81 protein-coding genes and 3 pseudogenes (1 of these 84 running past the window's edge) are annotated in these 84643 nt (G+C 61.1%); 58 read left to right on the forward strand and 26 right to left on the reverse strand.

Annotated features, from left to right (window positions below; genetic code table 11):
• The 3 genes from pssA to PZ897_RS06245 form a co-directional block, all read left to right on the forward strand.
• A protein-coding gene (gene pssA, locus PZ897_RS06235) for a CDP-diacylglycerol--serine O-phosphatidyltransferase (RefSeq protein WP_275750871.1) crosses the window boundary here: on the forward strand, nucleotides 1-804 show its 3' portion. 84 nt of this gene lie to the left of the window's left edge; 804 of the gene's 888 nt are visible here — the last part of the coding sequence; its start codon lies off the left edge, out of view; it ends in the stop codon at nucleotides 802-804.
• 444 nt (nucleotides 805-1248) lie between these two features.
• Complete coding sequence (locus PZ897_RS06240) at nucleotides 1249-2694, forward strand: hypothetical protein (protein WP_275750873.1); 1446 nt, start codon at nucleotides 1249-1251, stop codon at nucleotides 2692-2694.
• 37 nt (nucleotides 2695-2731) lie between these two features.
• The gene (locus PZ897_RS06245; RefSeq protein WP_275750875.1) at nucleotides 2732-3379 is read left to right on the forward strand and encodes an NUDIX domain-containing protein; all 648 of its coding nucleotides are present in this window, start codon (nucleotides 2732-2734) and stop codon (nucleotides 3377-3379) included.
• A gap of 171 nt (nucleotides 3380-3550) precedes the next feature.
• On the opposite strand, the gene PZ897_RS06250 is transcribed toward PZ897_RS06245, so the two are convergent.
• The 7 genes from PZ897_RS06250 to PZ897_RS06280 form a co-directional block, all read right to left on the reverse strand.
• The gene (locus tag PZ897_RS06250; protein WP_275750876.1) at nucleotides 3551-4288 is read right to left on the reverse strand and encodes an SDR family NAD(P)-dependent oxidoreductase; all 738 of its coding nucleotides are present in this window, start codon (nucleotides 4286-4288) and stop codon (nucleotides 3551-3553) included.
• A 7-nt stretch (nucleotides 4289-4295) separates the two neighbouring features.
• Nucleotides 4296-5762, reverse strand: coding sequence for an amidophosphoribosyltransferase (purF, locus tag PZ897_RS06255; protein WP_275750878.1), 1467 nt, complete (start codon nucleotides 5760-5762; stop codon nucleotides 4296-4298).
• Between the two features lie 51 nt (nucleotides 5763-5813).
• On the reverse strand, nucleotides 5814-6374 hold the full coding sequence (locus PZ897_RS06260) for a CvpA family protein (RefSeq protein ID WP_275750880.1): 561 nt from the start codon (nucleotides 6372-6374) through the stop codon (nucleotides 5814-5816).
• 58 nt (nucleotides 6375-6432) lie between these two features.
• The gene (gene radA / locus PZ897_RS06265) at nucleotides 6433-7842 is read right to left on the reverse strand and encodes a DNA repair protein RadA (protein ID WP_275750881.1); all 1410 of its coding nucleotides are present in this window, start codon (nucleotides 7840-7842) and stop codon (nucleotides 6433-6435) included.
• Between the two features lie 100 nt (nucleotides 7843-7942).
• Nucleotides 7943-9064: an alanine racemase gene (alr, locus tag PZ897_RS06270; RefSeq protein WP_275750883.1), complete on the reverse strand. Its 1122-nt coding sequence runs from the start codon at nucleotides 9062-9064 to the stop codon at nucleotides 7943-7945.
• A gap of 9 nt (nucleotides 9065-9073) precedes the next feature.
• Nucleotides 9074-10606, reverse strand: coding sequence for a replicative DNA helicase (locus PZ897_RS06275; RefSeq protein WP_275750885.1), 1533 nt, complete (start codon nucleotides 10604-10606; stop codon nucleotides 9074-9076).
• A gap of 308 nt (nucleotides 10607-10914) precedes the next feature.
• Nucleotides 10915-11427, reverse strand: a complete 513-nt coding sequence (locus PZ897_RS06280; protein WP_275750886.1) for a hemerythrin domain-containing protein — start codon at nucleotides 11425-11427, stop codon at nucleotides 10915-10917.
• Nucleotides 11428-11651: 224 nt separating this feature from the next.
• On the opposite strand from PZ897_RS06280, the gene ccoN reads away from it, so the two are divergent.
• Genes ccoN through ccoP form a run of 4 tightly spaced genes read left to right on the forward strand, consistent with a single transcriptional unit; the run spans nucleotide 11652 to nucleotide 15046 of the window.
• Nucleotides 11652-13271 carry a cytochrome-c oxidase, cbb3-type subunit I gene (gene ccoN / locus PZ897_RS06285; protein WP_275750888.1) on the forward strand — a complete coding sequence of 540 codons (1620 nt, stop codon included), beginning with the start codon at nucleotides 11652-11654 and terminating at the stop codon, nucleotides 13269-13271.
• Nucleotides 13272-13283: 12 nt separating this feature from the next.
• Nucleotides 13284-14015 carry a cytochrome-c oxidase, cbb3-type subunit II gene (gene ccoO, locus PZ897_RS06290; RefSeq protein ID WP_275750890.1) on the forward strand — a complete coding sequence of 244 codons (732 nt, stop codon included), beginning with the start codon at nucleotides 13284-13286 and terminating at the stop codon, nucleotides 14013-14015.
• Nucleotides 14016-14026: 11 nt separating this feature from the next.
• Complete coding sequence (locus tag PZ897_RS06295) at nucleotides 14027-14179, forward strand: cbb3-type cytochrome c oxidase subunit 3 (RefSeq protein ID WP_275750892.1); 153 nt, start codon at nucleotides 14027-14029, stop codon at nucleotides 14177-14179.
• A 3-nt stretch (nucleotides 14180-14182) separates the two neighbouring features.
• A complete protein-coding gene (gene ccoP, locus PZ897_RS06300; RefSeq protein ID WP_275750894.1) occupies nucleotides 14183-15046 on the forward strand; it encodes a cytochrome-c oxidase, cbb3-type subunit III in 864 nt (287 codons plus the stop codon).
• A gap of 219 nt (nucleotides 15047-15265) precedes the next feature.
• Here the strand turns inward: ccoP and PZ897_RS06305 are convergent, their stop codons facing one another.
• The 4 genes from PZ897_RS06305 to PZ897_RS06320 form a co-directional block, all read right to left on the reverse strand.
• Nucleotides 15266-15868: a hypothetical protein gene (locus PZ897_RS06305; RefSeq protein WP_275750896.1), complete on the reverse strand. Its 603-nt coding sequence runs from the start codon at nucleotides 15866-15868 to the stop codon at nucleotides 15266-15268.
• A 15-nt stretch (nucleotides 15869-15883) separates the two neighbouring features.
• Entirely contained in the window at nucleotides 15884-16375 is a 492-nt protein-coding gene (locus tag PZ897_RS06310; RefSeq protein ID WP_275750898.1) for a hypothetical protein, read from the reverse strand.
• 19 nt (nucleotides 16376-16394) lie between these two features.
• A complete protein-coding gene (locus PZ897_RS06315) occupies nucleotides 16395-17234 on the reverse strand; it encodes a hypothetical protein (protein WP_275750900.1) in 840 nt (279 codons plus the stop codon).
• Between the two features lie 403 nt (nucleotides 17235-17637).
• Nucleotides 17638-18453 (reverse strand): DUF4198 domain-containing protein, encoded by an 816-nt coding sequence (locus PZ897_RS06320; protein ID WP_275750901.1) that lies wholly within the window; start codon nucleotides 18451-18453, stop codon nucleotides 17638-17640.
• 23 nt (nucleotides 18454-18476) lie between these two features.
• Between PZ897_RS06320 and PZ897_RS06325 the strand changes: the two genes are divergently transcribed.
• The 6 genes from PZ897_RS06325 (at nucleotide 18477) to gndA (ending at nucleotide 26155) form a co-directional block, all read left to right on the forward strand.
• Nucleotides 18477-19637, forward strand: coding sequence for a HupE/UreJ family protein (locus PZ897_RS06325; protein ID WP_275750902.1), 1161 nt, complete (start codon nucleotides 18477-18479; stop codon nucleotides 19635-19637).
• Nucleotides 19638-19955: 318 nt separating this feature from the next.
• Nucleotides 19956-21539, forward strand: a complete 1584-nt coding sequence (gene ccoG / locus PZ897_RS06330; protein ID WP_275750904.1) for a cytochrome c oxidase accessory protein CcoG — start codon at nucleotides 19956-19958, stop codon at nucleotides 21537-21539.
• Nucleotides 21539-22048, forward strand: coding sequence for a FixH family protein (locus PZ897_RS06335; RefSeq protein WP_275750906.1), 510 nt, complete (start codon nucleotides 21539-21541; stop codon nucleotides 22046-22048). The genes ccoG and PZ897_RS06335 overlap by 1 nt, the downstream gene beginning before the upstream one ends.
• Nucleotides 22045-24360, forward strand: a complete 2316-nt coding sequence (locus PZ897_RS06340; RefSeq protein WP_275750908.1) for a copper-translocating P-type ATPase — start codon at nucleotides 22045-22047, stop codon at nucleotides 24358-24360. Before PZ897_RS06335 ends, PZ897_RS06340 begins: the two co-directional genes overlap by 4 nt.
• Nucleotides 24357-24515 (forward strand): cbb3-type cytochrome oxidase assembly protein CcoS, encoded by a 159-nt coding sequence (gene ccoS / locus PZ897_RS06345; protein WP_275750909.1) that lies wholly within the window; start codon nucleotides 24357-24359, stop codon nucleotides 24513-24515. Before PZ897_RS06340 ends, ccoS begins: the two co-directional genes overlap by 4 nt.
• A 221-nt stretch (nucleotides 24516-24736) precedes the next feature.
• Nucleotides 24737-26155 (forward strand): NADP-dependent phosphogluconate dehydrogenase, encoded by a 1419-nt coding sequence (gndA, locus tag PZ897_RS06350; RefSeq protein WP_275750911.1) that lies wholly within the window; start codon nucleotides 24737-24739, stop codon nucleotides 26153-26155.
• Nucleotides 26156-26161: 6 nt separating this feature from the next.
• On the opposite strand, the gene PZ897_RS06355 is transcribed toward gndA, so the two are convergent.
• Nucleotides 26162-26635 carry a MarR family transcriptional regulator gene (locus PZ897_RS06355; RefSeq protein ID WP_275750912.1) on the reverse strand — a complete coding sequence of 158 codons (474 nt, stop codon included), beginning with the start codon at nucleotides 26633-26635 and terminating at the stop codon, nucleotides 26162-26164.
• A gap of 146 nt (nucleotides 26636-26781) precedes the next feature.
• On the opposite strand from PZ897_RS06355, the gene PZ897_RS06360 reads away from it, so the two are divergent.
• Nucleotides 26782-27468: a D-lyxose/D-mannose family sugar isomerase gene (locus PZ897_RS06360; RefSeq protein ID WP_275750914.1), complete on the forward strand. Its 687-nt coding sequence runs from the start codon at nucleotides 26782-26784 to the stop codon at nucleotides 27466-27468.
• Nucleotides 27469-27603: 135 nt separating this feature from the next.
• Nucleotides 27604-27930, forward strand: a complete 327-nt coding sequence (locus PZ897_RS06365; protein WP_275750915.1) for a hypothetical protein — start codon at nucleotides 27604-27606, stop codon at nucleotides 27928-27930.
• 134 nt (nucleotides 27931-28064) lie between these two features.
• Here the strand turns inward: PZ897_RS06365 and PZ897_RS06370 are convergent, their stop codons facing one another.
• Nucleotides 28065-29093: an AraC family transcriptional regulator gene (locus PZ897_RS06370; RefSeq protein ID WP_275750917.1), complete on the reverse strand. Its 1029-nt coding sequence runs from the start codon at nucleotides 29091-29093 to the stop codon at nucleotides 28065-28067.
• Between the two features lie 116 nt (nucleotides 29094-29209).
• Here PZ897_RS06370 and PZ897_RS06375 point away from each other — a divergent pair, with 116 nt between their 5' ends.
• From PZ897_RS06375 to PZ897_RS06390, 4 genes are all read left to right on the forward strand, one after another.
• On the forward strand, nucleotides 29210-29683 hold the full coding sequence (locus PZ897_RS06375; RefSeq protein ID WP_275750919.1) for a hypothetical protein: 474 nt from the start codon (nucleotides 29210-29212) through the stop codon (nucleotides 29681-29683).
• Between the two features lie 150 nt (nucleotides 29684-29833).
• The gene (locus tag PZ897_RS06380; protein ID WP_275750921.1) at nucleotides 29834-31045 is read left to right on the forward strand and encodes an acyl-CoA dehydrogenase; all 1212 of its coding nucleotides are present in this window, start codon (nucleotides 29834-29836) and stop codon (nucleotides 31043-31045) included.
• A gap of 235 nt (nucleotides 31046-31280) precedes the next feature.
• The gene (locus tag PZ897_RS06385) at nucleotides 31281-31469 is read left to right on the forward strand and encodes a hypothetical protein (protein WP_275750922.1); all 189 of its coding nucleotides are present in this window, start codon (nucleotides 31281-31283) and stop codon (nucleotides 31467-31469) included.
• 221 nt (nucleotides 31470-31690) lie between these two features.
• Nucleotides 31691-32116 carry an OsmC family protein gene (locus tag PZ897_RS06390; RefSeq protein WP_275750924.1) on the forward strand — a complete coding sequence of 142 codons (426 nt, stop codon included), beginning with the start codon at nucleotides 31691-31693 and terminating at the stop codon, nucleotides 32114-32116.
• 159 nt (nucleotides 32117-32275) lie between these two features.
• Here the strand turns inward: PZ897_RS06390 and PZ897_RS06395 are convergent, their stop codons facing one another.
• From PZ897_RS06395 to dcm, 3 genes are read right to left on the reverse strand one after another with little or no spacing between them, the layout of a single operon-like run.
• On the reverse strand, nucleotides 32276-33637 hold the full coding sequence (locus PZ897_RS06395) for a type II restriction endonuclease (RefSeq protein WP_275750926.1): 1362 nt from the start codon (nucleotides 33635-33637) through the stop codon (nucleotides 32276-32278).
• Entirely contained in the window at nucleotides 33634-34113 is a 480-nt protein-coding gene (locus PZ897_RS06400) for a very short patch repair endonuclease (protein ID WP_343217445.1), read from the reverse strand. Before PZ897_RS06400 ends, PZ897_RS06395 begins: the two co-directional genes overlap by 4 nt.
• On the reverse strand, nucleotides 34082-35338 hold the full coding sequence (dcm, locus tag PZ897_RS06405) for a DNA (cytosine-5-)-methyltransferase (protein WP_275750930.1): 1257 nt from the start codon (nucleotides 35336-35338) through the stop codon (nucleotides 34082-34084). The genes PZ897_RS06400 and dcm overlap by 32 nt, the downstream gene beginning before the upstream one ends.
• A gap of 278 nt (nucleotides 35339-35616) precedes the next feature.
• On the opposite strand from dcm, the gene PZ897_RS06410 reads away from it, so the two are divergent.
• The 5 genes and pseudogenes from PZ897_RS06410 (at nucleotide 35617) to PZ897_RS06430 (ending at nucleotide 43006) form a co-directional block, all read left to right on the forward strand.
• Complete coding sequence (locus PZ897_RS06410) at nucleotides 35617-36867, forward strand: sarcosine oxidase subunit beta family protein (protein WP_275750932.1); 1251 nt, start codon at nucleotides 35617-35619, stop codon at nucleotides 36865-36867.
• A 9-nt stretch (nucleotides 36868-36876) separates the two neighbouring features.
• Nucleotides 36877-37128 (forward strand): annotated as a pseudogene (locus tag PZ897_RS06415) (sarcosine oxidase subunit delta); the annotation flags it as partial.
• A gap of 86 nt (nucleotides 37129-37214) precedes the next feature.
• On the forward strand, nucleotides 37215-40715 hold the full coding sequence (locus tag PZ897_RS06420; RefSeq protein WP_275750934.1) for a sarcosine oxidase subunit alpha family protein: 3501 nt from the start codon (nucleotides 37215-37217) through the stop codon (nucleotides 40713-40715).
• Nucleotides 40716-41026: 311 nt separating this feature from the next.
• Nucleotides 41027-42106 (forward strand): alpha/beta fold hydrolase, encoded by a 1080-nt coding sequence (locus PZ897_RS06425; RefSeq protein WP_275750936.1) that lies wholly within the window; start codon nucleotides 41027-41029, stop codon nucleotides 42104-42106.
• 288 nt (nucleotides 42107-42394) lie between these two features.
• Entirely contained in the window at nucleotides 42395-43006 is a 612-nt protein-coding gene (locus PZ897_RS06430) for a GNAT family N-acetyltransferase (protein WP_275750938.1), read from the forward strand.
• A gap of 150 nt (nucleotides 43007-43156) precedes the next feature.
• Here PZ897_RS06430 and PZ897_RS06435 read toward each other — a convergent pair whose 3' ends face one another.
• Entirely contained in the window at nucleotides 43157-43675 is a 519-nt protein-coding gene (locus PZ897_RS06435; RefSeq protein ID WP_275750939.1) for a phasin family protein, read from the reverse strand.
• Between the two features lie 314 nt (nucleotides 43676-43989).
• Here PZ897_RS06435 and phaP point away from each other — a divergent pair, with 314 nt between their 5' ends.
• A complete protein-coding gene (phaP, locus tag PZ897_RS06440; RefSeq protein ID WP_275750941.1) occupies nucleotides 43990-44424 on the forward strand; it encodes a TIGR01841 family phasin in 435 nt (144 codons plus the stop codon).
• Between the two features lie 283 nt (nucleotides 44425-44707).
• The gene (locus tag PZ897_RS06445) at nucleotides 44708-45643 is read left to right on the forward strand and encodes an ornithine cyclodeaminase (RefSeq protein ID WP_275750942.1); all 936 of its coding nucleotides are present in this window, start codon (nucleotides 44708-44710) and stop codon (nucleotides 45641-45643) included.
• A 20-nt stretch (nucleotides 45644-45663) separates the two neighbouring features.
• On the opposite strand, the gene PZ897_RS06450 is transcribed toward PZ897_RS06445, so the two are convergent.
• Complete coding sequence (locus PZ897_RS06450) at nucleotides 45664-46716, reverse strand: GGDEF domain-containing protein (protein ID WP_275750944.1); 1053 nt, start codon at nucleotides 46714-46716, stop codon at nucleotides 45664-45666.
• Nucleotides 46717-46979: 263 nt separating this feature from the next.
• Here PZ897_RS06450 and PZ897_RS06455 point away from each other — a divergent pair, with 263 nt between their 5' ends.
• The 3 genes from PZ897_RS06455 to PZ897_RS06465 all read left to right on the forward strand — a co-directional run bounded on the left by PZ897_RS06455 (nucleotide 46980) and on the right by PZ897_RS06465 (nucleotide 50574).
• Nucleotides 46980-48788 carry an SLC13 family permease gene (locus tag PZ897_RS06455; protein WP_275750946.1) on the forward strand — a complete coding sequence of 603 codons (1809 nt, stop codon included), beginning with the start codon at nucleotides 46980-46982 and terminating at the stop codon, nucleotides 48786-48788.
• 139 nt (nucleotides 48789-48927) lie between these two features.
• Nucleotides 48928-49548 (forward strand): DUF6656 family protein, encoded by a 621-nt coding sequence (locus tag PZ897_RS06460; RefSeq protein WP_275750948.1) that lies wholly within the window; start codon nucleotides 48928-48930, stop codon nucleotides 49546-49548.
• Between the two features lie 300 nt (nucleotides 49549-49848).
• A complete protein-coding gene (locus tag PZ897_RS06465; RefSeq protein ID WP_275750949.1) occupies nucleotides 49849-50574 on the forward strand; it encodes a DUF1194 domain-containing protein in 726 nt (241 codons plus the stop codon).
• 71 nt (nucleotides 50575-50645) lie between these two features.
• Here PZ897_RS06465 and PZ897_RS06470 read toward each other — a convergent pair whose 3' ends face one another.
• Nucleotides 50646-51254 (reverse strand): DUF938 domain-containing protein, encoded by a 609-nt coding sequence (locus PZ897_RS06470; RefSeq protein WP_275750951.1) that lies wholly within the window; start codon nucleotides 51252-51254, stop codon nucleotides 50646-50648.
• Nucleotides 51255-51377: 123 nt separating this feature from the next.
• Entirely contained in the window at nucleotides 51378-52985 is a 1608-nt protein-coding gene (locus PZ897_RS06475) for a hypothetical protein (protein WP_275750953.1), read from the reverse strand.
• Between the two features lie 184 nt (nucleotides 52986-53169).
• On the opposite strand from PZ897_RS06475, the gene PZ897_RS06480 reads away from it, so the two are divergent.
• Nucleotides 53170-53391, forward strand: a complete 222-nt coding sequence (locus PZ897_RS06480) for a hypothetical protein (RefSeq protein WP_275750955.1) — start codon at nucleotides 53170-53172, stop codon at nucleotides 53389-53391.
• Between the two features lie 301 nt (nucleotides 53392-53692).
• Here the strand turns inward: PZ897_RS06480 and PZ897_RS06485 are convergent, their stop codons facing one another.
• Nucleotides 53693-54472, reverse strand: coding sequence for a 2OG-Fe(II) oxygenase (locus PZ897_RS06485; RefSeq protein WP_275750957.1), 780 nt, complete (start codon nucleotides 54470-54472; stop codon nucleotides 53693-53695).
• A gap of 119 nt (nucleotides 54473-54591) precedes the next feature.
• On the opposite strand from PZ897_RS06485, the gene PZ897_RS06490 reads away from it, so the two are divergent.
• From PZ897_RS06490 to PZ897_RS06510, 5 genes and pseudogenes are all read left to right on the forward strand, one after another.
• Nucleotides 54592-55497 (forward strand): LysR family transcriptional regulator, encoded by a 906-nt coding sequence (locus tag PZ897_RS06490; protein ID WP_275750959.1) that lies wholly within the window; start codon nucleotides 54592-54594, stop codon nucleotides 55495-55497.
• A 122-nt stretch (nucleotides 55498-55619) separates the two neighbouring features.
• Nucleotides 55620-56876, forward strand: coding sequence for a D-amino acid dehydrogenase (locus PZ897_RS06495; RefSeq protein WP_275750961.1), 1257 nt, complete (start codon nucleotides 55620-55622; stop codon nucleotides 56874-56876).
• 214 nt (nucleotides 56877-57090) lie between these two features.
• Nucleotides 57091-57357, forward strand: coding sequence for a type II toxin-antitoxin system Phd/YefM family antitoxin (locus PZ897_RS06500; RefSeq protein ID WP_275750963.1), 267 nt, complete (start codon nucleotides 57091-57093; stop codon nucleotides 57355-57357).
• A complete protein-coding gene (locus PZ897_RS06505) occupies nucleotides 57354-57800 on the forward strand; it encodes a type II toxin-antitoxin system VapC family toxin (RefSeq protein WP_275750964.1) in 447 nt (148 codons plus the stop codon). The genes PZ897_RS06500 and PZ897_RS06505 overlap by 4 nt, the downstream gene beginning before the upstream one ends.
• A gap of 5 nt (nucleotides 57801-57805) precedes the next feature.
• A pseudogene (locus tag PZ897_RS06510) lies at nucleotides 57806-57976 on the forward strand (FAD-dependent oxidoreductase); the annotation flags it as partial.
• 166 nt (nucleotides 57977-58142) lie between these two features.
• Here the strand turns inward: PZ897_RS06510 and yghX are convergent.
• Nucleotides 58143-59031: pseudogene (gene yghX / locus PZ897_RS06515) on the reverse strand (YghX family hydrolase).
• A 243-nt stretch (nucleotides 59032-59274) separates the two neighbouring features.
• Between yghX and PZ897_RS06520 the strand changes: the two are divergent.
• Both PZ897_RS06520 and PZ897_RS06525 read left to right on the forward strand, forming a co-directional pair.
• Nucleotides 59275-59769 (forward strand): twin-arginine translocation pathway signal, encoded by a 495-nt coding sequence (locus PZ897_RS06520; RefSeq protein ID WP_275750966.1) that lies wholly within the window; start codon nucleotides 59275-59277, stop codon nucleotides 59767-59769.
• A gap of 5 nt (nucleotides 59770-59774) precedes the next feature.
• Nucleotides 59775-60392 carry a ferric reductase-like transmembrane domain-containing protein gene (locus tag PZ897_RS06525; protein ID WP_275750967.1) on the forward strand — a complete coding sequence of 206 codons (618 nt, stop codon included), beginning with the start codon at nucleotides 59775-59777 and terminating at the stop codon, nucleotides 60390-60392.
• 44 nt (nucleotides 60393-60436) lie between these two features.
• On the opposite strand, the gene PZ897_RS06530 is transcribed toward PZ897_RS06525, so the two are convergent.
• Nucleotides 60437-61318, reverse strand: coding sequence for a DMT family transporter (locus PZ897_RS06530; protein ID WP_275750968.1), 882 nt, complete (start codon nucleotides 61316-61318; stop codon nucleotides 60437-60439).
• 444 nt (nucleotides 61319-61762) lie between these two features.
• Nucleotides 61763-63826, reverse strand: coding sequence for an FAD-dependent oxidoreductase (locus tag PZ897_RS06535; RefSeq protein ID WP_275750969.1), 2064 nt, complete (start codon nucleotides 63824-63826; stop codon nucleotides 61763-61765).
• 112 nt (nucleotides 63827-63938) lie between these two features.
• Between PZ897_RS06535 and paaG the strand changes: the two genes are divergently transcribed.
• Genes paaG through PZ897_RS06550 form a run of 3 tightly spaced genes read left to right on the forward strand, consistent with a single transcriptional unit; the run spans nucleotide 63939 to nucleotide 65552 of the window.
• Entirely contained in the window at nucleotides 63939-64730 is a 792-nt protein-coding gene (gene paaG / locus PZ897_RS06540; RefSeq protein WP_275750971.1) for a 2-(1,2-epoxy-1,2-dihydrophenyl)acetyl-CoA isomerase PaaG, read from the forward strand.
• A 26-nt stretch (nucleotides 64731-64756) separates the two neighbouring features.
• A complete protein-coding gene (locus tag PZ897_RS06545; protein WP_275750973.1) occupies nucleotides 64757-64933 on the forward strand; it encodes a hypothetical protein in 177 nt (58 codons plus the stop codon).
• A gap of 4 nt (nucleotides 64934-64937) precedes the next feature.
• Nucleotides 64938-65552 carry a TetR/AcrR family transcriptional regulator gene (locus tag PZ897_RS06550; protein WP_275750975.1) on the forward strand — a complete coding sequence of 205 codons (615 nt, stop codon included), beginning with the start codon at nucleotides 64938-64940 and terminating at the stop codon, nucleotides 65550-65552.
• Nucleotides 65553-65590: 38 nt separating this feature from the next.
• Here the strand turns inward: PZ897_RS06550 and PZ897_RS06555 are convergent, their stop codons facing one another.
• Nucleotides 65591-66250, reverse strand: coding sequence for a VTT domain-containing protein (locus PZ897_RS06555; protein WP_275750977.1), 660 nt, complete (start codon nucleotides 66248-66250; stop codon nucleotides 65591-65593).
• Between the two features lie 4 nt (nucleotides 66251-66254).
• On the reverse strand, nucleotides 66255-66986 hold the full coding sequence (locus tag PZ897_RS06560) for an SDR family NAD(P)-dependent oxidoreductase (RefSeq protein WP_275750979.1): 732 nt from the start codon (nucleotides 66984-66986) through the stop codon (nucleotides 66255-66257).
• An 89-nt stretch (nucleotides 66987-67075) separates the two neighbouring features.
• On the opposite strand from PZ897_RS06560, the gene PZ897_RS06565 reads away from it, so the two are divergent.
• The 18 genes from PZ897_RS06565 (at nucleotide 67076) to PZ897_RS06650 (ending at nucleotide 84436) form a co-directional block, all read left to right on the forward strand.
• Nucleotides 67076-67603: a Crp/Fnr family transcriptional regulator gene (locus tag PZ897_RS06565; protein WP_275750981.1), complete on the forward strand. Its 528-nt coding sequence runs from the start codon at nucleotides 67076-67078 to the stop codon at nucleotides 67601-67603.
• A 364-nt stretch (nucleotides 67604-67967) separates the two neighbouring features.
• Nucleotides 67968-68414: an SRPBCC family protein gene (locus tag PZ897_RS06570; RefSeq protein WP_275750982.1), complete on the forward strand. Its 447-nt coding sequence runs from the start codon at nucleotides 67968-67970 to the stop codon at nucleotides 68412-68414.
• Nucleotides 68404-68829 carry a metalloregulator ArsR/SmtB family transcription factor gene (locus PZ897_RS06575; RefSeq protein ID WP_275750984.1) on the forward strand — a complete coding sequence of 142 codons (426 nt, stop codon included), beginning with the start codon at nucleotides 68404-68406 and terminating at the stop codon, nucleotides 68827-68829. Before PZ897_RS06570 ends, PZ897_RS06575 begins: the two co-directional genes overlap by 11 nt.
• Before the next feature lie 2 nt (nucleotides 68830-68831).
• A complete protein-coding gene (locus tag PZ897_RS06580; protein WP_275750987.1) occupies nucleotides 68832-69203 on the forward strand; it encodes a VOC family protein in 372 nt (123 codons plus the stop codon).
• A gap of 250 nt (nucleotides 69204-69453) precedes the next feature.
• Nucleotides 69454-70410, forward strand: a complete 957-nt coding sequence (locus PZ897_RS06585) for a TAXI family TRAP transporter solute-binding subunit (protein ID WP_275750989.1) — start codon at nucleotides 69454-69456, stop codon at nucleotides 70408-70410.
• 96 nt (nucleotides 70411-70506) lie between these two features.
• On the forward strand, nucleotides 70507-72612 hold the full coding sequence (locus tag PZ897_RS06590; RefSeq protein ID WP_275750991.1) for a TRAP transporter permease: 2106 nt from the start codon (nucleotides 70507-70509) through the stop codon (nucleotides 72610-72612).
• On the forward strand, nucleotides 72613-72981 hold the full coding sequence (locus tag PZ897_RS06595; RefSeq protein WP_275750993.1) for a DUF1850 domain-containing protein: 369 nt from the start codon (nucleotides 72613-72615) through the stop codon (nucleotides 72979-72981).
• Between the two features lie 232 nt (nucleotides 72982-73213).
• On the forward strand, nucleotides 73214-74491 hold the full coding sequence (locus PZ897_RS06600; protein ID WP_275750995.1) for a DUF3422 family protein: 1278 nt from the start codon (nucleotides 73214-73216) through the stop codon (nucleotides 74489-74491).
• 74 nt (nucleotides 74492-74565) lie between these two features.
• Complete coding sequence (locus PZ897_RS06605) at nucleotides 74566-75513, forward strand: aminotransferase class IV (RefSeq protein ID WP_275750997.1); 948 nt, start codon at nucleotides 74566-74568, stop codon at nucleotides 75511-75513.
• Between the two features lie 290 nt (nucleotides 75514-75803).
• Nucleotides 75804-77165: an NAD(P)-binding domain-containing protein gene (locus tag PZ897_RS06610; protein WP_275750999.1), complete on the forward strand. Its 1362-nt coding sequence runs from the start codon at nucleotides 75804-75806 to the stop codon at nucleotides 77163-77165.
• Nucleotides 77162-78064 carry a bile acid:sodium symporter family protein gene (locus tag PZ897_RS06615; RefSeq protein ID WP_275751001.1) on the forward strand — a complete coding sequence of 301 codons (903 nt, stop codon included), beginning with the start codon at nucleotides 77162-77164 and terminating at the stop codon, nucleotides 78062-78064. Before PZ897_RS06610 ends, PZ897_RS06615 begins: the two co-directional genes overlap by 4 nt.
• Entirely contained in the window at nucleotides 78061-78999 is a 939-nt protein-coding gene (locus tag PZ897_RS06620) for an SDR family oxidoreductase (protein ID WP_275751003.1), read from the forward strand. The genes PZ897_RS06615 and PZ897_RS06620 overlap by 4 nt, the downstream gene beginning before the upstream one ends.
• Entirely contained in the window at nucleotides 78996-79763 is a 768-nt protein-coding gene (locus PZ897_RS06625; protein ID WP_275751005.1) for an SDR family NAD(P)-dependent oxidoreductase, read from the forward strand. Before PZ897_RS06620 ends, PZ897_RS06625 begins: the two co-directional genes overlap by 4 nt.
• A gap of 153 nt (nucleotides 79764-79916) precedes the next feature.
• Nucleotides 79917-80594, forward strand: coding sequence for a CerR family C-terminal domain-containing protein (locus PZ897_RS06630; protein WP_275751007.1), 678 nt, complete (start codon nucleotides 79917-79919; stop codon nucleotides 80592-80594).
• The gene (locus PZ897_RS06635) at nucleotides 80591-81544 is read left to right on the forward strand and encodes an HlyD family efflux transporter periplasmic adaptor subunit (RefSeq protein ID WP_275751009.1); all 954 of its coding nucleotides are present in this window, start codon (nucleotides 80591-80593) and stop codon (nucleotides 81542-81544) included. The genes PZ897_RS06630 and PZ897_RS06635 overlap by 4 nt, the downstream gene beginning before the upstream one ends.
• The gene (locus PZ897_RS06640) at nucleotides 81541-82461 is read left to right on the forward strand and encodes an ABC transporter ATP-binding protein (RefSeq protein WP_275751011.1); all 921 of its coding nucleotides are present in this window, start codon (nucleotides 81541-81543) and stop codon (nucleotides 82459-82461) included. The genes PZ897_RS06635 and PZ897_RS06640 overlap by 4 nt, the downstream gene beginning before the upstream one ends.
• On the forward strand, nucleotides 82458-83594 hold the full coding sequence (locus tag PZ897_RS06645) for an ABC transporter permease (RefSeq protein ID WP_275751014.1): 1137 nt from the start codon (nucleotides 82458-82460) through the stop codon (nucleotides 83592-83594). Before PZ897_RS06640 ends, PZ897_RS06645 begins: the two co-directional genes overlap by 4 nt.
• Nucleotides 83595-84139: 545 nt before the next feature.
• Nucleotides 84140-84436, forward strand: a complete 297-nt coding sequence (locus PZ897_RS06650) for a hypothetical protein (protein WP_275751016.1) — start codon at nucleotides 84140-84142, stop codon at nucleotides 84434-84436.
• Nucleotides 84437-84643: the final 207 nt, after the last annotated feature.

Consider the following 84643-nt stretch of genomic DNA (forward strand, 5'->3'; position numbering starts at 1 on the left):
ATCCCGTTCCGGATGCTGATTCCGAACCTGATCACGGTTTTGGCGATCTGCGCCGGCCTGACCGGCATTCGCCTGGCCTTCGAAAGCCGCTTCGAAATGGCCGTGGCCATGGTGCTGCTTGCGGCTTTTCTCGATGGCATCGACGGGCGGGTGGCGCGGCTCCTGAAGGCCCAGTCGAAATTTGGCGCGCAGATGGATTCGCTCGCCGACATTGTCAATTTCGGCGTCGCACCGGCGCTTGTGCTCTACGTCTTCATTCTGGATCAGGCCCGGTCGTTCGGCTGGATCGCAGCCATGGTCTACACCATTGCCGCCGGACTGCGGCTGGCGCGTTTCAACGTCATCTCCGAGAGTACGACCAAGCCGAGCTGGGAAAGCTACTATTTCGTCGGTGTTCCGGCGCCTGCGGGGGCGCTGCTGGTGCTGTTGCCGATCTATTTCGGCTTTCTCGGCATGCCAGTTGACCGCTGGACCGGGCTGATTGCCTCGGCCTACACCCTGTTCATCGGGTTTTTGCTGGTCAGCCGGGTTCCGGTGTTTTCGGGCAAGGGCATCGGCGGGGGGGTCCGCCGCGACCTGGTGATGCCGTTCATCCTTGTTGCGGTCGTCTATGTCTCGCTGCTGATGAGCTATACCTGGGAGACGCTGACGTTTACGGCCATCGTTTATCTGGCGTCGCTGCCCTTCGGCGCCAAGGCCTGGTCGCGCAAATACGGACCGAAATCACGTCTTTCCGCTCCCCCCGACAGCGCGCAAACGGCGGAGTCCGCAGCAGCAGCCGCGTCAGACGACGCGAAGAACTGAGCCGACAGGGTCGTTGCAACTGACGCCAATCGCAGCGCGGCTCAGGCCTTGCTGCTGACGCGATGGACGCTGCCCCATTGTCAATGATTGTCCGGACATCGAAGCCAGCGATGTCGAGGTAGACCTATGTGAGCGGGAAGTCACGTTATTTGACAAGGCAGGTGGTGTTCGCTCCGGCCATCTTGCTTGGCTGACAGCGCGATAAAGCTGGCAGAATACGGTTGATTATAGACCTCTCGGCCTTGGTCAAATCAGGCAGTAATCGATTCCCATCCCTGCGAATATTGGCCATTGGGCCGCCGACCTCTCGTGTCCGCCGCACGCATGTGAATGCCGTCCGACGTAACCACTCAAGAACTATAATAATCTCTGATTTCTACGAGATAACAGTCTGAAAAATATACAATATTATAATGTATAATACGTCTTTCCTGAAGTATCAAAATGAATGATGTTGACAAATTTATTAAAATTATCGGATACTTGTCCTTTCTTGGGGAGGATGTTGTTATGGTTGCGAAGCTGAATGCTGGCGTGTCTGTAAAGGGTGCTATTGCCTATCAAGACAATCAGGATCCCGATCAGTTTCATTATTTTCCGTCAGCGCCACGGCTGACCCTTGAGGATCAACTCGAAGCATTCAAGGTAAGTTATTGGGGCATTGGTGGCGAGTATTACTCCAAAAACCCAACCACAGGAGCAATCACAAGCGAAGTAGGAGCGTCAGTTTCCGGTCAGGTGATTTTTGATGCTGCCAACAAACAAAAACAAGATCTTGTGTCCGAGATCAGCAAAGTCTACGGCGTTCCGAACCCAAAGTTAATTCCATTCATGATGGTGAATACTGAGGTGGTGCCCGTCTTCGCCCAGCAGACTTTAGGTATCGGTGAAGATGCGGACGCAATCTTTCCCAAGATAATCCAAGTAGGTTCGAGTGCTGCGTATAACGTGTCCAACGGCGCAGGTCGATTTGCACAACTGTTTGCCAATGTCGTCGCCCAAGGTGGAAGCACTGGCGTCGCCAATCCGGATTTTTCCTTGCTTATATATGGTGATGTCGAGTTTATCGGTGATCCATGGCGTGTTGAGATTGAAGCGGATCTCGATCAGGTCTGGAGTTTTGTGCGCGAGAAATTTTCTGCCAGCGCCCAGATCGGCTGGTTTAATCTTGGTGGCGCCGAATATGAAAACGTCATGCAGGACCTGCAGACCAACAATATAGTCAAGATCAAATATATAGAAGGAACTGTCGACAACAAAGACCCGGGAAATCAGTTGTTCGAGCAAGGAAAACTCCTATTCGAGGCTATCAATGCTGAAATTACAGCAGGTGAGGGGCTGTTTAAATTGCAGCCTTTGCCCGAACCGCCGAACCCTCCTGCCGGCGGTGGTTCCATTTTGCCGTGGAGCGTGTCGATCAATGGCTCATATCAGAGTTCGTTCTTCAAACAGAAGGTCCATCTCAAGCGTGAGCTTGAATATGTGGGACGCGTGCAGCGCCGCATGCCCAGCTCTCTTGTGTTGGCTGTTACCTGCGGGCCGGAAACAGAAAAGTATTTTTTCGACCTGAGAAGCCCAAGCTTTCCTTGTATTACCCAGGCCAAGATGGACGCGATGAACGACCGTTTGAAAGCGGAGCAGCAAGCACAGAACCAAGTTGTGACTGCCGCATCTGCTGATTTGGACCAAGGAAACATCGAGAATGAAGATTTCAATATGGTGATGAACTATCTCCAGAACAATTCTCTCACCGAAGATGTTTCTCAGCAAAATAGTGGCCAGATAAAGCTCGGCTATGCTGGAGATAGAATGTCTGCGTATAGATCGGTCTTTTCAACGGGTATTCCAGATTATATCGAAGTTCTGAGGCGGGCGCGGTATTCCAGATAGTCTCGCGATTTTTATAACTATAAATGAGTTTGGTTAGATGGTTCAAATATATTCCGTTATATGCCAAAACCCGAATGCCATAATGGGAGACTTCAATATCCTCATTGGAGCTAAGCCGGAAAAAGGATATTTTTTTAGCAGCTCAGGCGGATCAGTGGTTAAGTCAGGTCAGAAGTTGAACGGTGGTGGAGAAATTGCGCTTCCTGGTGGTAAAATCGAGTCGGGAGAAAGTCCACTCGATGCCGCAAACCGAGAGTTTCTTGAGGAAGCTGGTTATGATATCAGTGGTGTGACACCACAGGTCCTTAAATTCAATGATGGATCGACTGATTTTTATGCGGCGTATTACTTTGTTGATACAAATTACTTCTCCCAAATTTTGTATTCAGTTTCAGCAAATCTTGGAGTTTCCATGGCTGCGTCTTACGCGGTAAAGGCTGGGATCATCAAGAATTACGCTGACATATCTACCTTGTATCCGGGGGCATGTGCCGACAATGAACTGTATAATTTCTGGCTTTTGAATACGATTAGAAATCAAACGATCATAGCTGAAATGTCTAAAAGCAAGAGTACAAGCTGGTATAGTATTATAATTAGCGAGTTGTACAAGTACAGCTCTGAAGAGGAGCTAAAATTGCTATGCGATGATGACGCAGATGGTGCTGATCTTTCTAAAAGCTAAAGGCCTTATCGACGCATCAGATCGTTTATGGTGGGCTCGCTCCTATTCGGCCTTGTTGTCCGGCCCGGCGGCTCTTGATCCATTCTTCGCGATCTTCTGAACTCTCACATAACCAGACTGATCCAGCCTCAGCAGTGGCAGCAGATTGATGGTGACCTGCAGGCGCAAGGCCTACTCCGGCAGGCGGTAGTCGAAAAAGCGGGATTCTGCGACGCGGAACAGCTTGCCGGTCTGGGTGCAGGCGGGCGCGCAAAGCGGCACCAGCTTGGCGGCGACTTCGGAAGGGTGGGGCAGGGTATCGGGGTTTTCCCCCGGCATTGCCTGGGCCCGCATCGCGGTGCGGGTTGCGCCCGGATCGATCGAATTGACGGTGAGCTGGGTTTTTTCGGTCTCGGCCGCCCACACCCGGGCCAGGGTCTCCACGGCGGCTTTCGAGGCCGCGTATGGACCCCAGAAGGCGCGGGCTGAATGGGCGACGCCCGACGACAGGATCAGCGCCCGGCCGGCGTCGGATTTGACCATCAACGGCTCGACCGAGCGGATCAGCCGCCAGGTGGCCGTGACATTGACCGCCATCACCTTGTCGAAGACCTTGGCCTCGACGTGGCCGACGGGAGAGATGGTGCCCAGAACACCGGCATTGGCGACGAGAATGTCGAGCTTGCCCCAGCGGTCATTGATGGCGCTGCCAAGTCGGTCGATGGCGGGCATGTCGGTCAGATCCATCGGCACCAGGGTGGCGCTGCCGCCTTCGGCCTGGATGGCGTCATCGAGTTCTTCCAGTCCGCCGGTGGTGCGGGCAACGGCGATCACGTGGGCCCCCTGCCTGGCCAGTGCCAGCGCGGTCCAATAGCCAATGCCGCGCGAGGCGCCGGTGACGAGCGCGATACGTCCTTCAAGAGTGGTCATGCCTGGATTATCCGTTGTTGGCCAGCAGCGACATGCTGCGCAAATTGACGTAATCTTCCTGATCGGTCAGCGTCGTCGGGTAGTCACCGGTGAAGCAGGCGTCACAGAATTGCGGGCATTCCGCATTGCGTCCGGGTTCGCGAATTGCGCGATAGAGCCCGTCGATGGAGACGAAGCCGAGACTGTCGACGCGAATGAAATCGGCCATGTCACTGACAGACATGCGCGAGGCCAGAAGCTTGGATTTTTCCGGCGTGTCGACGCCGTAAAAGCACGATGACATGGTCGGCGGAGAGGCGATGCGCATATGCACTTCGCGCGCGCCGGCTTCGCGCACCAGCTTGACAATCTTCTGGCTGGTCGTGCCGCGGACGATGGAATCGTCGACCAGCACGACGCGCTTGCCCTCGATCATGTTGCGGTTGGGATTCAGCTTGAGCTTGACGCCCATGTGCCGGATCGCCGAGGACGGGGCGATGAACGTGCGGCCCACATAATGGTTGCGGATGATGCCGAGCTCGAAGGGCAGGTTGGCCTGCTGGGCAAAGCCGATGGCCGCCGGTGTGCCTGAATCGGGAACCGGGATGATCACGTCGGCGTCGACCGGGCATTCCCTGGCCAGTTCCTCGCCGATCTTCTTGCGCGCTTCATAGACATTGCGGCCCTCGATGTTCGAATCGGGCCGCGCGAAATAGACATATTCGAAGATGCAAAGCCGCGGCGACTTCTTGTCGAAAGGGAAATGACTCTCAATGCCGGTGGAGGTGATCACGACCACCTCGCCGGGTGCCACGTCGCGGACAAAGCGGGCGCCGATGATATCGAGGGCACAGGTTTCCGATGCCAGGATATAGGCGCCGTCAAGATCGCCGATGCAGAGCGGACGGATGCCGAGTGGATCGCGGGCGCCGATCATCTTTTTCTCCGACAGCCCGACCAGCGAATAGGCGCCCTCGAGCTTGGAGATCGCTTCGATGAATTTGGGAACAATCCGGGTCTTCTCGCTGGTGGCGATCAGGTGCAGGATGACCTCGGTGTCCGATGTAGAGGAGAAAATCGAGCCGCGCTTCTGCAACTCGCTCTGCAAGGTGAGCGCGTTGGTGATGTTGCCATTGTGGGAAATGGCAAATCCGCCCCCGGCAAATTCGGCAAAGAACGGCTGGATGTTGCGCAAACCCTCGCCGCCGGTGGTGGAATAACGGTTGTGGCCAATGGCGCGGTCACCGGGCAACCGGTCCATGACCGACCGTTTGGTGAATGTGTCGCCGATCAGCCCGACATGACGCTCGACGGAAAATTGCTGACCGTCGAAGGCGACGATGCCGGCGGCTTCCTGACCGCGATGCTGGAGAGCGTGCAGTCCGAGGGTGACGACGGTGGCGGCTTCGGGCTTTCCGAAGATGCCAAACACGCCACATTCATCATGGAAACAGTCGGCTTCGTTGTCGACCGGTTGCAAGCCAGAGTCTGTCATTGGCATCGAACCTCTATATAGACCGGCCGGATGGATCCCGACCGGTATCACTCATCCGCTGGTCGCCGGAGCCGCATCCGGAACAGGTTCATCGGAACTGTTCCCGCGCAGGCGCTCCAGAATGGTTGCGTCGGCGTCATCAGGCAGCATATTGACCAGTTTCGTGCCCATCGAATCGAGCATCGGTTTTGATTTCGCCGTCATCACCCATTCAGGCTGCTTTGGCGGGGCCACAAGCCAGTTGAAAAACAACATGGCCACGACAACCAGCAACACGCCCCGGGCTGCGCCAAACACAAAGCCGAGGGTGCGATCCAGCGCGCCGATGCGGCTGTCGATGATAAAATCGGCGATCCGCATGGTGATATAGGAGACCAGGATCAGCGCGACCAGAAACACGATTGCGGCGGAGCCGATCATCGCGATCTTGTCGGAGTCGGTATATTCCAGTGCCAGCGGAGTGAGCACGGGATAGAGGAAATAGGCGGCGGCGGCGGCCGCGATCCAGGAGGCCACGGCCAGCACTTCGCGCGAAAATCCACGAACCATGGCCAGCACCGCAGAAAACAGCGTGATGCCAAGCAGGATGCCGTCAAGAAGGGTAATGGGCATGAAATCGCGTTCCGTTGCTCTGCCCCCGCGCCGCAATCGGCATCCGGGTGGGCTGAATTCAGTTTTCGTCCTCGTCATCCCCGGCCAGAAGGGTACCTTTTGACCCGGCAATGCGCGCAACCAGATCTGCCAATGTTTCCATCAAGGCCAATCCTGCGCCCGACTTCGCGGGCAGATCGGCCGACCCCGATGGCAACACTGCATTGGCGAAGCCGAGTTTTTCGGCTTCCTTAAGCCGTAATCCGGTTTGCGCCACCGGTCTGATGGCCCCGGACAGGCTGACTTCGCCGAAATAGACCCAATCGGCAGGAAGGGCAAGCCCGGCGAGAGAGGAAACCAGCGCCGCGGCCACAGCCATATCGGCTGCCGGTTCGCGGATACGGTATCCGCCGGCGATATTGAGGTAGACATCATGGCTGCCAAGCCGCACGCCGCAATGGGCTTCCAGCACCGCAAGGATCATTGCCAGCCGGGACGAATCCCAGCCAATAACGGCCCGGCGCGGGGTTCCCAGGCTGGACGGCGCCACCAGCGCCTGCACTTCGACCAGCACCGGTCTGGTGCCCTCGATGCCGGCGAATACCGCAGCGCCGGGAGAGTTGGCGTTGCGCTCTCCCAGGAACAGTTCCGACGGATTGGCAACTTCGCGCAGACCCTTGTCCGACATTTCGAAGACACCGATCTCGTCGGTGGCGCCAAAGCGATTCTTGACGGTCCTGAGGATGCGGTAGTGGTGGCCGCGATCACCTTCGAAATAGAGCACCGCATCCACCATGTGTTCGACCACCCGCGGACCGGCGATCTGCCCGTCCTTGGTGACATGACCGACCAGAACCATGGCTGCACCGGTCTGCTTGGCGTAGCGGACCATGGCGTGCACGCCGGTGCGCACCTGGGTCACCGTGCCGGGCGCCGAGCCGGCAAGGTCGCTCCACAGGGTCTGGATCGAATCGATGATGACGAAATCGGGCCGTTTTCCGTCCGCCAATGTGGCAAGGATGTCCTCGACATTGGTTTCGGCGGCAAGCAGCACGCCTGAATCGGCGGCCCCCAGCCGTTGTGCCCGGAGCCGCACCTGGGCGACGGCCTCTTCTCCCGAAACATAGATCACGCGGTTGCCCTGTCGCGCCAGGGCAGCGGCTGCCTGCATCAACAGGGTCGACTTGCCGATACCGGGATCGCCGCCAACCAGCACGGCGGAGCCGCGGACAAAGCCGCCGCCGGTGGCCCGGTCGAGCTCGCTGATCCGGGTTGCGATGCGCGGCGCTTCCTCGATCTCGCCCGAAAGCGTTGCCAGCGCCACGGCGCGGCCCTTGCGCGCGGCAGCTCCCGGGCCGCCGCCGACGCCGGCTGCCGGGTCGTCCTCGACGATGGTGTTCCATTCACCGCAGCCGTCGCACTTGCCGGCCCAGCGGGAATGCACGGTGCCGCAGGACTGGCAGATGAATTGAACGCGGGCTTTGGCCAAGATCTGAATACCTCCAGTGATTGGTGACGGTTTGTCAGGAAGATGACCGTTTGTCCACCCTTTGTTCTTTTTCCGGTGATTGAGTCCGGCCAGGCGCCAGTCAGCCCGAATAGGTTCGTGCGTAGCGTCTTCCCAGCGATGTCAGCATTTCATAGCTGATGGTTCCTGCCGCAGTTGCCGCCTCTTCGAGGCTGATGGCGGGCCCCAGAAGCTCGATCCAGTCACCGGGATTGACGGCTGCCTCGGGCAGGTCGGTCACGTCAAACATGGTCAGGTCCATGGTGATCTTGCCGATCACCGGAACCCGGACGCCGTTGATTGCGCCACAGCCGCCTTGGCGAACGGCTGAGCGGAGCGGTACGCCAGCCCCCGAGGCCGAGCGATGAAAGCCATCGGCGTAGCCGACGCCGCAGACGGCGATCCGGCTGTCGCGGCTGCACTTGTGTGCAGCGCCATAGCTGACGGCCTCGCCGGCCCTGGCGTGGCGGATGAGCAGCACATGGGTCTCGGCCGACACCACCGGGTGCATGCGGTTGGGAACACCTGACACCGGGTCGGCGCCATAGAGCGCAACCCCGGGGCGGGTGAGCTGGTGGTGCGCCTCCGGACCCAGATGGATGCCGGCGGAATTGGCCAGGCTGGCTTCAATGTTTGGAAAACAATCCCGAAGACCGGCAAAGATGTCGATCTGGCGGGCGTTGAGGGGATGGCCGGGTTCATCGGCGCAGGCAAAGTGGCTCATGACGAGACACGGCGGATGCGCGCTGCTCTGGGCATGGGCAACAGCCTGCTCCGGCGTCATTCCCAAGCGGTTCATGCCGGTGTCGATGTGCAGGGCGTAGGGGCGGGTGCCGGCATTCTCGCGCCAGAACGCAGCCTGCTCGACCGAATTGACAACAGGAATGAGGTCATGCGCCAGTGTCTGCGCAAACGAGCTGGCGAAGACGCCGTTGAGCACGTAAATCCGGCTGTTGGGCAGCAGCGGTCTGAGGTTTGCGGCCTCGACAACATCGGCGACAAAGAAATCGCTGCAGCCTTCGCGCGCCAGCCGTGGCGCCGCCTGAGCAGCCCCTGTGCCATAGGCGTCCGCCTTGACCGCCGCACCGCAGCGCGCGCTGCCGGAGAAATCCCGCATCAAGCGCCAGTTGGCGCAGAGCGCGTTGAGATCGACCGTCAGGCGCGTGGTGCCGGCGGAATCGGACATGGGCGAGGACAGGGGCATTCCGAGAACCTATTCGTCGTGCACAAACTGGCTGTAGGAATTGTCGGCCAGATCGGCAAACCGGGTGAATTCGGCCTGGAAGCCCAGTTGCACGGTGCCAGTCGGACCGTGACGCTGCTTGGCGATGATCACATCGGCGGTGCCCTTGACCTTCAGCATCTTTTCTTCCCAGGCAAGGTATTCGGGGGTCTTGATGTCGGCGACCACCTCGTCGGGTGTGCGGCGCGGTTCGCCGTTCTTGACGTAATATTCCTCGCGGAAGACGAACAGCACCACGTCGGCATCCTGCTCGATCGAGCCCGATTCCCGCAGGTCGGAAAGCTGCGGCCGTTTGTCCTCGCGGCTTTCGACCTGACGCGAGAGCTGCGACAGCGCGATGATGGGGACGTTGAGTTCCTTGCCGAGCGCCTTGAGGCCGGTGGTGATCTGGGTGATTTCCTGAACCCGGTTGTCGCTCGACTTGCCCGAACCGGTCATCAACTGGATGTAGTCGATGACCAGAACATCGAGGCCGCGCTGGCGCTTGAGACGACGGGCGCGGGCGGAGAGCTGGGCGATCGAGATACCGCCGGTCTGGTCGATGAAGAGCGGGATCTTCTGCATCATCTGCGAACAGCCGACCAGCTTTTCGAAATCGGCTTCGGAAATCTCGCCGCGGCGGATCTTTGACGATGAAATCTCGGTCTGCTCGGAGATGATGCGGGTGGCAAGCTGCTCTGCCGACATTTCCAGCGAGTAGAAGCCGACGACGCCGCCATTCTTGGCTTTCATCGAGCCGTCCGCCTGGACTTCGCCCTCATAGGCCTGGGCGATGTTGAAGGCGATGTTGGTGGCAAGCGAGGTCTTGCCCATGCCCGGGCGTCCGGCAAGCACGATCAGGTCGGAATGCTGCAATCCGCCCATCCGGGCATCCAGCGACGAAATCCCGGTTGAAATGCCCGACAGTCCGCCATCGCGCTGAAACGCCGCACCGGCCATGTCGATGGCGAGCGACACGGCGTCGTTGAAGGACTGGAATCCGCCATCGTAGCGGCCGGTTTCGGCCAGCTCGAACAGGCGGCGCTCGGCGTCCTCGATCTGGGTGCCGGGCGGCATGTCGAGTGGCGCATCGAAAGCGATGTTGACCATGTCTTCGCCAATCGAGATCAGCGCCCGGCGCTGGGCCAGGTCATAAATCGCGCGGCCATAATCCTCGGCATTGATGATGGTCACGGCTTCGGATGCCAGCCGGGCGAGATATTGCGCCACGGTCATATCGCCGACCTTGGCGTCGGCGGGCAGGAAGGTCTTGATCGTTACCGGGTTGGCAGTCTTGCCCATGCGGATAATGTCGCCGCCGACCTCGTAGATCTTGCGGTGCAGCGGTTCCTGATAGTGCTCCGGCTTGAGGAAGTCGGAGACACGGTAGAACGCATCATTGTTGACGAGGATGGCGCCGAGCAGGGCCTGCTCGGCCTCGATGTTGGACGGAGCCTCGCGAAACAACGGGCTTTTCTCGGCTCGGGCCGGGATCGGCTCAATTTTTCGCGCGGCATCGTTCATAGTGGTGTCTGTCCTCGTAGGTGTCGGGCACTGGTCTGACATAAACGGGTTGGAGGGTCGAGTCTGTGCGCAATGAACGCGAATCGACCTGGATCCATATTTGTTCCCATTGTCCCCGTTGTCCACAGGCCAGGCGAGGCTATGGACGAACGAAGTCAGCCATATCGAAAAAAGTGCTTGGCTGGTCCGGCCGGGACGCGAATCAGGCCCGCCTGTCAGCCAGGGACACGCGGCCTGCCGCGATCGAGTTTGGCGCAGGCGCTGAAAGCTCCGCGCAAAGAACGCTCGGAGGCCGGACTGGTTTTGAACTACGAAGACTGATCGTCGCGGCTGTGATCATCGCCGGTCAGGCCAGCCGCCGACAGCACCTCGTTTGACAGCAGGTGTTCGCTCTCAAACGCAATGTGACGCCGGGTGGCCTCGAAAAACCCGCGCAACATGTATCCGGTCGCCTCGATGTTGATCTCGACCCGTCCGGTTCCCAAAGCATGCAGGGCTTCGCTCAATTCTTCGGCGAAACATTCATCTTCGCAATGTTCGGACCGCAACCGGCCGAGTGTCGCAGCGATGGTCCGGTCATGCTTGAGCCGATCGGCAATCAGCGGGAACACCACATCTTCCTCGAAACGGTGGGTTTCACGGATCATCGGGCCCAGGGCGCGGGATGCATAGATACATTTTTGCCGGTTCACCCTGTCGGGGAGGGAATCAGCGATCTCCTCAAGCCTGTCGCACAATTGCAATTGTGCGTCATGCGCCTTGCGCAATGCGGAGATCGGACTATCGCCCTGCGACAACTTTACTGTGGCATCCTTTGTCATAGAGCGGTAATCCCAGCCAAACAGCAAGTTTCTTGTTTGTTTTAATTCCCGTTTTGGCCGGAGATTAGATTTGGGTTCGGGGCTGGTCCTTGACCTGGATCAAGGCGGCGGGCAGTTGCCTCTGCGAATTGTGCGACAGCCTGGCGGATGCCTGCAGCTTGTCTGAAGGGACAGGCGCGGCGGGAAGTTTGGCATTGAGATGAGACCCCTGGGGGATACCAACCATGAAATACGCTTTCGAAACAATCGCCGTGGGTATAGGCGCCTTTCTGGCGTTGCTCGGCGTGGCTTTCGCCAAGGACGATCAGTTCCAGGCCCATATGTGGGTCTTGTTCATTGTCCTGCTCGCAGGAACCGTGCTGTTGCTGCGACGGTTAAATTTTTCGCCGGTCACCGCTCAGACGGCTGACGACAAGTCCGGCTATTTTGATGAGGTGGTGCGCTACGGTATCATCGCCACCACCATCTGGGGGATCGTCGGATTTCTGGTCGGCGTCATTGTCGCCTTCCAGTTGGCCTATCCGGATCTCAACATTGAGCCCTGGTTCAATTTCGGCCGCACCCGTCCGCTGCACACGTCGGCGGTGGTCTTCGCTTTCGGCGGCAACGCGCTGATCGCCACCTCGCTCTATGTGGTTCAGCGCACCTCGCGCGCGCGGCTGTTTGGCGGCGATCTGGCCTGGTTCGTGTTCTGGGGCTATCAGCTTTTCATCGTCATGGCGGCAACCGGCTATCTGCTGGGCATCACCCAAAGCCGCGAATATGCCGAGCCTGAATGGTATGTCGACATCTGGCTGACCCTGGTCTGGGTGGCCTATCTGGTGGTCTTCATGGGAACGATCGTCAGGCGCAAGGAGCCGCATATCTATGTGGCGAACTGGTTCTACCTGGCCTTCATCATCACCATTGCCATGCTGCACATCGTCAACAATCTGGCGGTGCCGGTGTCGTTCCTCGGGTCCAAGAGCTACTCGCTGTTCTCCGGTGTTCAGGATGCGCTGACCCAATGGTGGTATGGGCACAACGCGGTCGGGTTCTTCCTCACCGCCGGCTTTCTGGGCATGATGTACTACTTCATTCCCAAGCAGGCCAACCGCCCGGTTTATTCCTACCGGTTGTCGATCATCCATTTCTGGTCGTTGATCTTCCTCTATATCTGGGCCGGTCCGCACCATCTGCACTACACGGCGCTGCCCGACTGGGCACAGACGCTGGGCATGGTGTTCTCGATCATGCTGTGGATGCCGTCCTGGGGCGGGATGATCAACGGCCTGATGACGCTGTCTGGGGCCTGGGACAAGATCCGCACCGATCCGATCATCCGGATGATGGTGATCGCTGTCGCCTTCTACGGCATGTCGACCTTCGAGGGGCCGATGATGTCGATCAAGGCGGTCAATTCACTGAGCCACTACACCGACTGGACCATTGGCCATGTGCATTCCGGTGCGCTCGGCTGGGTCGGCATGATCACCTTCGGCGCGGTCTATTATCTGGTGCCGAAGCTGTGGAACCGTCCGCGGCTCTACTCGATGCGTCTGGTCAACTGGCACTTCTGGCTCGCCACACTGGGCATCGTTGTCTACGCCGCGGTGCTGTGGGTGGCCGGAATCCAGCAGGGCCTGATGTGGCGTGAATATGATGATCAGGGCTTCCTGGTGTTCTCCTTCGCCGAATCGGTGGCAGCGATGTTCCCCTACTACCTGCTGCGCGCCATTGGCGGGCTGATGTATCTGGCCGGCGGCATCATCATGGGATGGAACGTTCTGATGACCATTCTCGGTCACGAACGCGACGAAGTCCCGATCCCGGGCAGCGAACCTGTCCTGCAGCCGGCAGAGTAAGGAGATCACACCATGTCACTGTTGAACAAACACGGCATCATCGAGCGCAATGCGACGCTGCTTTTTGTCGGCTCACTTGTGGTTGTCAGCATCGGCGGAATCGTCGAGATCACGCCGCTGTTCTATCTCGAAAACACCATCGAGAAAGTCGAGGGGATGCGTCCCTACTCGCCGCTGGAACTGGCCGGCCGCGACATCTATATCCGCGAAGGCTGCTACACATGTCACAGCCAGATGATCCGTCCGTTCCGCGACGAGGTCGAACGCTATGGCCATTACAGCCTTGCAGCGGAATCGATGTACGACCATCCGTTCCAATGGGGGTCGAAGCGGACCGGGCCGGATCTCGCCCGTGTCGGCAACCGCTACTCGAACGAATGGCATGTCGACCATCTCATCGAGCCGCGCTCGGTGGTGCCTGAATCGATCATGCCGAGCTATGCCTTCCTGGCGACCACGCCGCTCAAGGTGGCCAACGTGACGGCGCATCTGCAAGCCAACCGCGCCGTCGGCGTGCCTTACACCGACGACATGATCGCCAATGCCCAGGCTGACCTGTTGGCCCAAGCCGATCCCGAGGCGGACACCTCGGGCCTCGAGGAGCGCTACCCGAAGGTCAGAATTGGCGATTTCGATGGCGATCCCGCAGTGGTCACCGAAATGGACGCGCTGGTGTCCTATCTGCAGATGCTCGGCACGCTGGTCGATTTTTCGACCTATGACGAAGCGTCCGGCTACCGTTAAGGGGTGAGGCGATGGAACTCTACACAGCAATGCGCCAATTCGCCGACAGCTGGGGGCTGGTTTACCTGGTTGTCGTGTTCGTTGGCATGGTGCTCTTCCTGCTCCGGCCCGGGGCCAAGAAAGCCGCCGACGACGCAGCGCAAATTCCGTTGAAGGAGGACTGAGACTTGTCCGAAGAACACATCGATGAAGTGTCCGGGGTCAAGACCACCGGCCATGAATGGGACGGGATCCGCGAGCTGGACAATCCGATGCCGCGCTGGTGGTTGTGGACATTCTACCTCTGCATTATCTGGGCCATCGGCTATGCCATTGCCTATCCGGCTATTCCGCTGATCAACAGCGCCACGCCCGGTCTGCTGGGCTATTCGAGCCGTGCCGATGTGGCTGCGGACTTGGCGCAGGCCAAGGTGGCGCAGGGGGCTCTGCTCGAAAAGATCGCTGCCACTCCGGTCGAAGACATCGCGTCGGATCAGGAATTGCTGCAGTTTGCCATCGCCGGCGGGGAATCAGCCTTCAAGGTCAATTGCGCCCAGTGCCACGGATCCGGCGCCGCCGGCTCGGCCGGTTACCCCAATCTCAATGATGATGACTGGCTGTGGGGCGGCACCATCGACCAGATCTATCTCTCGATTGCCCATGGCATCCGCGATGAGACCGACGACAACACGCGCGTCTCCGAGATGCCGGCGTTTGCCGACATCCTCGAACCCCGGCAGATCAACGAGGTCGCTGCCTATGTCATCAGCCTCAGCGACACGCCATCCGACGCGGCCCTGGTCGAACCCGGCGCCGAAGTCTATGCGGAAAATTGCGCTGCCTGCCATGGCGATGATGGCGAAGGCGTGATCGATTTCGGTGCGCCGCGGCTGTCGGACGGGATCTGGCTCATGGGGTCGAGCGAAGCGCAGATCGTTGCGCAGGTGCGCGCGCCCAAGCACGGCGTCATGCCGGCCTGGCTGGGTCGCCTCGGCGAGCCGGTGATCAAGCAACTGGCGGTCTATGTGCACACGCTGGGCGGTGGGCAGTGAGACCGGACTGACCGCGAGATCGAGGGACAACCGACCGCAAGACAAAAACCCGCCGGATGGCCGTCCGGCGGGTTTTTCAATGGAGAACAGGGCGAACAATCGACGGCAGACCGTCGGGTGCGGGCATGACTGATCCTGCAACTGCCGGCTGCTTGCAGGCGGATCATTCAGGGCTTGCCCTGGTCATACAGGTCCCAATGCAGGTCGCGTTGCGTTTGTTCAAGGGAGCGGAATACCGCCTCTTTTAACTACTTGCTTTAGCTCGAAGCGGGCATTCAACGGCATGATGTCATTTGGATTGTGGCTGATGTCAGAGCTCTGCTGACCTGACATCTCACCCTTGGCCGTCGCGATGATCGCCAAGGTGTCGTCCGCGAGCCTGGTCACGCTCTCAACCTGGAAACTGCCATTGGTCAAGGCGTAGTAGACATCCGAGTCGCTGTCAGCCGGATGGTAGGCGAGGGTTGCCGCGGGATCGGCCTTGAGCTCAAGCGTGACAGGATCGAGGGAAAACTCGACCCGCATTTCGGGCTGTCCGAATTTCGGCGACACCGTGTCACGCGTGGTCACCGTGACAAACACATCGTCGGGAGAGATGTTCACGCCGCCCATCACCATCGGCTTCAGGATCAACCAGCTTGCCGTATGCACCTGACGGGTCGCATCACCGGGGACGGTATTCCAGGTGGTGTAGTGGGTCACCTCCTGCGCCCCGAGCGTCATCGTGATTACACCGGTTTCCTGATAGGCAGGCACCCCCTGCGCCATTGCGGCACTGGCGATACTACTGGCCACAATCAGGCCGAATGTGAGGTTCTTCATGGTGTTACCTTCAGGTTATGTGTTGCAGTCGATACGCAGGCTGGCGCTGGCGTCCACCGGTTCGCTCTGCCCGTCGACAAGGTTGAGGCCTGTCACCGAAACAATACCGTCCGCCACGTCGACCTCGAAAGCAGCCGAGACATACTGGCCCGCCTGAAGTTTCCGGCCTGCCGACTGATAGGGCTCGTCCACCCCGAGTTCGATCGTCATCTCGTTCGCGGTGGATGAAAAATCAAAATAGAAGCTCTCACCATCCGGCGTCAGGCCCGGCCCCTGAACTTCGATATCCGGGACGCCATCCTCCATATGGATAATGCAGGTGACCGGCGTGAACGCGTAAGTCGCGGTGGAAGTCTTGAGAACACCAGGGCTGGTGCTAACGGCATCAGGTGTGCCGACTTTGGCCGCCTCTGCGAGGGAAACATGGGGCGTTACCATCAGGATGCAGGCGGCGAGGGCGCCGGCGAGGAGCGGCGCCAATGCCTTCGGGAAATGATTGCATGTCATGTCTTAATTCTCCGGCATGTTAAGGGTAGGACCAGCCGTCATGTTCGACTTTGAAGATCCGGGAGGGAGCGCCAGGCTTGGTTGGGTCGGCGCGCACGTAAAATACGGCGCGCTGCGGCTGGCCAAAGTTGGTGAAGTCGACATTGATCGTCACCATGCCGCGGAACATCGGCCGATCAGGGTCGGGTGTCGGCGATTGGACCAAACCGTCAAAATCCTGTGCCCCGAACAGGGGATGCGCCTGAACCTTCCCGGACTTGAGCCAGGCGACAATCTCGTCGGTGAAATACATGGACGAATTCACCGGGTCCAAAGGCCCGGGTCCGCCTGCGGCATCGGTCTCGATCTGGTGATAATAGAGCATTTCCACGAGAACGCGTGCATCCTCCACAACGTCGTCGAATCCGTCCTCATCTTTTTGCGGCGCATTGTCCTGCGCCGCGTTGTCGCCCTGCGACGGCGCTTGGGCTCGGACCTCGCCTGATTGATCGGGTGTGATGAAACGTTGTGCCACCCAGCCGGCCCTGTCCATTGCTGCGGTCCGCATCAGGCACCAGCGCTGCGGCAGGGCCGCGATCTGGGCCTGGGTCAATGCAGTGTAATGGCCGGCATTGTAGAAGGGCACGCAGGTGATCTGCTGCAGATTGCGCTCGTTATGGGCAAATTGCTCGATCACCGGGTAATTGGTTCCCGGTCCCATCCGCACGTTGAGAGTGTCATCGGATGCAATTCCGGTGACCCGCCAGGCATCAGGACCGTGGCCGTCAATCTCGGCAAGTGCCGAGGTGGCAAAGACCAGTGTCATTACAGCCGCGAGCGAATACCTTACCTTGGGCGGCCAGCATTCATTTTTTGCCATCGTCCTTTTCCTCCACAGTTTGATAACGTCGTGACTACGGCATCTCGTGCTAAGACAGCGCAGATCGCGGTTTTTTGGTGCGGCTTCATTTTAGAGGTTCTGTCGCTCTGCAATACGGCGACGAAGCTGATATTTCTTGGTAAAGGTTCTAATCTTTGAAGCAGGTATGCAAAATTTGACCAAGTAGTCAATCTTGAGGTCGGTTGTCCCGGGTCGCCTCACATCATCCGCTTGAGGGGCGGCCGCCACATCTTGAAAAGGCGGTAGACGACAGCTCTGAAACGCTATTCAGATTGGTTTTGGCGGGTTGCTGATCAGGCATCCATTGGTCGAAAAACCATCCGTTCTAAGACCCCCGTTTTGCTGAGAATCTCAGCGCCCGCTCCTGTCGCTCAGCCTTTGCCTATTCCACCGCAAATGTCAGCGAAGCCCAGTAGCTTTGCCAGTCGGCATTGCGACCCGCCGGCGCTTCGGTCATGTGCACGCTTGCGGCCAGATAGGTGCCTTCGGCCGCGAGGGTGAAGCGGGCGAGGCCGGAGGCGTCGGTGCGCGCGAGGGTGCGCGTCGCGTCGTCGCCTGTTTTGCCACGGTGGAACAGCGCCACTTGCGTGTCGGCCAGGGGCTGGCCGTCCCACAGCAGGGTGAAACCCATCTGCGCTCCCGGCGCCAGCGCTTGCGGCCTCTCATCTGCGACCAGTTCCAGCCGCATGCCGGTGGCGCGATCGAGATCGCCGGTTTCGCCGCCGACGGACACAAGCGTCTTGGCGCAGCGGGTGTAGAGTTCCCGGATATCGTCGCGCGGCAGGCCACGGACGTCGTGGTGGGCGGCAATCCGGTTCAAGCCTTCATAGTCGAGATATGCGGCAAATTTCTCCCAGTCCCGGAACCGGATCCGCTCGGCAACCGAGACATAGGTGACGATGTTGAGCCCTTCCGTGCGGGGCACCAGCTGCAGCGCCGGAAGGTCTCCGGTGGTGCCGGTGACCTCGCTTTCGCCGAGCCTGTCATGGTGCTTGAAGGCGGAAAACCGGGCCGGAATGAAGGGGAAGGCGTCGCCCTTGAAATCCTGCCCGACACGGATGTCGGCCTTGATCGGAAAGTCTGCCGCAACCGAAAAGGCCTGGGGTTCAAGCCAGAATTCATGGGCCTGGACTGGACTTGCCGCCATCACCAGTCCAGTTAATGCCAATGCCGTCGCCAGGCTTTGTGCTTGTCCCATGATTTTTCTCCAAAGCGGTTCTCATGATGAATCTGTCCTCCCGTGCGATAAATCAAGTGCTTGCCGGCCTGCTTCTGGTGCTGGTGTTGCTGGCGTCAACCCTGGCAAGCGTCCGCGCGCACGAGATCCGGCCGGCGATCGCCGATCTGGTTTTTTCCGGAGACGGCAGCGTCCGGCTCGAGATGTCGCTGATCCTGGAGGCGGCGCTGGCGGAAATCGGCACCGAGCACGGCGACACCGATGACAGCCCCAATGCCCAGCTCTATGACCAGCTGCGGTTGCTGGACGAGACCGCATTGGCGGCGGAATTCGAACGGTTCCAGCCGCGATTTCTTGACGGAGTCAGGCTTCTATCCGGGCACAGCCCGATTCCGCTGGAGATCGTCTCGATCGATCTCGACCCGGTCGGCGACACCGACTTCGCGCGCCTGAGCCGGCTGACACTGAAAGGTCCATTGCCGGCCGACGCCACAGCCGTGGTGTTTTCCTTCGATCCGGCCTTCGGCCCCAGCGTCATCCGGGTGCCCGATGCCGGTGGCGATTACAGCTACTCGGCCTATCTCGGCAATGGCGGTCCGAGCGAAGCGATCCCGGTCGAGGGTGGCTTGACCATGAGTGCGGGGCAGGTGTTTGCCGATTACATCGGCATCGGCTTTACCCACATCGTGCCCAAGGGACTGGATCACATCCTGTTTGTGGTCGGGCTGTTTCTGCTGTCGCCGCGGTTCAAGCCGCTTTTGGTGCAGATCACCGCGTTTACGGTGGCGCATTCGGTGACGCTGGCAATGGCGATGCTCGGGGTGATTTCGCTGCCCGCCAGCATTGTCGAACCGCTGATCGCCGCCTCGATTGTCTTCATTGCGGTGGAGAACCTGATGACCAGCCGGCTCAGCCCGTGGCGGCCGTTCGTGGTGTTTGGGTTTGGATTGCTGCATGGGCTGGGGTTTGCCGGGGTGCTGACCGAAATCGGCCTGTCGCCGGCCCATTTTCTAAGCGGGCTGATCGCCTTCAATGTCGGCGTCGAGGCAGGGCAGCTGGCGGTGGTCGCCGCCTGTTACGCGCTGTTCGGGGCCTGGTTCTCGGACAAGAGCTGGTATCGGGCGCGGATCACCATGCCGCTGTCGCTGCTCATTGCAGCGGTGGCCGTGTGGTGGTTTGCCGAGCGCGTCGGCTGGATTGGCTGAAACAGCGCCCATGGTTTGATGACGAAGGGGCGCGCCTGTGCCGGAGCCTTGGCCGCGACCGTGAGCCTGGTGTTCGGGCGGCCCGGTTTGACCAGCCGCCTCTGCGGCCGCTTCGCCCGATTTGAGGGGCCGGTTTCGCGATTGCGATGTTTAGCCGCGACTGCCGGGACGAAGAAAATATGCTAGTGCTTTCCAGGCCGTCCGGAACTCGCGCGGTGCGAGTGCGGACGGCGAGATTGGCCGCGGGGCCTTGATCTTGATCAAGGCATTTGTGGCAAGGCGCAGGCATCGTGCAGCGCACATCAATGGTACCCCATCATGAACACGCGACTGTCCCCACACGTTTCTGCTGAACCGGAAGACATCGAACGGCTTGACGCCGAAGCTGTCAACGCCGCCTGGCGGCGAAAGCCGCTCTATGAGGCGCGCAAGAAGATTTTTCCGAAGCGGGCGGAAGGGACCTACCGGCGGTTCAAGTGGCTGATCATGTTGTTCACGCTCGGGATCTATTACATCACGCCCTGGCTCAGATGGGATCGGGGTGAGTTCGCACCGGATCAGGCGGTGCTGCTCGATCTCGCCAATCGCCGCTTCTATTTCTTCTTCATCGAAATCTGGCCGCAGGAATTCTTCTTCGTCGCCGGGCTTCTGGTGATGGCCGGATTCGGCTTGTTTCTGGTCACCTCCGCCGTGGGCCGGGCCTGGTGCGGTTATACCTGCCCACAGACGGTGTGGGTCGATCTGTTTCTGGTGATCGAACGCTGGATCGAGGGCGAGCGCAATCAGCGCATGAAGCTCGATGCGGCGCCCTGGAGTGCGTCAAAACTGGCCAAGCGGACGCTCAAGCACGCGATCTGGATCATGATCGGCGTGGCCACCGGGGGCGCCTGGATATTCTACTTTGCCGACGCTCCGTCTCTGCTGATCGATTTCATCGAAGGCAAGGCAGCGCCGGTGGCCTATATCACCGTGGCGATCCTGACGGCCACGACCTACGTCTTTGGTGGGCTGATGCGTGAACAGGTGTGCATCTACATGTGCCCGTGGCCGCGGATCCAGGCGGCGATGCTTGATGAGAGCTCGCTGGTGGTGACCTACAATGACTGGCGCGGCGAGCCGCGTGGCCGCCATACCAAGAAGGCGGCAGCGCAGGGACTGATCCAGGGCGATTGCGTCGATTGCAATGCCTGCGTTGCGGTCTGTCCGATGGGAATCGATATTCGCGATGGCCAGCAGCTTGAGTGCATCACCTGCGCGTTGTGCATCGACGCCTGCGACAGTGTGATGGACAAGCTCGACCGGCCGCGCGGGCTGATCTCGTATGCGACGCTGTCCGACTATGCCGGGAACATGGCGCTCGCCCAGGATCCGGAGACCGGCAAGCTGGATCCGCGGCGCACACGCACCGAAGACGGCGGTTTCATTGATGCAGTCAAGCACTTCAACTGGCGCATCGTGTTTCGTCCGCGCACCCTGTTGTATATGGGAGTGTGGTCACTGGTCGGCATTGCCCTGCTGGTGGGGCTGTTGTCGCGCGACCGGCTCGAGGTCAATGTGCTGCATGACCGCAATCCGCAATATGTGATGGAATCCAATGGCGATATCCGCAACGGTTTCTCGATCAAGATTCTCAACATGATCCCCGAGCCGCGTGTTATCTTCCTGTCGATGGAAGGATTGCCGGGGGCAACGATGCGCATTGTCGGATTTGACCAGCCAGCCGGCGTTTCCTTTGCCGTTCCCGTAGACCCTGACCGGTTGCGCGAGCTCAAGGTGCATGTGCTTCAACCCAAGGACCATGTCGCCTCGAAGTCCCAGACGTTCCGGTTTGTCGCCGAAGACAAGTCAAGCGCGGAACGGGATGTTTATGCCGCCAAGTTTCATGCGCCGGAGATGGACTGATGCAGATGATCCGAAACTTCTTTCAACCGACGGAATTCACCGGCAAGCACATGCTTTTTGCGATGGTGGCCTTTTTCGGGGTGATCATCACCGTCAATCTGGTGATGGCGCGGTTCGCGGTCACCACCTGGAGCGGGCTGGTGGTGCCCAATACCTATGTCGCCAGCCAGCAGTTCAACGGCAAGGCCGCCGAAGCACGCGCCATTGCGGCGCTTGGCTATGAGATCGAACTGGCCCCGGAGACCGACGGGCTGACCATTGTGCTCACGGATTCTCAGGGCAATGCGGCCCGGGCCGACCAGATGGTGGCTGTAGTGCGCCGGCCCGTGGGCACTCACCAGGACCGCGAGATGGTTCTGGTGCAGACAAGTCCCGGGGTCTATCACGCTGATGGCGAACTCGCCGAGGGCCAGTGGATCGCCACCGTGACCGCGACGCGCAACGGCGAAACCCTGTACAAGCGGGCACAAAGATTTCAGGTCAGGGCCGACGGGAGCCTGCGGCCATGAGCTGTTGTGCGGCGGGAACGGAAAGCGCTGCAAACCTCGAGGCGCTGAAAACGGCGGCGCCGTCGCCCGAGGAAATGCGGCTGTCGAGCCGGCTCTTGAGCGATGGGGTGCGGCAGTTGGACCTGATCGTTCCAGGCATTCACTGTGGCGCCTGCATCGCGCTTCTGGAGCGGGAACTGCCCAAGGTGGACGGCGTCAGCCATGCCCGCGTCAACCTGTCGACGCGACGGGTCTCGGTGGTGTTCGGCGACACGGACGACGCCGACTCCGTGCTTGCCGAACTGGGTCGCACATTCAACGCGCTCGGCTATCCGGCACATTTGCCCGGCGGTGCCGACGAGGCTGTCGACCCGACGTTCCGCGAACTGGTCAAGGCGCTTGCCGTGGCCGGATTTGCCTCGATGAACGTCATGCTGCTGTCGGTCGCGGTCTGGTCCGGCGCGGAAGCCGCGACGCGGGATTTGTTTCACTGGATTTCGGCGCTGATCGCTGCGCCGACACTGTTTTATTCGGGCCGGGTTTTCTTCCGCTCGGCCTGGAGCGCCCTCAGCCATGGCCGCACCAATATGGATGTGCCGATTTCCCTGGGTGTGAGCCTGGCCTATGCGATTTCCCTGCATGAGACGATCACCCATGGCGAGCACGCCTATTTCGATGCCTCGGTGACCTTGCTGTTCTTTCTTCTGGCCGGGCGCACGCTCGACCATATGATGCGCGAAAAAGCCCGCTCGGCGGTGCGCAATCTGGTGCGGTTGTCACCGCGCGGCGCCATGGTGGTGCGGCACGACGGCACGCGGGATTATCTGGCGCTTGATGAAATCGAGCCGGGTATGCATCTGGAGATCGCGCCCGGAGACCGGGTGCCGGTCGATGGACGGGTGGTTTCCGGCCGGTCGGATATGGATTTTGCTGTCGTCAACGGCGAGAGCGCGCCGCAATTGGTCGAAGCCGGAATGCTGGCTCCGGCAGGCACGCTCAACCTTACCGGTCCATTGCTGCTGGAGGCAATGCGCAGCGCCAAGCATTCCTTCCTGGCCGAGATGGTGTCGATGATGGAAGCAGCCGAGAGCGGCCGCGCCGGGTATCGCCGTCTGGCTGACCGGGCGTCTGCCATCTATACCCCCGTGGTCCATGTGCTGGCGATCGGCACCTTCATCGGCTGGATGCTGGCGACCGGTGACTGGCGCATGGCGATGTTGACGGCGGTGGCTGTGCTGATCATCACCTGCCCCTGTGCCTTGGGTCTTGCTGTGCCGGTGGTGCAGGTGATTGCGGCCGGCCGTCTGTTCGAAAACGGCATCATGGTCAAGGAGGGGTCTGCCATGGAGCGGATGGCCACCACCGATCATGTGGTGTTCGACAAGACCGGCACGCTGACCCAGGGCAAGCCGCGGCTGGTCAATGCCGATACGGTGGCGCCCAAGTATCTCAGGGTCGCGGCACGGATTGCACGGGCATCGCGGCACCCGTTGAGCCAGGCGCTGGCGGCGCTTGATGAGGGCGCGGAGGCGGGCGATTTCGATATCGTCGAGACACCCGGCGACGGGGTGGAGGCGATCACGCCGCAAGGTGATGTCTACCGGCTCGGCCGCAGCGAATTTGCACTTGATGGCCACAATGGCGGCTTTGACCGCGCGGCGGGCGGCAGCCAGGTGTTCCTGTCGGTGAATGGCCGCTTCCTCGAAGTGTTCCTGTTTTCCGATCAGATGCGGCGCGGGGCGGCCCAGGCCGTGGCGCGGCTGGCGGCGCTGGGTGTCGATGCCGAGATCCTGTCGGGCGACCGTGAGGCACCGGTCAGAACGCTGGCGGACGAGCTTGGTGTCGCAAGTTTTTGTGCCGGGGTCCGGCCGCGCGGCAAGGTCGAGCGGATCGAGGCGCTGTCGGTGGCGGGCGGCAAGCCGCTGATGGTCGGGGATGGTCTCAATGATGCCCCGGCGCTGTCGGCGGCACATGTATCAATGGCGCCTGCCAACGCCGCCGATGTCGGGCGCATGGCTGCCGATTTCGTGTTCCTGCATGATTCGCTTGAGGCTGTGCCGCTGACCATCGAAATCTCACGCAAGGCAGGCAGCCTGATCAGGCAGAATTTTGCGCTGGCGGTCCTTTACAACTGCATCGCCGTTCCGGCTGCGGTTCTGGGTTACGCGACGCCGCTGGTCGCGGCGCTGGCAATGTCGTCCTCATCGGTTGTCGTCGTGCTGAATTCGCTGAGATTGCGGCGCAAGACCAGGGTCGAAGGCTTTGCAAAATCAACAACGGATCGCACCCCTGCGACGGCCGAATCCGAGATCCGTTATGGCGCGTCGGCATGACCAATCTGGTTGTGCTGATTCCGATCGCGCTTTTTCTCGGGGCTGTGGGCCTGGCGGCATTTCTGTGGTCAATGAAAAGCGGCCAGTATGATGATCTCGACGGCGCCGCCTGGCGGGTGCTCGATGACGGCGACGACAAGCCCGACGCGGACTGATCCGGCGCCGCAAAGATAGTGCGCCGCACTTGCGTCGTCGGTGGCGCGTGGCCACTGTTTTGAAACCCGCTGCAGGGCGCGTTCACATGGATCTGTTCGAACGCGAGATGCCGTGGTTCAAACAGATACAACGTCCTTTGCGCGCCCTGCCGGAATGGACCGGTGCGATGTCATCGGGTAGGTTCCATTCACAGTATCTTGGTTTTACGGGGAGACATTGAATGGCCGAGGCGGAAATTGGTGTCATCGGGCTCGGCGTCATGGGCGCCAATCTTGCCCTCAACATTGCCGACAACGGGTATCACGTCGCTGTTTACAACAGGACGGCATCGCGAACGCAAGAATTCGCTGCTGGAGCGGGTGCCTTGGCTGACCGGGTGACGGCCTGCGCCACGCTTGAGGAATTCGTCGGCGCTATTCGTCCACCGCGTCCGGTGATCATCATGGTCAAGGCGGGAGAGCCGGTCGATCAGCAGATTGCCGCTCTCAGGCCGTTGCTGCAGGCCAATGACATCATCATCGATGCCGGCAATGCGAATTTTCGCGACACCATGCGCCGCTTCACCGATCTGGAAGGCTCGGGCCTGACCTTTATCGGCATGGGTGTGTCCGGTGGTGAAGAGGGCGCCCGCCACGGCCCGTCGATCATGGTTGGCGGCGCCGAAGCGGCCTGGAAGCGGGTCGAACCGGTGCTGACCGCAATTTCAGCCAAGTTTGAAGGCGAAGCCTGCGCCGCCTGGCTCGGCGAAAACGGTGCCGGGCATTTCGTCAAGACCATTCACAACGGCATTGAATATGCCGACATGCAGATGATCGCCGAAGTCTACGGCGTCATGCGGGATCATCTGAATATGGATGCGGCAAGCATTGCCGCGGTGTTCTCGGCCTGGTCGAGCGGGCCGCTTGATTCCTATCTGATCGACATCACGGCGGACGTGCTCAGGGTTGACGATGCCGCCACCGGGCGGCCGATTGTCGACATCATCGTCGATGCGGCGGGGCAGAAGGGCACCGGCCGCTGGTCGGTGATCGAAAGCCAGATGATGGGCGTGCCTGCGACCGCGATCGAGGCCGCGGTGGCGGCCCGCAGCCTGTCGGCGATGCGCGGACAGAGGGCGGCCGCGCAGGCGCTGTTTGGGCTTCCCGAGCCGAACGGCAATGGGCAGCGTGATCGACAGGTAGTCCTTGACGACCTCGAGAAAGCCCTGCTGGCCGGCAAGGTTGCCGCCTATGCCCAGGGCTTTGCGGTGATGGCAGCGGCATCGCAGGAATTTGACTGGCATTTGCCGATGGCGACAATCGCCCGGATCTGGCGTGCCGGCTGTATTATCCGGTCACGCTTCCTTGACGAGATTGCGACCGCGTTCAGCCAGAATCCTGACGTTGCCAATCTGGCTCTCACACCTGTGTTCGCACAGATGCTCAAGGACACCGATGCCAGCTTGCGCCGGGTTGTTGCCGAGGCAGCCATGAACGGCCTTCCGGTGCCGGCCCTTGCCAGTGCGCTCGGATATTTCGACACCTACCGGCGCCAGCGCGGCACCGCCAATCTCATTCAGGCGCAGCGGGATTTCTTTGGCGCCCACGGATTTGCGCGGCTGGATGCGGAGGGCGAGCATCACGGACCTTGGGGCGGTTAGATTCCGCTAAAGCTCTGCCTCGATTGCGGCGATGCCGGTCTCGAGTTGAGCGGCGTTGCCACAGCCGAGCTGGCTGACGAGCTTTTCCTCGTAGCTGCGCGCCAGCAATACAAGGTCGCTGTAGTGGCGGCGGCCGTCGCAGGTCAATTCGATATGTTCGATGCGCCGGTCCGTCTCATCTGTCTGACGGGTGATCCATTTGCGCGCTTCGAGACTGCGAATGGCGCGGCTGACCTTGGTCTTGTGCATGGACGAGTGCGCACCGATCTCGGTGGCGGTGATCCGGTTGAATTGCCCGATGGTGGCCAGGGTGCGCCATTCCGGGCGGGTCATGCCATGGCGCTCGCGGTAGAGCGCCGCAAACTGGCGGCTGACGATTTCCGCGGCGCGGGCCAGGCGGTAGGGCAGGAACCCTTCCAGTGCCAGGGTGTCGCGCGCCGGCATTGCCGTGATCTGATCCTGCTGGAGGGGCATGGTCATTGGTCCTACCTGCGATCGTTGCAATTGTAACTTTTGATCTCCGCGCATAACCGGAAAGTTCCACGGATGCAATTGCCAGACCGGGAACCAGCTTCTAAAGCTGAACTCAATCGATTAGAAACCCGGTTCAACCTGCGGAGAGCGTTATGGAACGTAGTCAGATCAACGATATCCTGGAGGAAAGCGACCGCTTTATCCGTTCCTTCGGCTATGTGCTGCCACCCTTTGCCTATTGGAGCCCGAACGAGATGCGCACGCGCACCGCAACGGACGCCAGGGACATCCGGGCCAACCGGCTGGGCTGGGACATCACCGATTACGGACAGGGCAAGTTCGACGAGCTGGGCCTGTTCCTGTTTACCGTGCGCAACGGCTCGGCGGCGGATCTGGCAAAGGGCAGGGGGATGCTCTACGCGGAAAAGATCATGATCTCGCGCAAGGATCAGCTGTCGCCGATGCACCGGCACAGCATCAAGGCCGAGGATATCATCAACCGCGGTGGCGGCAAGCTGGTGCTTGAACTGTTCGCGTCAACGGAAGACGGATCAATCGATGCTTCGGCGGATGTGGCCGTCCTCACCGATGGCGTGGAACGCAAGCTTGCCGCCGGAAGCTTGCTGAAACTCGAGCCCGGCGAGAGCGTCACCCTGATGCCAGGCGTCTGGCATGCGTTCTGGGGCGAGGGTGCGGACGTGCTGATCGGGGAGGTCTCCACGGTCAATGATGACCTGACTGACAATGTTTTCCGCGAACCGATCGGCCGGTTTTCGACCATCATCGAGGATGACAAGCCGCGTCACCTGCTGGTTTCGGACTATGACATCTGGCTGTGACGACAGGGAAATAAACCGGATCAGGGGAGAAAAGACGTCAGCCGGCGGCCCGCATGGCGCCAGCTGACGTCCTGGAAAAGCTGCGCCGCAGATCCTGCCCCGCCCCCGAGGCCGCCGGGCTGCAGCTTTTCGTCGGTGTCAGTAATCGTTGCTTTTGAGAAGACCGAGACGCGCCGACTTTGCCAGGCCGGCCATGCGATTTGGAACGCGCAATTTCAACATGGCAACGGCAAGCACCGAGCCAACTTCGCCAGCCGTGAGTTCAAGCTCGGTGCCGATCTGGGCATCGGTATGGCCATCGGCGCAACGACGCAGGCAGGCAAGCTCGGTTCTCGTGAGTGGGAGAAAGCCTCGATCGTTTCCGAGATCCATTGCATAGCCCTTCCGTGCTGGTTCAGCCCGCCGCTAGCGAACGAACAACGCGGCGTAGCCAAATGCCAGCCGCGTACCCAACCATATTAGTTGTGAATGTCGTGCGCTTATGCCCTGTCTTGACTGGGCTTGCATTCACGGTACGCGCCAAAACGCAGGAATTCTGCTCGGAAACGGGCGCTTTTTAGTCAAAAGCCATGCATTGCCCGGCGGATGGCAGCGGTTCATCGGCTTTGGCGGCTTTTTTGCCTGTACTGGCTGGGTGTCATGCCAAACCAGCGGTTTGCCGAACGGGTGAAGGCGGCGGGCGCCGAAAAGCCGAGTTTGTAGCCGATGCTGGACAGGGTAAGGGGTGTCTCCAGCAGCAGTCTGTGCGCCATTTCCTTGCGGCATTCATCGATGATTTCCTGCAGGCTGGTGCCTTCCTCGTTGAGGCGACGTTGCAGGGTGCGCGAACTCATCCCCAGCCGTTCCGCCTCGCTTGTCAGCGTCGGGGTGTTGGTTTCCAGGTTTTCAGCCACATGCAGCCGGATGGCGGCAACCGGGTCCTGAAAATCATTGCGCCGCATCGGCATCGCGTCCAATTGTTGGGACATCATCGCAAACAGCCGCGGATCGGCATTTGGATTGGCGCGGTCAAGGAAGTGCGTCGGCATGATGCAAGCGTTGACGGGGGCATTGAAGCTGACCAGCGGCGTCAGCAACTGCTTGTGAATGTTCGTGTTTTTTGGCTTCTTTCGTTCCAGCTCAACTCGTATCTTCTTGACATCGTCGCCGAGAATGGCGCGAAAATGTTTGAACGTCTGGGCAACCGTCATGTCGAGAAATTGCGTGCGATGCAAAATCAGCGGCGAATAGGTCCATTCAAAATGGGCGGTGCGGGCGCCGATCTCCAGCGTACACAGGCTGGTTTCGCTGATTTTCTGCAGGTTGCGGCCGAGAAACACGACACAATCGCGCATGGTTGGCGCGCTCATCAAACCATAGCCGAACGGCCCCGACGCGCCTCGTTCATACACGGATGCGGATTTGAGTCCGAACACATCATTGCCGGAGATAAGCGCGAGCGCCTCCATGAAGCGACACACCCGATCAAGACTTATGCGCTCGTTGATGACATCGAAGCGATCGGGATTTAGGCCGCAGGCGCGCGCAATCGGGTCGGCGTCCATCCCCAGACCGAGGGCAAACCGACTGATGCCCGAGGCAATTCCGGCTGCAACTTCAAATTGATCTGCCAGAGTGGTGCTCATGCGAGTGGCGCCCAGGGTCAAGGGTTCGGCATGACAAGTAAACTCTGAAGTCGCGACGGTGTCGAGTTCAAAGCTATGCTGGTCTCACTTCCAGCGTAGATATTGGATTATTGTCAATGAATTCACCTGTGCGGCCGTTCGATTTTCTCATGCCCGCCGATGCGCATCCGCGTTTACGTGATTTTTATGCCCTCTGGCTGGCGCAGGCAAGCGCCGGCTTGCCGGTTTTCTCAGTCTTCGATCTCCACAGGCTGAGTGCCGATTACCCGCTGCTGGCGCGCATCGGCCTGGATGAGGCAGGCGAGACCCTGATGTGGCGCGACGTCGCCAGCACCCGGCGCTGGCCGTTCAAGCAGCCGGTCAAGGATCGGCCACTCTTGGAATCGGTTCCACCGCCGAGCGTCAAGCGGGTGGTGGCGACCCTGAACCAGACGCTGACCAGCGGCGTTCCGGATTATTACGAGACAACCTCCTGGATGCATGGCGGGTCCGAGATCTCGCTTGCCCGGCTGGCTGTGCCGGTGCTGGGCGATGCCGGGCGGGAATTGATCTTGTCGTGGGAAGTGATCGAGCCGGCCCACATCGGATAGCGCGTTGACGGGTGGGGGCAGCGTTTCCGGAAAAACATTTTAAGCCTATAGTATCTCGGAAATTCCGTGTTAAAGAAGGCCAAGTGGTTGTAACGTTGCCTTCAAACAGGGCGGAATGCTGCCTTTCTGGATCAAATAGGAGTTTTTGCAATGTCCGTGTCTCCCGCTGTTTCGAAATCCGCAAAATCATCGTTTCAATGGGATGATCCGTTCCTGATCGCAGATCAGTTGACCGAGGAAGAGCGGATGATTGCGGATGCGGCAGCGGCCTTCGCTGCTGACAAGCTCGCGCCGCGGGTGACGGACGCCTATCTCAATGAAGTCACCGACCGCGAGATTTTTTCGGAAATGGGCGCGGCCGGTCTGCTCGGCGTCACCGTGCCGGAACAATATGGCGGTGCTGAAGCCGGCTATGTCTCCTACGGTCTGGTGGCGCGTGAAGTCGAGCGGGTTGATTCAGGCTACCGCTCGATGATGAGCGTGCAATCGTCACTGGTGATGTATCCGATCCAGGCATACGGCAGCGAAGAGCAGCGGCAGAAGTATCTGCCCAGGCTCGCCAGTGGCGAATGGGTCGGCTGCTTCGGCCTGACCGAGCCGGATGCCGGCTCTGATCCAGGCGGTATGAAGACCCGGGCCAGAAAGTCCGACGGCGGTTACGTGCTCAACGGATCGAAAATGTGGATCTCGAACTCGCCGATCGCCGATGTGTTCGTGGTCTGGGCCAAGTCGGAAGCCCACGACAACCAGATCCGCGGATTTGTGCTGGACAAGGGCTTGAAGGGCCTGTCGGCACCGAAGATCGGCGGCAAGCTGAGCTTGCGCGCCTCGATCACCGGCGAAATCGTCATGGAAAATGTCGAAGTCGGCGAAGATGCGCTGCTGCCGAATGTCTCCGGCCTGAAGGGTCCGTTCGGGTGCCTCAACCGGGCACGCTACGGCATCTCCTGGGGGGTGATGGGGGCGGCCGAAGATTGCTGGCACCGGGCACGGCAATATGGTCTCGACCGGCACCAGTTTAACAAGCCGCTGGCCGGCACCCAGCTGTTCCAGAAGAAGCTCGCCGACATGCAGACCGAAATCGCGCTCGGCCTGCAGGGCTCGTTGCGGGTCGGCCGGCTGATGGACGATGGCCGTTTCGCGCCGGAAATGATCTCGATCGTCAAGCGCAACAATTGCGGCAAGGCGCTCGATATCGCCCGGATGTCGCGCGACATGCATGGCGGCAACGGCATCCAGGCCGAATACCACGTCATGCGCCACGCGCAGAATCTGGAAACCGTCAACACCTATGAGGGCACGCATGATGTGCATGCGCTGATCCTCGGCCGTGCGCAGACCGGCATTCAGGCGTTTTTCTGAGCCGCAGCGGCCATCGGACTGACTGAAGCGCGCCCGCGCGGGCAGCTCTTCGGGGGCCAGTCTGTCATCGCAATCGGTCCGGCGTCCCTTCAGGTGGCGCCGGACATCTGGTTTTCTCGGGCCTTGACTGAGCGAGCAACAGCGGGCCTTGCGCATCCGCTTGCATGACGGATCTCAGGCGGGAACCAAACCGCCACCGAGGCGTTGACTCCGTGTCCCCAAGCTGGAGTTCGTGATGTCTGATGCCTTGTTTTCCCCATGTCCCATGGGTGAGCTGAAGCGGTCCAACCGCGTAAAGGTGGCGCGGCTGACATCGCTGAACCATCCCAATCCAGAAATCCTGTTGAGCGGCGCCGCCGGCGGCGCGCCGGATTGTCCTGTCATTGGCCGGGCGGACGCCAGCGCAACTGCGCCGGGGACCTGACTGTCATGTCGAGGTCAATCCGATGCCAAACCATTCAAGACAGGGGACATGAGCAGGCTCATCGCGCCGAGCAGGCAGCAAGCCGGGCCAGGCGCCTGGCTTGGACCGCCGGGAATGGACCCCGTGGCCAGGCGGCGGTAGCATGCGCGAATTTAGCAGCACCAGGCGGTCAAATGATCGGCCAGGTTTCTTTCAACCATTGTTTCTGAAAGGAAATTGACATGAAACGCACAGGTTCAGCCCATTGGGCAGGCGATCTCAAGACCGGCAAAGGCACCATCTCGACCGAAAGCGGCGCGCTGTCGGACCGGCCGTTCGGCTTCAACACCCGCTTTGGCGACGACAAGGGCACCAACCCGGAAGAGCTGGTCGGGGCGGCCCATGCCGGCTGTTTCGCCATGGCCTTTTCCAACGAGCTTGGCCAGAACGGCATCGTGCCCGACTCGATTGCGGCGCGCGCCGAGGTCACGCTGGAGCAGACCGATGCCGGCTTCCGCATCACCCGCTCGGATATTTTCCTGACGCTTGAGGCCAAGGGCGCCGACCGCGCTGCCATCGACACCGCGCTGAAGGCTGCCGAGAAGGGCTGCCCGGTGTCCAATCTGTTCAACGCCGAAATCGCCGTCGAGCTGACCGTCAAGGGCTGAGACACTTCAGAACAGAAGATGGGCGGCGCGATAAGTGCCGTCCATCTGTCGGGCACGGTGTGGTGGTATAGTAGGATGTGGCTTTGGCGGAAGGCGGGGGTGACACGGGGCGCGGGGTAATTTGAAAGATATACAGAAACAAATTCCCAACAATTTTTTCTACGGCCAATGAATTAAACTGGAGAAAATTACTTCATCGCAGAATTGACGAAAGCTCATAACATTTGAATGCTTTTTATATTCTGTTTCTTTGGCGTGTTTCAGTTTTTCCGGTACCACCAGAGTGATATTCATGCTGGACATTTCTTCGATAGAATTTCCAGCAATGTTTTCGTCAACAGTAGTCAAAAACAATGCGCCACTGGTCAGTTCCCGTTCTACCTGTTTCCATCGCTCCCGCAATGTGGTTTTTGCACTAAGGATAAGACCAGATGCTTCTGCATTGATCGGTTTTTTGAGATAGGCAAGCGAAGGCAGGATGAAGTCTGGCCGTTTTTTAGCTTCAATCACAACTTGTTTCTCAAAAGGAATGCCGCCTTCGGTAAGCATAGCCTCAATGTGGTGTTCATAAGAATACCCGGCACGCGATTTGCGCTGTTGGCTAGCTGACAGCATCAGCGCATCGATTTCCGGAAAACGCTCTACAAGCTCGCGGATTACGCTTTTGGCTGTGATTTGCTTCGGACTGTCCCCCATAATCATTCGCACAAGCGATACAGTACGTTCCCTCCGCTGGAACTCCCGGAACAAATTCCACTCGATACTTCTACTGATTTCCCGGAGAACATCTCCCGGATTGTCCAGTCGGAACGGATTAATATCGATTTGGCCGGAACCTTTCAGATACTCCGCCCGAGCAAGGGCAGCCAGTGTAGAGGTGTTTGGCATCAAAGCGTTTGCAATAGCAAATGTTTCGATGTTGCCTGCCAGCCAAGCTAGGATAACCTGTTCAGCAAAATCAAAAAGTTTTTCTTTTTCTTCCTCCTGCTTCTCGATGGGATTGAACTCGCCGATCAGAAAATCCGGTTGGAGCTCGAGTGTGTCCCTGAGGAGCTCGGCTTCCTCTGACGCTGAATCTACAGTCAAGCAGCTGTAGACTTGTTCTTCTCCTGATACTGATTTGCCGATAACAAGATAGGAAGCTGGCAAGAGGGTGGCGAAAGCGGCTTTTGGAACCCCTGTCATGTGGGTTTCGGTTCCTTTGCTTGTATAATGAACAAGGCGAGTTCGTTTATCCATATCTCCGGTTTGGGGCCAGCTTGTACGGAAGTAAGCCTCGAATATGTCCGCGTCTTTCGGATCGGGTCGCGCCTTTCTTGACAGTTCAGGAAAGAATCCTCCGTCGCGTTGCTCGACTGGAATGTAAACCCCTGCTTGGTGCTTGTTTTCAAAGCGAGCCCAGTCACGGTCATTGTTGGACAGTTTTTTTACAAGTACGCGGTCTTTGGAGCGCAGCAGTTCAACGAGGTAGTCCATCCCGTTGATGGAGTGATCGGCAAATAAGCTCTGTTTTATGGTCATACGAGCCCCCTTACTTCCAGACGACTTGAGACACTGCTCAGCCATTTTTCTACATTTTTGAGAACTGTATCGATCGGCAATCGAGTCCGCCCTTTAACGGCACATTCCCAGATTATTCCTGTCCGCCACCCCGTATTTTCTAGAGCCTGTACCGCCTTCCGATCACGCTCGACATTTCCAGCTATTTTTCTGCACCAGAAATCCGAGCGGGTGGACGGGAGCCGGAACAGGTGGCAGTCATGACCATGCCAAAAACAGCCATGCACAAACACGACTGCCCTGTACTTCGGGAAAACCAAATCGGGATTTCCCGGCAAGCGTTTGTCATGCAAGCGATACCGAAATCCGGCTGCATGCAGCGCCTTGCGAACAACCATCTCCGGCTTTGTGTTCTTACCCCGGATGCCGGACATCATCCGACTTCGGACCTCGCGAGTCACAATATCAACCATTGGCGACGGATTTGCTTTCAACATTCGAAACTTGAGAGAGAGGGATAATCTCGCCGTGATGGGGCTGCGGCAACCACGGGCTCATCGCCTCAGCAACCGCCTCGACAACAGGAACAACCACCGCGTTACCAAATTGCTTGTAGGCTTGAGTATCCGAAACGGGAATTTCCCAGGTCCGGTTGCCCCGTTCAAATCCCATTAGACGGGCGCATTCTTTTGGAGTCAGACGACGTGGCCGTTTCCCCTTGCCTTGATCTATCAGGATCTCGGAGCCGTCCTTGTAGTAACGTGCGGAAAGCGTTCGTGCGACGTCTCCTGGACCAAACAGCCCAAAGCCGAATCCGTTCCCCTTGGCTTCGTGCTTTTTCTTGTAGTCTTGCAGATAATCCCAGAGTTTCGGTGTCAGCGTGTATTTCGTCTCCACCTGGGGCAGGAGGATACTGCCCAGTGTGGGCTCAGGTCCGTTCGGAATAATCATGTCATCAAAGGAAAACTGAGCACTTCTGTCCCTGAACCCAACCAGAAATACCCGATCTCGCCCTTGGGGCACCCAGGGTCTTGCGCTGACAACCCTAGTTTCGACCTTGTAGCCAAGCTCGTTTTCCAGCACATTCATGATGGTTGCAAACGTGCGCCCCTTGTCATGCCGTTGCAGGTTTTTGACGTTCTCAAGCAGAAAGGCCTTCGGCTGATGGTACTTGATAATCTGCGCCACATCGAAAAACAATGTACCCTGCGTCGCGTCAAGGAAGCCATGCGGGCGTCCTAGCGCATTTTTCTTGGAAACGCCGGCTATAGAGAACGGCTGGCAAGGAAAACCTCCCAGCAGCACGTCATGGGCCGGAATTTTGGCAAGTGATTCTTCGTCTTTTGTGTATTCGCGGATATCACCAGCAAACACATGCTCTTCATCCTCTTGGAAATTCTTCCGGTAGGTCTCGGATGCATATTTGTCCCATTCGCTGGTGAAAACGCACTTCCCGCCGATATTCTCGAATCCGATGCGCAGGCCTCCAATGCCGGCAAAAAGATCTATAAACCGGAAACGGGCAGGCGCCTCCGGCCTTCGATGGTTCCGGGCCATCAACTGCAGCATTGCGATCGCCAGCGGAGACGGTGAGCATTCACCATTCTCGTGACGGTACGCGGACCGGGGGGATACCTTTATGACCCGGGCGGCTTCCTCAAGAGTTAGTCCAGCCTGTTCGCGAAGTCTGGCGAATTCACTTTTCTCGGTCTGCTGCGTCATCGAATCATGATCTCTCTGTGTATTATTTTGACATCCTGTCATCAAAAGAGACAGTTAACAACCAGTTTGTTCTCTATATGTTCTGCAGTAGGTGTGTTGCCCACAAGATTTCGGAGAGACAGTCATAGCGGCTTGGTTGAGGGGTGAGCCATTTTTTACCGAGTTGTATTCGTGTTGCCACTCCCCAAATCATTCCCCGCCTCCACCACCCCTCCCCATTGACTCCGCACCCCCTCCCGCCGTCCTATGCGGAGGAATTCCGGGCCGGGGCACAGGGCATGAAATATTCTGCATACTCCATCTTCCGGCAGGCGCTGTCGGGCAACAGGAACTGGGATCGCGCGTGGCGGGAGCCGGAGCCGAAGAGCCATTATGACGTGATCATTGTCGGTGGCGGCGGGCATGGGCTGGCCACCGCCCATTATCTGGCGAAAAACCACGGCATCACCAATGTGGCGGTGCTGGAGAAGGGCTATCTCGGCTCCGGCAATGTCGGGCGCAACACCACCATTGTGCGGGCCAATTACCTGCTCGAGGGCAACGAGCCGTTCTATTCGCAGTCGCTGAAATTGTGGGAGGGGCTGGAGCAGGAGCTGAATTTCAACGCGATGATGTCGCAGCGGGGGGTGATCAATCTCTATCATTCCGACGGGCAGCGCGATGCCTACGCGCGGCGGGGCAATGCCATGCGGCTGGCGGGCGAGGATGCGGAGCTTCTGGGGCGCGAGGAAGTGCGCGAGATGCTGCCCTATCTGGATTACGACAATGCGCGGTTTCCCATCCATGGCGGGCTGCTGCAGCGGCGCGGCGGCACGGCGCGGCATGACGGCGTCGCCTGGGGCTATGCCCGGTCCGCCGACAGCCGCGGCGTGGATCTGATTCAGAATTGCGAGGTCACCGGCATTCGCCGCGAGGGCGGCAGGGCGGTCGGGGTCGAGACCTCGCGTGGCTTCATCGGCTGCAACAGGCTGGGGCTGGCGGCGGCGGGGAACTCGGGCCGGGTGGCTCAGATGGCCGGGATGCGGCTGCCGGTGGAAAGCCAGGTGCTGCAGGCGTTTGTCTCCGAAGGGCTGAAACCGTTCATCGACCAGGTGGTGACCTTTGGCGCGGCACTGTTTTACCTGTCGCAGTCGGACAAGGGCGGGCTGGTGTTTGGCGGCAGCCTGGACATGTACAATTCCTACGCCCAGCGCGGCAATCTGGCGACAGTCGAAAGCGTGATGGAGGCGGCCTGCGCCATGGTGCCGGCCGTGTCCCGCGTCAAGGTGCTGCGCGCCTGGGGCGGGGTGATGGACATGTCGATGGATGGCTCGCCGATCATCGACAAGACGCCGGTGGACGGCCTCTATCTCAATTGCGGCTGGTGCTATGGCGGCTTCAAGGCGACGCCGGCCTCGGGCTGGTGCTTTGCGCACCTGCTGGCCACCGGCGAGACCCATGAGCTGGCACGCGCCTTCCGGCTCGATCGGTTCACGCGCGGCACCCAGATCGATGAAACCGGGCATGGTGCCCAGGCAAACCTGCATTAGGCGGACAAGATGGCCAGTCTGATTACCTGTCCCCATTGCGGGATCCGTCCGAAAGAGGAATTTTCCATTCGCGGCGACGCGCGCCCGGTGCGACCGGCGCCGGAGGCGAAATTTGCCGCCTGGGACGCCTATGTGCACAGCCGCGACAATGTGCGCGGCGTGATGGAAGAGCACTGGCAGCATGTCGGCGGCTGCCGCCGCTGGCTGGTGGTGGAGCGCAATACATTGACCCATGATGTGCACGGGGTGACGGACGCCGCGGACTATACAAGGGCGCGGGCTGCAAGCGCCAGCAGGGCCGGGACGAAAGGCAGAGTGGCGAACGCCACCAAGCGGAGGGGCAATATATGAGCTTCTCCCGGTTTGAGAATGGCGGGCGGATCGACCGGTCGCGCCCGATCGGCTTTTCCTTTGATGGCAAGCGGCTTGAAGGCTTTGCCGGCGATACGCTGGCCTCGGCGCTCTTGGCAAACGGCATCAGCCTGATGGGTCGCTCGTTCAAATATCACCGGCCGCGCGGGCTCACGAGCGGCGGCGCGTCGGAGCCCAATGCGCTGGTCACATTGGGCGATGGCGCCACGCGGGAGCCGAACCTGCGCGCCTCGATGGTGGCATTGCGCGAGGGACTGGTGGCGGAAAGCCAGAACCGCTGGCCGTCGCTGGGCTTTGATGTCGGCGCGGTCAACCAGATGCTGTCGCCGTTTCTCGGCGCCGGGTTCTACTACAAGACCTTCATGTGGCCGGCGAGCTTGTGGGAAAAACTCTATGAACCGCTGATCCGCCGGGCGGCGGGGCTGGGCCGGGCCAGTCATGCAACGGACGCACAAGCCTACGAGAAGCGCTGGGCGCATTGCGACCTGCTGGTGATCGGATCCGGGCCCGCCGGGTTGATGGCGGCGCTCGCGGCGGCGCGGGCGGGCGCCGGGGTGGTACTGTGCGACGAGAACGCAGGTTTTGGCGGGCGGTTGCTGAAGGATCGGGTCGAGATCGGCGATGCCGACGGGCCGGGCTTTGCGGCGTCGTTGATCGCCGAACTGGCGTCCAGCCCGAATGTGCGGCTGCTTTCGACCACAACCGTGTTCGGCGCCTATGACAGCGGCGTCTTTGGTGCGGTCGAGCGGCGCGATGGCGCGGAAAGCGGTCCGGCGCAGCGGGTCTGGCGGATCGTCGCCAAACGCGCCGTGCTGGCGGCAGGCGCCGAGGAGCGGCCGCTGGTGTTTGGCGGCAATGACCGCCCCGGCGTGATGATGGCGTCAACGATGCGCGGGCTGCTGAACGCGCAAGCCATCCGTCCGGGCGATCATGTGGCGGTGTTTGCCACCGGGCCGTCGGGGCACGAGACGGCGCGGGATCTCGTCAAGCGGGGGCTTGAGGTGACGGTGCTCGATACGCGGGCCGCCATTCCTGCGCCGGAGCTTGCAGCGTCGGACGGGGCGCGGCTGCTGAAAGGCCACGTCGTGGCCGATGCACTGGGCGGCAAGGCCGTCACCGGCGTGGATGTTGTCGAGCCTGCGTCGGGCAAGCGCGAGACGATCAAGATCGATGCGCTGGCGATGGCGGGTGGCTGGAGCCCGGTGGTGGGGCTGGCCTGCCATCGCGGCGACAAGCCGGTGTGGGACGAGGGCACCGGCATGTTCCTGCCGCCAAAAGAGCGCGACGGTCTGAGCACTGCGGGCAGTGCGGCGGGTGTTCTCGATCTGGCCGGGTGTCTCAAGAGTGGTGCCGAAGCTGGCGCGCGGGCCGCGTCCGATCTCGGCTTCAAGCCGCGCAAGGCCGAGATACCGGTGGTACGCGAAGTCTGTGGCGGCTCCACCGGGTTCGCGACGCTGTGGCATGTGGCCGAAGCCAAAGGCAAGGCCTTTGTCGATTTCCAGAACGATGTCACCGTGTCGGATCTGGGGCTCGCGGTGCGCGAGGGCTATGGCCATGTCGAACTGGCCAAACGTTACACCACCACCGGCATGGCCACCGACCAGGGCAAGCTCTCCAATGTCAACGCCATCGGCATTCTCGCCGAGAGCCGGGGGCTTACGCCCGATCAGGTCGGCACCACCACATTCCGGCCGTTCTACACGCCGGTCAGCATCGGGGCGCTGGCGGGTGCGCATCGCGGCGCGCAGTACCGCCCGGTGCGGCGCTCGCCGCTGCATGGCTGGGCCGAAAAACACGGCGCGGTGCTGATCGAGGCCGGGGCCTGGATGCGGGCGTCGCATTTTCCGCGCGAGGGCGAGACGGACTGGAAACAGGCCTGCGACCGGGAGACATTGGCGGTGCGCGCGCGCGTCGGCATTTCCGATGCCTCGACGCTGGGCAAGATCGATCTGGCGGGCAGGGACGCGGCAAAATTTCTTGATCTGATCTACACCGGCAAGATGTCGACCCTGGCAATCGGCAAGGCGCGCTATGGCTTGATGCTGCGCGAGGACGGATTGCTGATGGATGACGGCACGGTGAGCCGGCTGGCCGGCAGCCATTATCTGATCACCACGACGACGGCGGCGGCGGCTGAAGCGATGGCGCATCTGGAATTCTGCGCCCAGGCGCTGTGGCCGGAGCTCGATGTGCGGCTCGTATCCGTGACCGACCAATGGGCACAGATCACGATTGCCGGGCCGCAATCGCGCGAGGTGCTGGCGCGGATCGTCGACGCGGATCTGAGCGCGGACGCGGTGCCGTTTCTGGCCGTGCGCGAGGTCGCATTGCATTCGGGGCTGGCAGCGCGGCTGTTCCGGATTTCGTTTTCGGGCGAATTGGCATTCGAACTGGCGGTGCCGGCGCGGCACGGCGCGGCGGTTGCCGATGCGATCATGGAAGCTGGAGAGCCGTTCGGCATCGTGCCCTATGGGCTGGAAGCGCTGAATGTGATGCGGATCGAGAAGGGCTTCATCACCCATGCCGAGATCGACGGACGCACCACGCCAGGCGATCTCGGGCTGGCAAGGATGGTCAGCAGCACGAAGGATGATTTCATCGGCCGGGTGATGCTTTCGCGCGCCGGCTTGCAGTGCGAGGACCGGGCGCAGCTGGTGGGGCTCAGGCCGGTCAAGCCGGCGCACAGGATTCTGGCCGGCGCGCATCTGCTCATGCCGGGAACTGATCCGAGCATGGCCAATGATCAGGGGCACGTGACCTCGGCCTGCTGGTCACCGCATCTGAACTCGACCATTGCGCTGGCGATGCTGAAGCGCGGCCGCGAGCGGCAGGGCGAGAGCTTGATGGTGTGGGACGGTTTGCGCGGCATCGAAACCGAAGTGACGGTCGGCTCGCCGGTGGCGCTTGAGGGCGCCGGGGAAGGAGCGGCGATGTCCGGCCGGGCGGTCGAACCGGTTGTGGCACAGGCGCCCGGGACGCCGGACTGGCTCGGCGCGGCAGGCACCATCGTCGCCGACCAGGTGACGCTGTCGCAGTTGCCGGACGCACCGGTCTGTCTTGTCTCCGGGCCTCTAGCCAAGGCGGCGGCAGTGCGGCGGGTGGCCAAGGCGGGTGACGGGCTGGTGCGCAAGCTGCAGCCGGGGCAGGCGCTGGCGGTGGGCGATGCGGGCGAGAGTTTTGCCGCACTGGCGGAAAGACTGGGCGCTCCGGACGGTCTGAGCCTGTGCGATCTGTCGGATGCGCGGGTGCGGTTTTCGCTCTCGGGGCCTGCGGCGGCCGACATCATCGCCACCCAATCGGGAATCGAGACAAGGGCTTCCGTGTTCAAGGCGGGAGCCAGCGCGCCAACCCTGTTTGGTCATGTGCCGGTGCAACTGACCCGGCTCGGCGGCGACAGCTTCGAGATCATGGCGTTTGCGACCTATGCGCAGGATCTGGCCCATAGCCTGACGCGGGCGATTGCGCTTTCTCACTGACCGACTGGTTGAATGGGCGGAGAATTTGCGAGACCTGCTTGTTCCGGGTCCTCATGGCAGGCGCTGCGCCAATGCCGACCTTGATGCCGAAAACCCCGCGCAGCGGTTCCGAGCTCGGCTGTGCCAGATTCAGCGTCAGACCCGAAGCTGTGCCTTGGCCGGGGAGCCGGCCCTGAAAACCTCGCACACCGCAGTGTGGTGGTGATGCATGTAAACGCCGCGGCTGTCGTGAAGCTCGACGTCGTCACGCGCCTGAAACCTGGAATTTCGTCGGATTTGCGGTAAAATGAGGCGAAAAGGGGATCTTAGTCATGCAAAGATTTCTTTGCGCCTTGTTCCTGGTGAGCCTACTCATTCTTGGAATGCGGGAAGCTTCAGTCGCCCAATCGTCGTCTGGCACCGCCGGTCGGGTGGTTGAAATCGAAGTTCCGGCTCCGGCGCTGGCCGGGAATCTGCTCGGAACCTCCGAGATCCAGGAAGTGGCTGTCTATCTGCCGCCGAGCTACGAGAGCGACGCCGATCGCCGCTATCCGGCAACCTATCTGCTACACGGGATCTTCGACGACTACGGCGTCTGGCTCACGATCGAAGACGTGCCTGCGCGTCTCGACCGCCTGATCGCAAAAAAGGCGATTCCGGAGATGCTGGTCATCATGCCCAATGCTGGCAACAAATACGGCGGCGGCTATTATCGCAATTCGCCCATCAGCGGAAAATGGGCGGACTATATCGCGGACGACCTCGTCGGCCATGTCGATGCGGAATTTCGCACCATCGCCAGCGAAGCGGGCCGTGCGGTCGTCGGTCATTCAATGGGCGGATACGGAGCCCTTCACCTGGCGATCAACCGACCAGGTGTGTTCTCCGTCGTCTGGTCGATGAGTCCCTGCTGTCTGGCTGCGACCGACGATTTCGGTTTCGGCAACGACGCGTGGAAGCGTGCTGCACGTGTCGAAGCCCCGGAGGATATCGAAGACCTGCTGGCCAGGAAGGATTTCTTTGCCATCGCAGCGTTGGGCATCGTGTCGGCCTTCAGCACCAAGGCTGGCGAGCCGCCGGTGTATGCTGATTTCCCGTTCGATATCGTGCGCGGTGAGGTGCTGCTCGACGATGCGGCCTATGACAGGTATCTCGACGCACTGCCGATCCGTCAGCTTCGCCGGGCCCGTGACAACTTGCGCCGATTGCGCGGGCTTGGTCTCGGCGTCGGTCTGGGCGATCAGTTTCTGCATATCCCGCCGGGGACGATAGAACTTTCACAACAGCTCGGCTCCGAGCGCATCCCTCACCTGCTTGACGTTTATGATGGAGACCACCGCCAGAAAGTTGGCGAGCGCCTCGAGACACTTGTTCTGCCGTGGGTTGGCGCGCGGATATCGCCCGTGGACTAGATAGTTGGTTTGATGCAGGCCGCGTTCAAATGGGGTGATTTGAACGATGCTGTCGATGCATGAAGTCGAACATCTACAGCGCCTTTGCGTATTCGGTCGGCTGCGTCGCACAGCAACGGCTCTCCGCTGTGCCGCTTTTCCGAATGTTGAGCGCTCCCACCCGGTGGGGAGGTCGGCGCCGCAGGTGAATTTTGTCTGGTGTCACAATGTCGTGCCTTGATATTGTTGCAATGCACCATTAGATCAAGGCTTGGAGATTTCGGGAGGAATGGACTCTGGAGATCGACAATGCGTCTGAAGTTTCTGTTCAAGCCGCGCCAACCGCAGTTGGCCACGGGCGGTGATGTCAAGCTGAGATATCTGGGCCCGGTCGACGCGAATGCGTTCCGCGAGCATATCCACGATCTGCATTTTGAAGATTTTCGCGACCGTTTCAACGGGCGGGTCTCGGACGAATGGCTCGACAGATATATCGCCCGATCACTCAACGAGGCGATTGTCGTTGGCGCCTTTGACGATGATCATCTGGTCGGGGTCGCCGAATTGCATACCGGCGGACAGATAGAGCCGGGAGAGGGCGAGTCGGCGTTTTCGGTGGCGTCGGACTGGCGGCACAAGGGCGTGGGCACGATCCTGATCAAGGCGCTGTTGCGGGCCGCATCGGAAAATGATGTGGCAACCATCCTCGTCGAAACCGGCGCGCAGAACCACGCCATGAAGGCGCTGGCGCAGCGGTTTGGGGCGCGGATGAGTTTTGCCGGCGACCAATCGATTGGGCGCATCGATGTTGCCCATGGCCTGTCTCTGGCGGCGCGAATGCCGGAGAAGCGCAGTTTTCCCACGCCGCCTGGCGGTGGCCGAGGCCGTCCCGGTTCCGGCAATGCCGAGGTGAGAAACTGATTCAACTGTCTCGCAGTTTGAGTCCGGTTGTTCCAGCAAGCGCTTCAAAGAAAAGATCAATCTGGTTTTCGAGCTGACCTTGGAATTGCAAGGCCCGGGACGCGATCTGCGCGTCCCGGGCCTGTTTGTGAGAGAGCGGTCGAGGGTAGCTCAAGCAGCCTTGCTGGCGTTTGACCATGCCTTGGCGGCGGCCTCACGGGCAGTGGCGGTGGAGTGCGTGATCGCATTCCCGGCGGTTTGTGACACCTGCATGAAGCGCTCGAAATTGGCTTTGGAATTGTCGCGGACAAATTCGGACTGCAGCTTGAGGGCGTCAGGCAGCGATTTGGCAGCGGCTAGTTTTTCCATGGCGGCGAAGCTGTCGCGAACATTGGCTGCGGTCATGTCGAACAGGGTCTTGGTGAAATCGGTGTAGCTGGCGATAAACGACACGGCGGACTTTTCGGCCTGCGCGTTGAACTCGGCAACACCTTCGCGGGTTGCTTCCGTGTGCTCCTGCACCTTGGCTGCCTGCTGGGCAACAAATTCGCGGGCGGCTTCGGGAACCGCGATGGTGTCGTGGAGATTTTCGACAGCGTTCATGATGATGGTTTTGGCGTCACCGGTGGCGGCGGCGTCCGGGTTGGCTGCAGTTGTCTTGGCGCTGGAAGTCTTGGTGGTCTTGGTCATGTCAGTCATCCTCATTGTGAGCAATGTCATGCCCCGTTCAGTGTGACCCGGAGCCTTTGAAGTCGCGCCACGTTATGTGTGCGATGCACCATATATGTTGCAATGCAGCATGAACGTCAAGAGGCCGGCCCGCGGTTTTTTCAGTCAAACAGGCGTGCGTCTCTGGCGTTCCTTGCTTGAGGCGACCGCGACAGCGTCGAAGCCTGCCTGAGGGGGATGAAAAAATTTAGAGTGTGGGGTCTCAGGACTGCATCTGTATAATGACAGCCATGACAGCTGGCGGATTTTCTGCCGCCGTAACCGGGAGAGTTTTTATGACCAGGAAAAACACCACCGAAGATATGGTTTCCATGTTCCTGAATTTTGGCAAGGACATGAAACTGCCGTCGCCGGATCTTGAGGCGCTGGTGGCCCGGCACAAGAAGAACCTCGAAGCGCTGGATACTGCAGCCAAGACAGCCGGAAGCGGAGCTTCCACCATCGCCACGCGCCAGCGTGAAATGGTGCAGGAAGCGCTCGATGAAATCATGGCAATGGCGGAAAATCTCAAAGCCGGTGGCGACCCGCAGAGCCTGATGGCAGCCCAGGCCGAATTCGCCAAACGCTCGTTTGAAATGGCGATCAAGAACACCAGCGAAATTGCCGACCTGGCGCAGAAATCCTCGACCGAGGCCTTCAATGTGCTGCAGCAGAACATGCAGGAAACCCTTGAGGAAGCCCGCAAGGTGATGACCCAGACCAGAAAATAGCATTCCAGGCGGAGCCCGAAGCCGCCGACCTTTGACCTTGTCGCCGGATGGTTGGAGTGGCGGCGCTTGCGGATCACGCCTGACCGTGCCTGGGCGGGCGGCGCGTGCCGCCGGCGATTTGCGATTTGCAGGCTTGCGGTTGATCTTGCCCCCCGATCCACTCGCTTCCCGTCAGGCAAGGCCTGATTTCAAACAGGAATTTTGATGATTGCTGTTTCATTGCACCGGCAAATCGCTTTAGAACAAGCAGGTGTTTTGCACTTCTTCATACAAGGGACTGATCATGCGCATTGTTACCGGAGACGATATTGGTTCGGTCTGTTCCTGGCCGTTTGCGGTGGAGGCGCTGCGGGCCGGGCACATGAAGCCGCCGGCGGACTTGCGGGATTCGCTGATTGAAAACGGCGGCCGCAAGATGCTGGTGCGCACCGCCTGGATTCCCGGCCTTGCCTCGGGCGTCAAGGCGGTGACGATCTACCCCGACAATCCGTCGGCAACACCGCCACAGCCATCCGTGCAGGGTCAGGTGCTGCTGTTTGACGAGGCCGGCGGCCACGTGGTCGCCGTGCTCGAAGGCGTTGATCTGACCGCCTGGAAGACGGCGGGCGATTCGGCCCTTGGCTCGTCCTGCCTGTCGCGGCTTGATGTGGAGACCATGCTGATGGTGGGCGCAGGTTCGATGGCGCGGCCGCTGATCGACGCGCACCGCTCGGTGCGGCCGTCGCTTGAGCATGTGATGGTCTGGAACCGCAATCAGGGCCGCGCCGAGGCGCTGGTGCAGTCCCTCGCCGACGACGGAATTGCAGCCGAAGCGGTTGCCGACCTTGATGACGCGGTGTCGCGCGCCGACCTGATCTCTTCGGCCACCATGTCGACCGAACCGCTGATCCGCGGCGATGCGCTGAAAGCGGGAACCCATGTCGATCTTGTCGGCGCCTACACGCCGTCGATGCGCGAGGCCGATGATGCGGTGCTGACACGGGGCCGGCTGTTTGTCGACAGCCACGCCACCACCGTGGGGCATATCGGCGAGGTGATGATCCCGCTGGCGTCGGGGCTGATCAGCACAGACGACATTCAGGGCGATCTGCATGATCTGGTGCAGGCCAAGGCCGGGCGCCGGTCGGCCGACGAGATCACCGTGTTCAAGAATGGCGGCGGCGCCCATCTCGATGTGATGATGGCGCATGCGGTCTATCTGGTGCTTGAGGGGCGCTGAGGGCGCGGTTGAGCCGGTTATCAGCGTTTGAAGAAGGCCCGCACCCTCTTCATGGTCGGGGTGTAGATCTTGAGCTGGTTGCGACCGGATTTCTTTGCTTCGTAAAGCGCCATGTCGGCTTTCTTGTACAGCTCCTCGGCGCTGGAAGTGTCGATTGCCATGCACAGCCCGAAGCTCATGGTGATGCCGCCGCAATCGACACCGTCGTGCTGGTTCTTCAACGGGGTCGATTGAATGGCCAGGCGGATACGCTCGGCGATGTCCGCGGCGGCTTGCAGATTGGTGCGGTCGAGAATGATGGCAAACTCTTCGCCGCCGGTTCGGGCAAGGAAGACGTCTGCGCCAAGGACGTTTTGCATCATCGCGGCCGCCACACTCAACACGCGGTCGCCAACCTGATGGCCATAGGTGTCGTTGAAGCTCTTGAAATGGTCGATATCGGTGACCAGCAGCGCATGGTGGCCGGGGCTGGTCTCATCGGCGTAAATTGCCGCCAGCCGCTGGTCAAAGGCGCGGCGGTTGGACAGCCGGGTGACCGGATCGGTGGAGGCCAGACGCTTGTACTCTTCCAGCTCGGCCCTGAGCGCCGCCATCTCGCGGGCGTGCGCGTTCATCTGATCGACGAAGGCCTGACTTTTTGTCTGGGTCTCGCCGGTTGCCGATGACAGGGTCCGGGCAAGGCCGTTGAGGGCATCGGGACCGGGCGTGCGTGCGCCGGACATCTGCGACGAGGTCTCCCCGAGCAGGGTCGAATAGCGCTCAAGCATGGATTGATCCTGCTTGAACAGATGGATCATGCCCCTGATTTCATCCGAAACCCGGTCGCGGGCCCGTTCGACAGTGCGCGCGCCATGATGATGCGGCAGGAACTTCTTGCCAACATCATCGAGCTGCGACTGGGTCGGACGCCGGCCCAGCGCGGAATAATCCCGGATCAGTGCCGCGTTCGAGGTGTTGAGGAACTGGTAGACGAGCTCGTAGTTGCGTGGCAGCGAGGAAATTCCCTGCTCTCGCATGATCATTGTCACCGTTGTGGCGGGATCGATGCCTTCGGGATTGTGCGTGTGGACCACGAAACCAGTTACCTAAAACAGTGTTAAGGATGTCCATCCACTTTTAACCAAATAAATATTTAGATTTCTCTAATTGTTGCTGCATTGGGTCCAAACCCTCAAGCGGCGATGGGCCCGGCATGCCCGAATGGGCTGGGCAATCGCGCGCGCGTCCGCGCTGCAGGACGCGCTGCCGACACGCCGAATAAATCCTGGCCTGATGCAACTCCCGGGCGGCCCAAACGTTTCTGAGCCAGCTTGCACACACGGCCCGGGGCGATTTGATGATTGAGAATTTTTACGCTGAGTTCATGAGAGACACGGCTTCGGGTCTTTCGGCCCTGATCCTCGGCCTGGTGTTTTTGGGGTTCCTGTTCGAGAAATTGCCGCCTGCGGCGGTCGCCACTGCCGGGGCGGCGGCGTTCCTGCTGCTCGGCTATGTCTCGACCGAGGAAGTGCTGGCGGTGTTTTCCAACCCGGCGCCGATCACCATTGCGGCGATGTTCATCCTGTCGTCCGCACTGGTCAGCACCGGCGTGCTCGATGCGGCCTCGTCCTATTTTGTGCGATTGTCACAACGGCGCGGACCGGTTGCGCTCATTCTGCTGCTGCTGGGGGCGGCGCTGGCGTCCGGCTTGATGAACAACACCCCGCTGGTCATCGTGCTGATCCCGATCATCTCGAAAATGGCCGCCGCGCTCAACATCGCCTCGAGCAAGGTACTGATCCCGCTGTCCTACATGGCGATTCTGGGCGGCACGCTGACGCTGATCGGCACCTCGACCAACCTGCTGATCGATGGCGTGGCGCAGCGCGAGGGGCTTGAGCCGATGCGGATGCTCGAAATCCTGCCCTTCGGCCTGGTGGCGCTGGTGGTGGGCGGGCTCACCTTGCTCGTGCTGGGGCCGCGGCTGTTGCCCTCGCACATCGTGCCGGGCGAGGCGATCGATGACAGTGCCACGGAGTTCATGTCGGAGGTGCAGATCATCGCCCCTCATGCTGATGCGGGCGAGGGCAGTTCCACCGGCAGGCCGTTGTCGGATTTCAGCGCGCTGGCAAAGACCCGTGTGCTGGGGATCCTGCGCGGCAGCGAGCGGCTCAAGCCCGAGTCCGGTCTGGAGCTTCACACCAATGATCTGGTGATCTTTCAGGCCAACCAGTCCGAGCTTCTGACGCTGCGCGATCACCCCAACTACAAGCTCGGCTACTTCAAGACCCTGCTGGCGGCAGCGGATCAGTCAAAGACCGAAAAGATCGAGGCGGTTTATGCCGGCGACGCGGGCTCGAGCGGCCGCAGGCTCAGCGATCTGGGCTGGTTCAAGGCCGGGGTGCGGGTGCTGGGCATTTCGCGGCGCAAGCACAATCCCGGTCCCGAACTGGCGGAGGTGCGGCTCAGGCCCGGCGACCGCATCCTGCTGGAAGGCAGCCCCGCAGATCTGGCCGGGATCCTGCAATCGGAAAGCTTTGTCGCAGCCTCCGAGCCCAAACTCAGGCCCTACAAGCGGCACCGGGCCGGGCTGGCGATCCTGACCATGGTGGCGGTGATCGGGCTGTCGATCCTTAACGTGGCGCCGATCGTCACCCTGTCGCTGCTGGGCGTCGGCATGATCCTGCTCAGCCGCTGTGTCGAGGCGGAAGATGCGTGGAAATCCATCGACGGTTCGATCCTGGTCCTGATCTTCGCCATGCTCGCCATCGGCCGCGGGCTCGACAACACCGGCGTGGTGCAGAGCCTGGTCGATGCGGTAACGCCGTTTCTCAAGACCGTGTCGCCGCTGGTGGTGCTGTTTGCCATCTATGCGCTGACCTCGGTGCTGACCGAGCTGATCTCCAACAATGCGGTGGCCGTGATCCTGACGCCGATGGCGATCGGTCTGGCGGCCTCGCTCGGCATCGACCCGAAGCCGCTGATCTACGCCATCATGCTCGGCGCGTCGGCAAGCTTTGCCACCCCGATCGGCTACCAGACCAACACCCTGGTCTATGCCGCCGGCAATTACCGCTTTGTCGATTTCCTCAAAGTCGGGCTGGTGATGAACCTGGTCGTCGGCATTGCCAGCTGCCTGGCGATCTGGGCATTGACGGACCTGTGATCGGCGCGGCGGACGGCAACGGCAGCAGGCATGAGGCAGCCGCGGGCCCGCACCGAGCCGGGGTTCGGGCGGCCGGGGGTATTTGATTAACCATTCGGGGCCATAGTCTGGCGACGCACAACCAGAGTTCGTTGTCGACATGTCGATGTTCAAATACTACGCGGCCAAGGCAACGGCGCAGGACCATGCGCCTGCCAGGGCGGTGCACACCAATTTCCTCAGAACCGGGCGGATTGCCCGTGCCGAGGAAGGGGGCCGAGACGAACGGCGCTTCCTCAGCCATGAGGAGGTGGCGAAGCGCACCGGCCTGCGGCTTGAAAACGCCGGCGCCAAAACCCATCAGCGGCTGAACCGGTTCCACAGCGACATCCGCTTTCCCAGGCTGATCTTTCACAAGACGCTGGCCCAGGCGCCGCACCTTGGCTATGTCCATGTGACGGCGTCGAGCACCGATTTTGCCGAGCACAAGGACATCGGCTGGAAATTCTACATCGCCAATTTTTCCGCCGACATCACCACCGACGCCGCCGCTGAAGGCCAGTTCTTTCATCACATCCATCCCGGCTACGCGCGGATGTATTTTGCCGTGGCGATGAAGAACCAGGACATTGGCGGCACCCGGCAGCAGGTGATCAACCGCGACTTCCGCGACAACGGCCTTCTGTTTCGCACCGCCGACCCGAAGACGGCGCTGAAGAACGTGCTGATGCTGGGCGCAAAAACCGCCGAACTGCGCAAGATTGTTGAAGCGATCGGGTAGGGGGCTCTGGTCTGAGGTTAAGGTCGATTTGATCCAGAAAACAGCCGGTCGCTGGCGGTTGTTTGGCAGAGCTGTCTTCTACGTGCCGATCTCTCGTTTCGTCATCCTCGGGCCCCGACCCGAGGATCCATCCCGTTATCTCTGCACCCCCCGTGGCCGGGCCGGGCGCTCCCCGTTTGCAACACGCGGACCAGAGCGGGACGGGGGCGGGACGGGGGCGGGGGCGAGCAGGATGATTTACAGATTGTGAATTTGTGGCACACTGCTGCGCTTGACAAGCCTGCCAAACAGGAGAGATCCGTGTGGCACTTCGGCGTTATTGGCGGACTCGGTCTGCTGTTGCAGACGGCCACCGCCGGCCATGGCGAGACGGTGGATATCCTGCTGTGTCTCGCCGCTGATGTGTCTGAAAGCGTCACGCCGAGCGAATATGATCTGCAAAAGCGGGGCCACGCTTCCGCCCTGGAGGCTCCGGAAGTGGTCAGTCTTGTTATGGCCGGACCACATGGCAAGATTGCCGTGCTCTATATCGAGTGGGCCGACCAGGACCAGCAATTTACCGGGATGGACTGGCAGGTCGTGGACGGAGTGTCATCGGCGCGCGATGTTGCCGCCAGGATCAGAAACTCGCCCTCGCCGCCGTGGATCGGCCGCAGTGTCAGAAACACCTCGATCAGCGAAGTGGTGCAGTTCTGCCTGCGCCGGTTCCGGACCGCCCCGGCAACGGCGCGGCGGATGGTCATCGACATCTCGTCGGACGGCACCAACAATGTCGGCAGACACATTGCCGAGGTGCGGGATCTGGCTCTCAGCCAGGGGGTCGTGATCAACGCGCTGGCGATCGAGGACTCGCGTGCGCCGTTTCCCGACGGCACGCACACCCGGCCTATCGGTGGCCTCGTGGACTACTTCCGGACCAACGTCGTGGGCGGACCCGGTTCGTTCGTCCATGTTGCCAAGGGCTATGCCTCGTTCGGCGAGATGATCCGCAAGAAATTCATTCTCGAACTGGCAAGGCTGCCGTAGCCTGGCCCGGTCCGCACCCGGCTGGGCGCGGCGTGCGGTCAACCGGTTTTGGTCCTGGCGGCTTCGGCGTTTCACCGCCGCAGGAAAACCACGCCAAGATTGTTGGCGGGCATTTCGGTGACGGAGGACAGGACCAGCCCAGATTGCGCGGCAAGGCTTTCCACATCGTCGAGCAGGCGGATGCCCCAGGCGGGGTTGCGGGCGCGCAGACTGGCATCAAACTCGACATTGCTTGGGACCAGCGGCTGGCCCTGCCGCCGGTAGGGGCCATACAGGACGAGCACGCCGCCACCGGGCAGCAATCGGCCTGCGCCCTCGATCAGGCCTTGGGTCGCAGACCAGGGGCTGATGTGGACCATGTTGATGGCAATCATCGCGTCGGCGCGCTCAACCGGCCAGGCCCGGTTCGCGGCATCAATCTCGAGCGGCGGCAGCACATTGGGCCTGGCTTCGGTCTTCGCCCATTGCTCAATCGAGACGCGGGCTTCCGGCGAGGGATCGGAGGGTTGCCAGACCAGGTTCGGGAACAGGCCGGCGAAATGAATGACGTGCTCGCCGGAGCCGCTGGCAATCTCCAGCACGGTTCCGCTTTGCGGCAGGACATCGCGCAGCAAATCCGCTATCGGGCCGCGGTTGCGCAGCGCCGCAGGGCTGGAAAGTCTTTGGTCCTGAGCTGACATTGTTGATCCTTAAGGACAGTGCGGATATCGGATGCCTGTCGATGCGATGTGGTCACGAAGCACGGATTTACACCGTGCGACAAGTTTTTGCATCCGCCACGGCAGGCCCACTCACTGGTCTCGTCAGGGGTCGGGCATCTCGAACATCGTCATCATGAGCTCCACGAGTTCGGTTTCATGTATCCACTTGGGCAGCAGTGCCTGCATCAGTTCCGGCGTCAGGTCGGGATTGCTTTCGCGCCATTTGCGCCCCGCCTCCAGCGCCTCCTGCTTGCGCCCCGCCATCCACAGGGCACTGAACAGCATACGGTAGGCCCAGACCACACCGGGCCCGGCGCGCATTCCCTGCTGGATCAGCTCGACGGCCTCGTCATAGCGCTTGAGACTCCGGAACGTCGCCGCTCGTCCAAACAGCACATTGAAATGGAAGGGGTCGAGCGGGCTAAGGGCTTCCGCGCGGTCGAAATAGACCAGAGCCTCGTGCGGCAAGCCCTGGTAATTGGCGTTCCAGCCCTTGCGCAGCCAGCCCCAGGCATTGTTGGGATCGAGCCGCAGCGCCCTGTCGGCAAACTGGTCTGCCTGGATGAAATCATCACCAGCCAGCGCGCTGGCCGCCGACAAAGCGACGAGCGATGCGGGGTCGTCGCCCGCCAGCGGGGCCGCGAGAGCCACCAGATCGAGTGCTGTCCTGCGATCGGTCACCGCATCCTTGCCCCACAAGTAACTGCACTGGTGGGCGTGGCACCACGCCTTGTAGGCGAGTGCCGGTACATGGTCGGGCGCATGGTCAAGGGCTTTGGCGAGAAGGGCAATGGCCTTGAGGTTGTCTTCCCGGCGGTGCGCCCAGAAATGCGGCAGGGCAGTCAGCACCAGCTCATAGGCGGTGCGGTCCGCGGTTGGCCGCAGACTGGCGCGGGCGATCTCGGCGGCGCGGAGATTGGGCGCGATCTGACCTGCGACTTGGGCTGCGATCCGGTCCTGAAGCTCAAACAGGTCATCGATCCGATCGTCGAAGCGCTCGGCCCAGAGCGTGCGTCCGTCACTGGCCGAGACCAGTTCCACAGAAATGCGGATCCGATCGCCGGAGCGGCGCACGGTTCCTTCGACCAGGTAGTCGGCGCCCAGCCGTTCGGCGATGGTTTGAATATCAAGTGGCTGATCGCGCAAGGCAAAGGCCGACTGGCGGGCAATCACATGAAAATCATGCACCCGCGACAGAGCGCCGGTAATTTCGGAGACCACTCCATCGGCAAACATATCGGCGTCAGTGGCGCCAAGTTCGTCAAAGGCGAGAACGGCCAGCCGGGGCCGATTGCGCTTGAAGTGCGGTGGCGGCGCGCCGAGTTCGGGGCTGGTATCAGCCCCGGCACGCATCGTCCGCAACCAGTCTTCAAAACCTTCCGAGGCGAGGTCGAAGCCATCGAGAAAAACCCCGTTACCCTCGAGATCGGAGGCAAACTCCCCGGCTTGGAGCCAGACATATTGCCGGTCGGCCAACAGCGCCCCGCCCGGCAGATCGCGGCGCATCACCGACAATTCCTGGCGCAGCGACGCCCGTGCTTGTTCGAGTGACCGGTCCGACCATAACAGATCGGCCAGCCGGCTGCGCTCGGCCCGAAAGCCAGGTTGCCGCACGAGGAAGGCCAGCATCGCCTGACCGCGCCGCGACAAGGTTTTCGGCGCACCCGGACCGTCGAGACGAAATGGTCCTTTGAAATGCAATGTCAGCACAGATACTCCAGTAAACGGATGAGGAATTCGACGCGCAACCGCGGTTTTTGCGATGTCAGAGTAACATTTTTACGATGTTTTTGCGATGACGCAGGCGCTTTTGCGGCGAAGCTTGCGAGGATTTTGCATGGGGGATGCAATGTGGGCCATCAACCCGCTTGATTGCAACCGCAGGAGAAGATCCATGGCCTTTGTCAGCACCACCAGCACCTTCAGCACCAGCCCTGTCGCTTTACCGCTGCGCACCATCACTTCACTGCCCGTCCGCCTGCTTAACTTGTTGATCGCGTGGGAGGCCCGCTGGTGCCAGGCCAGGCGTATGGACCAACTCAGTGATGATGCACGCCGCGATATGGGTTTGCCGTGCCTCATCAAGCAGCCACGCCTGCCCGATTACGGATGGTGAACGCTGCGCGGGCACCCCACGCGCGTGCCGGTCAATTGCATGAGTTGCAAACACACGCCCCCGCAGCCATCGAAGGTCCGGCGCAGATCTGCCTGATCTGCGCCGGACTGCATGGCGGCACTGCCGTCTAAAACGCATCGCCGACAGACACGGCACCATACTGCACCGTTCTGGCCGCGCTGCCTTGGCTGCACTGTTCTTTCCGGCTGCGGCCGGCCGAAGGTGCCGGTCAGGCGCCCGCTGCTCTCAGTGCCAGGGCCGACCGAGCTCCGATCTCATCACGTCCGCTGGTGGACCGCTCTCAGCCGGTTCGGCCATAAAACGTCATGCGGGCGGCTTCGGAGAGCGAGACGTCCGGCTCGGTGTTGTAGGCCAGCACGGCAAGCATGCGGGTGCGGTCCCCCTCATTGGGTGCGACCCGGTGCATCGAATTGCGGCCGCGGAAGAACACAAGCGTGCCCGCTTCGGCACTTAACTGCTCGACTTCGGTGCGGCCATCGAGAATGTCGGCGACGGCGTCGAAATTCATTTCGCCCGCATCGGCATCGCGCACGGCATTGACATATTCGAACTGACCGCCGCGTTCGGGAGGCTGCACCATCAGCGTTATCGCGAAGGACGAGTTGTCAAAATGCCAGCCGAGCTCCTGGCCTTTGCCGGCAAAGTGAAGGTTTATCGATGACAAGGGATCGGCGTAGGCATAAAGCGCCGTCTCGCCAAGGACGTCGCAGAGAAAGGCGCGAAATTCCGGCGCGTTGTAGAGCGTTCTGAGCGCGGATTCCTGCGGCATCAGATCATCGGTAATGCAGCCTTTTGACGACACGACAAGCCGGTTGCGCGGGTGATCTGCGGGATAGGCCGGATCTTGCGGGCTGAGATAGACCGTGTGTTTGGCGGTGCTGGCAAAAACCTTGTCTTCATTCTCGCGCCCCTCGGCCTGAATTGCCTCGATTGCCGGTCGGGTGACGAAGTGCGGCATCACCAGAATGCCGTGGTCTTCGTAGGTCTTGCGGCAGGTGGCGCGAAAATCAGCACTTTCAATGGGATAGGTGGTCAAGTCTACAATCTGATTCAAGTCCATGATCTGTCCTCGTTAACAGGTTTGAGTGATGGCCTGATCAGCAGTACACCGCCTGGAAGAATTGAAAAAATTGTATAATTGATGCTTTTGAAAAAGAAAAACTTTCCTTACAAGAAGCCATGAGCAAGATCACCCTACGGCAATGCATCTATTTCCGGGCTGTGGCGCAAACCGGCGGGCTCGCCTCTGCGGCGCGGGCCGTCGGAATTTCCCAGCCGGCGGTGGCCCAGGCGATCAGAAAGCTCGAGGACGTGAGCGGGCTTGTGCTGTTCCGGCGCCTGCATGCGCGCGGCATGGTGCTGACGGCGCAGGGAATCGAGTTCCTGCGCCACGCCGAGGACTTGCTGGCAAGTGCGGACCGGGTCGAGCGGGCCATCGAAGGCATCGCTGACAACCGGTCCGGCACAATCCGGCTTGGCTGTTTCCAATCAATCGCGCCGTTCTGCCTGGCGCGGATTGTGCGTGGCTACCGGGATCTGGCGCCGGGCGTCGTTCTCGAGGTCAAGGAGATGCTGCAGGACGAGCTGATTGGCGCGCTCGGCCGCAACGAGCTCGACCTGGCGATCATGTATGATCTGGGGCTGGATCCGGACCTGTTTGGCTGGCGGGCGCTGACAGCGGCCCAACCCTATCTCATCGTGTCGTGCGACCACCGGTTGGCGCAGAGGCCCACGGTATCCTTGAGAGAGATCGCGTCGGAAGATTACATCCTGTTTGATGCGCCACGGAGCCGGGAGTACTTCTTCTCGATCTTTTCACACCACGGCATCAATCCGCGCATCGCGTTTCGCTCCGCATCGATCGAATCGGTCAGGTGCAGCGTTGCCAATGGACTGGGCGTTTCGCTGCTGGCCATGCGCCCGCTGTCAAATCAGACCTATGACGGCGGCGAGGTGGTGCCGGTCGAGCTTGAGGAAAACCTGCCGCCGATGCCGATCGTGATCGCGCACAATCTCGACCATGCCCCGGGTGCCTTGACGGTGCCTTTCGTCGATCATTGCGCGCGCGTGTTCACCGGGCTCTAGGCCGGGTGAGGGGTGTCGTTTCGTGGCGGAATTGCGACGTTTGCGGCATTGGCGATTTGCCTCGGGATCGGCTAGGCTTTGGTCGACGAGTGTGCGGGACAAGCCGGAAGGGGCTGCAAGTTATGAGAGTTGTCGTTATGGGGGCTGGCGTGATCGGCGTCACCACTGCCTACTATCTGGCCAAGGGCGGAGCGCAAGTTGTGGTGCTGGACCGGCAGCCCGGGCCGGGGCTTGAGGCGAGCTATGCCAATGCAGGCGAACTGAGCTACGGCATGACGTCGCCCTGGGCCGCTCCCGGCGTGCCGCTGAAGGCGATCAAATGGCTGTTCATGAAGCGCAGACCGCTGTTCATCTGGCCGCTGATCAGCCCGACCATGTGGAAGTGGGGGCTGCAGATGCTCGCCAACTGCAATGAGGCGAGCTACCGCATCAACAAGAGCCGGATGGTGCGGATTTCCAACTATTCGCGCGACGTGATGCCGGATCTGATCGCGGAAACCGGCATCGACTATGACGGCCGCGCGCAGGGCACGCTGCAACTGTTCCGCACCGCCAAGCAGCTCAAGGATTCAAAGGCTGATCAGGAAATTCTGGCCGAGTTCGAATCGCCCTACGAGGTGCTCGACCGCGACGGCTGCATCGCCGCCGAGCCGGCGCTCGCTGAAGTGCGCGACAAGTTCGTCGGCGGGCTGCAACTGACCGCCGACCGCACCGGCGATTGCCGCATGTTCACCATGGCGCTGGCAGAAAAATGCGCCGAGATGGGGGTCGAGTTCCAGTATGGCCAGTCGATCCGTTCCATTGCGGTCGAAGACGGCAGGATCGCCGGGGTGGACACCGAAATTGCCGGGCGGATTACCGGCGACGCCTATGTCTGTGCGCTTGGCAGCTATGGCCCGCGGCTGTTGAAGCCGATCGGCGTCAATCTGCCGGTCTATCCGGTCAAGGGCTATTCGGTGACGCTGCCGGTGAACGAGGATGCGTATGCGCCGCAATCGACCATCATGGACGAGACCCACAAGGTGGCGATCACACGGCTCGGCGACCGCATCCGCGTTGCCGGCACCGCCGAGATCGCCGGCTATTCCAACCGCCTCGGCCCGCATGCCACCGACACGGTCAAGCACGTGATTTCCGACCTGTTCCCCAAGGGCGGTGACATCTCCAAGGCGGAAGGCTGGACCGGGCTGCGGCCGATGACACCGGACGGCACGCCGGTGCTCGGGGCCTCGCGCTACGACAATCTCTACCTCAACACCGGTCACGGCACGCTGGGCTGGACCATGGCCTGCGGCTCCAGCCGGGCGGTGGCGGACCTGGTGCTGGGCAAGCAGCCGGAGATTTCGTTCGAGGGGCTGACAGCGGAGCGCTATGGCTGAGCACCCGTTCGGGTGTACACCCATTCGGGCGTGGCTTGCAGGGTCTTTTCTGTACGCGCTCCGGCGGGGCCGAGAAAAGCTGCCAGCGACCGGGTAATCGCGAGCAGGGTTGCTTCGGTGCAGGGCCAAGCGCGCGGCCATCGACATATGATTGCAGGAAGCGTCGGTTGGCCCTATATTGTGGTCCTATGTGGTTACAATTGGAGATGGCTCGATGTCGAGTGTGGGTGTGAAAGACGCCAAGACTGGTCTGTCCGGCCTGGTTGACGAGGCTGCGTCCGGTGTGTTCGTGACCATTACCCGCCACGGCAAGCCTGCGGCGGTGCTGGTCAGTGTCGAGGCGGCGGAGGCGGCCAAACGCGAACTCGGCAAGGGCAGGCCAAGTCTTCTCGCGCATCTCAAGCAGTTCCCAACTGGTGTCGATCCCGACGATGCGGTGTTTGCCCGCAACCGGACTCCCTCCCGCGAGATTGAGTTGTGAATGGCTATCTGCTCGACACAAACGTGATCTCGCTGCTGGCGCCGGGACGAACTCGCGTGCCGGACGGTTTTGCGTCCTGGGCTGAAGAATGCGACAGGTTAGGGCAGTTGTATCTGTCCTGCGTGTCGATCCACGAGCTTGAGAAAGGCGTGCGGCTTCTGGAACGCCGGGGCGCAACCCGGAAGGCGCGGCCGCTGGCAAACTGGCTGCGGGCGCTGGTCATGCAGCACGCCGATGTCATTCTGGCCGTGGATGGCGAGGTGGCGCAGATCTCGGGCGAGTTGGAAGCAAAAGCGGTTTCCCTCGGTTTCAATTCCGGTGCGTCAGACGCCATGATCGCCGGCACGGCGCACCATCACGGGCTGGTGCTGGTGACGCGGAATGTGAAACATTTCGAACCGTTCGGGATTGCGGTGACGGGAGTGGAGGAGATTGCTGGGTGAGGGGCGGGCAACCGGTCCTCGGGGCCTCGCGTTACGACAATCTCTATCTCAACACCGGTCACGGCACGCTGGGCTGGACCATGGCCTGCGGCTCCAGCCGGGCGGTGGCGGACCTGGTGCTGGGCAAGCAGCCGGAGATCTCGATCGAGGGACTGACAGCGGAGCGCTACGGCTGAGGCGGCACACTTGGCAGGATTTTGGCTCCCGGGTACGCGCAGCCATCGCCGCATCATCTGGTCAGGCCAATAGGCTGCGGGTGCCGGGATTGGCTGTCATCAGGTTGCGGTTCTACAGGCGTGGAGCAGGCAGTCCGTTCCATGGGCGGCTCACCCCCTCCCGTCTCTATTCCAGGTGGGTCTTGAAGTGGGCCAGGGTTCGATCCCAGGACAGCTTGGCCATGGCTTCGTCGTAGCGTGGGGTGCTGTCATTGTGGAAGCCATGGTGTGCACCTTCGTAGATGAACGCCTGGTAATCCTTGTCATGGGCAATCAGAGCCGCTTCATAGGCAGGCCAACCGGCGTTGACGCGTTCATCCAGCTCGCCATAGTGGATCAGCAGGGACGCCTGGATTTTCGGGACGTCTTCGGCGGCTGGCTGACGGCCATAATATGGGACAGCCGCCTTGAGCTCCGGATAGGCGACCGCAGCCGCATTGGCGACGCCGCCCCCGTAGCAGAAGCCGGTGATGCCAACATTGCCGGTTGAGCCGTCATGGGCCATCATGAACTCAACCGCGGCGAAGAAGTCGTTCATGAGCTTTTCGCCGTCGACGGTGCGCTGAAGCTCACGGCCTTCGGCATCATTTCCCGGGTAGCCGCCCACCGACGTCAGCCCGTCGGGCGCGATCGCCATGAAGCCGGCCTTTGCCAGACGGCGTGCGACGTCCTCGATATAGGGGTTTAACCCCCGGTTCTCATGGACCACAACGACCGCAGGCAATTTTTTCCTCAACGCCAGCAGGCCGCACCATATATCCACGGACCTCCCCGTGCCCGTTTGGCGACGGGTACAGGATGTATTCAGGCAGAATATCAGGATCGTTGAATGAAACCTGTTCAGCCAGCGCATAGTCAGGAGACATCATGCCCAGGATGGTCGTGGCGGTCATTCCGGCGACGGCAAACTTCGCCGCACCTTCCAGGAACTGACGTTTGGTGATGATCCCGTGGGCATAAAAATCATACAGTTCGAGCAGTTTCGGATCGAAATCTTTGGCGGTTAAACGTGTCATCGGGATGGACCTCCGTTCTTGAACCAGTTTGAAGTGAGGCAATTGACAGGATCATGCAGTGGCCGAGCATCTGACCCGCAAGAGCGGCAACAACATACCGTCTACTGGTATAGGTAAAGCATCACGAAGTCGTGAGTATGCTTGAACGTCACTTCCATCGCCCCAATTCTGTGTTCAAATATCTCGAAGACACGCAGCGACTTGCTGCCTGGCGTTGAGGATCGAACTCTGGGAGGCATCAACATGGCTGACACTCTCACCACCCGGCGCATGCTCCTGACCGCTGCCGCCGGCGCAGTTGTGAGCGCCGGAATGCCCGGCCTGCTCGTGCCAGCGCGGGCCAATGGCCTCGCGGCGACGCCCACAATGCGCGGTGGAGCAAACAACTACCTGCCCGGCGCGCCCATTGTCGCCCGGATCGGCGGGGGTGGCTTCTGGATGACAGGCACGGTGCGCCGTGCCGGTGACGGAGTGCCGCTCGCTGGTCAACGGATACAGGTCTGGGCGCACACGACGGAAGGGCACGAGCGCGATCCGCACAGCCATGGCGCGACCCTGACGGATGCAAACGGAGCGTTTCGTCTCGAGATGCCGCAGATTGTTCCAGCTTTTGGCCAGGCCCACGGGCATCTGGCCTATGATGGCGATGAATTCGAGACGGTTTTCCTGCGCCCGGTCATGGCGAGCCCGACTGAGACCAGTCTGAGCGCGGACTTTGTTCTGCAGCCTGCGGTCTGAGCCCAGTGAGCCCAAGCCGGTCTGGCAGGGCCCGCAAGTCCCTCATCTGGGTGGTGCTGGCGATTGCCGTTGTCGTGCCGCTCGGCGCTGCCGCGATGAGCCCGCTTCTGGCATGGCGTGATCCGGTCTACATAGCAGCAGGCTTTGCAGGCGTCTTCGCCTTGGCGGTGTTGCTTGTTCAGCCGCTGCTTGCGGCGGGCTCTCTGCCGGACATGAATAGTGTGCGGAGCAAGCGCGCGCATCGCTGGATCGGTGGTGTGCTGGTCGCGGCGGTGGTGGCCCATGTGGCGGGTCTCTGGATCACCAGTCCGCCGGATGTTGTCGATGCGCTTTTGTTCCGATCACCCACGCCATTTTCCGCCTGGGGCGTCATCGCCATGTGGGCGGTCTTTGGCACTGCACTTATTGCTGTTTTCCGCCCCCGTTTGCGGTGTCGTCCAAGAGCATGGCGTCATGTGCATATGTCGCTCGCACTGGTCATCGCGGTCACAAGTGTCGTCCATGCGGTGCTGATTGAGGGGACGATGGAGTTCCTTTCAAAGGTCGTGCTGTGCGCGATGGTTGTTGCGGTGACGGTCAAGGTCGTGGCCCGCCTGTGGGGATGGGCCGGCGGCAGCCGTTAAAGGGCATCGATTTGCGGCATGGGTCGGGGAGGGATGCCGGCTTGCTACCCCTCCACCCTATGCTCCCGCCAGATGATGAATACGCCGCTGGAGATGATCACCGCAGCCCCGACGAAGGTCAGCGCATCCGGAATCTCGGTCCAGAACAGCCAGCCCAAAAGCGTGGCCCAGATGATCGCGGAGTAGTCCAGGGGAGCGACGACCACAGCGGGGGCCAGGCGGAAGGCCTGGGTCATCATGGTCATGCCGGCGGTGCCGAAGATGGCGATGGCTGCAAACAGCCAGACATCCGATGGCCTGACCGGTGTCCAGATGAACGGCATGATGAACAGGCTGATGAGCGCGCCGGTTGCGGTCATGTAGAGGAGCAGCGTCCAGACGCTTTCGCGGCTGTCGACAAAGCGGGCCGACAGCATCAGCAGCGCGTAGACAAACGCGGTCGCCACCGGCAACAGCGAAACAGTCTGAAACGCGGATGTGCCGGGCCGCACCGCAATCAGCACGCCGGCGAAGCCTATGAGAACGGCGAGCCAGCGCTTCCAGCCGACAGTCTCGCGAAAGATCAGCGCGGACAGTGCGGTGATGAACAGCGGCGCGACAAAGATCAGTGCGGTGGCTTCGGCAAGCCCCATATAGGTGATGGAGGTGAAAAACAGGAAGGTGGCGCCGACCCAGAGCCCGCCGCGCATCAGATGCGCCAAGGGGCGGTGGGACCGCAACGCCGCGCGTCCACCCATCCTGTGGGCGATGAAGATGGCGAAGGGGAGGGCAATCAGATTGCGCAAAAACTGGATCTGAAACGGCGAGTAATGCGCGGTCAGGGTTTTCGCCAGCGCATCATTGACACACAGGCAGGCGACACCGACGCACATCAGCAGGATACCCGCCGAGGTGTGGGTGCGCGGTTTGATCGGTGTCTGCAGCAAGATTGTCACCCCCAGGTTGGCGCGGCGAGCCTAGCAGCATCAAGGGGAAAATCGAGTGCGAAGTTTGCGAGCAAGGGGCGGGCATGGATCAAGAGAGCGACACAAGGCCGGTGATGGCCGAGATGGTGTCGGGGCTGCCCTGCATGGGCGGGGTCGCGCAAGGGCATCGAGGCGGCCACCGCGCCAAGCCTCGACCGGGTGCGCGGCGCCGGCCACATCTGGATCGTCGCAGGCAAACAGCATCGGCGGCACAAAGGCGCCCCGTCTCTTGACGGCGCCGGCGATGTCGAACGCTTCCGGACCGCCGGTGACAGCGCGGGCGACAGGGCGGACGCCGTCATCGGCTGCGCGTCACTGAGCGGCGAGATCGCTGTGCACATGGATCAAGCCCATGTTTCTCTCCCTCGCGGTGGCGGTCGGTCAAATCTCATGCGTGCAGTGGCGCTAGCTTTTGAAGACGTCTGCAGCTTTCCAGGAGCCGGGGCTTTGCGCCTCGATGGCGGCAAAGGCGTCGCGGATTGTGTCCATGCCGGTCTCTTCGGCCCAGAACATCGGGCCACCCAGATGCTTGGGGAAGCCGTAGCCTTCGGTCCAGACGATATCGATGGCGGTGTCGCTGGTGGCGATGCCTTCGTCGAGGATCAGATGGGCCTCGTTGACGATGGCGGCCATGATCCGCATGACGATCTCGTCGGTGGTGAATGTCTGCTGCGTGATGCCGCGTTCGACGCGCCAGGCGACAACCATGGCCTCGACCTCCGGATCGCGGGTGCCGGCCATTTCGGTGTGATCGTACCAGCCCTTTCTTGCCGCACTTCCGCGGCCCTGGCGGCCGAGCTCGCAGAGCTTGTCGGCGATATCGACATAGCGGCCGGGCCAGGTGCCCGCTGCCAATTGGCGCTTGCGGTTGGCCCAGCTGATCTGCAATCCGGTCAGATCCTGCAATTCATAGGGCCCCAGCGGCATGCCGAGGCCGTGCATGGCTTCGTCGACAGCGTAGGGCGACGCGCCATCGGCCACCATGTAATCGGCCTGGCGGCGATAGGCGGAGAGAATGCGGTTGCCGATGAAGCCGTCGCAGACACCGGTTTCGACCGGGATCTTGCCGAGACCACGGGCGAAGGCGAAGGCGGTGGCCATGGTCTGGTCAGACGTGGCCGCGGTGCCGACGACTTCGACCAGCTTCATGATGTTGGCAGGCGAGAAGAAATGCAGGCCGAGAAATCGGCCCGGGCCGGGCATGCCGTCGCTGATCAGATTGGGATCGAGGTACGACGTATTGGTGGCGATCAATGCCTCTTCGGACATGACCTCGGCGAGCTTTGTGAACACGGCGCGTTTGACGTCCGGATCCTCGAACACGGCTTCGATGGCGATGTCGGCATCCGCGGCGGCGGTGTAATCGGCACCGGCGGAGAAGGCCGCGCGGCGAGCCTCTGCCTTGTCGTCACTGATGCGGCCGGAGGCCAGATCCCTGGCGATGATGGCCTCGACGCGGGCCTGGCCGGCTTCGGCACTCTCTGTGTCGCGTTCGAGCAAGGTGACGCGGTGGCCGGCGGCCAGACTGGCGGCGGCAATGCCAGCGCCCATCAGGCCGCCGCCGACGATGGCGACATGATTGACTGGTGCAGGCTCGATGGCTTTCAGGCGGGCCGGCCTTGTGACCGAGCGGCTGGCGAAAAACAGCCGCCTGAGCGCCCGCGACTGGGCGCTGTCGCGCAGGTCAAGATGAGTTTGGCGCTCGATCCTGCTGCCTTCCGCAAAGGGCAGGGTGGCAGCGAGTGCGGTGGTTTCGAGCGCGATCATCGGGGCGTTTGAGCCCTTGGCCGATTTGGTGATTTCCGCCTTCAGTGCGGTGAGGTCCGCATCGTCGACCGGGCGGGTCGAGGTGTTGGCGGGCCGGGCGGGCAGGGCATCGCGGAACGACGCAATCGCTGCCATCGGGTCGCCGTCGAAAACCAGATCCAGTCCGCCGAACTCTTCAAACGTTCTGGCGCTGACGGGCTTGCCGTTGGCCGCCATGCGCGCGGCGCGTTCCAGCCCGATGACGCGGGGCAGGCGCTGGGTGCCGCCGGCGCCGGGGATCAGGCCGAGATTGACCTCCGGCAGGCCGAAGCGTGTCTTCTCATCGGCGATGCGCCAGGCACAGGCCAGCGCCAGTTCCAGTCCGCCACCCAGAACGGTGCCGTGCATGACGGCGATGAAGGGGGTCGTGCTGGCCTCGATGGCATCGAGCACGTCGGGCAGATGCGGCAGCGGCGGCGGCCCGGCAAATTCCGAGATGTCGCCGCCGGCGACAAATGTGCGCCCGCTGCAGACGAGAGCTGCAGTGGTGCAGCCGGCCTCGTTGACCCTGTGCAGCGCGTCCATCAGGCCCTTGCGCACGTGCACCGAAAGCGCGTTGACCGGCGGATTGTTGATCGTGACGAGCGCATGGCTGCCGGTGATAACCACATTGACGACCGGGGCGTCCGGACCGGATTCCGGGGTGGCGGTGGCTATGGTCACGATGGCAGCTCCTGCGATAATCCTGGGGAAATTTGGGGTGAAATACCCGTGGATTATTAATTGACCAACCGGTCGGCCTATGCAACCCTTATTTTTCTGGAGGAGCCTGCCTATGCGTGAAGCGGTCTTGCATTCCTGGAGCGGCGGCGTGCTGGAAATCACGCTGAACCGGCCGGCCCGACTGAACGCCTTCAACGACGACATGCATGCAGCGATGGCTGCCTGTCTGGACATGGCGCGGGATGATGCGCGCTGCCGGGCGGTGCTGCTGACCGGGGCGGGGCGCGGCTTTTACGCCGGCCAGGATCTAACGGCGCGCGATCCGGCTAAGATGTCCGGTCCCCCCGATCTCGGCGAGACGTTGACCCGGCTTTACAATCCGATGATCCGGCGCATCCGGGCGCTGGAAAAACCGGTTGTCTGTGCGGTCAATGGTGTGGCAGCCGGCGCCGGGGCCAATCTGGCACTGGCCTGCGATATCGTGCTGGCGGCGCGCAGCGCGACCTTCATCCAGTCCTTTGCACGGATCGGCCTCGTTCCCGATGCCGGCGGCAGCTGGATGCTGCCGCGACTGATCGGCGAAGCGCGGGCCAAGGCGATTGCCATGACCGCCGATCCGGTGTCGGCGCAAACGGCGGCCGACTGGGGCATGATCTGGCGGGCTGTCGAGGATGCCGAGTTGATGACCGAGGCGAAAGCGCTGGCCGCGCGTCTGGCCGCAGGGCCGACCTTCGGGCTGGGGCAGATGAAAAGCCTGATTCAGGCTGCCGCGGGTCAGGAACTCGATGCGCATCTTGACCTTGAAGCCGAGAGCCAGCGCAAGGCCGGGTTTTCCGCCGACTTTGCAGAAGGCGTCAGCGCTTTCCTTGAAAAACGCGAGCCGAAGTTCGGGGGCGCGCGATGACGGGACATTGCGATCAGGAGCGGGGCATGCGGCAGGACGGCGCGGCCATTGCCGCATTTCGCCGGTTGTCGCACATGGTTTTGGGTTGCCAGCTCAAGAATGTTGTCGGCATCAGCGCCCGCACAAACGTAACCGGGCCCGGCAAGGTGGCGCGGTCCGAAGGCAAGGTCAAACGCGTGGTAGACCACCGGCTCCGGAGCTGAGCGCGTGGCCCGGACCATTGCCAAGGACCATGAGGCCAAGCGAGACGCGATCTTGCGGACCGCTGCGGCGTTCTTTGCCGAGCAGGGCTTCGACCGGGCCTCGATGGGCCGGCTGGCGCAAGCATGCGGCGTCTCCAAGGCGTTGATCTACCATTATTACCCGTCCAAGGACGCGCTGCTGTTCGACATTCTGGATTCGCACCTGAGCGCACTCGTGGATGTGGTCGAAGCGGTTGCGGCAGAGCCACGATCTCCGCCGATGCGGCTGCGGGCGCTGATCCGGACGATCCTCATCGCCTATCGCGACTCCGACGCCGAACACAAGGTGCAACTCGATGCGCTGGCGTCGCTGCCACCGGACAATCAGATGCATCTGCATGCGCTGCAACACAGGCTGGTGTGTTGCCTTTCTGAGAGCGTGCAAGCGCTGGAGCCGGAGCGGTTTTCAACCCGGCCGGACCTGGTTTCGCCGGTGGCGATGTCGGTGCTCGGCATGCTCAACTGGTATTTTCTCTGGCACAAGCCCGGCAGTCTGGTTGACCGTGATGCCTATGCCGATATCGTCGCGGACCTGGTGATCGGCGGCTTGCCGGCGGTGTGTGCGAGGCCGGCAGGCTGACAGAACTCAGGCCGGGTGTGGGGATCGGAAACCCGGGCTCAGTTTTCGGTGACTTTCCGCGCGTTCCGGCGGAACAGATACCAGCCGATCCACAAGACCGCGTAGAGTGCAAGCGCCGCGTAGATGGCCGGTTGCGGGCTTTGAGGTGAACTGATCGAACCCGCATAGGATGCGATCGTGACATAGGGCAGCGTGCTCAGGCTGAAATAGCCGATATACTGCGCGAAAGGCATGTTTGTGGCGCCCGCCATGCAGGCCGTAACCTCGGGGACAATCGGGGCAGCGCGGGACAGGACAATCATGGCGGGGCCATTGCGGCGGAAGGTGCGCGCCATGTCCAGCCGGTCGTCCTTGTTGCGCACCAGAAACGAAACCGCACGGTCGCCCCAGATCCGGCTGATGCCATAGCCTGAAAATGCGGCCAGCGACATGCCGGCGAATGCGGTGATGGCACCGGCCGGAAAGCCCAGGAAGAAACCGCCCAGTATCGTGATCGTCAGTGTCGGGACGGCGACAAACAAATCCAGAAACAGCAGCAATACCACGGTTCCTGCGAGCCAGAGCGGATCGACACGTCCGGCCAGTTCAAGCCAGTGCCTGACGTTTTCGACCGTCAGGAGGCCGAAGAGACGACCCAGAATGAAGGTTAGGGCGAAGGCTGTCCCCAGAAACAGCATCACTTTGATCAGTGGTTTCATGGGTTTACCCTGCCTTCATGATGGTTTGCGCAAGGCGGGGGGCGATGCGCAGGATCAGCCGCAGCAGCTTCACCTTGCCGACATCGATGGTGTCGCCGGGCTCCTGCATCCCGCCAATGATCTCAGCAGAAGCTTGCCCGGCGGATATTTTCGCCGCGCCCCTGCCTTTTGTCATGGCCGTGTCAAGCAAGGGCAGGAACACCTGCTTGACCTCGATGTTGGTGCTTTCAAGCTGATAGGCCAGCGATTTGGACAGAAGGTTCAGCGCGCCCTTGGTGGCGCAGTAAACCGCCGAACTGGTCTTTGGCACCAGGCCCAGGCCGGAGTTGATGTTGACTATCATCGACGGATTGGGTTGCAGCAGGTTGGGCAGCAACAGGTAGATGAGACTGCACACCGAGGTGAAATTGATATCGATCTCCCGCTTTATGGTTTCATAGCGAAAGTCTTCGGCGAGAAAGTGCGGGGTGTATTGCACGGCCGCGTTGTTGATCAGGACGTCAATTTTCTTGCCGCTGCGAACCAGGAGATCAGCCGCTGTCTCGACCGATTGCAGATCGGCCAGATCCGCCTCATAGACATGAACGCCGTCGAACGAACGGCGCAGATTGTCCAGACCGGTGGACGCGCGGGCAATGACCGAGATTTCGTTTTCATTGTGAAGCTGTTTCAACAGCTCCAGCCCGAGCCCTGATGCGCCGCCGGTTAGGACGATGTGTTTGCCGACAATGGTCATGAATAATTCCCGTCTCGTCTGGTTCAGGTTCAATATTCGTGCAAACTAGGCAGCCATCTCGGTCGTGGAATTAACCCAAGTCAAAACCTATGGAATTAGGCGCGTTTATTGCAGAAAACGGCACCTCGCTTTCAAGAGAACCGGGGCAGCATGTGTTCCGGCAGGGGGATCGGAATTCGTCGCTGTACTTCCTCAAATCCGGATTGTTGAAGGCCTATTACCTGTCGGCGGACGGCAAGGAACACATCAAATCCTTTATCCTGCCGGGCAACCACATCGGCAGCCTGATGGCGAGCCACGCCGAGAAATCCTGCAGCTTCAGTCTTGTTTGCCTCAGGCAATGCAATCTGACGATGCTGCCGTTCAGCAGATTGTATCAGGCAGCCCGGAGCGACCCCGCCATCTCGGCCGCCGTGGTGGACTTGCTGCTGAGTTTTGCGATGAAAAAGGAAGCCCGCGAGTATGAACTGCTGTGTCTATCGGCTGCGGACCGCTACAGGAGGCTTGTCGAAAATACGCCTGATCTGCTCAAGCTCGTGACGCAGAACGAGATCGCCCGTTATCTCGGGGTTACGCCTGTGGGGCTGAGCCGGATCAAGAAACGCCTGGCCGGTTGACCCAGCGGCCGGCGGTTATGGCGACATGGGGGCTGAACTCAGTCTTGACGCCGGGTGACCGGCCAGGTGCCGGGCGATGGCTGCGGGACAGCTCAAACGTCATGTGAGGGGGCGGTCTGCGGGTGTTACAGGCCAGACAGATGCCGTCGCCACGCGATTGTCACCCGTGACACTGGCGAACGCGGTGTCGTCCACCCATTCGGGGTTGTTTCCCCGCTGCAGCCATTGTCGGGCACCGGCAAAGCCGGCAAACCGGCACGTCTCTCAGGCTTGACGGCTCTGACGTGGAATGAATACGCAACCATATAGTTGCCTATTGGGTGGTTTCGTGACATAAATCGCGCACGCAAAGGAGGGTTTGCACATGACAGATAGCATAGAGCGCACTGTGGTCCTGGACGCACCCGTCGAGCGGGTGTGGACAGCGCTGACCGATGCACAGGAATTTGGAACCTGGTTCCGCCTCAAACTCGATGGTCCGTTTGAAGCCGGAAAGGTCACAACCGGTGAAGTGACCTATCCCGGTGCTGAGGGGCTGCGGTTCTGGGCGCGGGTCAAAGATGTCGAGGAGCCGAGACTTTTCAGCTTTGTCTGGCCCTACCACGAAACCGTCAGTCCGGATGACCCGGACATCGCCAGCAAGGTGACGCTGGTGGAGTTCACGCTGGAAGCCAGTGGAGAGGGAACCCGGCTGACGGTGCGCGAAAGCGGCTTCGACAAGCTGCCGGAAAGCCGGCGCCTGCAGGCGTTTCGCGAGAACCAGCATGGCTGGAAGATCCAGATGGGAAACATCAAATCCCATGTGGAATAGTGCTTCGCCACCCGTCGTCACCGTTGATCTCGCCACAACATTTGCAGCGCTGGGCGACCCACGGCGGCTGGCGCTTGTCGAACGATTGTACAATGGCGATGCGCTGTCTGTGTCGGTGCTGTGCGAGGGCGTTGACGTTTCACGTCAGGCGGTCAGCAAGCATCTGAAAACGCTGACTGATGCGAACCTTGTCTCGTCACGCAAATCCGGCCGGGAAACGCTTTACAGTCTGGAGCGGGAAAAACTGCAGGAGGCGAACGCGTTCCTGGCGCTTGTTGGCGAGAAATGGGGCGATGCGTTCGAGCGGCTGAAGCTGCATCTGGCCGATGCAGATGCAAGCAGCGATCCTGCGCCCGCCATTGCCGAAGCAAGCAGCACCACTGCCGAGACCTCGAAGCAGACCAGGGAGGATTGAAAATGCCTGTGAAATTTATGGGCGGCAAGAACATCGCCATGAAGGTTCCGCCACACCAGTATGATGCAACCGTGAGGTTCTACCGCGACATTCTCGGGCTGGAACCGGTCGGCGGCCCAGGTGGTGACGCGGTCGGCTTCAAGTTCGGACCGAACAACCTCTGGATCGACAAGGTGGCCGCGATGAGCCAGGCCGAATTGTGGCTTGAAATCATCACCGACGACACCGCCGCTGCCGCAACACAGCTTGCGGACGCGAATGTTGTCAGATGTGACGAGATCGAGGCGCTGGGCAAGGAATTCGATGGATACTGGATCACCAGCCCTGCCTCGATCATTCATCTGGTGGACGCCCGCAAAGGCTCCTGGGACTGATTTCCATGCGTGCTGCACCGGCTGCCGGCCTGTGCGTTCCGGATTTGCTGCTGCGGAGAAAAAACGACCGGATTTTGCCAATCACTGCTTGTCATCGGCTGAAAAACTGACAGTTATGGTGGTCCGGTCCGTGCGGAAACCCTGGATATTCCGATTGCCTGGTTGGATGTGCGGACGACAAGCGGAAAAAGTATCATCGCGGTGCAGCAAGCCCCGCCAAGTCATTTTTCGGAACGTGGAGGAAAACCTGATGAGCAGCATCAATCGAAGAAGCCTTGTGACCCTTCTGGCGGCAACGGCCATGGGTCTGTCGCTGGCGCCCGCCAAGGCAGACGAATTTGTCAACATCCTGACCGGCGGCACCTCCGGGGTCTATTACCCGCTCGGCGTCGGCCTGTCGAAGATCTATGCCGAGAAGATCGACGGCGTGCGCACCCAGGTGCAGTCGACCAAGGCTTCGGTGGAAAATCTCAACCTGCTGCAGCAGGGCAAGGGTGAACTGGCGCTGGCGCTGGGCGATTCGGTCAAGCTGGCCTGGGAAGGCGACGCGGAAGCAGGTTTCAAGGCTCCGCTCGACAAGCTCCGCGGCATTGCGGCCGTCTACCCCAACTACATCCAGATCGTGGCGTCAAAGGAATCGGGCATCACCAACTTTGCCGACCTGAAGGGCAAGAGCCTGTCGGTGGGGGCAGCCAAGTCGGGTACCGAACTCAACGCGCGCAAGATTTTCGACGCTGCCGGCATGACCTATGACGACCTGTCCAAGACAGAGTACCTGCCGTTTTCGGAATCGGTCGAGCTGATCAAGAACCGCCAGCTTGACGCGACGCTCCAGTCGGCTGGCCTCGGCGTGTCCTCGATCAAGGACCTGTCGACCTCGATCGACGTGCAAATGGTGGCCGTGCCTGAAGATGTTGTGACAGCGCTTGGCGCGCCCTACATCGCCGCGACCATTCCGGCCGGCACCTATAATGGCCAGGACAGCGATGTCGGTACCGTGGCCGTGGTCAACTTCCTGGTGACGCATTCCGATGTCAGTGATGATCTGGCCTACGAGATGACAAAGCAGTTGTTCGAAAACCTTCCCGATCTCGAAGCCGCGCACAATGCCGCCGCCCAGATCAAGCTGGAAAACGCCATGAACGGCATGCCGCTGCCGCTGCATCCGGGCGCTGAACGCTACTACAAGGAAAAGGGCATGATGTAAGACCGGACCAAAAGTTCGGACGAACAAGACTTGACCGTGGCGGTTCCTTGCAAGGGCACCGCCACGGAAAGCCCGTGTTTTGGGGGAGAACATCGCATGCTTCATGACCAGACGCCGCATCAGGTTCCGGAGGGCAATGCTGATCTGGGATTGCACGATCCGCTGGCAAAGAGCTTTCCGGCGAGCCGGGAAGGGCGGCTGCTGTTCTGGATCGCGGTGGTGTTTTCGGTTTTCCAGATCGCCACGGCAGCCCATATTGTCGATTTTGCCAGCCAGATCGTGCGGGCCATTCATGTCGGCTTTCTGATGCTTCTGACGTTTCCGCTGGTTGCGCTGGCGCGCAATTCCGGTCCGGCGGTCCGCACCGCCGCCTGGATCGCGGCCGGGCTCGGCGTCGTCGTCGCGGTCTATCAATGGTATGAATACACCGAACTGCTGTTGCGCGCCGGCGATCCGCTGCAGCGTGATATCGTGCTCGGCGTGATCGCACTCGCGACAGTGTTTGCCGCCGCTTGGGTGATCATGGGCCCGGCGCTGCCGATCATTTCCGGCGCGTTTCTGGCCTACTGCCTGTTCGGCGAGTATCTGCCGGCGCCGTTTGATCATCGCGGGTATGATTTTGCCCAGGTCATCGATCACATGGCTTACGGCACCGAAGGGATCTACGGGATTCCGATCTATGTCTCGTCGAGCTTCATCTTCCTGTTCATCCTGTTCGGCTCATTTCTGGAAAAGGCCGGCATGATCCAGCTGTTCACCGATGTGTCGCTCGGGCTTGTCGGCCACAAGCGCGGCGGTGCGGCCAAGGTGTCGGTGATTTCGTCGGGGCTGATGGGCACAATCTCCGGGTCGGGCGTCGCCAATGTGGTGACCACCGGACAGTTCACCATCCCGCTGATGAAGAAATTCGGCTACCGCTCGGCCTTTGCCGGAGGGGTGGAATCAACGTCGTCAATGGGCGGGCAACTGATGCCGCCGGTAATGGGGGCGGTGGCCTTCATCATGGCCGAGACACTGGGTGTCGAATATTACGAAGTGGTGCAGGCGGCGATCATTCCGGCCGTGCTCTATTTTGCCTCAGCCTTCTGGATGGTGCATCTGGAAGCGGGCAAACACAATCTCGTCGGCCTGCCGGTGGACGAACTGCCGTCACCGATGAAGGCGCTGAAGCAACAATGGTTCCTGGTGCTGCCGCTGCTGATGCTGATCTATCTGCTGTTTTCGGGCTACACGCCGTTGTTTGCCGGAACCGTCGGGCTGGCGCTCACCGTGCTGCTGATCCTCGGCGGATCGGTTGCCCTGGGGCTGCCGGCAGGCGCCATCAGGACGATCTTCTGGATCGGGCTGGGGCTGGTGGCGGCAGCGTTCCTGCAATTCGGCATCATGGTGGTCATGGCTGCGGTGCTGCTGCTGATCGGCTGGAACGCGCTGTCCAAGGGCGGGCGCGAAACGCTTGCCATCTGCCGGGATTCGCTTGCGGACGGAGCCAAGACGGCGCTGCCGGTTGGGGTGGCCTGTGCCGTCGTCGGCATCATCATCGGCACCATGACTTTGACCGGAGCTGCCAACACCTTCGGCCAGTTCATTGTGGCGGTCGGCCAGGACAGCCTGTTCCTGTCGCTGGTGCTGACGATGATCACCTGCATCGTGCTGGGCATGGGGATTCCGACGATCCCCAACTACATCATCACCTCGTCGATTGCCGGGCCGGCGCTGTTGGAACTTGGTGTGCCGCTGATCGTCAGCCACATGTTCGTGTTCTATTTCGGCATTCTGGCTGATCTGACGCCGCCGGTGGCGCTGGCCTGCTTCGCCGCAGCCCCGATCGCCAAGGAGAACGGGCTGAAGATCTCGATGGAGGCGATCAAGGTGGCCGCCGCAGGCTTCGTGATCCCGTTCATGGCGGTCTACACGCCGGCGCTGATGCTGCAGGATGGCGGGCCGCTGGCAGCCCAGATCGGCTACGTGCCTGCAGTCATCTATGTGGTGGTCAAGACCACACTGGCGATCGGGCTGTGGGGCGCTGCGGTGATCGGCTTCCTTGGCGGACCACTCGGCTGGCTGCTCAGGGCACTGGCGATGGTGGCGGCTTTCACCCTGATTGCCTCCCTGCCGCTGACCGACGAGATCGGCTTTGCGCTGGCGGCCGCCTTCGCCTTGCTGGCCTATCGGCGGATGCGCTCTCGCGAAGTGCTGGCCTAGATGGGGCTTGCGCTGTGTGTCGCAGCCGCCGGCAAGACGATGGTGATTGCCACCGGGATCTTCAGCCTGTCCTGGACCCATTCGGTGGAAAAGACCGAGTGGCGTGAGGATTGGCGGGTGAGACCAGAGGGGCTGGAACTGACCCAGGCGCGGGTCAAGGGGTCGGGCGCGGGCATGGATCCGGGCGAGGGCGCGCAGCTTGTGGATGGCTGGTGGCTGTGGACCCCCAAGGTTCCGCTGGTGCCCGAACTGGTGCTGGCCGCTTCCGGCGCCACGGTGTCGGCCTGGGACCTGTGCCATCCGGGTGGCTGCACAAGTCTGGGCGCCGATGCGGGCGGTCCGGTGCGGATCAAACCGTGCGTGCCCTGACGGCTGATGGCATCTTGTCCGGCGCTCGGGGTGTTGAGGGCAGAGGCTCGCGGATTTGCTTGAGCGCCTGACAAAAAATCGAGCGTTGCAACAGAAGCCCTGGCACGGATGCGGTATATGATCTCATCGCGACGATAAGACGGTACCTGGGGCAGATTGTCCGTTACCGTGCAGGTGTGGAGCCGCCATAGCGGGTTTGCGGGGTCTGGTTGCTTAGACGGGGGAAGACATCATGGGCAGGTTTTCATTTCCGATGCCTCCGGGGCGGGCCGAGGCGCTGGGCGAAATCCATGCGCGCCCGTTTGCGCTGGTGGGAAAGTCCCGGGTGATTTTTCAGCTGGCGTTTCTGACCGAGGGCGGATCGGTGGTCGATCATGCGGTGCTGGCGGGGCTGGCACGAGCGCGTGGGGTTGCCGTTCCGGGTCGCGACACGGCGCATTTTTCCATGCCCTGGGGGCAGGGCACGCTGCGCTGGGAGCGCCACACCGAGTTCTCGACCTACTTCTGGGATGCGCCGGCTCCGCCACATTTTGGCGATGGTGTCGACACGCATCCGTTCGGCGATCAGTTCTCGCCGCCGGGCTCGCTGATTTCAGGCATACGGCTTGAAGTGCGCGGAGATTCACCGGAGACACAGGCAGCGCTGGAAAGTTTCGATCCGACCAGCCTGTGCCTGAGCGAGATCAAGGGCGGACAGGCGGTGATCGCCACGGATTTTCGCCAGGACGGCGACGGGCTGACCCGTATTCTGGTGATCGACAAGGGCATGACCGATGCCGGTCGCGGCGCCGTGGTGCAGCGGCTGCTTGACATCGAAACCTACCGGACGCTGGCCGCACTGGGGTTGTCGCTGGCGCGGTCATTGTCGCCGGAAATGCGCCGGATCGAGGACAGCCTGACCCGGATCACCCAGGAAATGAAAACCGGCGCCCGCGAAAACGCCAACAGCCTGCTTGCCGACATCACGGTTCTGGCGGCGGAACTTGAAGCCGGCGCGGCTCTGAGCCTCTACCGGTTTGGCGCCAGCCGGGCCTATTCCAGCATCGTCTCCGAGCGGATCGCCTCGCTGGCCGAAGTCGCCCAGCCGGGCTACGAGACCATCGGCGCGTTTTTGGAGAAGCGGCTGGCCCCGGCCATGCGGACCTGCCAGTCGATCGAGGAACGTCAGGCCAACCTGTCGCGCAAGCTGTCGCGCGCAACAGCACTTCTGCGCAGCTGGATTGATGTCGAGCTTGCGCGGCAGAACAGCGCCGTGTTGAGTTCGATGAACCGGAGAGTCAAGCTGCAATTGCGCATGCAGCAGACGGTTGAAGGGCTTTCGGTGGCGGCGATTTCCTACTACATCGTCGGGTTGTTCGGCTATCTGGCCAAACCGCTGGATGGTCTTGGCCTGCCGATCAAATCCGGGCTGGCGTCGGCGTTGTTCGTGCCCGTTGCCATCGGGTTTACCTGGATGGTGGTCCGCTCGATCCGCAAGAAACATGACGAGGATGACGAAACCGGCGAATAGGCTCAGGACCGAGCGCCGATTTGCCTAAATGAACCCATTCGCCAAAAGCAGCGATCCGCCACCGGAGCCAGACAATGCAGACATTTCCAGAGCTGTCCAAACGGCATATTGATCCTACGGTCTTTCCTCCTGGCGTTGCTTTCATGGACGGTCAGTATCTGCCCATTTCCGAAGCGAAAATCTCCGTGCTGGACAACGGCTTCCTCCACTCGGATGCGACCTATGACGTGGCGCACGCATGGAAAGGCGCATTTTTCAGGCTTGATGACCATCTTGACCGCTTTTTCGCAGGCCTTGAGAAACTGCACATGGCCATCCCCTACAGTCCCGCGCAGGTGGCCGAAATCCTGCACAACTGCGTGGCCTTGTCGGGACTGCAAAACGCCTATGTCGAGTTCATCTGCACGCGCGGAACGTCGCCGACGTTCAGCCGCGACCCACGCGATGCGGTCAATCGTTTCATTGCATTTGCGATTCCCTTCGGATCTGTCGCCAATCCCGAACAGATGGAGCGGGGTTTGCACGCAGCCATCACCGACATTGTCCGGATTTCACCGCTTTCCGTCGATCCGACCGTCAAGAACTATCACTGGCTGGATCTGGTGAGAGGGCTTTATACGGCCTATGATCGCGGCGCGGAGACGGCCATTCTTCTCGATGCCAATGGAAACATTGCCGAGGGACCGGGCTTTAATGTTTTTGCCGTCAAGGATGGCGGAATTTCCACGCCTGACTTTGGGGTCTTGATGGGAATAACCCGTCAATCTGTTCTTGAAATATGCGATGCCCTGGGGATCAGATGCCAGACACGTGCCGTGTCATCGGACGAACTCCGAACCGCTGACGAGGTTTTCATCACCTCAACCGCAGGCGGTGTCATGCCCATTACCAGGATTGACCACAGGCCGGTTGGCTCAGGATTGGTGGGGCCGGTTACTGGGCAGATAACCGAAAATTACTGGCGCATGCATGAGCAGGACCAAAGCCGGACCGCCATCGTTTATCCTGTGGATGCAAGATAAAAAGGCATGCCCGGGGGGCGGGCGCACTTTCCAGACCGGTCTTTTCCGCCCAGCGGTCTGTCGGTGCGGCCTGATCAACGTCAATGGCTCCGCCATCAGCCCGGAAGGGCTGCACCCGGGTCCGCCCTGGGGAGGCAGTTTGTCCGCCCGCACCCTCGCGTGTGCGCGTCTCGATATGCGCCAGAGATGGTGAGGCGACAGCGGCCCCAAAAAAACCCCTTGTCTCTAATTGAACGATCGTTCATTACTTGCTGCAGAACAAGAATCCACTGGATCCAGGGAGGGGGCGGTTGGACTTGCATGTCAATCAGGCCGATGCGATCACGGCCGATAGCGAAGATCTGCGCGGGCATTATGCTCTGATCGGGGCCGGGCCGATGGGGCTGGCAATGGCCAAGACGCTGATCGAGCAGGGTATCGCCTTCACCGGCTTCGAGCTCAACTCCGATGTCGGAGGATTGTGGGATATCGACGGGCCGAAATCGACCATGTACGAGACCGCACACCTGATCTCGTCGAAGACGATGACCGAGTTTGCCGATTTTCCGATGGACAGCCATGTGGCAGACTATCCGTCGCATCATGAGCTGAGAAAATACTTCAGGAAATTTGCCGACCATTACAAACTTCGAGACCATTTCCGTTTCGGTACTGAAGTGCTCTCGGCCACGCCGCTGGGCAAGTCGGGCGAGGGCTGGCGCGTCACCTGGCGCGAAGCAGACGGCACGCAGCGACAGGCCGAGTTCGCCGGGCTGCTGATTGCCAACGGCACTTTGTCAGAGCCAAACATGCCTGCGTTCAAGGGCACGTTCTCGGGTGAGTTGATGCATTCGAGCGCCTATCGCGATCCGAGGATTTTTGCCGGCAAGCGGGTGCTGATCATCGGTGCGGGCAATTCCGGCTGCGACATTGCCGTGGATGCGATCCACCACGGCAAGAGCTGCGACATCTCGATGCGGCGCGGCTATTATTTCGTGCCGAAATATGTCTTTGGACGGCCCGCCGACACGATGGGCGGGGCGATCAAGCTGCCAATGTGGCTCAAGCGCCGCATAGACGGCATGATCCTGAAATGGTTCACCGGCGATCCGGCCAAATACGGCTTTCCCAAGCCCGATTACGCGCTGTACGAATCGCATCCAATCGTCAATTCGCTGATCCTGTTTCATGCCGGACATGGCGACATCACGGTCAGGCCGGATGTGGCGCGGTTCGATGGCGACACCGTGCACTTCAAGAACGGAGATCAGGCAGACTATGATCTGATCCTGGCGGCCACCGGCTATCGTCTGCATTACCCGTTCATCGACAAGGCACTGCTCAACTGGCAGGGCGATGCACCGCATCTGTTCCTCAATTGCCTGCACCCCGAACGTGACGATCTGTTCGTGCTCGGGATGGTCGAGGCCTCGGGACTGGGCTGGCAAGGCCGGCACGAGCAAGCCGAAATGGTGGCGCGCTACATTGCCGGCTTGAAGCAAGGCATGATGGCGGCCAAGGCGCTGCAACAGGAAAAGGCTGCCGGTTTCAAGCGGGCCACAGGCGGGATGAACTATATCGACCTGCCACGCATGGCCTATTACGTTGACAAGGCCACCTACCGGACTGCCGTTACCAGCTGGATTGCAGCTTTGGGGGGGCGCAAGCAATGATCGATATCGACGCGGTACGGCTGAATTTCAGCCCGGAAAGCCTGATGCTGCTCAATGCCATTCTGGCAATCGTGATGTTTTCGATCGCGCTCGACCTGCGCAGCTCGGATTTCCGCGCCTTGCTGACCGCGCCCAAAGCACTGCTCACCGGCATGGTCTCGCAGTTTCTGGTTCTGCCGGCGGTGACCTATCTGATGCTGGTTGCAACCAATCCGCGCCCCTCGATCGCACTGGGGCTGATCCTGGTGGCGGCCTGTCCCGGCGGCAACATCTCCAACTTCATCACCCACCGCGCAGGCGGCAATGCGGCGCTGTCGGTGTCGATGACCGGGGTCGCCACACTGGGTGCGATTCTGCTCACTCCGGTCAATGTGGCGTTCTGGGGAAACCTCTACGCGCCGACGCGGGCGCTGCTGCGGCAGACAGAGCTGGATCCTGTGTCCATCGCCATCACCGTCTTCTTCATGCTGATCTTGCCGCTGGTGCTCGGCATCCTGGTCAACAGCTACCGGCCAGCCTGGGCGATCCGGATCCGCAAGCCGATGCAGGCGCTGTCGATGGCGATCTTCATCGGCTTTATCGTGCTGGCGCTGGCCGCGAACTGGAGCTTTTTCCTCAGCCATGTCACTGCGGTTGCCGGGTTGGTGGTGCTGCACAACGGGCTGGCGCTGTCGGGCGGCTATCTGATGGCAACGGTGATGCGGCTTTCCGACTTTGACCGCCGCGCCATCACCATCGAAACCGGCATCCAGAACTCCGGCCTTGGCCTGGTGCTGATCTTCGCCTTCTTCGGCGGGCTTGGCGGCATGGCGGTGGCTGCGGCATTCTGGGGAATCTGGCACGCCATATCGGGCCTTGCGATCGCCGGCGTCTGGTCGCGCAGCGAGGCCAGGCGATGAGCCGGGTTCTGGTCACCGGTGCGGCCGGCGCCGTCGGTCAGGTCCTGCTCGAAGAATTGGCCGGGACCGGCACCCAGACACTGGCAACAGACGTGCGGGCGCCTGAGATCGTGCCGCCGGGCATTGGCTTTGAAACGCTTGATGTGCGCGGCGGTGATGCGGCACGCGTGATCGGCGCGTTCAGGCCCGAGGTGATCGTGCATCTGGCGTCGATCGTTTCGCCGGCGCGCGGCATGGGCCGCGACTTTGCCTATGACGTCGACGTCAAAGGCACACACAATGTGCTCGACGCAGCCTTACGATATGGCGTGCGGCGGCTGGTGGTGACCTCGTCGGGGGCGGCTTACGGCTATCACGCCGACAATCCGGTGCCGTTGCGGGAAAGCGATCCGGTGCGCGGTAACCCGGAATTTGCCTATTCCGATCACAAGCGCCGGGTCGAAGAGATGCTGGCCGAGGCGCGGACCAGCCATGCCGCGCTTGAACAGGTGGTGCTGCGGGTCGGCACGGTGCTGGGGGCGGGACTGGAAAACCAGATCACCGACCTGTTTCACCGGCCGCGGCTGATTGCGGTTCGCGGCACGGACAGTCCCTTCGTCTTTGTCTGGACCCGCGATCTGGCACGGATTCTGCTGCGTGCGGCGGGCGACGGTCCGGCGGGCATTTTCAATGTCTGCGGCGACGGGTTGATGACGGTTGACGATCTGGCTGGGGCGCTTGGAAAGCCGGTGATGGCGCTGCCGGCCTGGCTGCTCAAGGCCGCTCTTGGCATCGCGCGGCCGCTTGGCCTGTCTCGCTACGGGCCGGAGCAGGTCCGGTTTCTGCAATACCGGCCGGTGCTCGACAATACGGCGCTGAAAACCGGCTTCGGCTATACGCCTGAACTCAGCAGTGCGCAGACCTTCGCACTGTGGCGGAAGGCGGCGGGGCTATGACGCGCGTCGCGGTGATTACCGGCGGCGCCGGCGGTCTCGGGCAGGCGTTCACGCGGCTTCTGCTCAAGCAAGGCTGGCAGGTGGTGCTGGTTGACCTGCCAACGGCGCTGGAGGCGGTGCCGCAGGACCGCGCGAATGTGGAGACGCTCGGCTGCGATCTGACCGATGAGGCGGCGGTTGCTGCTGCGTGCGAGGACATTTCAGAGCGCCACCCGGCGCTGGATCTGGTGATTCACAATGCCGGTGTGACCCAGATCGGTCTGTTCGACGAAACCACGCTGGCCTCGCAGCGGCGGGTTATGGAGATCAACTATTTCGGCTCGGTGCGGATGGCTGCGGGGCTGCTCAAGGCCGTGCGGGCGGGGAGGGGCACACATCTTGCTGTGGCTTCGGTTGCGGGGTTTGCGCCACTTTACAAACGCACCGCCTATGCAGCGAGCAAACATGCGCTGACCGGTTTTTTCGCGTCACTGGCGACGGAAGAAGCCCAGCATGGCGTCAGCGTTGTCATCGCAGCACCATCCTTCGTTGCCACCAATCCGGGGCGGCTTGAAGCCGGCACAGATGGTATCGGCAGGCCCGGGGCTGCGGTGGACGGCTTCGATGAGATGACCCCGGACCGCGCCGCCGAGATCATTCTCAAAGGCTGGCGTCGCGGCCAAGGTTTCATCCCGGTGGGGCGGGTGGCTTCGCTGGTCTGGCGCATCAACCGGCTGTCACCCCGGCTTTACCGGTGGCTGATGATGCGGAAAATCCGACCATAGGCAGCCGCCGCACAACGGCGTTGCCGCTGTTTGCGTTTTCCGCTCCGTCCGTACAGCGCCGCGGGTTGTTTTCAGACCAGACTCAATCAATCGTTTGATTGAGTCTGGGGATCTGTTATGATCAAAGGCTAATGCATCAGACGGAGCCCTGCCGTGACATCACGATCAACAGACCTTTCCGCCACCAGCAAGCCCGGTGACCAGACCCGCACGGCACTGCTGATGGCCGGCATCAAACTGTTTGGCACCAAGGGGTTTGAGGCAACCTCAACCCGTGAGATCGCCGCTGCAGCGCAAGCCAACATCGCCTCCATCGCCTATCATTTCGGTGGCAAGGAGGGGCTGAGGGTCGCCTGCGCCGAGATGATTGGCAGCCGTATCCAGAGTGTTGTCGGTCCGGCGCTGAGTGCGCTTGATCCGAAAGGTGACCCGGCTCAGGCGCAGGCTGCCTTCGAACGGGTCATCATGGGGATTGCCGATTTCATGCTGGGGCAGATCGAGGCCCGCGACATTGCCAGCTTCATGGTGCGGGAAATGGGTTCGGCGGGGGCAGTGTTCGACAAGGTTTATGCCGATTTCATCGAGCCGGTGCATTCCAGCCTTTGCGATCTTCTCGGGCTGGCCACCGGCCAGGACCCGGAGAGTGACCTGATCCGGATTGGCACCTTCAGCATTGCGGGTCAGGTCGTTTATTTTCGCATCGGGCACGTGATCGTTGCCAGGCGGATGGATTGGAAGGAGGTCGGGCCGAATGAGGTGGAGGCGATCAAGGCCGTGCTCCTGGGGAATATTCGCGCGTTTGTTGCCACTCACAGGAAGGAACAGTCATGAGCTCGCTGGTTTGCGCGATACCGCTGATTTCGGCGCTGTTTTCAGCATGCCTGGGCGCGGGTCCGCTGGCGGTGGGCTATGTCGAGGGTGAGTATGTGCTGGTGGCGCCGATCGAGACGGCCCAGATCGTCGAGATCAGTGTCCGGCGCGGCGACCAGATCACCGCCGGACAGGCGCTTGGCCGGCTGGAGCGGCGTGACGCCGAGATCGCCGTCGCCCAGGCCGAAGCCGGACTGGCCCTGGCCGAGAGCCAGCTTGCCAATCTGCAACAGGGCAGACGGCCCGAAGAGATTGCCAGCATCACCGCAGCGCTCAGATCCGCTCAAGCCCAGGCTGCAGAGGCCGAACGGGTCAGACAGCGGCAGGCGGATTTGTTGAAACAAGGAATATCAACCCAGGCCAGCTATGATTCCGCGTCCACCGCGTTGGAACTGGCTCAGGCAAAGGTGTCGGAACTCGAGGCCAATCTGGCCGTGGCCCGGTTGCCGGCGCGCGCCAACGAGATCAAGGCAGCACAGGCAGCCGTCGATCAGGCCGAGGCGGTCCTCGAATCCACCGCCTGGCGGTTGTCCAAACGGACATTGTCGGTGCCGCTGCCGGGGGTGGTGTCCGACATCATCCGCAACGCCGGCGAGGTGGCCGGGCCGCAGGCGCCGGTGTTGTCGGTGCTGCCCGATGGTGCGCGCAAGCTCAGGGTCTACGTGCCTGAACCGGCGCTGTCGACCATCCAGGTGGGCACTTCGCTGCTGGTGCATTGCGATGGTTGCGGCGAGGGGATGCGGGCGACGGTGAGCTATATCTCGTCCGATCCGGAGTTCACCCCGCCGGTGATCTACTCGCTCGAGAACAGGCAGAAGCTGGTGTATCTCGTCGAAGCGCGGCCGGACGACGACGCCCGGGCGCTGGTGCCGGGGCAGATTGTCGATGTCGATCTCGAAAGCGGGCAATGATGAACGTGATCGAGGTCAGCGGACTGGTCAAGCGGTTCGGCGACAAGACCGTTGTCGACCATGTGTCGATGCAGGTGGCGGAAGGCGAAATCTCCGGCTTTCTCGGGCCCAACGGGTCAGGCAAGACCACCACGATAAGGGTGATGTGCGGGTTGCTGACACCGGACGAGGGTGAAGGCCGGGTGCTGGGCCATGACATTCGCACCGAGGGGCGGTTGATCAAGCGCAATGTCGGCTACATGACGCAGAAGTTCTCGTTTTACGAGGATCTGTCGATTGAGGAAAATCTGACGTTTGTCGCGCGGCTTTATGATCTTGATCCGGTGTCGTCGGTTGTGCGCGACACCTTGGAGGATCTCGGCTTGTCGTCGCGCAAGAATCAGATGGCGGGCACGCTGTCGGGCGGCTGGAAGCAGCGGCTGGCCCTTGCTGCCTGCATCATGCACAAGCCGAAGCTGTTGTTGCTGGACGAGCCGACCGCCGGGGTTGACCCGAAGGCGCGGCGCGAATTCTGGGACGAGATCCACATGCGTGCCAGCGCCGGCCTGACCGTGCTGGTCTCGACCCATTACATGGACGAGGCCGAGCGCTGCCACCGCATCCACTACATTTCCTATGGCAAGCTTCTGGCCAGCGGTACGGTGAGCGAGGTGATCCGCGATGCGGCGTTGACCACGTTCATTCTTGAAGGCGGGCGCCTCACCGAGGCGGCGCGCATGCTTGAGCGCATGGACGGTGTCGATCAGGTGGCGCCGTTCGGTCTGACGCTGCATGTCGTCGGCACCAACATGGAGAGGCTGCAGGCTGCCGTATCGCAAGCGGCCGGACAAACCGGGGCCAGCTTCCGGCAGGATAAAACCAGTCTGGAGGATGTGTTCATCCAGTTCATGGGCAAGTCGACGGACAATATGGCATGAGCGCGCTGTTTTCCTTGAGGCGGTTGTGGGCGATCATTGCCAAGGAGAGCATCCAGATGCGGCGCGACCGCATCACCTTTGCGATGATGCTGGGGGTGCCGCTGATGCAGCTGGTGCTGTTCGGCTTTGCCATCAACAATGACCCGAAAGGGCTGCCGGCGGCGCTGGTCACCACCAGTCAGGATCCTTACACCCGCGCCATGGTCTCGGCGATGGAGAACACCGGCTATTACCGGTTCGACCATGTGGTGGCGAGTGCCGCCGAGGCCGAGCGGCTGATTCGTTCGGGCACGGTGTCGTTTGTCGTTACCGTGCCATCGGATTTTGCCCGGCGGGTGCAGCGCGGCGACCATCCGCAGATTCTGATCGAGGCCGATGCCACCGATCCTTCGGTGGCATCGGGGGCGATTTCAACGCTTGGCACGGTGGCGGCGCAGGCGCTGTTGCGCGCCCAGTCGGCCGAAGCACTGGCGGCCCGGCAATCGACAGCCGCGCTCGAAGTGGTGGTGCACAGGCTCTACAATCCCGAAGGCATCACGCAGTACAACATCGTGCCGGGGCTGCTTGGCGTGATCCTGCAACTGACCATGGTGATGATGACCTCGATGGCGCTGACCAGAGAGGTCGAGCGCGGGACAATGGAGAACCTGCTGGCCATGCCGGCAAGCCCGATCGAGATCATGCTGGGCAAGGTGCTGCCCTACCTTGCGGTGGGCGCTGTCCAGGTGGTGGTGGTGCTGACGGCTGCGAAGTTTCTCTTCGATGTGCCGTTCGTCGGCTCCTTGACGCTGCTGCTGATCAGCATCCTGATCTTTGTTCTGGCGCTGGTGCTGCTCGGCTACGCGTTTTCGACTCTGGCGCGAACCCAGATGCAGGCGATGCAGCTGACCTTCTTCTTTTTTCTGCCGTCTCTGTTGCTGTCAGGTTTCATGTTTCCCTACCGCGGCATGCCGGCCTGGGCGCAAACGCTGGGCGAAATCTTTCCCCTCACCCATTTTCTCAGAATCATCCGCGCGGTGATGCTCAAGGGCGCCGACCTTCAGGGCGTGGCCATGCCGCTCGCGGCCCTGGTGGGCTTTGTAGCGGTGTTCATGGTTCTGGCACTGGCGCGGTTTCGCCGCACCCTGGACTAAGGCTGATCGTCTTTCATTCGAAAATCTGTGGTTTGGCGGATTCGAAACCAAGAACTGCGCCGGAATTCCAGCCGTCTGACTCGCGCCAGCTCCGTTTCAAGTGCGTTTTGTTCCAGGGCGCAAGGGTCGACACCGGCTGATTTGAGGCCAGAAGGCATTTTTCAGCATCTGATTGGTGAACGATGTGGACACACTTCTGTGCACAGTCACGGGTGCGCCAGATTCCAGTGCCTATCGGTTGAATCGATTATCTAATTGAAATTGCACAATAAAAGCTAGCGCTAAGAATGCTCGACGACAATTTCAAGAATAAGTTTCAGCACGGGTTCTCACAAAAGTGTGGTTGGCAATTTCGATCCGGCGCACCCATCTGTTGGTTATCGGAGCACGGCGATACGGACTTTCCAACTGCGAGCCTTCTGTGAAGCGCTTTTGAGAAAATCCGAGGAACCGTTCACTCCAAGACCAGCGCATGACATTGCCGCATCGCAAAAACGATACGGAATTGAAATCGAAACGAAATCAAACGAAGACGGAGAAAACCCATGAACAAGATCCTTATCGCCCTCGGCCTCACCCTCGCAGCCTCCACCGGCGCCTTTGCCAATTCAACCGCACTCGACGCCTACACCGCGCCGGCTGCACAGGGAGCAATCGCGCCTGCTGTCGGAACCTCCAACGATCTGGTCAGCTATGACCGTGCCGGCAATGACGGCTCGCCGAGCTTTGAGGCACCGCAGGGCGGCGTTGACTACACCCCGACCGCTTCGATCGGCGCTGTGGCCACGGATGGTGTCATCTATGACCGCGCCGGCAATGATGGCTCGCCGCGCTTCCAGTAAGCCGCTGAGCTGGCGGGTGGATCGACTGGTCCACCCGCACTGATCCGCAGACTCGTCAACTCACGCTGTCCTCCCAAGACACGATCCCGACTTTAAAGGAATACCACCATGAACAAGATCCTTCTCGCCCTCGGCCTTACCCTTGCAGCCTCCACCGGCGCCTTTGCCAATTCAACCGCACTCGACGCCTACACCGCGCCGGCTGCA

The sequence above is a fragment of the Hoeflea sp. YIM 152468 genome (genome assembly GCF_029210485.1).
Lineage (GTDB): Bacteria > Pseudomonadota > Alphaproteobacteria > Rhizobiales > Rhizobiaceae > Hoeflea.

Coding starts and splice junctions, on each gene's coding strand:
- PZ897_RS06520 (WP_275750966.1), top strand. CDS start 59,275: ATGGCTGACACTCTCACCACCCGGCGCATGCTCCTGACCGCTGCCGCC.
- PZ897_RS06425 (WP_275750936.1), top strand. CDS start 41,027: ATGCAAAGATTTCTTTGCGCCTTGTTCCTGGTGAGCCTACTCATTCTT.
- PZ897_RS06310 (WP_275750898.1), bottom strand. CDS start 16,375: ATGACATGCAATCATTTCCCGAAGGCATTGGCGCCGCTCCTCGCCGGC.
- PZ897_RS06280 (WP_275750886.1), bottom strand. CDS start 11,427: ATGACAAAGGATGCCACAGTAAAGTTGTCGCAGGGCGATAGTCCGATC.
- PZ897_RS06555 (WP_275750977.1), bottom strand. CDS start 66,250: ATGAAACCACTGATCAAAGTGATGCTGTTTCTGGGGACAGCCTTCGCC.
- PZ897_RS06480 (WP_275750955.1), top strand. CDS start 53,170: ATGGCCTTTGTCAGCACCACCAGCACCTTCAGCACCAGCCCTGTCGCT.
- PZ897_RS06500 (WP_275750963.1), top strand. CDS start 57,091: ATGTCGAGTGTGGGTGTGAAAGACGCCAAGACTGGTCTGTCCGGCCTG.
- PZ897_RS06250 (WP_275750876.1), bottom strand. CDS start 4,288: ATGACCACTCTTGAAGGACGTATCGCGCTCGTCACCGGCGCCTCGCGC.
- gndA (WP_275750911.1), top strand. CDS start 24,737: ATGGCCGAGGCGGAAATTGGTGTCATCGGGCTCGGCGTCATGGGCGCC.
- PZ897_RS06645 (WP_275751014.1), top strand. CDS start 82,458: ATGAGCGCGCTGTTTTCCTTGAGGCGGTTGTGGGCGATCATTGCCAAG.
- PZ897_RS06390 (WP_275750924.1), top strand. CDS start 31,691: ATGAAACGCACAGGTTCAGCCCATTGGGCAGGCGATCTCAAGACCGGC.
- PZ897_RS06380 (WP_275750921.1), top strand. CDS start 29,834: ATGTCCGTGTCTCCCGCTGTTTCGAAATCCGCAAAATCATCGTTTCAA.
- PZ897_RS06595 (WP_275750993.1), top strand. CDS start 72,613: ATGGGGCTTGCGCTGTGTGTCGCAGCCGCCGGCAAGACGATGGTGATT.
- PZ897_RS06375 (WP_275750919.1), top strand. CDS start 29,210: ATGAATTCACCTGTGCGGCCGTTCGATTTTCTCATGCCCGCCGATGCG.
- PZ897_RS06570 (WP_275750982.1), top strand. CDS start 67,968: ATGACAGATAGCATAGAGCGCACTGTGGTCCTGGACGCACCCGTCGAG.
- PZ897_RS06435 (WP_275750939.1), bottom strand. CDS start 43,675: ATGACCAAGACCACCAAGACTTCCAGCGCCAAGACAACTGCAGCCAAC.
- PZ897_RS06445 (WP_275750942.1), top strand. CDS start 44,708: ATGCGCATTGTTACCGGAGACGATATTGGTTCGGTCTGTTCCTGGCCG.
- PZ897_RS06410 (WP_275750932.1), top strand. CDS start 35,617: ATGAAATATTCTGCATACTCCATCTTCCGGCAGGCGCTGTCGGGCAAC.
- phaP (WP_275750941.1), top strand. CDS start 43,990: ATGACCAGGAAAAACACCACCGAAGATATGGTTTCCATGTTCCTGAAT.
- PZ897_RS06305 (WP_275750896.1), bottom strand. CDS start 15,868: ATGAAGAACCTCACATTCGGCCTGATTGTGGCCAGTAGTATCGCCAGT.
- PZ897_RS06385 (WP_275750922.1), top strand. CDS start 31,281: ATGTCTGATGCCTTGTTTTCCCCATGTCCCATGGGTGAGCTGAAGCGG.
- PZ897_RS06650 (WP_275751016.1), top strand. CDS start 84,140: ATGAACAAGATCCTTATCGCCCTCGGCCTCACCCTCGCAGCCTCCACC.
- PZ897_RS06395 (WP_275750926.1), bottom strand. CDS start 33,637: ATGACCATAAAACAGAGCTTATTTGCCGATCACTCCATCAACGGGATG.
- ccoO (WP_275750890.1), top strand. CDS start 13,284: ATGTCACTGTTGAACAAACACGGCATCATCGAGCGCAATGCGACGCTG.
- PZ897_RS06340 (WP_275750908.1), top strand. CDS start 22,045: ATGAGCTGTTGTGCGGCGGGAACGGAAAGCGCTGCAAACCTCGAGGCG.
- paaG (WP_275750971.1), top strand. CDS start 63,939: ATGCGTGAAGCGGTCTTGCATTCCTGGAGCGGCGGCGTGCTGGAAATC.
- PZ897_RS06245 (WP_275750875.1), top strand. CDS start 2,732: ATGGTTCAAATATATTCCGTTATATGCCAAAACCCGAATGCCATAATG.
- PZ897_RS06590 (WP_275750991.1), top strand. CDS start 70,507: ATGCTTCATGACCAGACGCCGCATCAGGTTCCGGAGGGCAATGCTGAT.
- PZ897_RS06625 (WP_275751005.1), top strand. CDS start 78,996: ATGACGCGCGTCGCGGTGATTACCGGCGGCGCCGGCGGTCTCGGGCAG.
- PZ897_RS06635 (WP_275751009.1), top strand. CDS start 80,591: ATGAGCTCGCTGGTTTGCGCGATACCGCTGATTTCGGCGCTGTTTTCA.
- PZ897_RS06470 (WP_275750951.1), bottom strand. CDS start 51,254: ATGTCAGCTCAGGACCAAAGACTTTCCAGCCCTGCGGCGCTGCGCAAC.
- PZ897_RS06615 (WP_275751001.1), top strand. CDS start 77,162: ATGATCGATATCGACGCGGTACGGCTGAATTTCAGCCCGGAAAGCCTG.
- PZ897_RS06240 (WP_275750873.1), top strand. CDS start 1,249: ATGAATGATGTTGACAAATTTATTAAAATTATCGGATACTTGTCCTTT.
- PZ897_RS06315 (WP_275750900.1), bottom strand. CDS start 17,234: ATGGCAAAAAATGAATGCTGGCCGCCCAAGGTAAGGTATTCGCTCGCG.
- PZ897_RS06605 (WP_275750997.1), top strand. CDS start 74,566: ATGCAGACATTTCCAGAGCTGTCCAAACGGCATATTGATCCTACGGTC.
- dcm (WP_275750930.1), bottom strand. CDS start 35,338: ATGACGCAGCAGACCGAGAAAAGTGAATTCGCCAGACTTCGCGAACAG.
- purF (WP_275750878.1), bottom strand. CDS start 5,762: ATGACAGACTCTGGCTTGCAACCGGTCGACAACGAAGCCGACTGTTTC.
- PZ897_RS06565 (WP_275750981.1), top strand. CDS start 67,076: ATGGAATTAGGCGCGTTTATTGCAGAAAACGGCACCTCGCTTTCAAGA.
- PZ897_RS06575 (WP_275750984.1), top strand. CDS start 68,404: ATGTGGAATAGTGCTTCGCCACCCGTCGTCACCGTTGATCTCGCCACA.
- PZ897_RS06620 (WP_275751003.1), top strand. CDS start 78,061: ATGAGCCGGGTTCTGGTCACCGGTGCGGCCGGCGCCGTCGGTCAGGTC.
- PZ897_RS06585 (WP_275750989.1), top strand. CDS start 69,454: ATGAGCAGCATCAATCGAAGAAGCCTTGTGACCCTTCTGGCGGCAACG.
- PZ897_RS06495 (WP_275750961.1), top strand. CDS start 55,620: ATGAGAGTTGTCGTTATGGGGGCTGGCGTGATCGGCGTCACCACTGCC.
- PZ897_RS06320 (WP_275750901.1), bottom strand. CDS start 18,453: ATGGGACAAGCACAAAGCCTGGCGACGGCATTGGCATTAACTGGACTG.
- ccoS (WP_275750909.1), top strand. CDS start 24,357: ATGACCAATCTGGTTGTGCTGATTCCGATCGCGCTTTTTCTCGGGGCT.
- PZ897_RS06430 (WP_275750938.1), top strand. CDS start 42,395: ATGCGTCTGAAGTTTCTGTTCAAGCCGCGCCAACCGCAGTTGGCCACG.
- PZ897_RS06370 (WP_275750917.1), bottom strand. CDS start 29,093: ATGAGCACCACTCTGGCAGATCAATTTGAAGTTGCAGCCGGAATTGCC.
- PZ897_RS06560 (WP_275750979.1), bottom strand. CDS start 66,986: ATGACCATTGTCGGCAAACACATCGTCCTAACCGGCGGCGCATCAGGG.
- PZ897_RS06600 (WP_275750995.1), top strand. CDS start 73,214: ATGGGCAGGTTTTCATTTCCGATGCCTCCGGGGCGGGCCGAGGCGCTG.
- PZ897_RS06460 (WP_275750948.1), top strand. CDS start 48,928: ATGTCGATGTTCAAATACTACGCGGCCAAGGCAACGGCGCAGGACCAT.
- PZ897_RS06260 (WP_275750880.1), bottom strand. CDS start 6,374: ATGCCCATTACCCTTCTTGACGGCATCCTGCTTGGCATCACGCTGTTT.
- PZ897_RS06275 (WP_275750885.1), bottom strand. CDS start 10,606: ATGAACGATGCCGCGCGAAAAATTGAGCCGATCCCGGCCCGAGCCGAG.
- alr (WP_275750883.1), bottom strand. CDS start 9,064: ATGCCCCTGTCCTCGCCCATGTCCGATTCCGCCGGCACCACGCGCCTG.
- PZ897_RS06360 (WP_275750914.1), top strand. CDS start 26,782: ATGGAACGTAGTCAGATCAACGATATCCTGGAGGAAAGCGACCGCTTT.
- PZ897_RS06580 (WP_275750987.1), top strand. CDS start 68,832: ATGCCTGTGAAATTTATGGGCGGCAAGAACATCGCCATGAAGGTTCCG.
- PZ897_RS06355 (WP_275750912.1), bottom strand. CDS start 26,635: ATGACCATGCCCCTCCAGCAGGATCAGATCACGGCAATGCCGGCGCGC.
- PZ897_RS06455 (WP_275750946.1), top strand. CDS start 46,980: ATGATTGAGAATTTTTACGCTGAGTTCATGAGAGACACGGCTTCGGGT.
- PZ897_RS06400 (WP_343217445.1), bottom strand. CDS start 34,113: ATGTTGAAAGCAAATCCGTCGCCAATGGTTGATATTGTGACTCGCGAG.
- PZ897_RS06325 (WP_275750902.1), top strand. CDS start 18,477: ATGATGAATCTGTCCTCCCGTGCGATAAATCAAGTGCTTGCCGGCCTG.
- ccoG (WP_275750904.1), top strand. CDS start 19,956: ATGAACACGCGACTGTCCCCACACGTTTCTGCTGAACCGGAAGACATC.
- PZ897_RS06420 (WP_275750934.1), top strand. CDS start 37,215: ATGAGCTTCTCCCGGTTTGAGAATGGCGGGCGGATCGACCGGTCGCGC.
- PZ897_RS06335 (WP_275750906.1), top strand. CDS start 21,539: ATGCAGATGATCCGAAACTTCTTTCAACCGACGGAATTCACCGGCAAG.
- PZ897_RS06490 (WP_275750959.1), top strand. CDS start 54,592: ATGAGCAAGATCACCCTACGGCAATGCATCTATTTCCGGGCTGTGGCG.
- ccoN (WP_275750888.1), top strand. CDS start 11,652: ATGAAATACGCTTTCGAAACAATCGCCGTGGGTATAGGCGCCTTTCTG.
- PZ897_RS06640 (WP_275751011.1), top strand. CDS start 81,541: ATGATGAACGTGATCGAGGTCAGCGGACTGGTCAAGCGGTTCGGCGAC.
- PZ897_RS06545 (WP_275750973.1), top strand. CDS start 64,757: ATGCGGCAGGACGGCGCGGCCATTGCCGCATTTCGCCGGTTGTCGCAC.
- PZ897_RS06485 (WP_275750957.1), bottom strand. CDS start 54,472: ATGGACTTGAATCAGATTGTAGACTTGACCACCTATCCCATTGAAAGT.
- PZ897_RS06295 (WP_275750892.1), top strand. CDS start 14,027: ATGGAACTCTACACAGCAATGCGCCAATTCGCCGACAGCTGGGGGCTG.